Here is a 115,343-nt window from a genome sequence, read left to right as displayed (position 1 = left end):
ACAGTTCACAGCCATGATTCCAGCTTTTGTAGTCGTGACAGTATCTACTGCAATCTTTGCCATCTTCAAGTATGTATTCCATACAGATGCACTAGATTGGATTTATCAAGTTATTCAAACACCACTTCAAGGGATGTCAGATTCATTCCCGGCAGTTCTTTTGCTGGCATTCTTGGTCACATTCTTCTGGTTCTTTGGTGTCCATGGCGGTATTATCGTTGGTGCTATCTCAGGTGCTTTCTTAATTCCTAACTCATTTGACAACATGGTAGCACGTAAGGCTGGTGAATTGACATTGTCAAACCCATCAGTTCATATTGTTACGAACGAGTTCTTGAATAATTTTATCAACATGACTGGATCTGGAATGACGATCGGTTTGGTGGTCTTCACACTGGTGCGTGCTCGTTCAGTGCAATTGAAGACACTTGGAAAAATCGAATTAATTCCTGGATTATTCAATATTAACGAACCATTCTTGTTTGGTATTCCAATGGTCTTAAATCCATTCTTGGCTATTCCATTCTTCCTCACGCCAGTTATTGCTGCCGTTGGAACTTACGCAATTATCTACTTTGGTATTGTGCCACCGCTAAATGGTGTCGGTGTACCTTGGACAACACCACCAATTATTTCTGGACTTTTGGCTGGTGGTTGGCAATTTGCCATCTGGCAAGCAATCTTAATTGCAATGTCAACAGCAATGTACTTCCCATTTGCTATAAAGTATGACAAGATGTTACAAAAGCAAGAGACGGAAAATGCTGCCGCTGCTGAAAAAGCTGCTACAAATTAAAAAAGTAAAGAATACCAAGCGCTAAGCTTGGTATTTTTTGTTGGTCGTGCGTGGTAAACTAGCACTATGACATTACAAACAGCTGATTTACTATTCATTCCAAACAATCATGAAGCACTTGATGAGGCAATAGCGACATCAACAGGCAACTATGTTCATGTCGCTATTGTGATTAATACGCACCAAATCATTGATGCCTCCCCAAAACATGGCGTAGCAATTCAACGAATACGTGATTTCTTCGAAGAAGTTAACGTTGCAGATATTTATCGAGCTAGCTTGACGGAAACGCAACAGTCACAAGTGATTTCACAGGCAATGTCCTATCAAAATCGACCCTATAATTTTTCGTTTTATCCTAATGATGATGGCTTATATTGTTCACAATTGGTGCAGTTAGCATTTGCAAATGTGTTGACGATACCGCAACAACCGATGCAATTTGGTGATGATCAGCAGCCAATCTCAAATTATTGGCTAAACTATTACCAAAAATTAGGTGTTGCAGTGCCCCTTAATCAACCTGGTACTAATCCACATGATCTATCAAAAACACCGCAACTCAATTACGTTGGGCAATTGCGTTACGGTGATCTATTAGTTGATTAATAAAACCATGTGTCGTAAATTGTGATTGGCTCATGGCGTTTTTGTTGACTCGCCAAGTAAAGTGACTCAATTTGAGTAGCGTCTTTTTCAGAGACGTCTCGACCCTCCAAATAATTATCGATAGCCTGATAGCTGACACCTAATGCAACTTCATCTGGTAATTGTGGTCGGTCATCTTCCAAATCAGCGGTTGGCACTTTATCATATAGATGCGCTGGTGCGTTGAGGGCTACTAATAATTGGCGACCTTGTCGTTTGTTGAGACGCCAGAGAGGGTTGATATCTGTGCCGCCATCACCATATTTGGTGAAAAAACCTGCAAAGGCTTCAGCGGCGTGATCAGTTCCCACAACAATACCGTTGTGCTCACGAGCAACAGCATACTGTGCAATCATGCGCATTTTTGGCTTAATGGAACCTCGACTCATATCATCAACGGTCAGTCCACCAGCACGTAAAGCGGTAGTCATAGCGTCTGTTGCGGGTTGAATGTCAGTGGTGACAATGACGTCAGGTTGGATAAATGTTAGGGCAGCTTGAGCATCATCTTCATCACGTTGCTTGCCATAAGGCTGGCGAATGGCGACAAATTTATAATCATCACCAGTTGTGTCACGCAGTTCTTGCACTGCCATTTGGGCTAATTTACCAGCAAGGGTTGAATCTTGACCACCGCTAATTGCCAATACAAGGCTTGTGTATATTGAATGGGTTAAATATTGTTTCAAAAAATCAACTGATCGACGAATCTCAGCGTCGGCGTCAATCATAGGTTGTACGTGCAATTCGGCAATGATTTTTGCTTGCAAAGGTCTCATTTTGACATCTCCTTAATGTGTTGGCGAGTTTTGTTGATTAAGTCAATTTTGGCGTCATATAAGCTCTGTGACAAATCAACTGGATATGTTTGTGGATTAAGGACACGCTTATATTCATCCCACAAATTGTCCAGCGACTGCTTCGCATAGGTTTTAACGGTCTTAATGTCTGGCAAATCATAAATTAATTGGCCATTAACAAAAATATCATGAAGCATAGGTTCAGCGTTGAAATCATGGACGTCTTTTGAAATAACAGGGTGATTAGGATCAAACATATATAAATCCGTTTGCTGACGCGGATCTTCATTTGAGAAAGTGAGATAATCGCCTTCGGATTTACCGTCTTGCCGATCGGTGATGCGCCAAACTTGTTTTTTGCCAGGGGTCGATACTTTTTCAACGTTGTTGGAAATTTTGATCGTATTTTTGCCGTTGAAGCTAACCATTTTGTAAACAGCGCCTAAAGCTGGTTGGTCAAAAGCAGTGATGAGTTTGGTGCCGACACCCCAAACATCTATTTTGGCACCTTGCATTTTCAAGTTTAAGATTGTATTTTCGTCCAAGTCATTGGACGCATATATTTTAGCTGATGTGAAACCAGCTTCGTCTAGCATTTTCCGAATGATTTTAGACAAATAAGCCATGTCACCTGAATCAATTCTGACACCTTGAAAATTGATTTGGTCGCCAAATTCTTGTGCTACTTTGATCGCGCTAGGGACACCGGACTTGAGCGTGTCAAAAGTGTCTACTAAGAAAACGACGTCTTTATGAGTTGATGCGTAAGCTTTAAACGCGTCGTAATCATTTTGATAGGCTTGCACTAAAGCGTGCGCATGTGTGCCAGAAATTGGGATATTGAATAATTTGCCAGCGCGAACATTAGATGTTGCGTCAAATCCACCAATGTAGGCTGCACGTGTGCCCCACAGCGCAGCATCAATTTCTTGGGCACGTCGTGTGCCAAATTCCAGCAAGGGTTGACCATCAGTGACAGTAGCAATACGAGCGGCTTTGGTGGCAATCAATGTTTGAAAATTGACCACATTGAGCAAAAGCGTCTCTAATAACTGCGCGTCGACAAGTGGACCTTCAACTTGGAAAAGTGGCTCGTTGTTAAACATCACTTCACCTTCGTAGGCTGAACGCAAAGTTGCTGTGAAATGCCAATTTTGCAAATAATCTAGGAAAGCATCATCATATAAATCTAGGCTACGAAGATAGTTAATGTCACTCTGACTGAAAGTGAGTTGCTTTAGAATAGTCACAATTCGCTCTAAACCGGCAAAAATAACGTAACCATTGTCAAACGGCATTTTTCTAAAGTACGCTTCAAAGACAACAGGTGTTTGATCAATACTTTGCTGCCAATAGGTATAAATCATATTAATTTGATAGGCGTCTGTGTGTAATGTTAATGAATCATCTCGATACATGATAGCGGTCCTTTTAGTTGTTAAGTACCATTATACCAATTATCTCGTGCTATAATGAAAGAATGAAAGAATTTCTCACAAACAATTCACAGCAAACACAAGAATTGGCTCAAAAAGTAGCCCAACTGGTACGTCGCGGTATGGTATTAACTTTAAATGGCGACCTTGGTGCTGGCAAAACAACTTTCACACAAGGATTCGCTCGTGCTTTAGGTGTCACTGGTCGTGTTAAGAGTCCGACATTTAATATCATGAATACGTATATGGCCGGTGAAACACCGATTTATCATTTTGATGCCTATACTTTGGAAACAATGGGCGCTGAAAATCAAGGGTTTGAAGATTTTATCGGGACAGACGGTATTACTTTGATTGAATGGCCGCAATATATGGTTGATATTTTGCCCAACGATCGTATTGATTTTAACTTTCAACGAACCAATGAAGATGATCAACGTCAAATTACCATTCATGGTATTGGGCAACTGGCTAATTTTGAGGACGCATTATGAACTTTGATATGAGTCAATCGATTGCATTTAGTTTGGAAGTGGCAGGGTTAGAAAACGCAGCACAATGGCAGGCACTCATTCAACAATTGATGACTGAAACGGATACGTTTTTGATAGCTAGTATGCGAGATGGAGAAGTAGTGCCGGAGGAAAACGTTGGGCCAGCTATCACTTTGTTACTGATGGCTGAACAAGGGGCGTTACGTTTGCCAGTAGGTATTGGCTCGATTGAAAATGGGGAAGTAGGTATGGCCATTTTATCTCAATTTCAAGGCGCTGGTTTAGGACAATCATTGATGACAGCATTACTGGATTGGGCACAAGCAAATGGTTTACAGCAGGTATGGTTAGATGTGCAAGTAGACAATTTGCCAGCTAGACACATTTACGAGAAGTTTGGTTTTATAATGGTAGGGAAGCAAGTGAATTTGACGTTGCCAAATGGGCGTCAGACGCAGTTGCAAAAAATGGTTTTGGAGTTAGAAATATGAATTTTGTTGCAATGGATTTTGAAACAGCCAATCATGAAAAGCACTCAGCAGTATCGATTGCATTAGCAGTTGTGAGAGATAATCAAATTGTTGACCAATTCTACTCATTAATAAAACCAGAAACGTCATTTAGTCACTATAATACGAAAATTCATGGTATTCACCAAATTGATGTGGCAAAAGCACCACAATTTCCTGATATTTGGCCAACGATTGCACCACTATTTACGGCGGATAAATTAGTGGTTGCGCACAATGCACCGTTTGATAACGGCGTATTGAAGGGAACGTTAGACTATTACGGACTACCGGAACCACATTATATGCTATTGGACACAGTTCAAACGAGCCGCAAGCTATTTCCAAATTTTCAAAATCATAAATTGAATACAGTGGCGGAAAACTTGGGTATTACGCTTGAACATCACCATAACGCCTTAGATGATGCGGTGGCTGCGGCAAATATTTTAATATATGAATCCCAGCAATTTGGTGATTCAGCACTAAAATCATTTGTGAAAAATAAATAAGCTATCCCAGATTGGATAGCTTAGAAAAAAATTGTGATGAGTGTATGACACCCGATTGCCAACGATAATCCCAGAATAACAGCGAGACTAAATCTAGAAACTGAAGCGGCTCTGCTGTTTTTTTTGTGACGACGGCATCGTAAGTATAGTAAGCATGAATGTAGATATCGTCAACACGACTCACGTTTGGTCTCTTATCCATATTAACACCTCCACCAATAACTTAATTATATGTTAATAATGTGGCGATATTGGCACTAAATCATGAAGAAACCATGTTGTTTTTAAAGTAAATCAATTTCCAATTGAATTGGTGCGTGATCTTGTCTTTTACCAGTGTCTAGTACAGTTGACTGGGTGACTTTATCAGCAATTCTGTTGCTGACGAGATAATAATCAATGCGCCAACCCGAGTTGTTAATTTTGCTGGTCTTGCTAATTTGTGCCCACCAAGTGTAGATACTTGGGACATTTGGGTTGAGCGCTCTCAGCGTATCTGTGAAACCGGCACCCAATAATGCAGTAAACTTTTCCCGTTCCTGATCGGTAAATCCGGCTGAATGGCGATTAGTTTTAGGATTTTTCAGGTCAATTTCTTCATGGGCAACGTTCATGTCACCACTGAAAATCACTGGCTTCTTTTGGTCTAATGAACTGATATAGCGTCGGTATTGATCATCCCATAAACCACGATCATCTAAGCGCGCTAGTTCGCTGCCGGAATTGGGTGTATAAACAGTTGAAACATAAAAATTGGCGAATTCGAGTGTGATCACACGCCCCTCCATATCCATGTCGCCGGGCGCATCTATTTTTGGAAAATCAACTGATAGAGGTTCTTGACGGGACAATACCATGGTACCGGAATAGCCTGAACGTGCTAAACTCGGGTTGACAAAAACGTGATAGTCGGGGAATAGTTCAGCAATGGCATTAGCCTGCTTTTTGGTTAACCCGGTCGCTTTTAATTTGGTTTCTTGAATAGCAAACACATCAGGTGTGGCTTCAGCAATATTATTAAGAACTGACCAAGTCATTTCACCACGCGCACTTTTATGTTCAACAGCGGCGTTAATTGAGTCAATGTTCCATGAAATTAGTTTCAAAATGAATTCCTCCAAAAATCGTTAATTTCATTCTAACATATTCAATCATTTTTCTTGAAATCGTCTGTGGAATTAACCGTTATTTTTGGGTTCTAAAATTATTTGGCATAACGCGACATAAATTCTGGTAATGCTGCGCTGATTTTAGTTGGTAGTGTGACATATTGATTTTTTGATAGTTCATCAGCAATGGCGGAATGGGCATAAACCGCTGCCATGATTGCCTCTGGAAAGCACAACATGAATTGCGCAGTAAAGCCAGCTATCATACCAGCCAGCGTGTCACCCATACCACCGGTAGCTTGATAAGGACCACCATTTGGTATTTCGAAAACTTGGTTAAGCGTATAAATTTGGGTATGGTGTTGTTTCAAAACAAGGATTGGCTGAACATTCATACGTTGCTGTGCTAACATATTGAAAGCCTCAAATGCCTGTTCATTGATTGTGACACCGCTTAATCGTTGCCATTCCATTTGATGTGGTGTAATAATAAGCTGCGATTGTGGCCAAGAAAGTTTATTTTCCGCAACTAAAGTTAATGCTGAACCATCCACAATCAAAATTTGGCGTGCCATGATGGCGTCAAAAGTGGCTTCAACGATATCAAGACGATTTCCCAGTCCAGAACCAATTAACACGACATCAGCATGTTGAATATCATCAGTTAAATCGTCATTAAAATCAATCACCATTGCTTCGGGTAAATGAGCGTGCAATGCAGTGAAGTTACTGGGATCTGTTGCAACAGAAACTAAGCCGGCCCCAGCATTGACAGCAGCTAGTGCGTTCATGATTACAGCACCACCAAATTGCTGTGTGCCACCAATAATTAAAACGCGACCATAAGTGCCTTTATGAGATTGTTCAGGTCTTTTTTTGATAACTTGGTAAAGGATATCTTCTGTCAGCTTTTTCATGTTTACTTCCTCACACTTATTCTAACTGATAAGGACAAATATTGCACGCCAAATCCTTGTGTTATCAGCGTTTATGACGGTGCATTTATATTATGTCATTTATATTTTTTCTGTTTTGAGGACGCATGATGTTACAATATGGCTATGATTAAAAATAGTTTCGTATTGGCTGACGGTGAACAATTTTCAGATGAACAAAATGATGTGATTCACCAAGCAGTAGCGTTCGCCAATCACAATTTAACCCAGTCGCAAACACGTGCTTTTGTGATAGAAGGTGGCGCTGGTGCTGGTAAGAGCGTTGTGCTATTTGAAATTTTCAAACAACTACAAGCCACGAAGCCACAATGGCGTAATTTTTTACTTGTTAATCACGCTGAGATGTGGAAAAGTTACCGTGAATTAGCCAGTTATCAGCCTGACCTCAAAAAGAATCAATTTCTTAAACCAACGACATTCATTAATCAAATGACTCTTCACAATCAAACAGCTGATGTTGTTTTAATTGATGAAGCCCATCTTTTACTAACAGCACCAGACCGGTACAATAAATTTCAGCAAGAAAATCAACTGGTTGAGATACTGAAACATGCGCGTGTGGTTATTCTAGTCTTTGATGCTCATCAGGTTTTGAAGTTAAAAAGTATGTGGCATCGCGAGCAGTTGCAGACTATTCTAGCACCGTTTAAACCTGAGGCAGTTCAATTAAGCGAGCAATATCGAATGGTTGATCAAAGCCAGTCAGTCGTTGAGTGGATTGATCAGCTAACTCAGCACAAAAAAATAATTGATGTGGCAACATCTCTATCATTTGATTTGCGCATTTATAATGATGCTAACCAGTTATATGCGGCGATTTGTCAAGAAAATCAGCGTGTCGGCATGTCGAGAATCTTGTCAACTACCGATTATCCCTACACGGTTAATCGTGGCAAATGGTATGTTACGTTGGACGATTTCAAATTACCCTGGGATCAGCTTGATACAGGTGCCACACCTTGGGCCTTACGCCCTGAAACGATCGATGAAGTGGGGTCTGTTTATACGATTCAGGGCTTTGACTTGAATTATGCAGGCGTGATTATTGGGCCTGGTATTCGTTATGATAATCAAAAAGATCAGTTAATCATCGATCCAACTCATTATGAGGATAAGGCAGCATTTAGAAGCGTGGGTGGCAAAAATTTGTCATTAGAGGATAAGCAATCAATCATGCTTAATGCTTTGAACATCCTACTAAAAAGGGGACGTCATGGTTTATTTATCGCAGTGGCTGATCCAGCTTTGCGTCAAAAATTGTTAGCTAGTGTACCAAAGCAATCACGATATTGAGCAAGACAAGTCATTAGGAAAAAAATCATCAAAAGCGTATAATCAAAGTATTAGATACAAGAAAGGTTAAAAAAACATGACAATTGATTGGAAACAAGAAACAGAAACGCGTAAAGAGGCGTTTATTGAGGATTTGAAGTCAATGCTAGCAGTTGAATCTGTACGTGATGACTCAAAAGCCACAGCAGATGCACCACTTGGTCCTGGGCCCAAAGATGCATTAGTTAAAGTACTGTCGATTGCAGAACGAGATGGTTTTACCACTAAAAACCTTGATAACTTGGCTGGTTATATTGAAATTGGTCCAAAGGATGCTGAGGAATACGTTGCTATCTTGGCCCACGTTGATGTCATGCCAGCAGGTGAAGGTTGGGAAACAGCACCATTTGAACCTGTTGTGACTGAAGACAAAATCATTGCCCGCGGGGCGTCTGATGATAAGGGACCGGGGATGGCTGCTTATTACGCTTTCAAAATTTTGTCTGATTTGAAAGTACCTTTGAAGCGTCGTGTACGATTGATTTTTGGTACCGATGAAGAAAACGACTGGACAGGCATGACACGTTATTTTGAAGTGGAACCTGAACCAGCATTTGGCTTCTCACCTGATGCTGAATATCCAATTATCAATGGTGAAAAGGGTAATGTCCAAATTTTGATTGACGGTGAAGCTACTAACGGTGGTTCTGCTAAGTTGGTATCGTTTGAATCTGGATTACGGACTAATATGGTACCTGGAATTGCCCGTGCTACTGTGCAGTCAGCACAAGCAGAAAAAATTGTCACTGAATTCCAAGAATATTTGGTGGATAATCCACAGATTTCTGGTTCAACAGAAACAGATGGTGAAGTTGTCAACTTTGTTTTGAATGGTAAACAGGTTCACGGCGCAATGCCTGAAACTGGTGAGAACGCTGGTACGTACCTAGCTAACTTCTTGCAAGACTTTGATTTCGGTGGTACTGCTAAGTCATTCTTGACTTATCTTGGCACACCAGCACATGATGATACTATTGGTAAGAAGTTTGGTGTTAATTACACTGACCAAGTCATGGGACCTTTGTCAATGAACGTTGGTATTCAAAAGTTTGTTGACGGCGGCAAAGCCTTTATTAACTTCAACTTCCGTTATCCAAAAGGCATTACACCGGAAGAAATTGAAGCTGGTTTGGCCTCACAATTGAATGGTTGGGATGTCAAGCCAACCATTGGCGGACACGCGCAAGTGCCACATTACGTTGCACCAAGCGATCCTATTGTGGAAACATTGTTGCGTGTTTATCACGAACAAACTGGTTTGCCAGCACATGATCAAGTCATTGGTGGTGGTACTTATGGTCGTTTGATGAAGCGTGGTGTCGCCTTTGGGGCATTATTCCCAGATTCACCAGACACTATGCACCAAGTTAATGAATTTGCTTTGTTAGATGACTTGTATCGCTCAATCTCAATCTATGCACAAGCAATCGCTGAAATTACTAATTTAGATTAAATATTGGTTTAATCTTTGGTCTGTATGATAGCAATAATCAAACAAATCAAAGGAGAAACATTATGGCATTAGTAATTGTAGCTGGTATTGTAATTATTGGATTCTCGTTCACTAAGGTGTTGCGTGTGACGCAACCGGTGAAACAAAAAAACAGCCGATGAGCTGTTTTTTTGTGATCAAAAATTTAATGTGTTATGAGCGATATTTGTGATCTAATTGAAGCAATGACGTAATAAGAATAGGAGAAAAAATAATGTCAATTGCTAATCCAGAAACAAAATCGATACATGCTTTACTTTCTGAAAATGAAGCACTTTTTCATATTCCGGCATATCAACGTGAATATTCATGGCAGAATATTCAGCTTGAGGACTTGTGGGATGACTTAGAGGAAGTCTTGTCAGATGATTCAGAAGAGCACTTCTTTGGCCAAATTGTCACCAATACTTCGGAAAATGGTTATGAAGTCATTGATGGGCAACAGCGGTTAATAACTTCCACTTTATTGTTGGCAGCTATAAGAGATGTTGCGAAAAAATTTACAAGTGATCAAAAATTCAGCTCGCAATTAAGTGAAGATGAAAGATACTCCGCTCGTCGTAAGGTAGATGATATTCAGGAAAATTATTTATTAGCTAGCAATCTTAAGACACCCATATTAACATTGCCAGATGAAAATGACGTTGCTTCTTTTTTTACTGATCTACTTATAAAGGGTCGAATTGTAGAAAGTGACAATCAAACAGAAAAAAACCTAAGAAACGCATATTTGTTTTTAAAAAAACATGTTTCGCAATATATTGCAAAAAAGGAATCAGAGAATTTAGGGGTGCCTCAACAATTAAAGAGACTAGAAAATTTAATACAAGTGTTTACGAAGCGATTCAAGGTTATATTAATAAATACAGCTTCAACAAAAGATGGGTTTGTTATTTTCGAAACTTTAAATGCTCGTGGTAAAAGTCTAGAAGAAGCTGATCTCTTGAAAAACCTGCTTCTCGGTTTTTTGTCTGATGATGAAGAAAGTGCTAATAGTAAGTGGGAAAGAATTTTCACTACTTTAAATCGAGATTCCAACGAAACTTCGCGCTACATACGAGCCTATTGGGCGTTTAATGTCGGCTTGGTAAACAAAGATAAATTATTCCGAGCAATGAGAAAGAGTAATCAATTACAAAATTCTAGTGATGCACAAAAAGTGTTAGAAGAGTTGGCTAAATATGTTGGAATTTATTACGGACTTTTAAAAGGTTTAAAGTCACGATTTAAAGATCAAGAACTTGCTGATTTGGTAGATACTGCTTCGGTTTTAGTTAAGACATTTCATCCAGTGGTGCTAGCTATGTATGATCGTTCTTTTAAGGAAAGCGATGTCAGAAAGGTTTTAAAAAAAATTTTAAGTGTCTACGCAGTCAATATATTTATATTAGGTGAAGTTGCTAATGATTTGGAAAAAGACTTGGTAAAGGTTTCTAGAGGTATTAAAACTGGCATAATAGCCAATGTTGAAGAAATAAATAAAAAATTAGATGAAATTGAGAAAAAAGAGCAAGCGATATTAACGTTACCAGTATGGAATAGAGATAAATGGACACAAAATCAATCTCGCAATACAAATCAAGGTCACGTATTCTTGTTAGCAGAATTATTGGCGGCACAGCCTGATGAAACAATATCGTCATACGAGCTGTTTAAGGGAAATGGAAATCCAAAATATCGTCTAATTAGATTGGCAAACTTGGATCAACTGGCTAGTGATGCTGCATATATAAATAAGTTTGGGAATTATACGTTGTTAGAGAAAAAAATAAATTGGAATGAAGAATGGTCATTAGAAGAAAAGGCTGACCATCTGATGAGATCAAAAATTATAAATAATAGGTTAATGGCTCCAAAATTTTCACAATGGAATGCTGATATAATCAACAATAGAACAAAGCAATTTGTTGGCAATATGAGAGCGATTTGGTGAAAGACTTGATCCAAAATCAATTTTGATCAACAATTAAGATCCTAACTCTTGACAAAGTAGAGGATCACGCCCATGCTTAGCAACAAGCAACAAGCAACAAGCAACAAGCAACAAGCAACAAGCAACAAGCAACAAGCAACAAGCAACAAGCAACAAGCAACAAGCAACAAGCAACAAGCAACAAGCAACAAGCAACAAGCAACAAGCAACAATTAGCAAATTTAAAACCATTTATTAAATGGGTTGGTGGAAAAAGGCAGTTACTACCAGAATTGGCGAGGTATGTTCCAAAGAAATTTGGAACATATTTTGAGCCTTTTTTAGGTGGTGGTGCCTTTTTATTAATGCTGCAACCAGAAAAAGCAATTTTGAATGATTTCAATCCTGAACTAGTGGTGACATGGGAAACTGTTTGTGATAATCCTGAACAATTAACACAATTGCTACAAGAATATCAAAGAAATCACAGTAAAGAATTTTATTTAGATTTACGTGCTGCTGATCGTGATGGCAGGCTTGAAAATATGTCCTCAATTGAACGTTCGGCGCGCTTCATTTATATGAACAAAACTGGGTATAACGGGTTATGGCGCGTAAACCGTAAAGGTCAAAACAATGTCCCTTTTGGTAGCTACAAAAACCCAAAAATCTCTGACGCTAATACGATTTTTGCTGTTGCGAATTACTTAAATTCCGCGCAAGTCGCATTTATGAACGGCGATTTTGAAAAAGCAGTTAGCAAAGCTAAAACAGGTGATTTTGTATACTTTGATCCGCCATATATACCATTATCTGCGACTAGTAATTTTACCGGATATAGTGCTGAGTTTGGATACGAACAGCAGGTTAGATTGCGAGATGTATTTAAGCGTTTGCATGAAAATGGTGTTCATGTGATGTTATCAAATTCGGATGTTCCCCTTATTGAGGAACTATATGGTGATATTAAGGGTGTCCAAATTGAACACGTTAGTGTTAAACGTTCGGTTGGGGCAAGGGCCACTTCTAGGACAACTGTTGGTGAGGTAATTGTTCATGGTTAACGGTGCCAAAAATAGAGTCTGGGAAGAAGTCTTGTCAAAGCGTAGCGATGCTATACAATCACTTAACCATCAGGGATTTTTTGAAATTACTTCGCAAGAAGTGAACCGGATTTCAAAAAAAATATCTGGACCAGATTTTCGAAATTTGTCAAAATTTGATAAACGTGAAGACTTACCAGATGTATTTGTGGAAAATGAGCTTAATATACTGCCAATATCACGTAAAAAATACCTTGTGGGACATTTTGATGAGTATGCTAACCTTTCTAGTGCTGAGGCGACCAGTGTAGAAAAATATCAAGTGCCTAACTTAGCTTCCTTACTGGGAAACTCAGCGACGTGGAATGAAAATAGCTGGATAAGTGCAGGATTAGCGGCAAATGTTTTTGACCAAGCATTTGAAGATTCTGATTTTATTCGTACAATCACTGGAAGAATGGGTGGCGGCAATTGGCAATTTAATATTTCTAATTTTCAAGGTAATCATCATTTTACATTACAGTTAGAAAACCCACAAATTGAAATCGATACAGTTTTAGAATCGCCTAAAGCAATTTATATTATCGAAGCAAAGCAGGTAAAAGAAGACAATTTTTTGATACGACAACTATATTTTCCTTATCGTAAGCTTTTGTCAGATCTAAAAATTGATAACAAACCAATTATTCCAGTTTTCTTTGAAATTAATGCAGCAAGTCAGTATGCCAGAGTAAGAATTTTTTCGTTTGATAATGATACACATTACAATAGTATTCGAGAAATTAGACGGTTCGAATTCCAATTGATTGATCGCAACGAAACTGAAACAGCAGCTTCTTTATTACAATACGCACAAAGTGTCATAACTCATGACACGGTAGGAAAATTATTTCCACAAGCTAATGATATGTCAAAAGTTTTGGAGTTGATGATGATATTAAAAAGGCGACCGCTGACTAAAACAGAGATTGCTGAAAATTTCAATTTCGATCCACGTCAATCTGATTATTATGTTAAAAATATTTTAATGTATTTTGGATTGGCAGAACAAATTGATTCTCGATTTAAGTTAACCGTACGTGGTAAACATATTGCGCAACAAGCAGTTGGACAGCGGAATATTTTGCTTGCGCGTGAGATTATTTCATATTCTCTGTTCAATCATCTTATTCAAAGAAGAATTATCCATGGCCGTTTGAATAAGAAGGATATTATTCATGAAATGTTGATCGAAGATCTAGGATTAAGCATCTCAACCGTAGAGCGCAGAGCAAGTACAGTTAACGCAATAATTGAATGGATTATGTTACAAATATTAGACTAAAACACCCGAACGAACGTTTGCCTTGGCGGGCGTTTTTTGTTATGATAATTCTAATTGTATTATCATTAAAACGGAGGCAAATATGGAGAGTCAGGGGATAAAAGTCGATAATGACCGGCATATCGCGCAGATGGGTTTCTGGGACCAATTGGCAACATGGATTGGTGCGAATGCAAACAATGGTACGTGGTATATTGGCGGTGTTATTGCGGCGCTTGGATTGAGTGGTGCTTTGGGTGTCATTTTAATTAGTGGACCGCTCGCTTATGTATTTTTGGCACTAGTTGGCTACATGGGCTACAAGGTGCGCGCCTCAACAATGAACTTGATGCGACCAGCATTTGGAGTTCGCGGTTCAATCGGACCATCGTTGATTAACGTGGTGCAATTTATGGGCTGGGCAGCGGTTAATACCTATATTGCAGCAATATCTGTTAGTTACTTATTGGCTGATATTTTTGGTTCGACCAACTTTAAGCCCGGTGGTATCAAAGGTATGGTCGTTGGTGTTGTGATTATGGGCATTTTACATTTGATTTCAATTTCTCTCGGTCAAAAATCCATTCGATTAATTGAACGAATTGGTATCATTTTGGTGATTGCCTTGGTCATCTGGGAGACTATCGTGGTCTTACGAGAAGTATCATTACAACAAATTTTAGCTTGGCATGCACCAACTGCAGCACATCTATCATTTGGAACTGCTATTGACGTTTTTGCGGCTTTTAATTTGGCATGGGTGACGGCGACAGCGGACTTTACGCGTTTTTCAAAAAATAAATCATCTGCAACCAAGGCGCCATTTATTGGTGCAACGTTAGGTCTGTATTGGTTTGCTATTGTCGGCTCATTAACTACGATTGCCGCTGCTGTCAGTACAAATGCGTTTAATCCAGATAGTTCTGATCCCTCAACTGTTGCGTCAAAGTTGGGACTGGGTGTCTTAGCATTGATTGTGATTATGCTGACATCAACCACAGCAAATGCGGTTAATTTAATGGCAGCGGGGTCAGCGTTTAATAATATTTTGCCAAAAATTAAGCTGACACCATCGCTCTGGATTGTTACCATCATTGCCACGTTGATGAGCTTTATTCCATTTATTTTTGGTGGGTTTATCAACACGTTTATTTGGTTTTTAGATATGGTGGGGATGATTTTAGGACCTGAAATTGCTATTCTACTGGTTGATTTTTTCTTTGTCCGTAGTAAAAATTATGACACCAATCAATTTAGTAAAATAGATGGGAAATACTGGTATCAAGCTGGTTTCAACGTTCGGGCCTACATCACTTGGGTGATTAGTATTGCCGTGTATTTTGGTTTGCAACAAGTAACACTGGTCACAGACACAGTTGGTTCAACTTGGCTAACCATGCTATTTGCAGCTGGATTGTATGCTGTATTATCGTTAAAAAAAGCAATGTAACCTTAAATGGTAAAATTTAGATGCTTATTCACGACAAAATAGTTGTGATATTCGTAAATTTAGTCTAAAATTAGATAGTATTGAAAACTCGGAGGAAATAACATGTCTAAGTGGACACCAGCCGCGGATGAAAAAAACCAAGGCACATTAGAATTTGAAATCTCACGCGCAACAGTTGAAGAAGGTTTGGATAAAGCTTTCCAACGTAATAAAAATCAGGTTTCAATCCCTGGATTCCGTAAAGGAAAAGTGACAAAGCAACTCTTTTTCCAAAAGTTTGGTGAAGAAGCTTTGTATCAAGAAGCAATGGATATTGTTTTGCCAGCCGCTTATGAAGCAGCTGTTGACGAAGCTGGTGTGACACCAGTTGGTCGTCCAAATATCGAACCAGTCTCAATGAACAAGGGTGAAGCTTGGACTTTGAAAGCTGAAATTACAACTGCACCTGAAGTGAAGTTGGGTGACTATTTGAACCTTGAAGTTGCTGCTCAAGATGAAGAAGTGACTGACGCTGACGTTGATGCCGAAATCAAGCGTTTGCAAGAAGGACAAGCAGAACTTGTTTTGCAAGAAGAATCAGTTAAGGCAGAAAACGGCGATACTGTTGTTATTGACTTTGATGGTTCTGTTGATGGCGAACATTTTGATGGCGGTCAAGCCAACGACTTTTCATTGGCATTGGGCTCAGGTCAATTCATTCCTGGCTTTGAAGAACAATTGGTAGGTCACACAGCAGGTGAAGATGTGAACGTTAATGTTACGTTCCCTGAAGACTATCAAGCTGCTGATTTGGCTGGCAAAGAAGCCTTGTTTGAAGTTAAGATTCATGAATTGAAGCGCAAGGAATTGCCTGAATTGGACGACGAGTTTGCCAAGGATGTCGATGAAGAAGTTGAAACATTGGCAGAATTGAAAGAAAAGACTGCTAAGAAGTTAGCTGAAACTAAAGCTGAAAGTGCTAAAGAAGCATTTGAAGACGCAGTCATCACTAAGGCAGTTGACAATGCTTCAATCGACGGTGACAAGATTCCAGATGCTATGATTGATGAAGATGTTCATCGTCAAATCGATCAATATTTGGGACAATTGCAACAACAAGGCATTTCTCGTGAAATGTTCTTCCAAATTTCAGGCCAAACTGAAGATGATTTGCACAAGCAATTCGAAGACGGCGCAGCAACTCGCGTTAAGACTAACCTTGTACTTGAAGCAATTGTTAAAGCAGAAGGTATTGAACCATCAGAAGAACAAGTTACTGAAGAAATCAACAACTTGGCTTCACAATACAACATGGACGCTGCACAAGTACGTGCAACTTTGTCAGATTCATTGTTGAAGCATGACATTGCTATGCGCGAAGTCATTAAGAAAGTGACTGACTCTGCTAAAGCAGTATAAATGAGTTTGATTTTAAGAGCACTTCAGGTTGAGGTGCTTTTTTATTTTAGTAGAATTAAAGTTAGTATGGTTTGTAAGAAGACTATAAAATAGTATAATAGTATCATACTGTTTAACTAAAATATTATTGATATTAAAAGATCAATCAAAAAGGGAAAATAATGGCGAATACACCAAATTTTGAAGAAGAAGTACATTGCAGTTTTTGTGGTAAATCTGCCAGTGAAGTCAAAAATATTGTTGCGGGACCAAATGGTGTCTATATTTGTAACGAATGTGTTGCTTTGGCGCAAAACATTATTCAAGAAGAATTAACCACCTCGCAAGCGGCCCAAGTCTTATCATTGCCAACGCCACATGAAATCGTCGCTGAACTAAACGATTATGTCATCGGTCAAGAAGACGCTAAGAAGACGTTGGCTGTCGCCGTTTATAATCATTACAAGCGTATCAATGAAAATGTTGCGCCAACCACGGACGTTGAATTACAAAAATCAAACATTGCCTTAATCGGACCAACTGGTTCAGGAAAAACATATTTGGCGCAGAGTTTGGCGCGTATTTTGAATGTGCCATTTGCCATTGCTGATGCCACCACTTTGACTGAGGCAGGGTATGTTGGTGAAGACGTTGAAAACATTATTTTGAAGTTGTTGCAAGCAGCTGATTTCAATGTCGAGGCAGCCGAACACGGCATCATTTACGTCGATGAAATTGACAAAATTGCCAAGAAATCTGAGAATGTTTCAATCACGCGTGACGTTTCTGGTGAAGGTGTCCAACAAGCGTTGCTTAAAATGCTAGAAGGAACCATTGCCAGCGTGCCACCCCAAGGTGGTCGTAAGCATCCGCAACAAGAGTTAATTCAGGTTGACACGACCAACATTTTATTTATCGTCGGTGGTGCTTTCGCAGGTATCGACACGATTATCAAGGAACGTTTGGGTGAACGAGTCATCGGCTTCGGTTCAGACGCTAATGAAAACGCAGTTGCCCTCAATGACGAAAATATTCTTCGCCATGTGCAACCAGAAGATATGACCAAGTTTGGCTTAATTCCAGAATTTATTGGTCGTTTGCCAATTGTGACCGTGTTAGATGAATTAAAAGTGGCTGACTTGGCACGCATTTTGACAGAACCTAAAAACGCGCTCATTAAGCAATACACAGCACTTTTGGGCTTAGATGATGTTGAACTTGAGTTCCAACCAGATGCATTAGAAGCAATGGCCGAACTAGCCATCAAACGCCATACTGGCGCGCGTGGCCTACGCTCAATCATTGAAAACGTCATGAAGGATGTCATGTATGATATACCAAGTCGTGATGATGTGGCGAAAGTCATTATTACCGAAGCAAGTGTTGAAAAAGGTGAGCAACCAGAGCTACAACTTAAAAGGGAGGGTTAACTCATGGACGTGCATAATGTTGAAATGGTGATGAGCGCCGTCTCAGCCACCCAATATCCAACTGATGGCAAACCTGAAATTGCCCTTGTTGGTCGCTCAAATGTCGGTAAATCGTCATTGACCAACACATTGATTAACCGCAAAAACTTTGCCAGAACATCATCACAACCGGGGAAAACGCAAACGTTGAACTTCTATAATGTGGAAGACCAATTATATTTCGTTGACGTGCCTGGTTATGGTTACGCGAAAGTATCCAAGAAGCAGCGCGAAGCGTTTGGTCATATGATTGAAGAGTACATCACATCACGCAAGCAATTACGCGGTGTAATCAGCTTAGTTGACGCCCGCCATGATCCTAGTGATGATGACATTTCAATGTACGAGTGGTTGCATTACTACAATATTCCAATCTTGGTTGTTGCGACCAAGTCAGACAAAATATCACGCAGTCGTTTTAATAAATATGAATCAAATATCAAGCGCACACTTGGTTTTGACGAAGAAGACAGTGATTTTCAATTTTTCTCATCGGAAACGAAATACGGTAAAGATGAAGTGTGGCAATGGATTGAGGCACATCTCAATCAAATGTAATTTTAAAGACGCAAAAGGCCTAAAGTATATGACTTTAGGCCTTTTGTTACGTATTATAATATAATCGGTATTTTAGCCATTATTTTCAAGCGTCAAAATGACATCGTCTTTATCGACTAAGCTTCCGAGTGGTTTCTTTAATGTCAATGTGTCATCGGCACTAGAATTAGTGATGGTAACAATAACTGTATCATCATATCCAGCATCTTTAATAGCTTTATCCCAGAACTCAATGAGTAAATCACCACGCTTGACGTGTTGGCCACGTTCAAAGTAAGTCACGAAACCAGTACCTTGCATAGCTACCGTCCCAATACCAATGTGGATTAATGTTACGACACCAGTATCAGAGACCAGTCCAACAGCGTGTCGAGTAGAAAAGGCAATTCTGACCGTACCATCAAATGGTGCATATACGCGACCATCAGAAGGCTTAATAGCAAATCCTTGACCAAGCGCGCCATTGGCAAATATAGGATCATTTACTGATGCTAAATCAACAAGCTCACCGGCGATTGGTGCGTTGTAGTCATGCGCACCAGCTTCAATTTTAGTTGATGTCGTGACAGGGCTAGCAGAATCATCAGCTAATTGCTTGCCCCAAGTACGTTCCAACTGATCAACAATTTCAGCGTGCTTCTTTTCTGTTAATGTGACCTTGCGATAGAATACATACGTACCAATTAAAATAATAACAATTGGCAAACCAAACATAATGAGTTTAAAAGTAACTTGACCTGAAGCGCTAACAGAAGCAGCAGTGGCACCAGTTGTCATACCAGCAGCAACAGCTGTTAAGCCGACGACACCGTTTGAAATGGCACCAGCTAGCTTGTCTAGCAATGGTCGAACTGACAATGTTAGTGATTCATCACGGTGGCCCAACTTAAGTTGACCATATTCAACAGAATCGGAAATGGTCATCAAGACAACCAAGAAGACTAGGGGTTGTGGAATAGCGAACAGTACAGCAGCGATTAAGACCATTGGCAATGATTGACCAGCAAATACAAACAAAACCAAGGCGATGATCATTGTCAAAATGCACCAGAAGAAGAGATTACGACGGTTAAGCTTATCAGCTAACTTTGGGAATAGTGAGACAGACAGCAAGCCAGTTACAATATTGAGACTAGCAAAAATTGAGAAAGCAGATGAATTACCCAAAATAAAAGTAAAGTAATACAGTTCCAGCGAGTTGACGAGTGTAACCCCAGTTGTGTAGAGTCCATAAGAGAGGGCAATCCACATCAATTGATCGTTATGAGTTAAAATGTGAATAACTTTTTTGAAAGTTGTTTTTTCTTTATTTTTACGAAGATCTGAATCGACTTCTTTGGTACCGATACCAACAGCTACGGCACTTAACCAAGCGATAGTTGCAACAATCACAGCAAACCAGAACCAGCCACGAGTATCACCCGTGCCACCATTTGAATTCAAAGAAAAGAAAAGAACAAGTGGCATGACGACTACACCAACTAAATTACCACCGATAGTTGACCCGATTCGAGCAAATGTGGCTGTTTTTTCACGTTCACGAGAATCAAATGTTAACGCAGGAATCATTGACCAAAATCCAATATCTTTGAATGAATAGAAAATATCCATAATGATGTATATAAAACCAAAGATGATTAAGTAAAGCAGTGGATTTGATTTGTTCAAACCGCCCATATTTGTGAACAAAATAATTAAGGCAATAGAACCGACAGTACCGCCAACAACCACCCAAGGCTTGAATTTACCCCAACGAGTGCTTGTATTATCAATTGCGTTACCAATAAATGGATCAATTGCCAATTCAACGAAACGCAATAGGAAGATAATCAACGTGATGTAACTAATCATTTTGTCATTCTGTGCAGCGTTACCACTATTAAACAAGTGTGTTGTCACAAACATAATGAAATAAGTTGACAATGTAGCGAAAAACATATCGTTACCGAATGCACCAAACGCATAGGAAACGCGAGAGGTCATCGATTGATTGTTAGACTTCATAATTGTATTCTCCTTTTCGATATCAGCTAACACAGTTAATAGTAAGCGCTTTCAAAAGAAAAAGCAATACTTTTTACTAAATATTTAGTAAAAAGTATTTTATCGCAATTTGTTGTAAAATAATAAAAGAACATTTACTGTGATAAAGACTGATATCACAACATTGACGAGTTGAGGAAGAATATATGGTTACAATAAAAGACATCGCGGCAGCAACAGATGTTTCGGCAAGTACGGTATCACGTGTCTTAAATCAAGATATGACGTTATCTGTATCAGACGAAACACGACGCAAGGTTATTGATACAGCACAGCGTCTTAATTATGTTAAGAAACCGAAAAAAGAAGTGACTGCTCAAACACTCCATATTGCAGTTTTGACGGTCTTTTCTGAAACGCGCGAAGCAAATGATTCTTATTGGCGCCAAATTTATTTAAGCATTGTCCAAGGTGCTCATGAGCGTGGTATTGTGGTTGATGAAGTTATCCGTATCAATCAAGGACTGAAATTGGCTGAATTCGCCCATTACGATGCCATTATTGTACTTGGGGATATGACCCCCAGCGCAGTGAATCAACTAAAACAAATCAATAGCAGTATCGTTTTAGTTGATGCAAAAGACCACTACCAAGATATTGATGCGGTTAATCCTGAATTGCGGTTGATGACAGTTAGAATTTTGAACGAGTTATATGAAGCGGGTCGACAAAAAATTGGCTTCATCGGTGGCATCAATGATTTGACAGCTCTTGACGGTACTACAACAACTAATCTGGAAGACGTACGTAGCGAGATATATGAGGAATGGTCCAAGAATCATGGTATTACCCCTCATTTTCATACTGGAACATGGCATGCAGAAACTGGCAGCTTGGGTGCAACAAAATTATTGGAAGAGGAGTCTCAATTGGATGCTTTGTTGGTGGCGTCAGATCCAATTGCATTAGGCGCTATTAATGCATTGAAGCTACAAGGCATTGAGCCCGGGAAAGACATTGATGTGGTGAGCTTTGATAATTTGGAGTTAGCTTCATATCTGGTGCCAGCGCTGACTACGGTTGAATTACATCCCAGCGCAATCGGCAAAACTGCTATAAGTCAAGCATGTGAACTGGCTAGAGGAGAGAGAACTTGGCCAATTTGGGCAACAATTCCCAGTCAACTACATTATCGAGAAACGTTCAAAAAAAATAAGTAACCGTTTACATTTTAGTAAACAGGTGGTAAACTATGTTTGTAATTTAGTAAATATTTTCTTGGAGGAAGCAAATGTCTAATGCAAACATTTTTTTTGATGAACAACAACAAGTTTTTCATCTATCAAATCAGCAGGTGTCTTACTTGATTCAAATCGAAGATGGTGGGGTGTTGAGCCACTTGTACTTTGGCAAAAAGGTATCAGGCTATCATGGTTCTCGTCTTTATCAACGATTAGATCGCGGTTTTTCACCTAACTTAGCTGGAGAACCTCATCAAACAGACCGTCGTTTTTCAAAAGATACGTTGTTACAAGAGTATAGTGGTTATGATACAGGCGATTTTAGACAAGCTGCCATCAAATTACGGGGCGTAGATGGTGCCGAAGCTACTGATTTTCGCTTTAAATCGTACGCAATTGAAAAAGGTAAAATAAATTTAAGCGATTTACCACATGCTTACGTATTATCTGATGACGAGGCGCAAACTTTAGCAATTGTGTTGGAAGATGTTACTTTAAATGTCGAACTTACTTTATACTACACAATTTATGCGGACAGGCCAGTTGTAACACGCTGGAGCAACATCAAAAACTTATCTAGCGAAAATGTGAAAATTGAAAAAATCGCGTCGCTCCAATTGGATTTACCTGCCAATGATTTGGAAGTTATCTCTTTGCCGGGTGCTCATGTTCGTGAGCGAAGCATTGAAAGGCAGGCATTGCGTCAAGGGTTAACGACGTTTGCAAGTCATCGTGGTACCAGTTCACACCACATGAACCCATTTATTGCTTTGGTTGCACCGACCACGACAGAAAATCAAGGCGAGGCAGTCGGCATTCAGTTAGTTTACTCTGGCAATCATCAATTTACTTTAGAAAAAGATTATGTTGATCAGTTGCGCATTTTAGCTGGTATTAATGAAGAAGGCTTTTCTTGGGAACTGACACCAGAAGATAGTTTTCAAACACCAGAGACGCTGATGGTGTACTCGGATGAGGGCCTTAATGGTATGTCACAAGCTTATCATCACCTTTTGCGGGAACGTGTGGCTCGCGGACAATACCAGTACGCACAACGTCCCATTGTTATCAACAACTGGGAAGCAACTTATTTTGATTTCAATGCCGAAAAAATTGAAGAAATTTTAGATGAGGCTGCGCCGCTAGGTGTTGAAATGTTTGTCTTAGATGACGGTTGGTTTGGTCATCGTGATGACGATGATAGTTCACTAGGTGATTGGTTTGAGTACACAGCCAAATTAAAAGATGGTGGTGGATTAAATGGTTTGTCACAAAAAGTGCATGACAAAGGAATGAAGTTTGGACTGTGGTTTGAACCAGAAATGATTTCTAAAAATTCTGACCTGTATCGCGCCCATCCAGAATACGTACTACATATTCCAGAGCGTGTCATGACACCCAGTCGAGATCAATATGTACTGGATTTTTCAAGGCCAGAAGTCGTGGACAATATTTTTGATCAAATGGTGGCTATTTTGGACAATGTGCCAATTGATTACATTAAATGGGATATGAATCGTCATCTGACGGAAGTTTATTCGACTGCTTTGCCAGCTGATCGTCAAGGTGAAGTAGCACATCGCTATATGTTAGGTGTATATGATTTGGCTAATCGTTTGACCAGCCGATATTCTCAAATTTTGTTTGAAGGTTGCTCAGGTGGTGGCGGTCGTTTTGATGCCGGTATGCTGTATTATTTCCCACAGTCATGGACATCTGATAATACAGACCCTATTGAGCGTTTGAAAATTCAATATGGTACAACATTGAGTTATCCAGTTTCAAGCATGACCGCTCACGTTTCTGCATCTCCTAATCATCAAACTGGTCGCAAGACGAGTTTGAAAGTGCGTGGCGATGTTGCGACTGCGGGTGTGTTCGGATATGAATTAAACTTAGCTAAGTTATCTAATGAAGAAAAAAGTGAGATTAAAGATCAAATTTCATTTTATAAGCAACAACGGCAGTTGATTCAATATGGTGATTTTTATCGCATTAAAAGTCCGTTTGAGGGCAACGAAACTGCTTGGGAATTTGTGAATGAAGATAAAACAGAGGCGCTTTTGTTTAATTATCGTGTGTTATCAACGGCGCAACCAACGTTTAGCATTACAAAGATGGGCTACTTGCTGCCCGAAGCACTCTATGTTGATCAAACCACAAAAGAAAGTTTTTCTGGGGATGAGTTGATGTCAATTGGTTTATATAATGCGCCGATTGAGCAAGCAGATTTTACCTCATCAATTAGATATTTTAAAGTCCAAGAAAACGAATTAAAGTAAGAAAGGTAGATTGAAATGTCTGATACTTACACAAAATTAACGCAGGTTTTTGAAAGTCAATTTCACCATTTGCCAAGTGATAAATTTTTTTCACCGGGTCGCATCAACTTAATCGGTGAACATACAGATTACAATGGCGGTCATGTCTTTCCAGCATCAATTACGCTAGGAACTTATGGCGTAGCGGCATTACGATCAGATCGTGATGTCAAAATTTATTCAACTAATTTTCCAGAACAAGGTGTGATTACCTTTGATATTGATAATGAAGACAAATTACCTCACGCATCTTGGGGTAACTTTGTTAAAGGTGTATTACAGGCTCTTAGAGGGTATGGTAATCAGTTTGAAAATGGTTTTGAACTAGTCATCGAAGGTAATATTCCAAATGGTTCAGGTTTGTCATCGTCATCATCATTGGAATTATTGATTGGCGTTGTCGCTCAAAAATTGTACCAACTTAAGATTCCAAGGTTGCAATTGGTTGCCAGTGGTCAACGAGCAGAAAACGACTTTGTTGGCGTTAACACAGGCATTATGGATCAGTTTGCAATTGGCTTTGGTGAAAAGGATCGGGCAATTTACCTTGACACTAATACGATGATTTATGAGATGGTGCCTATTCATTTGGGGGATTATGTAGTTGTCATCATGAATACGAATAAACGACGTGAATTAGCGGACTCAAAGTACAACGAGCGTGTTCGTGAAACGCAAGAAGCTGTATATCAATTGCAAAAATATGTACCTATTCAATATTTAGGTGAACTCGATAGTGATACATTTGATAAATATGCTGATAATTTATCCTCCGAAACCTTGCGTAAGCGTGCACGGCATGCAGTTTATGAAAATGAACGCACCAAGGTGGCTGTAAAGGCACTAAAAAATGATGATCTTAAGGAATTTGGTGAATTGATGAATGCTTCGCACCAATCGTTAAAAGATGACTATGAAGTTACTGGTATCGAACTAGATACTTTAGCCGAAACAGCGCAACAGGTTGATGGTGTACTTGGCGCGCGCATGACTGGAGCAGGTTTTGGTGGCTGTGCGATTGCATTAGTTCATCGCGATGCTGTTGCGCAGCTGGAAGAAACAGTGGGACGCCAATATGAATTAGTTGTTGGCTATGCACCATCATTTTATGTCGCTAATATTGGCAATGGGGCACACTGGGTAGGTGAAGTAGCGGGAGAAGCATAATGGCGGAAATTGATTTATTCACAGCATTCGCAAAAAAAATCATTGCAGAATCTGATTATACAACTGATGATGAAATTTATTTGGTCAATCAAATTATGGGATTAGTTGGTGAAACAAATCATAATACGGCGTCTCGCTTGGTAGATGATGACAGTGTAACGACCCTAGCGTTACTAGATCAGCTGACAGCTGTTGCCGAAAAAAATGGGACATTAGCGTTGCGTCAAATGAACACTGATATGCTAGGTGCGCAACTCATGAATTTTATTGTACCAAGGCCATCACAGGTTCGCAAAATGTTTTGGGAGCATTATCAGCAATCTCCGCGACAGGCAACTGATTATTTCTTTGATTTATCCCAACGCAGTAATTACATTAAAACACGTGAAATCAGTCAAAATATTTCTTATCCGGTAGACACACAATATGGTACACTGCAAATTACCATTAACTTATCCAAACCAGAAAAGGATCCTAAAGCGATTGCGGCTGCTTTGAAAAATAAAAACCAACAACAATCACAATATCCCGTGTCACAATTGGCAAAAGAAAATGAAGGATATTGGGGACGACTGGATTATGCAGCGCGCACCAATCATCGTGTTATTCCGATAACATTGGGACACGAAAAATGGTATTTTCAGTATTCGCCTTATGCTTATTTCAATGAACATGCTATTGTGCTCTCTGAACATCTTCGCCCGATGCATGTTGATCGCGAAAATTTATCACGATTGTTAGAGTTTGTGTCTAAATTTCCAGATTATTTCATTGGATCGAATGCGGATTTACCAATTGTCGGTGGCTCAATTTTATCACACGACCATTTTCAAGCTGGTCGTTATGAACTACCAATGGCAAAAGCAGTTATGAAAGAAAAAATTACCATTGCAGGTTGTGATTTACATGAAGCGGGTATTTTAAATTGGCCGATGACAACCATCCGCTTGATTGACGATGATCGTGAAAAGTTACTAAATGCCGCTGATAGAATTATGATGGCTTGGCAAAATTATGATGATGCCTCTCTTTCAATTCGTGCGTATGGTGATGATGGTGAACGGCACCACACGGTAACACCAATTGTTAGATTTCGAAGTGGCCATTATGAAGTGGATCTTGTATTACGTGATAATAACACATCTGATACTTTTCCAGACGGTATTTTTCATCCACATCCAGACGTCCAACATATTAAAAAAGAAAATATTGGCTTGATTGAGGTGATGGGGTTAGCGATTTTACCGCCACGTTTGAAAACAGAATTAGCTGAAGTTGCGCAATATTTATTAGGTAATGATAATAACATTGCAGAAAAACATCAAGCATGGGCAGATACTTTGAAGCAATCTGAAGTGATTAACGCGAATAATGTGACCCATATCGTGCAACAAAGTGTGGGACAGATTTTCAGTCGGGTACTTGAGGATGCAGGCGTCTTCAAAAATGATCAATCTGGGCAAGATGGTCTGGAAAAGTTTATTAAGCAAATCGAAGTAGGGGAATAAATCAAAATGGCAGTATTAGTACTTGGTGGTGCAGGATATATTGGCTCACACATGGTGAAACGGTTGGTTGAAGCAGGACGCGACGTGGTGGTTGTGGACGCCTTGTTCACTGGACACCGCGCAGCAGTTAATCCGGCAGCGACATTTTATCAAGTGGACATTCGTGATAAGGCAGCTTTGTCGGCAGTGTTTGATAAAGAAAATATTGAACAAGTGGTTCATTTTGCAGCCTTCTCAATCGTGCCAGAGTCAGTGGCAAACCCGCTGAAATATTTTGACAACAATACTAGTGGCATGATTACGTTACTAGAAGTGATGAAAGCACATGACGTCAAGCAAATCGTCTTTTCATCAACCGCCGCAACTTATGGTAATCCGGTTCATATTCCGATTAAGGAAACTGATCCGCAAAATCCGATTAACCCTTATGGTGAATCAAAGTTGATGATGGAAAAAATCATGAACTGGTCCGATCAAGCTGACGGGGTTAAATGGGTCGCGTTGCGCTATTTCAATGTGGCTGGTGCAGCAGAAGATGGCACGATTGGCGAAGACCACAATCCAGAAACACACTTGGTACCAATCATTTTGCAAGCTGGTTTGGGACAACGTGATTATATTGAAATGTTTGGTGATGACTATAATACACCAGACGGCTTTAATGTACGGGATTATGTGCATGTCTTAGACTTGGCAGACGCGCATATTTTGGCATTACAGTATTTAGCTGATGGGCATGAGTCAAATCAGTTTAACTTGGGGTCAGCAACTGGATTTTCAGTGAAAGAGATGGTTGAGGCGGCACGGGAAGCAACAGGGGTTGATATTCCGGCTAAGATTGGGCCACGTCGAGCGGGTGATCCTGATATTTTGATTGCGAATTCAGATAAGGCACGAGAGGTGCTTGGCTGGGCACCCAAGTACGATAATGTGCAAGACATCATCAAGACAGCTTGGCAGTGGCATCAGAGTCATCCTAAGGGTTATGATGATCGTCATAATGACTAGCCGATTAGTGATAAAAATATAAATAATTAAAGAAAACATCAACGAACGTGTGACGCATTTGGTTGATGTTTTTATTTTGAATACATATGCATTATTACAGTTATAATTAGTAAGTGGTATTACTTGCGATTATAATGTAATAGTGTATAGTATTAACTATACACTAACAAAAAGTAAGAGGAATAAAAGGCTATGGGGACAAACATTCGTGGTATTCACCACTTAACAACGATTACTTCCGATTCACCTAAGATTTGGGACTTTCTTACGAATAAATTGGGATTGCATTTAATTAAAAAAACGGTTAATCAAGATGATGTTCGTACGTACCATCTTTATTTTTCCGATGACCAAGGCGAGGGTGGCTCTGTTTTGACATTTTTTGACTTTCCAGGGATCCAAAAAGCGGTTTTTGGTACTGATGAAATTTCAAGAACGTCTTTTAGAGTACCTTCTCAAGACTCATTTGGTTATTGGCAAGCACGTTTTGATGAATTTGGTATTCGTTATGATTCAAAAACATACGAATTATTTGGTGCCACATACTTAAATTTTTATGATTTTGATGATCAACGATATGCTTTGATTGCCGACGATACCAATCCACGTCACAATGAATTAACGGGGCCACATACGCCATGGCAGCATTCTTCGGTGGATCCACAACATGCGATTGTGGGGCTAGGACCAGAATTGCTGACAATTAACAACCATGATGCAATGGATATGGTGCTGACCAAAGTAATGGGTGCTGAAAAAGTTGACACCAAAGACGATTATGCGTTATATGAATTTGATCATGGGGGTTATGGTGCGCAGGTCATCACATTGTTATCTCGCATAATACCGCGTGGCGTGCAAGGATTCGGTGGGCCACATCATTTGGCATTTATTGTTGACGATGAAGAAGCATTAAACTTTTGGATTAAGCGTCTACAAGAATTAGGTTTCCAAGATTCGGGATTTGTTGATCGTTTTTATTTCAAATCGGAATATTTCCGACCAACGCCGGGCATTTTGTTTGAATTAGCGACCAATGGGCCAGGCTTCTTAGTAGATGAAACTTATGAAGAAGCTGGTGTTCATCTTGAGTTGCCACCTTTTCTAGAGGATATGCGAACACAAATTGAGGCTAATTTGGTTGATTTTAATAGCCCTAAAAATTAATATGACAGAAAAACGGCTCATCAATGAATGGGTCGTTTTCTAGCATAAAGGAGTTAAGACATGGTTGATACGAACGATAGTATGATTAAGCAGAAATTGGATGATGTGCACCATTTGTTTATTGCTGGTAATCCAGATTTACCGACGGTTGTGTTGTTACATGGCACAGGTGGTGATGAAAATGACTTAGTACCTATTGCTAAATATTTGGCACCAAATCATCCAATTTTAGCTATTCGAGGTCGTGTTTTGGAAAATGGCTATCATCGTTTTTTTGAACGATACGCTGAAGGACAATTTAATTTAGTATCTCTTAATGAACAGACAGCTTGGTTGGTGAAATCAGTAACTGAATTATTAACAAAATATGATTTGAACACATCGTCAGCGTTAGCAATTGGATTTTCTAATGGTGCCAATATTGCTTTACATGCGCTGTTAACACATCGAGAAACACCATTCAAAAATGTCATGGCACTACATGCGATGCAATTAACGCCCATTACAGAGCCAGCCAAATTGCAAGGTAATCATGTTTTTTTATCGCACGGTAATTTTGACCCTATTGTGCCGCGTGACAGTTTGGATGCGTTAGTTGACAATTTGGCTCAGGCAAAAGCATTAGTGACTGTCTTCCGTCTTAATCAATCTCATGTTATTTCCAGTGAAGAATTGCAAGCTGCTAAAATTTGGCTTCAAGCTAATGATATTGATGAGGCGTGACATTTGACGGGATGACTTTGCTGTGTACAATTAAGGAGTATGAACCTCAGGATTTTTGTAGATTTATTGAATTAAAGGAGGATACAAATGGTGAAAGAATCTGATGAAGCGTTGCGCGCGCGTTTAACGCCGGAGCAGTACGAAGTGACACAACATGCTGCGACTGAGCGTGCCTTTACTGGTAAATATGATCAGTGGTGGGACGACGGCATTTTTGTTGATGTTGTGAGTGGTGAACCATTGTTTAGCTCTACTGATAAATATGATGCCGGCTGTGGTTGGCCTGCTTTTACTAAAGGCATTGACGAACATCACATTAAGCGGCACGTTGATTACTCGTTTGGTATGACACGAACGGAGGTAACGTCCAAAGAAGCCGGATCGCATTTAGGGCATGTCTTCACTGATGGGCCAATTGAAAAAGGTGGTTTGCGATATTGCATTAATTCAGCCAGCTTACGATTTGTGCCTAAAGCAGATTTGCAAAAAGAGGGCTACGGTCAATATCTGTCATTGTTTGAAAATTAAATTACGTTCTGATTACTTGACGATACTTTCTCTGCTCTAACTGTTATAATGGTAGAAAATAACATAGAATGTGGGAGAAATCACATGACTGAGGAGACAGTCTCACGGCGTTTTTGGCGTTATTTCAATCCAAAAAATATCGTTCGCGAACTATTATTTGGCTGGACATTAGCTGAAGGCACGCTGTTTATCGTTTTGGTAGCGCTACAAGGACTCGTATGGGGGCTGGGTGTTGCGCATAGTCATACGTTTGATTGGTTTGGTTTGACGACAGGGTTGATGAATATTATTACGGTAATATTAGTAGCCAAAGGTCGTATCACGAACTATTTTTGGGGTTTAATTTATTCTGTGATGTATATGCCACTAGCTTTTCAGTCGCAGTTATTTGGTGAAGTGGCATTGAGTGCTTTCTGGGTCGTCATGCAATTTGTTGGTATTGCGGCGTGGTTAGGATTTATGAAGCGTGATCAGATTACCCAAAAAGACAAGCAAGACGTTGTTGCAACAAAATATATGACACCTAAACAATGGCTATTTGTCATTCCAGTTTTTCTAGTTATTCTCGGAATTGTTGGACTAATTTTACAACAAGCAGGCTCACGTCAACCGTATATGGATGGTTTGACAACCACGATTTCTATGGGAGCGCAGATTTTACAGACCGCTAAATTTGCGGAATCTTGGTATGCGTGGCTGTTATTTGATATCGTGGAAATCGTACTTTGGGCGCGTGCATGGACTGGACATGCTGATCCCAGTGCTTTTGCCATGTTGGGTATGAATTTAGCATTGACTGTTAATGCTATTTACGGTATTATTCAGTGGCGCAAATTAACTAAAAAGGAATAGCAACATTTTCAATTAAATGCTGCAAAATTTAATAACATCATGATTACAATTGCAGGTAATTTATATAAAGATGATTTAGAAGGTCACAAAATCGGCGTGTTTTTTGGCACATTGGCCCCAATGCATGTTGGCCATCAAGCTGAAATTTATAAAGCAGCGGCTTTAAACGATGGTGTGGTTGTTATCGCATCAGGCTATACAGGAGATCGTGGCTATCAAATGGGACTACCCGTTGAAAAACGTTTCCGTTATTTGCGAGAAGCGTTCAGTGATGAAACGGACATTAAAGTAGACTATATCAATGAAGATGATATTCCACAAATGCCGAATGGCTGGGATGAATGGACTAATCGGTTAGTTGAAACCGTCAAACGCAATATTGTTGATGAACAAGCACAAATCACTTTTTATACTGGTGAAGCAGATTATAAAATGGAGTTAGAAAAGCGATTACCACAAACCGGTCAATTCAAAGTCAGTTTGATGGATCGCACTGTTTTAAAAATTTCAGGAACAGAGATTCGTCAGGATCCGATTGGTAACTGGGATTATATTAACCGAGTCTTTCGACGCCATTTTACAAAGAAAGTCACGGTCATGGGATCGGCTTCTACTGGGAAGTCAACGCTTGTTAGGCGTTTGGCAAGAACGAGTAATTCACCATTTTCTGAGGAATATGCTCGTGAATATCAAGAGCGCTCTAATGTGAGTGATGATGAACTAGTTGTGAAGGACTACATTCGTCTGATTCAAGGTCAATATGATGCTAATTCAAAAGAAATCAATTCACCCGCTAACAACGGGTTAACAATTTTTGATACAGATGCCATGGTCACCAAAGTGTACGCGGATATGTGGTTAAGCAAGGAAGATAATGCGCAATTACAACCATTGTTTGATAATACAATTGGTGAGGAATTAATTGATTTAATTTTAGTAATTCCACCAGTGACACCGTATGTAGATGATGGATTCCGTAATATGGATAGTGCTGATGATGATACACGTTGGCAATTCCATAATCAACTCATGCAAGTCATTGAAGATTATGGCTTTATGGATAAAGTTGTGATGTTAGATGCAAAAGGTGGTAGTGAGGATCCTTACGGCTATTATGCGCGTTATTTGCAGGCGTTAAATGCCATTCAAGAACGTACAGGATTTAACATCAAGCATATTTAAAAGATAGCAGACAAATGTTTTGTCTGTTTTTTATTTTGTTGGATGAAGTGATTTGCCAGCTCTGTTAAAATAGAGATATGAAGAAACAATATGCACAAATCATTGTTGATGTGCCAACAATGCAAACAGATCAACCTTATACATATGTCATTCCTGAAGAAATGATTGATCAAATTTTACCCGGCATGCGTGTCACGGTACCTTTTGGGCGTCGAGAAGTGATGGGGTATGTGGTTGGTATTCGTGCGACGACTGATTTGTCAGAAGATCAATTACGACCATTGACAACAATTTTAGATTTGTCCCCGGTTTTAAACACAGAATTGTTATCGTTGTCTGATTATTTAGCTGATGAAACCTTTGCATTTAGAATTTCGATTTTACAAACCATGTTGCCAAATGCCCTAAAAGCAGACTATCAACATTTTATAAAAATAGTCGGTAAAGTCAGTGATGACGTCGTTAATCGACTATTTATGGGATTGACCGAAATTGCATTTCATGCTAATCAATATAGCGACAAGGATTTGGCTACGTTAGCCAAACTCCGACGTCAACACAGCATCGAAGTTAGAATTGAAGTCAATGATCGGGCAAAAGTTAAAACACAATTAGCTTATCAATTTAGTCAAAATGTCGCGATGTTAAAGACGGCGCAACAATCATTGCGACCAACAGCTAAAAAGCAGGCGCAACTGATAGCATTCATTTTGCAGCATGTCGGTGAGACATGGCTAAAAAAAGAATTGCAAGAAATGCTACCGGTTAGTGATGAAACATTGGCACATGCTGTGACACATGAATGGCTTGTCAAAAAACAAGTTGAGGCATTACGCGATCCGTTTAAAGCAATGGTACAAAAAAGTGATCCGTTAGACTTAAACGATGAACAACAGCAAGCTTTTGATCGTATTTCATCCTCAGCTGATTTACATCGTTTTGCGCCTTTTTTGCTAGAAGGTATCACTGGTTCAGGCAAAACTGAAGTATACTTGCAAGTGGCACAACACGTCTTAAAGCAGGGCAAAACCGTGCTATTTTTGGTACCTGAAATTGCCTTAACACCACAAATGGTGCGACGTGTTAAAAGTCGTTTTGGAGAACAAACAGCCGTCCTTCATTCAGGTTTAAGTGATGGCGAGCGTTATGATGAGTGGCGACGAATTGAACGGGGTGATGTTCAAATTGTCGTAGGGGCAAGGTCTGCGGTGTTTGCACCATTAGACAATCTTGGGCTAATTATTGTTGACGAAGAACATGAAACGACATATAAGCAGTCTGATAATCCTCGCTACAATGCCCGCGATGTGGCCTTGTGGCGTGGTGAATATTATCAAATCCCAGTTATTCTCGGCTCAGCAACGCCATCATTAGAGACACGTGCGCGCGCACAACGTGGCGTTTATGAACGTTTGACTTTAACACAAAGAGCCGGCGGAGCCAAACTGCCTAAGGTTGATGTCATTGACATGAAAGATACCTTGGCTGATGGCCCTGAAACAAATTTTTCTGCTGAATTGAAAGACAAAATTGCTGATCGGTTAAATAAAAAAGAGCAAATTGTTCTGATGCTTAATCGCCGTGGTTTTTCAAGTTTTGTCATGTGTCGTGATTGCGGTTTTGTACCACGTGATCCTAATTGTAATTTAGCAATGACATTGCACATGGATTCGCACACGTTAAAGTGTCACTATTGTGGGCATGAGGAACCCATTCCGACAGTTTGTCCTAATTGTGGGTCAAAACGCATTCGCTATTACGGTACTGGTACGGAAAAGGTGGCCGTTGAACTAGCTGAGCTTTTCCCAACAGCACGTGTGATTCGAATGGATCAAGATACAACCCGAAAAAAAGGCAGTATGGACAAGTTACTGGAAAAATTTGGACGTCATGAAGCTGATATTTTACTAGGTACGCAAATGATTGCCAAAGGATTAGATTTTCCAGATGTCACCTTGGTCGGTGTTTTAAATGCAGACACGGCGTTGGGATTACCTGATTTTCACGCCAGTGAACGCACCTTTCAACTTTTAACGCAAGTCAGCGGGCGAGCAGGTCGCGCTCAAAAAAGTGGTGAAGTTGTTGTCCAAACTTTTAACCCGCAACATTATGCAATTGTTTTTGCTCAGCAGCATGATTATGAAGGGTTTTATCATCAAGAAATGCGCGCACGACATGCCGGTAATTACTCACCGTATTACTACACTGTTCAAATTCAAGCCAGTCATTCTGATGAAAATCAAGCGGCTTTGCAAATGCTACAAGTTGCACGTTGGCTACGTGCACATGTCAATCAAGAAGTCATCGTCTTAGGACCATCGCCAAAACCGATTGCCAAAATGCGCAATCGTTATTATTTCCAAATCATTCTCAAGTTTAAACAGCGAGATATGGTCGATAATCTATTGAAGACTTTACAGAATCGTTCACAAAATGCAAAAGGCGATTTGCGACTCAGTATTGACCGTGAACCAGTCTCATTTATGTGATGTGATATAATAAAGAAAAACAAATACCCGCAGTTAAACGGGTATTTTTGTTAGGTGAACAATTTAATTTTTTAAATCGAGGTAAATTAATGAGCTATACGGTTGTTTTTATGGGCACTCCCAAGTTTGCAGTGCCAATATTGGAAGCATTATTGGCCGATAATCAATATGAAGTGAAGGGTGTTGTCACTCAGCCAGATCGACCAAAAGGTCGGCGCCATGAGTTGGCCCCTAGCCCTGTTAAAGAAGCAGCAATGGCACATGGTGTTCGCGTTTTGCAGCCTGAAAAAATTAGTGGTTCTCCTGAAATGCAGCAAGTCATTGATTGGCAACCTGATTTCATTGTGACAGCAGCTTTTGGACAATTTTTACCAGAACAATTGTTGTCAGCCGCTCGAATTGCTGCAGTGAATACCCATGCCTCATTATTACCAAAATATCGTGGCGGAGCACCTGTCCATTATGCAATCATGAATGGCGATCAAGAAACTGGGGTTTCCATAATGTACATGGTCAAAAAAATGGACGCTGGGGACGTGATTGATGTTGTGAAAGTGCCGATTACTGCTAATGACAATGTGGGCACAATGTTTGAAAAGTTGAGTTTAGCCGGTCGTGATTTGTTAATGGCGACACTGCCTAAAATCGCCACTGGTGATATTCAACCAGTGGTGCAAGATGAAGTAGATGTGAGTTTTGCGCCAAATATTCCGCATGATTTGCAAAACTTGCATTTTGAAAACGAAACGGCACAACAACTTGACTGGCATATTCGCGGCCTTTATCCAACGCACCCTGCTTATATTCAAGTTGGTGGACAACGTGTGAAATTAATTGATGTCACACCACAACCTGATACAACAACGCAAGCACCAGGTACTATTGTGACCAAAACTAAAAAATCATTATCTATCGCAGCAGCAAAGGGTACTGTGATTACAATTAATCAATTGCAACCAGCAGGTAAATCAAAAATGGCAGTGAGTGATTATTTAAATGGTGCTGGTAAAAACCTTGAAGTAGGTCAACAATGGGTGACAAAACATGAGTGATAAACGGGTATACAGCGACAATCCTCGGGTTTTAGCGGTGCAAACATTAGCTAAAATCAAAAACGGTGCTTATTCTAATTTGCAACTGAATCAAGTCATCAAACAACATCATTTAGGTGAAGCAGACACGCGACTACTAACGACATTAGTTTATGGTGTGATTCAGCATCGCTTGACTTTTGAATACTGGTTGGCATCTTTTGTCAAAGGCAAAAAAATTGATGCATGGGTTACAGAATTGCTTTACACCGCGTTATTTCAAATGGTTTATTTGGATAAAATTCCGCAACACGCTATTTTTAATGAGTCAATTGAAGTGGCTAAAGTCATGGGGCATGTTGGGACTGCAAAATTTGTCACGGCAATATTGCATAATATTGATCGCCAAGGGTTACCGTCCACAACTGATATTTCAGATACAGTGACACGTCTTTCGGTTGAAGCAAGCCTACCCATCTGGTTAATTGAGACGTTGATAAATCAAAATGGTGAAACTAAAACACGGCAAATGATTGCCACAATTAATGATGCACCATCACAATCTGTGCGCGTTAATACTGCTTTGGCTAGTGATGATGAGGTTAAGGCTGCGTTGGAAGCAGAGAATTTTACAGCAATAGCATCAAAAGTTGCTGCTCACGCTTTTGTCGTAAATGGTGGTCATGTTGCAAGTTCAAAGGCTTATCATGATGGTCTATTGACGATTCAAGACGAAAGTGCAATGTTGCCGGTGGAAAGTTTGCAACTGACAGAAAACGTCAAAAATATTTTAGATGCTGCTGCAGCACCAGGCGGTAAAACTACACAAATTGCACAATATATCGCTGATGATGCTAAAGTATTAGCGCTTGATATTCATGAACACAAAATCAAGCTGATCCAACATAATGCTGAGCGCATGCATTTGTCCGATAAAATTAAAACACGTGTGCTTGACGCTCGCAAAGTGCCTGAACAAATTGATCAACAATTCGATCGGATTTTAGTTGATGCACCATGTTCTGGCTTTGGTTTATTACGCCGAAAACCTGAAATTAGATATGATAAAACACTAGCTGATGTTGAAAGTTTATCACGCTTGCAACTCGCAATTTTGAATTCAGTTAGCAAAAACCTTGCAAAAGATGGTATCATGGTTTACAGTACTTGTACAATTTTGCGTCAAGAAAATGACGATGTTGTGACAAGCTTTTTGAATGAAAATCCAAATTTTGAATTGATACCAACAGAAACGTCACAAAATCTTAAAGAAGATAGACATGAGAAAGTATTACATGTTTATCCCGATGATTATCACACTGACGGTTTCTTTGTTGCAGTACTAAGGAAAAAATAATCTATGGCAATTGCCTATCATACTGATCCTGGGGCAAAACGTCCGGACAATCAAGATTATGTTGGTGTCTTCACCAATAGTTTTGGTCGAACGATGGTTATTGTAGCTGACGGGGTCACCTCCAATGAAGGTGGCGAAGTCGCTAGTGCGATGACCGTGGAACATTTTGGACATGCATGGGAAAGTAGCCAACTTGAAACAATTGTACCAACAATTGAATGGCTTAAAAATCAAACAATAATTGAAAATCAAACCATCCTAGAAGCGGGACAACGCTTTGAGGAACTATCAGAAATGGCAACAACCCTTGTATTAGCTGTACTATTTGATGACCAAATTGTCGTTGCTAATTTAGGTGATTCGAAAGCCTTTTTGCTACACGGAGATGAGCTCACACAATTATCTTTTGATCATACACTTAAAAATGAGATGATTCGTAGTGGCGCTTTATCAGCAGAAGGTGCCAGTAATTTACCTAATGCACGGAGCGTGACGCGATTTTTAGGTGTTGATCAACATGCCATGTTAGAGGTTATTCAGCATGAGTTTGTTGATGATGACATGTTGTTTTTGACAACAGACGGTATTACAAAAGTATTAACACACGATGAAATAAAAGCAACAATGCGTCTAGAAGCACCATTGGATATTAGAGTGTTTGATATGATTCAACAAGCAAATAGTCTTGGTGCGCCAGATAACGTGACGGCGGTGCTCGTTACACATGAAAAGGATTAAAAATGTTACCTGATACATTAGTTGACAATCGATATCTTATTATTAAATCACTTGGCGGTGGTGGCATGGCCAACGTTTATTTGGCGCATGATGAATTTTTAGATCGTGACGTGACGTTTAAAATGATGCGTCTTGACATGCAAGCTGATGCTGATTTGGCAAAACGTTTTCAACATGAGGCTTTGGCAGCTACTGAATTAGTTAATGACAATATTGTTCAAGTGTATGATGTTGGTGAGTATGAAGGCTCTCAATATATCGTTATGGAATATGTTGAAGGGACTGATTTGAAATCATATATCCAGGCACATTTTCCCATTCCTTATCAACAAGTTGTTGATATTATGTTGCAGGTTTTAAATGCGGTGCAAGCAGCTCATGATGCAGATATTATTCATCGCGACCTCAAGCCTCAAAATATTCTGATTGACGCACAAAACAAAGTCAAAATCACTGATTTTGGAATTGCCATTGCCAAATCAGAACAGGACTTAACCCAAACAAATACGGTAATCGGATCGGTTCATTATTTGTCACCAGAGCAGACACGAGGTGGCATGGCTTCAACAAAGTCCGACATCTATGCGTTAGGAGTTATGCTATACGAAATGCTGACACAGCATGTGCCGTACGAAGGTGACACACCCGTAGCAGTAGCGCTCAAACATGCTGCGGCTGATATGCCATCTGTTCGTGATTTTGACCCACGCATTCCGCAGGCTTTAGAAAATGTTATTTTGAAAGCAACAGCGAAAAAGCCGCAAGATCGCTATCTTAATGCAGCAGCTATGGCAGAAGACATTAAAACATCATTATCGCCAAGGAGAACGCATGAGTCACGTTTTGCGCCAATGACAGATGCTGATGATGAGACTAGAATTATTCCCATGGCTCAAATTCAGGATCAACTGAAAACAGGTGTTTCATCTGTCAATGTGCTTCCAGACGAAGCGCCAGAAGAACCATCCATCAAAGATCGTATTATTGAATATGGCAAAAAAGGTTACACAGTTAAAGAAATTGCCAAGGTTGTGGATCGTACGCCTGCCTATGTGAGGTCAGTATTACGAGGCAATGGTATTAAGTATCGCGAAAGCAAGACGGGCAAGATATTATTCGCAATTGCTATTGTGGCAGCTGCTCTAATCAGTCTGTTTGTTATTTTACAAATTCAAGCCAATAAAACAACTGTTCCTGATTTGGTGAATTTAACTCAAAGTCAGGCCGAAAGTAAGATTAAAAAGGCTGGCTTAAATGTCGGCACAGTGACGTCCACAACTTCCAAATCAATCAAAAAAGGTAATGTTGTCCGCTCAACGCCAACTGATGGTGCTGATGCCAAAAAGGGTGATACTGTTAATTTGATTGTTTCTTCTGGTCGTGCAAAAGTCCGTTTTGGTGATTATGTCGGTTCTGATTATGATATGACAGCCGCTCAGTTACGGGCACAAGGTTACGAAGTACAAAAAACATCTCAAGCGTCAGATACTATCGCTTCAGGATCAATCATTGCACAGTCAATCTCTGCTAATGACAAAGTTGACCCAACTGAAACGACAGTTAAATTCACAATTTCAACTGGACCGGAAAAAATTACGGTACCCGATTTTACCAAATCAAGTACACAAGATGATGTTCAGAATTGGGCAGCTCAAAACGGCATTACGGTTAACGTTAATACCACCTACTCAAATTCTGTCAAAAAAGATCATGTTATTAGTCAATCAATCCGTGGCGGTTCAAAAATTACACGTGATAATACACTATTAGTGACAATTTCACAAGGGCCAGAACAATCTAGTTCAAGCAGTAGTTCATCCAGCTCAAGCTCCTCTTCTAGTGATGAATCGAGTGATGAGAGTAGCAAATCCTCCTCATCTAGTAGCTCAGGTAATTCTTAAACAAACTAATTAGCAAGTAAAAGTCGATTATATCGACTTTTTTTGTTATGATTAGCTTATGAAAACAGGACGCATTATACGCTCTTTGAGCGGTTACTATGATATACAATTAGATGGTACCGAAGAAATTCAACGAACGCGTGCTCGCGGCGAATTTCGTAAGTCAAAACAAAAACCGTTGGTTGGTGATTTTGTGGATTTTGAAAGTGATCGTGACGAAGGCTTGATTTGGGCGATTCATGATCGACGAAACGTTCTGGTAAGACCGCCAGTTGCCAACATTGATATTGCTGTGATTGTCACAGCCGTAAAGGAACCCAATTTTACAGCTAATTTGCTTGATCGGCAGTTAGTTGCATTGGAAGCCGCTGGTGTTTCGCCACTAATTTATTTTTCGAAATTCGATTTACTCTCATCTGAAGAATATCAAATCATGAGAAAAGTTGTTCACGAATACCGTCAGATTGGTTATCCGGTTATTGAGTCGACAGCACCCAATGCGTTTGACCAATTGCAAGCTGAGTTGCAAGGCAAAGTTTCAGTTTTCATGGGTCAAACCGGTGCAGGTAAATCAACGTTGTTGAATCATTTATCTCCAAACCTTGGCCTTGAAACAGGAGAGGTCTCAAAGGCATTAAGCCGTGGTAAACACACAACGCGTCAAGTCACTCTCATTCGGGTTGATGACGCATTGATCGCTGATACACCAGGATTTTCGTCGTACGAAGTATTTGACTTTTCTGCTGAGACTTTAGACGATTTTTTCCCGGAATTTGTGGCAGTTCGTTCGAATTGTCGCTTTCGTGGCTGTTTGCATCTAAATGAGCCAGCTTGTGCCGTAAAAGAAGCTGTGACAGTTGGCACAATTTCTCAGTCAAGGTATAATAGTTATAAAGCGTTTTACCAATTGATAAAAGCGCAAAAACCAAAATATAAAACAGATAACTAAAAGGGGACATGATTATGTCAGGAATTATTTCACCATCGATTTTAAGTGCCGATTATACTAACTTAGAGCGCGACGTTAAACTCGTCGAAGCAGCAGGCGCAGAATATTTACATATTGACGTTATGGATGGTAGTTTTGTGCCAGCTATTTCTTATGGCCCAAACTGGGTTAAACAGTTACGTCCAGAAACAGATTTAGTATTGGATGTTCATTTGATGGTTGTTAATCCAGAACGGTTTGTTGATGAATTTGCCGATGCGGGAGCCGACATAATTGGTGTTCATGTTGAAGCAACGGCACATATTCATCGTGCTCTACAAATGATCAAAAATAAAGGTGTTAAAGCTGAGGTTGTGATTAACCCAGGCACACCTGTTTCAGCAATTGAATCAGTTCTTGATATGGTCGATCAAGTATTGGTCATGACTGTTAATCCCGGATTTGGTGGTCAAAAGTTTTTGCCATCTACAATTGAAAAAATTGCACAGTTAAAAGTTTTCCGTGATGCTCGCGGTCTCGATTTTGATATAGAAATCGATGGTGGTGTCAATAATGAAACGATTTCTGCGGCTTACGAAGCTGGTGCCAATGTGTTTGTCGCCGGATCTTACGTGTATGATAAAGTTGATCCCGCTGCAAAAATTGCTATTTTGAAAGAATTGACTAAATAATGCAAATTAATATTTTAGCAGGTGGGCCGGTGGATCTGTGGCCAAAAAATTTATTTAGTGAGCCTGGCGCTTGGATTGGCGCAGATCGTGGTGCTTGGTATTTATATCAACATCATGTTGCGATGATGCTGGCTGTTGGTGATTTTGATTCTTTGACATCAGTGGAATTTGAGGCGCTACAAGAACATATTGCCACCGAAAACATTGTCCATGTGCGCGCCGAAAAAGATGAAACAGATACTGAGTTAGCGGTTATGTTTGCCCAAAAACAACCTGTGTCTTGTATTAAAGTTTTTGGTGCAACAGGTGGTAGACTGGATCACCTATTAAGTAATTTATGGCTAATGGCCGATCCAAAATTTGATAGTATCATTGAAAAACTTGAAATCATTGATCAAACTAATACTGTTACTTTTTTGAAAGCTGGCGAACATACTGTTTTAAAGCAGGAAAACAGTCATTATTTGGGCTTCATGCCAATTAATGATGTTAAAAATTTTAAAATTATTGACGCTAAATATCCGTTGACACTAACAGAAAATAAGTATAAAATGTGGTCATCAAATGAATTCTTAAATGATAGGGTCCACGTCAGCTTTGATACAGGTATTATCATGGTGACGCAATCCATAGATAGGAGTTAACATGGCAGTTAAGACAGTAGAAGATGCGACTTTTGAAGCAGCAACGAATCAAGGTGTTAGTATTACAGATTTTTGGGCGACGTGGTGTGGTCCATGTCGGATGCAATCACCTGTTTTGGAGGCACTATCAGATGAAGTTGACAATGTTGAATTTGTGAAGATGGATGTGGATCAGAATCCTCAAACACCTGCTGAATTTGGTATTCGGGCAATTCCAACACTTCTTGTTAAAAAAGACGGTGAAGTTGTGGAACGACTAACAGGTTTTCATAATAAGAAACAGTTAGCAGATATTTTGTCAAAATATGCGAATTAACTTGTCAAAAGTTTAAAATTCTGGTAAAATTTAATATTGTTGTAGAAAGAGCTTAAAAAATAAATGGCTCGAAAAGGAGGGTCGAACATGGCAAAAGATGCTATTACTGGTGCACGCACACGCTTCGGTAACCAACGTTCACACGCGTTGAATTCAAGCCGTCGCAGCTGGAAGCCAAACTTGCAAAAAGTTACGGTAAAAATCAACGGTGCCGCACCAAAGAAGGTTTACTTGACGGCGCGTACTTTGAAGGCCGGATTAAAGAACGGTTCAATCGAACGCGTTTAAAACACGATTTGTTGGTTTGCCAATATCGTGAGACCACCGTATGGTGGTTTTTTTTATTCACGATTCAGCGTCAATCAAGTTGATCCTTGTTAATCAGAGACCGTGTAGGCGTAATATCAGTTAACTATGGTAAAATAGTATTTAACAAACCTTTGGTAAGGAGGAGAAATGTTTTATTGTAAGCGACAGCAGAAAAAATCGTTTCACAAATAATTCATTAAATAGACTATGGCAATTAAGATGAAAACAAAAAACGGCGATATTACGCTAGAAAATGATGTCATTGCGACGATTGTCGGTGGTTCAGCGATTGAAAACCCTGGCGTTGTCGGCATGGCTTCAAAAGCTACCTTTCGAGATGGTGTTAATCAAATATTGAACCGCGAAAATTATGGTAAGGGCGTTGTTGTACATCAGGAAAATAGTGGTGTTGGTGTTGATGTCTATTTAGTTGCCCAATATGGCACTAAACTATCAGAAATATCAAAGTCGGTTCAAGGTAAAGTCAAATATAATCTCGACGCATTGTTGGGCATCCATGTCACTGAAGTTAATGTGATAGTTCAGGGTGTTCGCGTCAGTGACTAGGAGAGGTCATGTCAGTCAATTCACTCACAGTTATTACCAATGTTGAATTTGGTAAAATGATAAATGCTGCATCAGCAGCGCTTGCCGCGAATGCGGATAAAATCAATAAATTAAATGTATTTCCAGTACCCGATGGTGACACTGGTACAAATATGAGCTTGTCGATGGCGAGTGGCGCACAATATGAGAGAGACGCGTTAGATACCAATATTGGTGCACTCGCTAAGGCAACGTCAAAAGGCTTGCTAATGGGCGCTAGAGGTAACTCAGGCGTTATCTTGTCTCAAATTTTTCGTGGTTTTGCCAATAGTATGGCGGACAAAGAGACACTTTCAGCACGTGATTTAGCCGATGCTTTGATGGCTGGGGCTCAAATTGCGTATAAATCTGTCATGAAGCCAACAGAAGGTACAATTCTGACAGTTATTCGGGAAGCAGCTTCAAAAGCAAATAAGGTAGCCAACCAAACTGATGATGTTGTTGAGTTGATGGCTGCCGTTGAAGACGCAGCTCAGAAAGCTTTAAATAGCACACCTGATTTGCTACCTGTGCTAAAAGAAGTTGGCGTTGTTGATTCAGGTGGTCAAGGACTTGTGTTTGTTTTGCAGGCATTCTATCAAGTACTGAGCGGCGATTTTAATGAAGAAGATATGAAAGCGCCAGATAATGCGGAACTTGATCAAATGGTCAAAGAATTGCACGCTGGTGCCCAAGCTAACAGTAACCTTGATCCAGCAGATATCAAGTATGGATACTGCACGGAAGTCATGGTTCAAATCGGTAAAGGAACGACTTATGATCATGAATTTGATTATGATGAATTTTACAAACATTTAGCGCAATTGGGTGATTCGTTGTTGGTCATTAATGACGATGAAATTGTTAAGGTGCATGTCCATACAGAAAATCCTGGTGAAGTCATTACTTGGGGCACTCATTTTGGCTCATTAGTTAAAGTAAAAGTTGATAATATGCGTGATCAACAACAAGCTGTTATTGACGCACAGCGTGAAGACGAAGCACAAACGGCTAAAATATCTGAAATGACAATGCCTGCACCTGAAACAGCAGTTATTGCTATCGCAGCTGGAGAGGGTGTGGCTAAGTTATTTAAAAGCTTAGGCGTTCATACAGTTATTTCTGGTGGACAAACAATGAACCCTTCAACAGCGGATATTGTTGACGCGATTAAAGCAAGTGGTGCTAATCAAGCTGTTGTCTTGCCCAATAATAGTAATATTTTTATGGCAGCTGAACAAGCAGTTGACTTAGCTGATGTACCGGTACAAGTTGTTAAAACACGTACGGTTCAGCAAGGATTGACAGCAATGATGGGATATAATCCGGAGGCTGAAGCGTCAGAAAATGCTAGTGCCATGTCGGATATGATTGCTGATGTTAAATCAGCTCAGATTACGCAGGCAGTGCGAGATACGACGCTAAATGGTGTTGAGATTCATAATGGCGATTGGATGGGAATCATTGATGGTGACATTCAAATTGTGGCGGACACCAGTGAAGCTGCAGCGGAACAATCAGTCGAAAAAATGTTGGATGATGATTCTGAAATTGTTACGATTATTTTTGGTGCAGATACAAAAGAAAAAGCGGCTAATAAGTTAGCAAAAAGCGTTTCTGCTATTGATGAAGACCTTGAAATTGAAATTCATGATGGTGGACAACCATTATATCCATTTTTGATTTCAGTAGAATAAAAAAACATGGGTGAGAAATCACTCATGTTTTTTACATCCAACCTAATGCACTTACAGCTGCGTATACAACCGATCCAACCATTAAAATGACCATTAACCATGACATAACTAAAATCATTTTTTCAATGCGCGTGCGTGATTTTTTTTCGATTTTAGGGACGCGGTGTTGATTGAGTTGTGCATCAATCTCTGCTTGTAATTTTGCGTTTACCGGTCGTTTATTTTGGTCATCTGCCATTGATTTCACCTCTAATTTATTCTTATTTAGTGTATCATAAGTCACAAAAGATTTGAAATTTTTTATAAAATTAGTTAGAGTTAAAACACGAGGTAATTAAAAATGCAATGGTGGTATTGGCCATTAGGTGGCTTACTTTTTTGTTTGATATTAATAGGTGCTAATCAGTGGACAGCGATGAAAAAACTACGCTTGCATGTTTTGGACATTATTACGTTACCTGTCTGGGTAATTGCACATTACACGATGGGATATGCGCTAGGCGTTAGCTATATTGAGTGGATTTTGCTTTTCTGGTTTGCTTTTGGGGCTATTTTAGCTTGGTTCTTATTACAAAAAAATTGGGATTGGCGCCATTTTTGGCATCGATATTGGCAATGGAGTGGCCTTTTTGGCATTGCGGTCATAATAGTTGTCATGATTTTGGGCTTTATTAACCACTGACCCCCACTTTTATAACAGCAGTACTGTCATTGATGGTACTGCTTTTTTTACGTGAAAATTTACTGATTGATGACAAATTTCAAAATAAGGTGGAGAGAAGTGGTGGAATGTGGTAAATTAATAGTATAGAATTTTAATGGAGGTGGTCCTATGTTTATGGGCGAATATTCACATACGCTCGATACGAAAGGACGCCTAATTATTCCGGCAAAATTCCGTAATCAACTTGGTGAAAAATTTATTGTTACTAAATGGATGGAAAAGTCTTTGCGGGCTATGCCATTATCCGTTTGGGAAAAGTTAGAAAATCAGTTGAATCAATTACCAACTGGAAAAAAAGACGCGCGCTCGTTTAGACGTTTTGTCATGGCCGGCGCATTAGAAGCTGAGTTTGATAAGCAAGGTCGAATTATTGTACCAAGTAACTTACGAGAGTACGCATCACTAGAAAAAGATGTTATTGTAACTGGCGTTGGTGATTCTTTTGAAATTTGGAGTGCTGATACATGGGCTGCGTACACAGCTGAGACAGCCGAAAACTTTGATGATATTGCTGAGGGATTAGTCGATTTTGATTTTTAATGTAACCAAATAGGTTGCCAGAAGGAAAGTGAGCTGAAATGACATTTGAACACGTTACGGTGCTATTGCATGAGGCCATTGAATTATTAGATATCAAGCCTGACGGTATTTATGTGGACGCAACGCTTGGAGGCGGCGGGCACACGGGTGAGATTTTAAAGCAATTAACAACTGGCAAGCTGTATAGTTTTGATCAGGATGATACAGCAATTCAATACAATATGACCCGCTATGCAGATGACATTGCACAAGGAAAATTAGTTCTGATTCATCAAAATTTTAGGACATTAACTTCGGCGCTAGCAACACGTAATATTCAGAATGTTGATGGCATTGTTTATGATTTGGGTGTTAGTTCAGTTCAATTTGATGATGGACAACGCGGTTTTAGCTATAACTACGATGCTGAATTAGACATGAGAATGGATCAAAGACAAACTTTGACTGCTAAAACAATTGTCAATGAATGGTCGTTTAATGAGCTGTTAAGAGTGTTGAGTCGCTACGGTGAAGACCGTTTTCCAAAACAAATTGCCCGTAAGATAGAGCAACATCGAGAAAACGGCCCTATTAACACAACGTTTGAATTGGTTGACATCATTAAAGAAGCAATTCCAGCGCCTGCCCGCCGTAAGGGAGGACATCCTGCTAAAAGAACATTTCAAGCGTTAAGAATTGCGGTTAATGATGAATTGGGTGCATTAGAAGACTCTTTAACGCAGGCATTGGACCTAATTGATCATAACGGTCGCATTAGTGTTATTACATTTCAATCATTAGAAGATCGTCTTGTAAAGCAAATGTTTCGTGAAAAAACTAGCGCACCTGAATTACCTGCCGGTTTACCTGTATTACCCGGACAATTTGAAGCTGAGTATGACGCACTGACCAGAAAACCTATTTTACCAAGTGCTGCCGAAATGAGTACTAATCATCGATCGGAATCAGCTAAACTACGCGGTATTCGACGCAAATAACTTAATTTAAGTTTTAAAACTAATTGTTACATCATCAGATTTTTGGAGAAAAAGCTATGGCACAAAATGCATACGAATACTCATCAGCTGCTGCACAACAAGCACCACTCACGCAACCACGCTATCGCCAACGCAAAGCAATTAAATATAAAGCAGCAGTTTGGACCAAAAAGGAACGTGGGCTAGTTATCTTTGTGGCTGCAGTTGTCTTGTCATTGATGGTTGGTGCTGTTTTTACTAGTATGCAAATTACCAAAGCGACTAATAGTACGACGGCTATTGAAACAAAAATAAGCAATACGAAACAAAACAATGATGATTTACAAAATAAGATTCAAGATGTCACTAGTAAATCAAATCTAGATAAGGTTGCAAAAAAATACGGCATGACACTGTCAGATGATAGTGTCCGCAATATTAATCAATAATTATGAAAAATAAAGTGAGACGGATACCAAATAAAAGAATCACGAAGAATGCCAAAATTTTTGGTGGGTTGTTGCTGTGTGGCACAACAGTGGTGATTTTAATGCTTGGTATTCGTCTTTTTGTTATTGCAGGGAATAAAGCCGTTGATGGGCATAACCTAACAAAAGCGACACGAGAAGCTTTTATGGGGAAACAAAACATTATTGCTAATCGTGGTAAAATTTTTGACGCCAATGGACAAGTATTAGCCGAGAACACAACGGTTTACAATGTCTACGCAGTCTTGGACAAAAATCAAAAAGACGCTGACGGCAAACCAGATTATGTGACGGATGCGAGTGAAACAGCTCAGAAATTAAGCACGGTCATTAACCTAAAAGAAAAAGCGATTTACAAACGATTGAAAGCTAAGCAATTTCAAGTAGAGTTTGGATCAGCTGGTAAAAGTCTGACAATTGCACAACATAAGAAAATATTGGCTATGAAGCTTCCAGGCATAAAATTCACATCACAAGCAGCGCGTGTTTACCCCAATGATCAAATGGCATCTCATCTGATTGGAAACATTAAGTATAGTGAAAATGTCAGTGGTCAGTCAACAATGACTGGCATGATGGGAATTGAAGCCGCCGAAAACTCGGTATTAACTGGTAAAAATGGTATTAAAAGTTACGAAGGTCAAAAAGAGAATAACAAAAATAGTCGAACCGTAAAAAATGGGGATGACGTGTATCTTACTTTAGATGACAGTTTGCAAAACACATTAGAAACCCGTATGGATACATTGATTAAAGATACGGAGGCAAAAACAGCAGTTGCAGTATTGATGGAAGCAAAAACAGGGCGAATTGTTGCAGCAACACAAAGGCCAAATTTTAATGCTAATGACAAATCTTCGAATCCGGAAACTTGGCAAAACCTACTTGATCAAGGTGCCTTTGAGCCTGGTTCAACTATGAAAGCTATCACGTTGTCGGCTGCTATTGATACAGGAGAGTGGCGACCCAATGATACCTATCAATCGGGAACATTTTTAATTGATGGCAAGAAAGTTGTTGATGCTTTTGGCCAAGATGCTGGTATGTTGACCTATCGGGAAGGATTTTGGCGATCGTCTAACGTCGCTTTTGCCCGCACTGAACAAAAGTTGGGTGCGGTAACATGGCGTAAGTATTTGACTCGGTTCCGTTTTTTACAGTCTACTAAATCAGGTCTCAATGGTGAAGAAGCTGGTTCTATTTCATTTACTTATCCGATTGAACAGGCCAATACAGCTTATGGTCAAGCCATCAACGTGACACCATTACAACTGATTCAGGCGTTTTCAGCGATTGCCAACAATGGTAAGGAAATTAAACCTTATTTTGTCGATAAAGTAGTTAACTCTGCGACTGGTGCAATTGTCAAGGAAGGAAAAACAACAACTGTTGCCCACCCAATTAAAGCAAGTACGGCTGAAAAAGTTCGTGAATATATGATTGATGTTGTAAATCAGTCTACTGGAACTGCTAAGGAATTTGATTTGCGAGATGCTGGATATCAGATTGCTGCTAAAACTGGAACTGCTCAAGTGGCAGAAAAAGGTCAATACCTAGATGGTCTGAAAAATGCAATTCATTCAGTCGTTGTATTAGCACCGGAAAAAGATCCAAAATATATTTTTTACATGGCTGTTAAACAACCAAAAGTTTTCCCGGATGCAACAATTCAAACCACAATGAACAAAGTATTTAGGCCGTTAATGCTTCAAGCTTTGAATAATAGCAGTAGTGCTGTAAAATCTAAGACAACGAAACAGACGGTGCCTAATGTTGTGGGCCAATCAATCACTGCTGCCAAAACAACATTAACTAAAGCAGGTTTCCGAGTGGCTGTTGTTGGGACAACTGGAAAAATCAAATCACAATCGTTGTTACCGGAACAAAAAGCATTAACCAATCAATTAGTCATATTGAAAGCACAAGGTACTACGAATATGCCTGATATGACAGGGTGGAGTTTAACAGATGCACAGTCGTTTGCGAAGCAAATTGGCTTCTCGTTGACTTGGAAAGGGTCTGGCTACATTACGAGTCAAAGTGTTGGTGCTAATCAGTTGGTTGTCAAAAGCAGTCAAGTAGCGATTGTATTGAAAGAGAAGGAGTAACAGGGAGAAATGACAGAAAATCTATGGACTTTCGCACGATCGTTTATCGTGACAGTTATGTTTATGCCAGCATTGATTAACTTTTTGAGGCATTCTAAGGAGCAGGCAGTAATCCGTAAACTGGGTCCTGATCATCAGGCCAAAGCAGGGACACCAAGTATGGGCGGTGTATTATTTGTATTAGCTGCTGTGATCAGTGCTGTTGTTGGTGGCGTAGCAAGTGAGGGGTGGCATGGCTTCATGTTACAATTGATGCCGATTTTGGCATTTGTGGCGTTTGCCATTATTGGAGGTGTGGATGACACACTGAAAATATTGAAACATGCAGATGATGGTTTTAGGTTTAAGCCGAAATTGTTAGCACAAACACTTAGCGCTTTGGTAGTCATGATTGTTATGTGGTTTATGAATGTGCCGTTTGTACTTAATGTACCGTTTGTTGGTCATATTTATTTGGGTGGCTTTTATTTCATTTTCATGTGGTTCTGGCTGGTAGGGTGGTCAAATGCCACTAACTTAACAGATGGGCTTGATGGGTTACTAACTGGTATTAGCATTATTGTTTATGGCACCTATACATGGATTGCAATGGCAATGCATAGTCAGTCGATTGTGATTTTTAATATCGCAATTATTGGTGCGTTGGTTGGCTTCTTGATTTATAACAAACCTAAGGCCAAAATTTTCATGGGAGATACAGGATCGCTAGCTTTAGGCGCTGGATTGGCAATTGAGTCAATCTTGTTGGGTATTCCATTTTCTCTAGTTTGGTTTGGTATTGTCTTTGTAATCGAAACGTTATCGGTCATTATTCAAACCATAGGTTATCACTTTTGGCACAAACGAATTTTCCCAATGGCACCAATTCACCACTCATTTGAAAAATTTGGTTGGCGTGAATGGCAAATTGATATACTATTTTGGATTGTAACCCTCCTAGTAAGTATTGTAGGGATTTTATACATGAGTTGAGACGGTGATAGCCGTGTACATAAATAAAGAAATCAGGTTAAATCATGCAGGCACTGGATTTTAAAAATGAAAAAATTATGGTTTATGGTTGGGCACGTTCTGGCAAAGCAGTGACTAAGCTTTTATTAGCACTTGGTGCTGATGTTACTGTTGCAAATGACGGCGATTTTCAAGAAGACGATGATTTTCTGACTTTGCAATCTCAAAGAGTTACTTTTATATCGCAAGCTCAAGATGCGCATCTTGATAACAGTTTCAAATATCTGGTGAAAAATCCAGGTATTAATTACGACCAGCCATTGGTACAAAAGGCGCTTGCCTTGAAAATTCCAATTTTAACAGAGGTTGCCGTGGCGTTGAGTACATTCAATGGCCGATTAATTGCGGTGACAGGATCCAATGGTAAAACGACAACGACTTCCTTGATTCGTGATATGCTCAAGTCGGATGAACAGCCGGTCACGACAGCCGGCAATATTGGCACGCCGGTCAGTGAAGTCGTTGCTAATTTAACTGAAAAAGATACATTATTGTTAGAATTGTCCAGTTTCCAACTAATGGGTATACCAGATATTCGACCAGATATTGCTGTTGTGACCAATATTTTTTCTAATCACTTGGATTATCACAAAACTAGAGATAATTACGTAGCTGCCAAATTTCAGATTACACGCCATCAAACTAAAAATCAGTATTTAATTTTAAATGCTGATGGCCCAGATACCCCAAATTTTGCTGCTAAAACGCACGCGAAAGTGCTAACGTTTTCTCGTCAACAAAGTGGTTTACAGGCAGAAATTAAAAATGATCAACTATTGATTAATGGCGATGCAATAATGCCTGTAACTGACATAAAGCTAGTGGGACCCCACAATTTGGAAAATGTTTTAGCAGCAGCAACAGCTGCCAAACTAGCTGGGGTGAGTGACCGCGCGATTAAAGATGTGTTGAAGACTTTTGGAGGGGTTGAACATCGTTTGCAGTATTTATTTACTGTGAATGGTGTAAAGTACTATAATGATTCAAAAGCCACCGACATTGAGGCAACACAGACAGCATTAAATAGCTTTGATCAACCAACAATATGGATTGGTGGTGGGTTAGACCGCGGTGATGATTTGTCACGCATGGTACCTAATTTAAAACATGTGAAAACCGTAATCGCTGTTGGACAAACGCAACAAAAAATTGTTGATTTGGCAAACCAAGCCGATAAAACAGTCATTACTGTTAAGGATGTTATGGCAGCGGCGCCAGAAGCAGTGAAGTTAGCACGTCCGGGCGACGTGGTATTACTATCACCAGCTCATGCCAGTTGGGATCAATTTAAGACATTTGAAGAACGCGGTGAAAAGTTTGTCGCTGCACTAAAAGAAGCACTTAAAATTTGAAAGGAGTCGTTATGAAAATTATTTTATCTGGTGGTGGAACAGGTGGTCATATTTATCCGGCGCTTGCTTTAGCTGAAGTGATTCAAAAGCATGAACCCGATACAAAATTTTTGTATGTGGGATCAGAGCGAGGTGTTGAATCTAATATTGTTCCTGCAACAGGAATGGCATTTGAGCGCCTAACTGTTCAGGGGTTCAAGCGGTCACTATCTTTAGATAATGTTAAAACGATTTCTCTGTTTTTAAAAGCCGTTCGTGAGGCAAAAAAAATTCTTAAAGAATTTCAGCCAGATGTTGTCGTTGGCACTGGCGGATATGTCAGTGGGGCAGTTGTTTATGCAGCCCAACGATTACATATTCCAACGGTCATTCATGAACAAAATTCAGTTGCTGGTGTTACAAATAAATTTTTGTCTCGTGGTGCGACGCGTATCGGTGTTGCTTTCGATGTTGCGTTATCACAATTTCCCAAAGGAAAAGCAACGGTGGTTGGAAACCCAAGAGCACAGCAAGTTGCTTCACTCAAGTCAAATTTCTCATGGCAACAGATTGGCTTGCGTGATGACAAACAGACTTTGCTAATATTTGGTGGGTCTCAAGGTGCGCCAGCTATTAATTTAGCAGTTATTGATGCTTTAGAAACATTTAATCAACGAAGCTATCAAGTTGTGTTTGTCACTGGTCCCAAACGTTATGATAATGTCCTTGCAAGAATGACTACACAACCAGCTGAAAATGTCAGAATATTACCTTATATTGACAACATGCCAGAAGTTATGGCACAAACTGATGCGATAGTGGCAAGGGCTGGCGCGACATCAATAGCAGAAATTACAGCGCTGGGTATTCCGTCTATTTTAATTCCGAGCCCCTTTGTGACAGGTGATCATCAAACTAAAAATGCGCAAAGTTTGGTTGATGCTGGTGCTGCATTGATGATTTCCGAGCCATCTTTGTCAGCAGTTACGCTAACTCAAGCTGCCGATACATTGTTATTAAATGATAAGGTGAGTGAGGCTATGGCAGCTCAGGCAACTAAAATTGGTGTGCGTGATGCTGGCGAAAGACTTTATGCACTGATTCTTGATGCAATTGGAGAATGATGAAAGAAGATGTACCACAATTAAAACATATTGTAAACAAGAGACGACCGTTACAACTTTGGCTGAGTTTAGCGGTTTTTGCTGTTTTGATTGGCGGTTTAATATTGATTTTACAACCTTGGCGTACGATTAAAAATGTGTCAGTTGCGTCAACGGTCGTTTCTAAAGAGCAAATAAAAAAATATGTTAATGTTGATCAAACGACACCGTATTGGCGTTTGGTTGGACAACAAGCTTTTATTGAAAATCGACTGCAATCACAAAACAATAAAATAGACTCGGTAAAAGTGACTTTAAATGATGGCGATGTGTTGTTTACTGTTGTTGAAAGAGTCAATGCTGGATTTGTTCAACAAAAAGGACAGTGGTATGCTATCAATCAGCAAGGAAATCGTCATTCAGTCAGTCAACCAGATGGTGATGCACCAGTTTATACAGGCTTTAAGAGCGATGACACATTGGCTAAAACGGCTGTCACATTTTCCAATTTTGAAGCATCTTTGCGACAAAATATTAGTCAAATAATATTTTCGCCTACAAAAGAGAACCCGAAACGCCTAAAAATTATCATGGCTGATGGTAATACTGTGCTGGCAACGACAACAACATTTGGTCAAAAGATTGTTTATTATCCTGGTATTGCAGCACAAATGAAAGCAAAAGGTGTGGTTGACCTACAATTTGGCGCTTTCTCATATAACTATAAATCTTAAATATGAAACGTACTGAAAAACTAGAATTGGGTCGCAAAATATTGCGATTTTATGTTATTATTAATATTAGGTATATTTTGTAAAAATAATTAACAAAGGGGCACAACGCATGAATAATTCAGGCGTGACGGTTGGATTGGATATTGGAACCACTTCAATTAAAGTTGTCATTGCACAAACTGCTGGGAATCAATTTAATGTGATTGGTGCGGGAAGCGCCCCTTCACGTGGCTTACGCCGTGGCGTGATTGTCGATATCGATACGACTGCCGCTGCGATTCGTGAGGCGATTGATCAGGCACAAGAAAAAGCAAATATTAAAATTACCGATGTTGTGGTTGGTGTTCCAGCTAATCAAGTTGAAATTATCAATGTTAATGGTCTGGTATCTATTGCCAACCAAAATAAGCGCATTACTTATCAGGATGTTCAAAATGTAGCGCAACAAGCATTATCAAATGGCTTGCCCGCAGACCGTGATGTGATTGAATTAGTCGTTGAAGAGTTCGTTGTTGACGGATTTGATGGCATTAAAGATCCTCATGAAATGATAGGTGTAAGGCTTGAAATGCATGGGGTGGCCTATGTTGGACCTAGCAAGATTCTTGATAATACGCGAATGGCAATTCAAAAGGCCGGACTAAATTTGCAAGAATTTATTCTGTCACCATTGGCTCTTGGTACAACTATCTTGAATGACGGCGAGCAAGACTTTGGTACTGTTTTGATTGATTTAGGTGGCGGACAGACTAGTGCTGCTGTTATCCATGATCGTAAATTGAAGTACACGTTTGTCGATATTGAAGGTGGTGATAGTGTCACCAAGGATATTTCAACTGTGCTTGGCACTTCTTACATCAATGCTGAAAGAATAAAACGTGATTACGGCTTTGCTGATCCATTGCAAACCGACCAAGACAACGATTTTCCAGTCGAAGTTATTGGTGAGGTTGTACCAAAACAATTTGACGAGAAGTATTTATCGGAAATCATTGCGGCTCGCTTAGAGCAAATGTTTACGCGAATATTTGATCATTTACAACAGGTTAATGCTTTGAATATGCCAGGAGGCTTTGTTTTAACTGGTGGCAATGCAGCGCTGCCAAAAATGGTTGATTTTACCAAACAATTATTGGGCGATAATGTTCGTTTGTTTGTACCAGATCAAATTGGTTTGCGACATCCTTCGTACACGCGTGCTTTGGCATACTCAGTGTTTGCATCTAGAGAAAACATGGTGCAACAGGTGATTAAACAAACGATTATGAACCGTCGTGAGGTTACACCTAATCCTGAACCAACACCAAGTGAGGCACCACAACAAGAATCATATGACAGTTATCAATACGTCGATGATGCCACTGTGGCACCTCGTGAAGGCTGGTTTGGAAAAATTCGCCAAAAGATAAACAATTTATTTAACGAAGATTAAAAAGACACTTAAGGAGACAACTCATGGATTTTTCAATTGATGATACCCAAGAAGCGGGTGCAATCATAAAAGTTATCGGTGTTGGTGGTGGTGGCTCAAATGCTGTTAACCATATGATTGAAGAAGGCGTCAGTGGCGTTGAATTTATCGTAGCCAATACTGATGTACAAGCACTAGATAAGTCAAAAGCCGATACAAAAATTCAAATCGGTCCTAAATTAACCGGTGGCTTGGGAGCAGGCTCGAATCCAGAGCGTGGTACTAAAGCTGCTGAAGAATCAACTGAAGATATTGCTAATGCCTTAGCTGGTGCCGATATGGTTGTGATTACTGCAGGTATGGGTGGTGGAACTGGTAATGGTGCAGCTCCTGTCGTTGCACGTATTGCTAAAGAACAAGGCGCATTGACCGTTGCGGTCGTTACACGACCATTTAAATGGGAAGGCCCAAAGCGCGGACGTTTTGCTGCTGAAGGATTACAGGCTTTGTCAGAGTCTGTTGACTCATTAATCGTGATTACTAACGAACGTTTGAAAGATCGTATTGACCTTCGTACACCACTATCTGAAGCATTTAAAGTAGTTGATGAAGTTGTGGCACAAGGTGTTCGAGGCATTTCTGAGCTGATTACTAATCCTGGTTTCATCAACTTGGACTTTGCTGATGTGAAAACTGTCATGCAAGATGCCGGACCTGCTTTGATGGGTGTTGGTCAAGCAAGTGGCGAAACCCGTGCAGCTGACGCAACAAAACAAGCTATTTCGTCACCGTTGCTTGAAGTCGACATGTCAGGTGCGGAAGACGTTTTGCTTAATATCACCGGTGGTCTAGATATGTCATTGTTTGAAGCACAAACGGCTTCAGAAGTTATTAGCCAAGAAGCAGGACGTGACGTGAACGTTATATTTGGAACATCAATTGATGAAGATCTTGGTGATTCAATTCGCGTGACAGTTATTGCGACTGGTCTTCAAAATACTAACGATAAATCCAAACAATCTGCAGCCAAGAATGTAGCACCAGCTGCTTCAGTTTTTGGAACAACAACGTCGACTGAGTCGGCAGCACCTTCGTCTGCTTCATCAGTTTTTGAAAAACCAGCGACAGCATCACCAGCCCCCAAAGTGACACCAACACAAAACGATCCGTTTGCTGATTGGAATATTGGTGGCACAACCAAAGACGCATTTGCTGAAGATGATCGTTTTGATGGTGTTCAGAAGCAATCATTTGATGTCTTTAATACACCGAGCTCAAGTGCTGCGGTTGATTTGGGCAATGATGACGACACTGACCAACCACCATTTTTCAAGAAACGTTAAGGAGAACTCATGGCATTAGGGGACACAATTAAACGTCTATTTAGTAATGAGGAAGATTATTACGAGGATGAAGGGTATGATCAACAATCATACCAAGAACAGCCACAACCACAGCCTGTTCAGCAACAAGCAAATACTTCCCAACAACAACGATTTACACGACCATCAACTACTACACAACAAGCCAATTCAGACTTTAATAGTGCGAATAGTAAAATTGCATTGTTTGAACCAAAAGTATATTCTGATTCTCGAGCGATTGCTTCACAAATTTTGGGTGGTGAAGCAGTGATTGTCAATTTCACGCAGATTGATGAAGCACAAGCTAAACGAATTCTTGATTTTCTGGGTGGTGCTGTTTATGCTGTTAACGGTGAAATTGAACGTATTGGACAATCAATTTTTTTGGTCACACCAAATACGTTTGAAATTTCTGGAACTTTGACAGATAATCTTGAGCCCAACAGTAGGTACTAATTCATGATTGCAGAAATTGTCATATGGTTGTTTCGATTAGTGCAATATTATGAATATGCAATTGTTATTTATATTTTAATGTCTTGGCTACCAGGTGCTCGTGAGTCTGGCTTGGGCCGATTCTTGGGTCGTATTGTCGAGCCATATCTACGAATTTTTAGGTTTATTCCACCAATTGGGATGCTTGATTTTTCACCGATTGTCGCAATTTTGGCTTTGAATTTTGCACGTAGTGGTTTGCTACATTTAGTTTCGATATTCCTATGAGTAATGACGTGCTAAGTATTTCACAACATTTTCGTGAGTACGAACAACCTTTCATACAACAAGTTCTGGATTGGGTAAAACAGGCTGATGATGACTATCGCTTAATTCTGACGCGATTTTTAAATCCGAGAGAACAATACATTCTACAAACATTGATTAACCGTCAGTCTGGATTGTGAAGTTATTTGTATGGTGGTGTGGATGGCGCTGAAAGTCAAAGGGCAATCATTGCGCCAGAAGTATTTGAAGTAAAACAAGAAGATTTTGAAATTGGTTTACTAACTGTACAATATCCAAAAAAGTTTGCCACGCTACATCATTCGACAATTTTGGGCACCTTAATGCACTTGGGTATTAGTCGGGATGTACTTGGCGATATCCTATTTGATAATGAAGAAACGAATTGGCAAATCATTGTCGATCAGAAAATGTTAGCTTATATCCAGCAAACCGTTACAAAAGTTGGACGAGTTGCTGTTAATCTGAAAGCGCAATCGTTAAGTGAAGCCCTGCCTGTTTTAACTAATTGGCAAGAGCAATTTGCTTTAATGTCATCTTTGCGACTTGATGTTGTCATATCATCTATTTTTCAACTGTCACGTAGTGATACTAAGACACTTATTGAAAGTGGTCAAGTTCATGTGAATTGGATGCTTGCGCAAAAGGCCAATTTGGAAATTTCTGTAAATGATTTGATATCAGTTAGAAAGCATGGTCGTGCACAAATCAAGTCACTAGATGGTCGGAGTAAAAAAGATAAGTTGAAAGCAATTGTCAATGTTGTACAAAGATAGTAATGTCAGGCTTCTATCTAATTTAGACTAGGCATGATAAAATTATGAAGTACAATTATGTTAAAGGAGAAAGTTATGGCATTATCACCAGATGAAATTTTAAATCACGAATTTACAAAAAAAGGCAGTAAGGCTTATGTTGCGACTGAAGTTGATGCTTTTTTGGATCAAGTCAATAGTGATTATGAAGCGCTAATTGCTGAGCGAGATGCGCTTAAAGTACAACTTGAGCAGTCGCAATCGCAAGTCGAGGCGCTAGAAGCCAAGCGTGAGCAAGTTAATCAGTCTATTTTTGTCGCACAAGAAGCAGCTGACCGATTGAAAAAAGACGCTGATGTTGAAGTGAAAAAGCAATTGACGCATGCACAAGAAGCAGCTACTAAAATCATCAGTGATTCTCGTGTTAAGGCGGAAGCGGAAGCAGAACGTCTAGCACAAGAAAACGCAGAATTAACCAATGAGCAAAACCAATTACGTACAGAAGTTGAAAGTTTTAAAAATTCCTTCTTGCAATTATTAACAGCACAGCGTACACTATTAGAAAATGATGAGTTAGCAGAAGCTGTTCATCGTTTACCAATTGGTCAAGTAACAGCCAATCGTATTGGTAAAGTTGCTGAAGCAGCACCAGTTGAAGTTTCAAGCCAGTCAGAGCAAGAGTCAGATGAACAGGAAACAGCAGAAGCCCAAGGGCCGGTTGTAGTGTTTCCAGAATCAGAAGACCAAGCGGACAATCATTAATAATTATAAAAAGCGTAACACAGCAAAATTGGCATATATACGTGCAGCGAGTCATGGTGGTGGAAGATGACCGTCCCTGATGCCAATCAGATCAGTTACTAGTTTTGTTTAGCTGAAATTTTAGTAAGCTAGAACGGCGCAGGCCGTTAATACTGATTTGAGAGTAATAATGAAGATTAGTTATTACTAAACATTGGGTGGTACCACGTGAAAACGTCCCTATGCAGATGATGCATAGGGACGTTTTTTATCATTATTTTAAATGATTGTTGTCGATTAACTTTTTTAGGAGAATGAAATATGAAGTATAAAGATACGTTGAATCTTGGTAAAACGGCTTTTCCAATGAGAGGGTCGTTGCCTAAGACGGAACCAGAACGTCAGGCAAAATGGTATGAGGAAGACTTGTATCAGCAACGTTTGGCCCAAAATGAGAAGAAACCTCATTTTAACCTACATGATGGACCACCATACGCAAATGGTAATATTCACATTGGTCACGCCATGAATAAAATTACCAAGGACATTATTGTACGTTATAAGAACATGACTGGCTTTTATGCACCTTATGTTCCCGGTTGGGATACTCATGGTTTGCCAATTGAACAGCAATTGACAAAAGCAGGTCATGATAGAAAAAGTATGCCTAAATCAGAATGGCGTAATTTAGCTAAAGAATTTGCTTTGCAACAAGTTAATAAGCAACGTTCGGATTTCAAACGTTTGGGGGTTCTGGGCGATTGGGAAAATCCATATATTACATTGAAGCCAGAATTTGAGGCAGCGCAAATTAGAGTTTTTGGTGCAATGGCTGGGAAAGGCTACATCTTTAGAGGTGCGAAGCCAGTGTATTGGTCATGGTCGTCTGAGTCAGCTCTTGCTGAAGCTGAAATTGAATATCATGACATTGATTCAACCTCATTGTTCTATGCCAATAAAGTAAAAGATGGCAAAGGTATTTTGGATGATAATACTTACTTTGTGGTCTGGACAACAACGCCGTTTACTGTTACAGCATCTCGTGGTATTACGTTAGGGCCTGATTTCGAATACTCAGTTGTGATACCAGCTGGTGATACGAGACAATTTGTTGTTGCGACTGAACTACTCGATTCAGTCGCACCTAAGTTTGGTTGGGAATCATATGAAACGGTCGCAACCTATAAAGGTCAAGAGCTTGATCGCATTACAGCTTATCATCCTTGGGATAGTGAGCATGAAGAATTAGTGATGAATGCTGATCATGTTACGCTTGATTCAGGAACTGGCTTAGTTCATACAGCACCCGGATTTGGTGAAGATGATTACAACGTTGGAAAAAAGTATGGCTTACCCGCTGACGTAACAGTAGATTCAAAGGGTTATATGACAGCCAACGCGGGTGCTGACTTTGAAGGCAAATTCTATGATGATGTTGTTGGCATTGTCATCAACAAATTAACGGATGCTGGGTTGTTCTTGGCAAAAGAAAAGATTACCCATTCTTACCCATTTGATTGGCGTACCAAAAAACCAATTATTTGGCGGGCAGTGCCCCAATGGTTTGCTTCTGTGGCCAAGTTCCGATCAGAGATTTTAGCCGAACTTGATAAGGTTACATATTTCCCAGATTGGGGTAAAGTTCGATTGCACAATATGATTCGCGATCGCGGTGATTGGGTTATTTCACGACAACGTGTTTGGGGTGTACCATTACCAATATTTTACGCAGAAGATGGTACAGCTATTTTAGACGAAAAGTTGATCAACCACGTCGCTGATTTATTTGCTGAGTATGGTTCGAATTATTGGTTTGAACATGATGCTAAAGAACTTTTGCCAGAAGGTTACACTAATGAACATTCACCAAACGGTGAATTTACTAAAGAAGAGGATATCATGGATGTCTGGTTCGATTCTGGTTCATCGTGGAATGGGGTTTTGAATACACGACCTGAATTAGATTATCCTGCTGATATGTATTTGGAGGGGTCTGATCAGTTCCGTGGTTGGTTTAATTCTTCTTTGATCACATCTGTGGCCGTAAATGGCATTGCGCCATACAAATCTATTTTGCACCAAGGCTTTACATTAGATGGTAAAGGCAACAAGATGTCCAAATCTCTGGGAAATACAATTTCGCCACTTGAAGTAGCTGACAAAATGGGAATTGAAATTCTGCGTCTTTGGGTGACATCGGTCGACACGTCACAAGACATGCGTGTTTCAAATGAAATTTTGAAACAAGTGTCAGAGAGTTATCGAAAGTTGCGCAATACGTTACGTTTCTTGCTGGCAAATACCTCTGATTTTGATCCAAAAGAAGATGGTGTGTCATATCAATCATTGGCAGCACATGATCAATATTTCTATGCCTTAGAAAATAATTTTGTTAAAGATGTGCGCAATGCTTATGATAATTACCAATTCAACGATGTCTTTAAGCGTGTGATTAACTTTGTCAACGTTGATCTATCAGCCTTTTATCTTGATGTGGCTAAGGATGTTGTTTATGTTGAGGCACCTACTGGGCAAGCTCGTCGCTCAATGCAAACAGTCTTCTATAAGATTTTGACTGATTTGACGCGATTGTTGCTACCAATCTTACCTCACACAGCTGAAGAAGTATGGGAATATCTTCCTTATGAAACAGCACAATTTGCTTATTTGACTGATATGCCTGATGTTCAAGATCTAGGTGATACGACAGTTTTGTTTGAACAGTGGTCAACCTTTATGAGTCTTCGTGACGCTGTCAACAAGGCACTTGAAGAAGCACGTGAAACCGACTTAATTGGTAAAAATGCTGAGGCTTCTTTGACGCTTTATCTGACGACTGAACAACAGTTATGGTTAAAAGATTTGAATGCGGATGTCCGTTTGTTGTTAATGGTGTCACAACTTCATTTGGAATCATTGGAAAGTGCGCAAAATGTACAAGACTTTGCAGGTTGGCACATTACTGTTGCTCACGCCACAGGTCAAGTATCGCCACGAGATCGCCTGTATCATGACGATATTGGTTCTGACACTGATTTTCCAGAATTGTCAAAGCATGAAGCAGATATTGTCCGTGAGTTTTATCCAGAAGCCCTAACTGAGGGACTAGAATAGTATCAAAAAACATCACAATTCACAATTGTGATGTTTTTTTGATCGTTTTGGAAAAGTATGAACAAACTGTGAAAGCGTTTACATTTGATTGAAAACATGCTATGATAAGGCTATAAACGAAATGATTTTTTAAAGGAGAAACATATTATGGCAACTAAAACAATTATGCTAGCTTGTGCAGCTGGTATGTCAACATCATTATTGGTAGCAAACATGCAAAAGGCCGCCGCGGCTCAAGGAAAGGATTACGATATTTTTGCAACTTCAACGTCTGATGTTGACGCTAAGCTAAAAGAAAAGCATCCTGATGTTGTGATGCTTGGACCTCAAGTTGCTTATATGAAAAATGAGGTTAAGGGACACACAGATGCCGCTGGTGTGCCAATGGATGTCATCAATATGATGGATTATGGCATGATGAAGGGCGACAATGTTTTGAAGTCTGCCGAAACATTGATGGGAGTTTAAGATGGCCGATTTGATGCAAGACGAAGCACGAATGCAAGTTGTGATGGGTCTGATTATGCATGGTGGCAATGCCAAGTCGCAAGCTTTTCAGGCAATTCAGTTGGCTAAATCAGGTGATTTTGAGGGTGCACAAGCAGCAATTGATGAAGCTGATAAATCACTTAAAGAAGCACATGATGTTCAAACGGACATGCTAACACAAGAAGCACAAGGTAATCATACTGAAGTTGACTTGTATATGGTTCATGCCCAAGATCATTTGATGAATGGTATTACTTTTCGTGATTTAGCAGTTGAAATCATTGCACTTCATCGCAAATTGGCAGAGAACTGATTGAAAGCTCGCTTTTGCGGGCTTTTCTTTTACAAAATAATCGCTAAATGAACCTAAGAACTGGAGAAGATAACAAATGACAACAGGTTATAAAATGCCACAAGACTTTTTATGGGGCGGTGCAGTAGCAGCACATCAACTAGAAGGTGCTTGGAATGTTGACGGCAAGGGTGTCTCAATTGCTGATGTGATGCTGGCGGGAAAAAACGGTGTTAAACGCGTTGTAACAGACACTGTTTTACCAGATGGTAATTATCCTAATCATAGAGGCATTGATTTTTATCACTCGTTTCCGCAAGATTTTGCATTGATGAAAGAATTGGGGATGAAAGCGTTTAGAACATCTATTGCTTGGACGCGAATTTTTCCAAACGGTGATGAGGAAACACCTAACGAGGCTGGCTTGGCATTTTATGATAATATGATCGATACGATGATTGATAATGGCTTAGAGCCAGTCATCACGTTATCTCATTTTGAAATGCCATATCATTTAGTGACTGAGTATGGTGGATGGCGTAATCGTAAAATGATCGACTTTTTCACTAAATTTGCACGTGTGGTATTCGAACGTTATGGTGATCGTGTCAAGTACTGGATGACTTTCAATGAAATTAATAATCAAACCTCTTGGATGGATTCACATCCAATGCTACAAAACTCTGGGTTAAAAGATTATCCAGCAGAACAGGCACAAGAATTGATGTATCAAGCCTCACACCATGAGTTAGTTGCCTCAGCCTTAGCAACTAAAATTGCCCATGAAATCAACCCAAACATCATGGTAGGTGATATGATTGCGATGAACCCTGTTTATCCTGCAACATCAAACCCAGAAGATATTTTGATGGCACAGAGAGCGATGCAAACACGTTATTATTGGGGTGATGTCCATGCGTTGGGAGAATATCCTAACTGGCTGTTGAAATTCTGGTCACACAAAGGGTTCGATATTAAAATGGCACCTGAAGATGCTAAAATCTTAAAAGAAAACACCGTCGACTATGTGGCGTTTTCTTACTACATGAGTTGGACTGTTTCTGCAACTGGCGATGACTATTTAGAATATGATGAAGAAGCTAACCACGGCGACAATCCTTACCTTAAACAATCAGATTGGGGTTGGCAAATTGATCCAACAGGTGTTCGTTATGCGATGAATTGGATGTGGGATCGTTGGCATAAAAAAATGATGATTGTTGAAAATGGTTTTGGTGCTTATGATAAATTGACCAGTTCAGGTGAAATACATGATCAGTACCGGATTGATTACTTCAAAGGACATATCAAGTCCATGGAGCAAGCAGTTGCTTTAGATGGTATTCCTCTAATCGGGTATATGCCGTGGTCTGGTATTGATATTGTTTCCGCTTCAACTGGCGAAATGGCCAAACGTTATGGTTTCATTTATGTTGATTTAGATGATATGGGCCAAGGTACGGGAAAGCGCTACAAAAAGGATTCATTTGATTGGTACCAGAATGTCATTGCAACCAATGGTGAAGTATTATAAATCTTTAAAAGCTAGTGAAATGCTAGCTTTTTTGCATTCGATACATTGCTTTGATACACTGAATATTATAAATGTCTAGTATTTTTGGGGGAGAAAAATATGATTCCAGAAAAAGCCACGCAGCTGCCTAAAACGGCTAAAATTGTTTGGTTAATTCATGATGTCATCGCTTTGTTGTTTTTAGTAGTCGTGGAAATAATTATTTACATGCTTTTTTTGCGCGGTAATTTTCATCAACTAGCAATGATGATTTTAATCATTATGGTTTTGATAGCTACTTTGCCTGTTATACACATGACGCTAATTCCTTATTTTTATCGATTTAGACGTTACGTGATTGATGATCAGGCGGTTTACATTTATCGTGGTTTTATTTTCAGAAAGTCTGAATCAATTCCACTGAATCGTATTCAAAATGTTGATACCAAGCAGGGACCGATTTTACGTTATTTTAAATTAATGGATTTATCTATTGAAACAGCGGCACATGGGTTCCAAATTGAGGCTATTGGTGAAGTAACAGCTAAAAAGTTGAGAGGTCAATTAGTCAAAGCAGCTTTACACGCCCGTGAGGTAGCTTCAGATGACTAAACAGCATCAAAGTTGGTTTGCCATTGTTGTTAATTTTTTTAGTCATATCAAAATAATGATTTGGCCAATTATATTAGGCTTGTTCAATATTAAAAACGATGGCGTGATTTTTTTGCCTTTGATAGTATTAGGTATATTTGTCGTATTTATTGGTAGCGCTTGGATTCAGTGGTTATTTTTTACCTTCGAATTTGATGACAATGAGCTATCAGTAAAACAGGGTATTTTTAATAAAAAGCAAGTTCATGTGCCTTTTGAGCGTATTCAAACTATTTCTAGAACGATGCCATTTTATTATCAACCATTTCAATCCGTGCGTTTACAAATTGACACTTCAGGGCAAGGAAAACCAGAAGTGGTCTTTGATGCTCTGAGTTTGACACAAGCTGATATTATCGAACAAAAAAGACGCAGTGCCCAAAATAAAAAAACCAGTGTTGAAGAAATTAGGCCAAAGCAATCTATATCAGAGCTAAGATATCATGTGACAAATAGGGACTTAATGTTATACGCTGTTACCTCACTGAGTGGTCTTGGTGGCTTTTTAGCTTTATTCACATTATGGACGCAAATTGACGATATTTTACCAAAACATCTCAAAGCGACAGTCACGGACTTTGTGAATCATCAATCTATGATAGTATTGAGTTCTTTGATTGTAATTGGTCTATTTATAGGTATTGTCGTTGGATTTTTCAGGATTTATAATCAATATTTTGATTTTAAAGTTTTACATGAAGAAAATCATCTTGTGATTTCGCGCGGTTTACTAGCACGTAAAAGTGTCCAACTTAAGTTTAGTAGAATTCAGGCTGTTCAATTGCGACAAACTTTGCTGAGAAGAATGGTTAAGTTGATGAGTGCCAACGTTTTGCTTTCCGCAAGTCGAGATGAAGATGATAAGAAAACTGTACTGATTCCAGTAGTCAGTAGTCAAAAGGCAACAACTACGTTGCAAAAAGTTTTGGGAGTTGATGACTTTGATATCAAGCAGTGGCAACCTAGCGCTATTAAGACAGCTGCATGGTATCAGGTTAGATTTAGTTTATTGCGGTTGGCAACTATGATTGTTGTTTTGAGTGGTATTGTGATGATCTGGCTACCAAAATATTGGGATTGGCATAATATATTGCTCGGTATTTTGATTGCTTTAGTCGTGGTAGGGTTTTTGATTTTAAAAAACATAATGACAATCAAAGATCAAAAAATCGGATATTGTGAGTCTGCTATTTACTTGCAACGTAGCAATGGCTTAACTAAAGAGGGTTATTTTATCACGCGTGATAAAATACAAGGACTTAATACGCATGGTTTATATACATTAGCAGCAAAAAAAGCAACACATCTTGACATTATTGTTCGTGATGATAATGGTGGGCACACCATACGGTTACGATATGTACCTGAACAGACAATAACAGTCCTTAACAAATGGCTATTTTTGTAACCAACAACTCATTTTTTAAAATTTTGATTGTAATAATTTAATCTTATGAAGATTTTTTGTTATTTTCTTGTTAATTTGGTAGAATAAATGATATATCAACTGGAGGATTTTTTATGACGGAGAATGAGCAACTCACTAGTTGGCAGAATCAGCTTGTAAAAATTATTAATGATTTAAATACACCACACACGCTTGGTGGGATTACTAATGAGGCAAATCGCAAACATGATTCTTTTTTGGCGCGCCGTGCTTTAGATAATTTGATTATTTTGAGTGAAGAAATCAATATTGCACGTGAACAGCAAAATGATGTCAAGTAAAAACCCTTGACATAACTTACAAGTAGTGGCATAATTATCTAGTAGAATAAATGTGTATAAACACAAAGATAATTGGAGGACTACCACATGGCAGTTAAAATTCGTTTGAAGCGTATGGGTGCAAAAAAGCGTCCGTTCTATCGTGTTGTTATTGCTGATTCACGTTCACCTCGTGACGGTCGTTTTATTGAAACAGTTGGTACTTATAACCCAATCGCACAACCTGCTGAAATCAAGTTGGATGAAGACAAGATTTTGTCATGGTTAGGCAATGGTGCGCAACCATCTGACACAGTTCGCAACTTGTTGAGCAACGCTGGTATTTTGGCAAAGTTTAATGACTCAAAGTCAGGTAAGAAGCCAGCTGCAAAGTCAGCAAAAAAGGCCACTGCTAAGCCTGCTACTGACAAGCCAACAGAAAAGAATACAGTTGCTGAAATCAAAGCATATTTGGATGCACAAGGTACTGAATACGCATCTTCTGCAAAGAAGGCTGATTTGTTAGCACTTGTTTAATTCAAAAAGTTAAAAAATGTTGCCATTAATTTGGCACATTTTTTTTTGCCAAAAAATAGATTTTGATTTGTGATAATAGCTAAAAAACTACTGTTTCCAACCACAATTGCAGGTTATTTCTGTTAAAATAGCAGTAAATACTAAAAGGGGATAACAACGCATGGCATTTTTACAAGTTAATTATTATTCGCAGGTTTTGGGAATGGATCGACACATGAATGTGATTTTACCTGAATTATCTGATCACAATCCGAATTGGACACCCGAAATGTTGCAAGATATACCAGTATTGTATTTGTTACATGGCATGTCTGGCGATCAAGATATTTGGCAGCGTCGCACGTCAATTGAACGATTAGTTCGTCAAACAATTGTGGCTGTTGTGATGCCTTCCACTGATTTGGCATGGTATACGAACACAACATATGGCTTGAATTATTTTGATGCGTTGGCAGATGAGTTGCCCAAAAAAGTAGCCTCATTATTCCCACAACTATCAACAAAACGCGAAAAAAACTTTGTTGCTGGCTTATCAATGGGTGGTTATGGTGCCTTCAAACTTGGATTAGGAACCAATCACTTCAGTTATGCAGCTTCATTGTCAGGCGCGTTAGTAGGAGAACCACAATTTGGCGCTATACCTGATGAGACGACGCAAGATTATTGGACAGGTATTTTTGGTGATTTGGATAAATTTGTCGGTTCGGACAATGACTTGCTTGCGTTAGCTAAAAAAAATACCCAAAAACCACAGTTGTATGCTTGGATTGGTGAACAAGATTATCTAAAACCAACTAATGATGATTTCATTCCAAAGTTGCGCGATTTAGACTATGATATCACTTTTGAAACGGCACCCGGTAAGCACGAATGGTATTATTGGGATAAAAAAATTGAGCGTGTCTTAGAGTGGCTACCAATTAATTATGTACCTGAAGAAAGGCTAAGTTAATGACGCTCAATATTTTAATGGGGCGTGCTGAGCATGACATGCGTGGTGACATGTTGGTTGATATTCAAAAACATCTCCAAAAAAATGCTAGTTTAACCATATATTATATTGTCCCTAATCACGTTAAATTTGACAGTGAAGTTGATGTGCTTCAACGTTTTTCTGTAATCAATGGTCATAGTCAGGCGCAACGTTATTCGCAGAGTCGGCTGCAGGTATATTCTTTGACACGGCTGGCTTGGGCCCTCATGAAAAATACACCGACAAAGCAGCCGGAAACAGTTTCGACAGCCGGATTATTTATGATGGTGACTGATATTTTGCGAGAGAAAGCAAGCCAATTACCAGTTTTTGCACGTCTACAAGCCAAGAGTGGTTTTGTAACAGCTTTAGTAGCGCAACTGATTGAGCTACGTGTCAGTCGTATATCACCTCAAGATTTGCTTGATATTGTTGCCAAATCTGCGGATAATATTTTTTTACGACAAACTTTAAACGCTAAACTTCGTGATTTGGCGATTGTCGCTGAGGCATTCGAACAAAAATTAGGGCAACAACGAATAACTGCACAAGAATCTTTGTTGCATTTTGTCGGGGAATTGAATGACTTAGAACTGTCAAATACGATGTTTTATTTTGATGGTTTCAATGGTTTTACAAGTGCGGAACAAGCTGTTGTGAATGCTTTGATTGCTCGTTATCCGGTGACAATAGCACTTCTGGGTGACATATCAAAATTAGGGACACAGCAAGCTGGAGATGTTTTTTTTAAGCCGATGACAACTGCCCAACAGTTGATTGCATGGGCATCAAGCAACCAACAATCAGTGAATACTCGTAGTGCAAGCACTTTACGAAAACTATCTTCCGCTAATTATCAAGTCTTATCAGCATGGGAGAAGTTAGGGGAATATCGTTCATTTCAAGTGACCGATGATAAAACTGCATTCAAGGCTTTTGCAGCTGAAACGCCGATTGTGGAAATTCAGGAGGTAGCCAGACGCATCAGGCGCGCTTTACAACAGGATCCGTCGTTACATTTAAGGGATATTTTGATTTTAGCCCGCGATTTGGGCCCCTATCAATCACATATTCCAGCCGTGATGGCTGCATTTGAGCTGCCTTTTTTTCTGGATACTGATGTCACAATGATGAATCATCCGTTGGTAGAGCTGATTCTAACACTTTTGTCACCACAAAAATTTAATTATCAAAATGTATTAGCAATTTTAAAGACAGGTTTGTTGCGCCCAACTATCGATGGCAAGTCTGTTGCTAGTGATGAATTTTTTGATATTGTAGGTTATTTGGACAATTATTTATATGCTTATCGACCCTATGAGTCCACTTGGCGTCAGTTTGATCGGCCTTTTCAACTATTCCAAGTGACTCGTGATAATGATGAAACAGAAATTTCACAAGATCAAAAAATTAATCAACGGCTTGAGTTTTTGCGTCGCTTTGTGGTTAAATCGTTTGATCAGTTAGATGATGGCCTTAAAAAAGTAACGACATTCCGTCAAGCAGCTACTGCGCTGATTGAATGGCTACAAAAAAATCATGTTGTTGATGTTTTGATTAATCAACGCGATAATTTAATGGCGCAAGGGGATTTAGTACACGCCCAACAACACGACGAAGTCTGGCAGATGTTTAGCCAGACATTAGATGATATGGTTAGTTTTAAAGGCGATGATGATTTCGTTTTGACGGACATGGTAGATATTTTGGTTGCTGGCTTTTCCGGTGCTAAATTTTCAGGCATTCCAAACAGCCTAGACCAATTAACCATATCTGAAGCTGGAATTGTGCAAAGTACGAGCTATCGGGAATTATTTTTTATTGGCGGTACGCGCCAAAACCTGCCGGCACAAACTAAAACAACAGCTTTAATTAATGATGCCGAACGAACAATGGTTATGCCAGACTTACAGTCAGGCGACCAGCCACGTTACCTACAAAATACAGCGCAGCAGCAGATGGCCGAAGAAAACTTGTTATTTTATGGTAGCCTGATGTCAGCGACTGACCATATCACGTTATCTTACCCAATCTTGGATAGCAGTGGACAAATAGCAGAAATGTCGCCATTTTTCAAACGTTTGGTAGATACCTTTAGCATTGAAGTGATAACCGTCAGTGGACAGCCAGTTTCTAGTTCAGCCTTAATTAAACACTATATTGGAACGCCGCAAACAACGTTATCTGAATTAGTGAAAATTTTACCAGTTGCTAGGCAAACTTCTGCGTTTAAATCATTGAAATCCTTGCTTGAAACCACGGTAAAATCACGACTCACTCGTGTTTTTTCTGCACCAAATTATCAAAATAAGCCAGTCCAATTGCGCCCAGAATTTGTGGCAGCACTATTTGGCGAACAGTTAAATGTCTCAATTTCTCAATTAGAAAGTTACTATCATAATCCGTATGCTTACTTTTTGCAGTATGGGCTGCATTTAAAAGAACGCACAACAAACACACTAGACGTCGCGCAAACAGGCACACTCTATCATGCTATTTTTGAAAAGGTGTTAGCGCACCTCATTCAAAATAATTTAAGTTTGCGTGATTTGACCAGCGATGATATCAAACATTTGGTGTCCGAAAAAATGGGGCATTTAATGACGTCGCCAGTTTTCGAAATACTCACCGAAAATGGTAAAATGCGTGCTACCAGTGAGTATTTGACACGTGTTAGTGACATTCTATTATTGAATTTGCAAGCAGCGGCACGTGAAAACACGAGTCGGCCATTAGCGGTTGAACAATTATTTGGTTTTCCAAAAGCTTCTTTGCCAGCATTACAGTTGCCAAAAATACATGTCCGTGGTAAGTTGGATCGTTTAGATTTGCAAGATAGTGCGGGTGAATTTGGGACAATTATTGACTATAAATCAAATGGCAAACTATTTAGCTGGGCACAAGCTTATGATGGTTTACAAATGCAATTGTTGACTTATTGGGATGCTGCGCAACAGAGTGCTAGTCAACTCGGTTTTGATAAAGTGGGTGGTGCTTTCTTTGCAAAAATTGTACCTGATAAGACATCATTAACGAGTAGCACGGACATTGATGCGCTGTTAGAAGGTAGAATTTTACCAGAGAACTTCAAATACCGCGGTTTATTCATTTCAGATTCAGCTTATGTTGATGCGCTTGCTGACATTGAAGCATCAGAAAAGTCGCCACATTATCCACTGGCGCGTCTCAAAAATGGTGATTTAGGAAAATCGGGTGTTGACGCTGTATCACCTGAAGAATTTGAAGCACTCTTAAAACGGAATCGACAAAACATTGTGACAGCAGGACAACAAATATTAGCTGGTCACTTTCCACTTTCGCCAGTTGAGGGTGGTTTAACCTACTCACCATATCTTGATATTATGCGTTTTGATCGCGCGCTTGGTGACCGTTATCGTGAGCAAACCACGGGTGATAAGAATCGTATTTTAGAATTATTGAAAGATGAGGATGAATAATGGCGACCACATTTACAGCTAATCAACAACGCGCTATTGATGAAACAGACCATAATATTCTGGTGGCTGCCTCAGCCGGTTCTGGTAAAACAACAGTTTTAATTGAACGCATTATTCAAAAAATTTTGGCCGGGACGAGCGTTGACAATTTTTTAATTGTGACATTTACTAACGCCGCTGCTCATGAAATGCGACAAAGACTAGAGGTAGCCATTGAGAAGCGTTTAAAGACGGCAACTGGGAAACAAAAACGATTTTTACAAGAGCAGTTGTTGTTGTTGCCCGCAGCTAATATTTTCACTATTGATGCGTATGCTTTACGACTTATTGAAATGTACTATCACGTGATAGGCTTAGATCCACAATTCCGTCTTTTATCTGACACAGCCGAGCGTGAGCTGATGCGTCAAGATGTTTTAATAGAAGTGTTTGCTGAATTTTATGCGGAAGAAAATGACAACCACCAAGATTTTTTAGCCTTGGTCAACAATTTTGGTAATCCAAATCATGATGATGCGTTGCAAAATATTGTCCTAAAATTAGCGGATTTTGCGGAAGCACGAGCTGATGGGACGCAGTGGCTAGAAAATTTACGTAATCCGTACCGTATTACTGGTGAACCGTTGGCGAAAACTGATTTATTCACCAAACACATCAAACCATTTTTGAAGGCGGATATCGCTGATTTAACGCAAAAAGTGCAGCAGATTCAGATCGGTGTTGATGGTGTTGACGAATTACAAAAAACACAAGATGCTTTTGAAGAAATAGCGACATACCTGTCGTCAGTTGCTCAGCAGATTGAAACTGGGTCTTGGGACACATTGCAATCTGCTATTTTAGCGGTGCCAGCTGCTAAAATGAACACGCAAACCAAAGCAATTAAAGAAGATCCTGATCTGTCTGCATTGGTGGCCGCCGCGCGGCAAGTACGAACACAAGTCATTGGGTCAAAATCACAATTAAAGCCATGGTTGGAAGACTACTTCATATTAAACGAGTCGGCGTGGTTACGTGTTCAAGGGCTGGCCTTTCAATTAATTGACACGTTAGTTATTGTGACGCAATCTTTCCGGAAGGCTTTTGAGCAAGCAAAACGAGACGCGAAGTTACTCGATTTTCCAGATTTGGGGACATTAGCCTTACAAATTTTATCTGATGACGTTACCAAACAAACGATACAAGGCCAATTCCAAGAAATTTTAGTTGATGAGTATCAAGATATTAACCAGCTCCAAGAAACTTTACTAACCAGTGTTTCCAACGGACACAACATGTACATGGTTGGCGATGTGAAGCAAAGCATTTATGGTTTTCGTCAAGCAGAACCATCATTATTTACTGCCAAGTACAAAAAGTTTGCACAATCGGGAAATAATGACAGTCGGATAGATTTGGCTGATAATTTCCGTTCACAAAACAATGTCACGCGTGTGACGAATTTAATTTTTACCCAACTGATGGATGAAACGTTAGGCGATATTGCTTACGTCGGGGATGCCAAATTAGTTTCCAAAGCTTCATATCCGGAGGGAGTCGCACCTGTCTTTCATCTTGATATCATAACCCAAGATAATGATGACGAAACGAGCGAAGAAGATACATTTGAAAAACGTCAAGCACAATATGCCTTGCTGGCCAACAAAATATTAGCGTTACGCGGTACAACTATTTATGATCGTAAAGCTGAGCCAGCGGGCATGCGACCGGTTGCCTATGGTGATATTGCAATTTTAACGCGTTCTAAAACAGGGTATATTGATTTGGTCGCGACGTTGCGACAAGCAGGTATTCCAGTCCAAGTGGATGGTGTTGGCAATTATTTTCAGGCTATGGAAATATACTTGATGTTGGATGTACTACGTGTCATTGATAATCCACATCAAGATATTCCGTTAGTAGCAATATTGCGTTCGCCAATGTTTGGATTTAATGAGAATGATTTGGCAGCCATTCGGACGGCGGATCAGCAACATGATTTTTGGACAGCATTCAATCGCTATGCCAAATCAAACGAACAAGCTGAAAAAGTTATTGCATTGATTAACAAATGGCACGATATTGCGATTCAAAATGACCTCGTGACACTTATTTGGACCATTTATGACGAGACAGCTTGGTTGGATTATGTTGGTGGGATGGCGGGTGGCTCCCAGCGTCAAGCTAATCTACATGCTTTGTACACGTATGCGCAAAGCTACCAAAATAACACACATGCTGGGTTATTTCGATTTATTCGTTACATTGAACAATTGCAAAGTTCTGATGGTGACTTGGGTGAGGCACCACAAGAAGCTGATGCACAAGCGGTTCGTTTGATGACGATTCACGCGTCAAAAGGATTGGAATTTCCGATTGTCATGTTACCGGAAGCGGATAAAGCTTTTAACACCAAAGACTTGAATGGGGGACTATTAATTCAAAAAAATGCGGGTGTTGGTCTGGAATATTTGCAACCCGATGCATTGGTTACGATGCCGACCTTGCAGAAATTAGTTGTCAAACAAGCCTTAAAACGGCAAAGCTGGTCCGAAGAAATGCGTTTGCTATATGTCGCATTAACTCGCGCTGAGCAACAACTTTATATTGTTGGGACGGCCAAAATTAAAGGCGAAGAGGGCAACGAAGCAATTAAAGCATTATGGCAATCAGCGAAGCAAACTAGCGGTCAATTTTTGTCAGAAAACTTACGATTACAAGCAAATTCATATTTGCAATGGTTGCTGATTAGTTTTGCACGAACTGAGAATCAAGTATTGGACGCGTGGTTAGGTGACGATAGTCTACCGCGTTTGATGGGAAATGAAACACCAACCAACGCAACAACATCGGTTGCCATCATACCGCAAACAGATATTGTTGCGCCGAATATATCGTCAGAAAGCTTGTCTAATGAAACAGAGCAACAAGATGATTACACAGCTGAAGACTATACTCAAGCTAAAGCATTGCTATCGTACCGATATCCCAATATGACAGCAACAAAAACGGCAGCTTATCAATCTGTTAGTGAAATTAAGCGTTTATTTGAAGATCCCGATCGCTTGAATATGAGCACGCTAATACTTGATGAGCAGGGCAATACACAAGCTGCTAATGCCTACGTGTCAGAGACCTTGCCGTTACCTAATTTTTTGAGTGATGGTCTGCAAAAGCCTTCAAGCGCCGCCATTGGCACAGCCACACACTTGTTGCTGCAACTGATTGATATAACGCAACCCATTGGTTCTAAAAATATTGACGATTTATTGACAAAATTAGTGGCTAGTGAACAAATTTTGCCTAGCGTGGCAGCGCTGATACAAGTTGATGATATCTTACGTTTTGTACACACGCCATTTGCTCAAGAAATTGCAGCACATCAGCGTACGTTGCAACGAGAAGCCACATTTGCCATGATTGTACCGGCTAATCAAATTTATCAAGAAGTCAATGACGATGCGCCCGTACTCATACATGGTATCATTGATGGTTATTTTGTTGACGAAGCGACTAAAAGCGTGACGCTATTTGATTACAAAACAGATTTTGTGCAACCAACGCGCCTTGCAGAAGGATTAGCACAACTAAAGCTACGCTATAAAGGGCAGCTTAATTTATATCAAGAAGCACTACGACAAGAATATCCAGAATATAAAATAAATCCACCTAAACTGATTGCTTTGAGCGTGGGTGAGGTGATGGATATTGGGTGACTGTAAAAGTTCACAATTTAAGTTAATGAATTGTGATATTCTGAAGTGAGAAGGGATTAAAAATATGAAATATAGTGTTGGATTAGATATTGGAACGGGCTCTGTTGGTTGGGCTGTCATTGGTGAAGACTATCGACTGAAGCGCACAAAAGGCAAGAATTTGATTGGGGTACGCCTGTTTGAAGGAGCTGATACTGCTGCTGAACGACGTGGTTATCGTACTACACGCCGTCGTTTATCACGTCGTCGGTGGCGTTTGCGATTGCTGAATGATATTTTTGCATCGGAGTTATCTAAAATTGATGAAAACTTTTTGCCACGCTTAAAATATAGTTGGGTTAATAAAAATGATACTGATAATGTACACTTTGGTGTAGGGGTTTTTGATAATTCTGAACAAGAAAAGGCTTTTTATCAAGATTATCCAACAATTTATCATTTGCGCCAAAAGCTGATGACAGACAATCGACAACATGACTTGCGTGAAGTTTACTTAGCGATTCACCATATTGTTAAATATCGTGGCCATTTTTTGAATTCAGGTGAAATTAGTGCAAATAGTAGTTTTGATGCGCAAAAATTTCTGGCATTATTGCGTGAATTTCATAATACTTTTTATCCCGATGCTGTTAAGTTTTTAAACTTAGATCAATTGGATTTACCAGATAAAATTTCTTCTGAAATCAGTTATTCGAAAATAAGTAAAAGTGAACGAGTTGACAGGGTTTTGCAACATGTACAATTAGCGAACTCTGGTGCGAAGAAGATACTGAAAGCCATATTAAATGCTGTTGTTGGTAACTCAGTTGACAGTGTTGCTATGTTTTCGCTTAGTGATTTGGATAAGGAAGAAAAGAAAAAAATCAATCACCCTGTAACTGATAGTAAACCCTTTAAGTATTCTGATGAAGAGGTTGAGGCTAAGTTGGATGAGCTCTCTAATTTATTACAAGATGAGCAGAAAATTGAATTCTTGTCGTTGTTGAAATTATCTTTTGATGGATTAACTTTAAAAATGTTACTTGGTAACGCTAAATCTGTGTCTGAAGCGATGGTTGAACGTTATAAAGTGCACAAGGACGATTTAAAATTCATTAAGGAAAATATTTTAAATTCATTTAGTAAGGATAAGAAGAAAGAATTTGATAAATACTATGAGGCTCATTTAGCGGAAAAAGACGTTGATAATGTTGATAAGTATTTTAAGAAAATAATTGACGACTCGATAATTTCAAAGGATAAGAAAATTGAGTTATTGCAGAAAATTGATGATCATGATTTTTTGCCGTCACAACGAAGCAAAATTAATGGGGCTATTCCGCATCAACTACACCGTAATGAATTAGATAAAATTATTTCGCAACAAAGCAAATATTATCCATTTTTAGCCGATTCGTATACACAAAATGGTAAAACTGAAACAAAGCTCGCCGGATTGGTTAATTTTAGAGTGCCATATTATGTTGGTCCACTCGTTTCTAAAGAAAATGCTGATCGTAATAATCCTGACGGTGGGCAAAATCACTGGGTAGAATTTAAAGAAAATACTAGTTTATCTAATCTAACACCATGGAATTTTAATGAAATTGTTGATAAAGATAAGTCAGCAGCGAAGTTTATCGAGCGGTTGACAGGAATGGATACTTACTTAATTGGTGAACCGACTTTGCCGCAAAACTCGTTGCTATATCAAAAGTATAATGTTTTGCAGGAACTTAATAACATCCGTGTAGATAATCACAAATTAGATGTGAAAATTAAGCAAGATGTTTTTGAACATTTATTTAAAACCCAAAATAGTGTTTCTGCTAAGGATGTTAAGAATTATTTAATTGCCAATGGTTACGCTGCGCCAAGTATACAAATCACAGGCTTATCAGATACGAATGAAAAAACTTTTAATAGTAAATTGTCTAGCTACAATTATTTGGTTGATAAGCTGGGTAGAACTTTTGTTGAGTCAGTCAAATCAGATGTCTTGGAAAAAATCATTGAATTGCAAACTGTTTTTGAAGATAAGACTGTACTGTTAAGACAATTATCAATGATTTCAGAATTAACATTGGCGCAAGCAAATCAATTAGCTGAAAAACACTGGACCGGCTGGGGACGGCTATCTCGCAAGTTGTTATCTTCAAAAGTAGTTGATGTTAATAAAATCACAAATTCGACATTTTATCCTGCAACAAGTAGACAAACTATCATCGACACACTGTATCATACACAACTTAACTTAATGGAAATCATTAATAATGCAGAGGACTTATATGGTGTTCGTCAGTGGATTAGTGAACAAAATAAAAGTGATAGTTCAGATACTAATGATGTCTATGATCAAATTCAAGAACTAGCTGGAGATAAAAAGATTAAGCGTGGTATTACGCAAAGTTTTCGAATACTTGATGATATTGTTAAAGCGATGGGTGGGGAACCTGAACGGGTTTATTTAGAATTTGCCAGAGAAAATCAACAATCTGGTGTATCTTTTTCTAGGAAAAATTTACTGTCAAAATTATACGAAAATGATTCTCTAAAACAAACATTCAAAGAACTTAAATCTCAACTTGAGAGTGAAACCAAAGAAAATCTACAAAATGATCGCCTATATTTGTATTATTTGCAACAGGGACGAGACATGTATTCCAATGATGAGTTAAATATTGATCAGTTATCTAGCTATGATATTGATCACATTATTCCTCAAGCTTACACCAAAGACAATTCGTTTGATAATCGTGTTTTAGTTTCATCAAAAGCAAATCGCCTAAAAACGAATGCTTCTGTGGTACCCAGTGAAGTTGTCGAAAAAATGAAACCACTATGGTTACGAATGAAAGATCAAGGCTTTATTAGTAAGCGCAAATTTGAAAATTTGACACGTCGAGGTGATTTTTCAGAACAACAAAAAGAACGTTTTATTGCTCGAGCACTGGTTGAAACGAGACAAATCATTGTTAACGTATCTTCATTGATTGATTCTCACTTTAATCATACAAAGGCAGTTGCAGTCAAATCAAATATGACGACAGATATGCGCCATTATACGAAAGTGCCAAAAAATCGTGATATTAATGATTATCACCATGCCCATGATGCATTGTTCGTGGCAACAGTTGGTCAGTATATTGAAAATAAAGGCTTTATGAAAGCCGGAAAGTTATCAGATAGCGTCGGGAATGAGTATAATCGTTATACGAAAAAATGGATTGAAACAGCTCGTAAAAACACCAACTATGGTCGTGTTAATCCGTTTGGGTTTGTGGTCGGTTCTATGCAAACGGCAACCCGAGGCAAACTTGACTATGAAACTGGTGAACTGAAAGTTGTTAAAAATAACTATTGGTCAAAAGATGATTTAGATTACTTACTAAAAGTGGTGAGTTATAAGAAAATTTTAGTGACAACAAAGCTTCAAGATAATAAAGGTGCAATGTATGATGCGAATTTAATTAGTGCTAAAGGATCTGGAAAAAAGAAAGCACAATTACAAATTTCAAAGAGCAAAAATATCGACTTATATGGTGGATTTAATAAACTGCAGAATGAATATTCAGTTTTGATTTTAAACCACGATGAATACAGGTGGGTTTCTATACCAATGTATGCTCGCAATAGCAGTGAACAATATCTTCACGATAAATATCCTGATGCAAAAGTGATTTTGAACCATATTCCTGTGGGACAGCCAATATTATTAAGTAATAGTTCAGATCCACAAAAATCAAAGTTTGCTAGCTTGAGAATCGCAACAGGTGGAGATTATCATAATAATTTTGAATTTGTACCTAGTGTAGATGTCAAAAAAATATTGGATAATATTTATCTTAATCACTCAGTGACTGATGATGAATATAAGAAAGTTTTTGAGTCTTTGCTGGCAACATTACACGATAAGTTTGTGTTTGGCATTCATCAGGTTATGTACAACAAAATATTTGATAATAAGTATCTATTTGACAAAATGCCTGATGAAGCAAAGAGAAATGTTATAAATTCCTTACTAAAATTTATGAACATATCAAAAAATCAATTAGGTGCAGTAGGAAAAATTGGCGGTAAAGTTAACGGCGTGCTGTATGGATTCAAAACTGAAACAGAAAAAGGAACGAGTGCTGGTCAGTTAATAAGTAATGGTAAAATGCAGCCACATGACATATTCATTTTCAGTCGCCAACGGGCATATTTGAAAGAAGAGTCACTGTAGCTGAGTTAGCTAATGTAATAAAGGATGAATAAAGATAAATCCCGTGTTGCAAAGGCAACACGGGATTTTATGTACGGCCATAGGGCCACTCGTAAAAAGTCAATAAGCTTGGCTGACGCCTTGCGTTACTTCAACTTTGTATGTCAGATCAATGGGTTCTATACCCTGAGAGATGACTAATCTCTCTACGACTATTAAAGCATATTTTAGGAGCGAAAACAAGATGGCATGGCGAAATATCGTTATTACACAACATTGTAAGATTAAGTATAAGCTGAATCAGTTAGTTGTTCAAACTGACTCAGATGTTTATCAAATACCACTTGAAGACATTCAAGCAATTGTGATTACAACAACGCGCGCAGTCATTACAACATATGCGATTGCTGAAATTATTAAGAGTGGTATTAAAATTGTGTTTTCAGATCTTAACGGGGCCCCGATTGGTGAAATTAATGCTTATCATCTTAACAGTAATCGTAATCAGAATATTCATAAACAAATTGAATGGGGAACAAATGATAAAGCATTATTATGGTCAAAAATTGTGAAATGTAAAATTCAAAATCAAGTCGCATTACTTAATGAATATCGAGTGACAGATATTGAAAGTATCAATGCACTTTTGGCAACAATTGAAGTAGGTGATACTAGCAATCGTGAAGCAGTTGCAGCCAGATTATATTTCCCAAGATTATTTGGGAATGATTTTGTTCGTTCAGGAGAAAATATTGGCATCAACGATATGCTTGATTACGGTTATTCTATATTGGCGGCCGCGGTAGCAAGAGAAATTTCTGCTGCTGGGTATCTTACTGAGTTAGCAATTCACCATGAGGGTCCACATAACCACTATAATTTAGCTTCTGACTTTATGGAACCCTTTCGGCCAATTATTGACCGTACTGTTAAACGCTATGCAATGGAGGCACAATTAACAAATGACATAAAATTTGAGCTAATTGATGTACTAAATCAAAGTCTAAACATTAACGGAAAAGAAATGTTGTTAACTCAGGCCATTGGTGATATTGTACGTACATCTGTTGGTTATTTAAATCATGAATCTGCTTTTCCAGATTGGAATTTTGAAATATGAGGTATCGTATCATGCGATTGATGGTAATGTTTGATTTGCCAGTTGAGACAAGTGAAAATCGGCGAAATTATCGTCAATTTAGAAAATTATTGTTATCAGAAGGTTTTTTAATGATTCAAGAGTCAGTGTATGTACGTGTCACGACAAATAAACAATCTGCAGCTTTACTAGAAAAACGTTTAGCAAAATCAGCACCGTCCGATGGGTTAGTTCAAACACTCATTATCACTGAGAAACAGTATGCTAGCATGAAATTTCTGACCGGTGAATCAAAACAAGATGTACGTAACACGAACGATAGATTGGTGATTATATGAAAATGACACTTTATCCCAATGAACCTATTATAGTTAATGAAGGCGTTACTTTTGTCAATTTCCAGACCGCCAGATATTATTGGCAATGGATACAGGAGCTACAAGTGGGAGATCAATTGATATTTAGTGAAAATGGTCAATTAATTTCCCTTAATAAAGCAGTACAGTACATTGGTGGCATTGAAAATAAAATTGATTTGAGTAAAATTTATGCTAAATCCATTTTGAGTCTTATTGCATGTCATGCTGATGAAGATAATTTAATGCAGCTAGCACGATATGATATGGCGATTAAAACGATTTTCCAACAAATACTTTTTGATAATGATTTACCTTTACGTATTGAACGAGAATGGGATTTTAATGAGTTGATCAAATCACAAAAGGTGCTAATTGATACTATCAATAGTGGGTCGGCATATGATAAAATAGTAGACGTGGTACGTATTATGTCTGACTTTTCAGAGCAGCGCATTTTAGTCTTTAATAATATACATCTCTATTTAAAGCCACTGGAAATTTTGAGTTTACATGATTTTAGCATGACTCACGGCATGAAAGTATTATCCCTTGGAATGGCTGCGTCACCCATCAAAAAAAATGGCGAGGCATACCACGAAGTCTTCTTTGATGAAGATTTTGTTCAATTTGGAAGTGACTAGCCAATGCGAACAGGTGGTCTGCTTCAGATGTATGTCAGATCAATGGGGCTTTATACTACCTGACAAGTGGCTAGAGCGTGCAGGACGCTTCAGATGTATGTCAGATCAATGGGGCTTTATACAATAAAGATTAAAGTACAACGAGCTCGAGAGCTTCAGATGTATGTCAGATCAATGGGGCTTTATACTGAGGGTTGTGACATCTCGCCAGACCTCCTGCTTCAGATGTATGTCAGATCAATGGGGCTTTATACTAAGAAAATTACTCATGAACGTATAACATCGCTTCAGATGTATGTCAGATCAATGGGGCTTTATACGGCATAATATGGATAAAGTTCTAATGAGTTGCTTCAGATGTATGTCAGATCAATGGGGCTTTATACTCAAACTTTATATAACCGTTTTAAAATGAGCTTCAGTGGGGCAGGCCAATAATATATTATCCGAATACTTAAAAACCCGCAATCATTTCAAATCGCAATCAAGTTTCAGTGGGAAGCATCGCCCAAAATAATTTTTATTTTAATCCTAAAAAAAGGATTTAAATGAGATAACTATTACAGAAATTTAATGGTATTATAAATGGTAACTAAACAGCAGTTTAGCAATTAATATTATCGCAGAATGGAGAAATATTATGCCTGCATTTATATTTGCTATATTTTTAACAACTGTTATTGTCATTTTAATTCCCGATATACTTATTATTGAAGTTTTTGGCGGTTTTTTGTTGATCTTGGGTATTGCTTATCTGCTATGGAAAATCTTCGGTACTGATTTTAATGAAACAGAATCTGATACATGCAATTCACGAATACGTAAATTATTAAGCCAACTCACATCGCTTAAAGTTGAAAAAAATAAGTAAAACTATTTTGGCAAATAGGGTTAACTTTTAATGCAACAAAATTGTTGAATCATTACCATCATGATAAACTAAACATATGATTAAGTATGAAACAATTACATTTTTGGATGGTCATTTAACTCTTTTTGAGCGTGATGGACATTTAGTTTTTATCAGTTTGGCAAACGATGGGGTAGCTGAGTTTCTGTCTGAATATCAGGGATATGAGTTAGAACAAGATACACTGCCGGTTGCGCAACTGTTCCACGAATATGAAAACGGTTTGCCAGTTGACTGGACGCGTGTGCCAATTGATTTTCTTTCGGGTACTGAATTTCAAAAATCAGTCTGGCGAATGCTTAATCAGTTCAAAGGCACATTGACTTATAGTCAATTAGCAGCAAAAGTCGGTCGTCCTAGGGCGATTCGTGCTGTTGCAAGCGCTGTTGGTAAAAATCCACTGCCAATTATTAATGCTTGTCATCGTATTTTGCCTAAAAGTGGTGGCGCTGGCAAATTTCGATATGGTACTTTAGTCAAAACGCAACTATTAACCCTAGAAGGCATTAAAATTGATTAACATGGAGTATAGGTTGTTACTTAAAAACCTGATACAATAGAGTCATGACTAATACAGATAATTTTTTTAAAGTTGGCACAATTGTTAATACGCATGGTATCCGTGGCGAAGTCAAAATTATGGCTATCACCGATTTTGCAGAAGAACGCTTCCAAAAAGGAGCGTCTCTTTTTATTGATACAAAACAAGGTCGCGTACCGGTAACAGTTAAATCCTCACGTTTACACAAAAATGCGTGGTTGGTACTCTTCGACGGTGTCAGCAATATTAACGAGATCGAAAAATACAAAGGTGATGACGTTTATGTAGAGGGTAATTCACGTCCAGAACTTGGCGATGATGAATATTATTATGATGAAATCATTGATAGTGAGGTTGTTGACTTATCAGGCAATCATATCGGTATCGTTAAAGAGATTATGACCACGGGCGCTAATGATGTTTGGATTGTTAAACGTGAAGGTCAATCTGATGCGCTCATTCCGCTGATTGATGATGTTGTAAAGGAAATAAACGTCGACGACAAATTGATTACCATTGATGTTTTAGAAGGGTTGTTAGATTAATGCGAATTGATGTTTTAAGCCTTTTTCCAGATATGTTTGCGCCAATGCGCCAATCAATTATCGGAAAAGCGATTGACAAACAAGCACTTGATTTTAATGTGACTGATTTCCGAGATTTTACGGACAACAAGCATAATAATGTTGATGATTATCCATTCGGCGGTGGTGCGGGCATGTTATTGATGCCGCAACCAATTTTTGATGCGATGGCCGACGTTGAAAAAAAAGCCGGTGATAAGGGACATGTGATTCTACTGGATCCTGCTGGACGACAGTTTAATCACGCTGTTGCACAAGAACTGGCGCAATATGATCATTTGACATTTATTGCGGGTCATTATGAAGGCTATGATGATCGTATTCGTGAATTAGTGGATGATGAAATTTCACTTGGAGATTATGTTTTGACTGGTGGTGAACTGGGCGCGATGGTTATCATTGATGCCACAGTGCGCTTCTTACCAGAAATTCTTGGTAACGCTTCAAGTGCTAACGATGATTCCTTTCAAAATGGACTACTTGAATTTCCGCAATACACTAGACCGGCAGACTTTAGAGGACGACAAGTGCCGGAAGTTTTGACTAGCGGTAATCATGCTAAAATTGCAGAGTGGCGTCTGAAAGAATCGCTACGACGAACCTACTTACGGCGACCTGATTTGCTTAAAAATCGGCAATTAACTTCACAAGAACGTGATCTACTCGATGACATTCGAACTGAAGAAATGACGGAAGGCTAAGAAAAATCTTAGCCTTTTATTTTACTTATTAGTGAGAAAATATGGTACGGTACTAATAAGTAAAGTGGAGGAAGTGTATCACAATCGCTACTGATTGGGTGATATGCGACAATAAATCATGAAAATTGCAATTGCGGGTTTTGGTGCATTGGGTGCGCGAGTTGGTGTAATGTTGCAAAGCGCTGGTCATGATGTAACTGGTATAGATGGCTGGGCAGCACACATTTCAGCAATCAACACTAAGGGATTGACTGTGACAGAGGATGACGGGTCATCTAAAAAGTTTTTTATTCCAGTCATGACGCCCAAAGAAGTTACTGGTGAATTTGATTTGGTGATTTTATTGACGAAAACGCCACAATTGGATCGTATGTTAACTGACATTCAACCGCTTATCACAAAACAAACGCAGTTATTAGTCTTGTCAAATGGACTAGGTAATGTTGAAGTAATGGCAAAGCATGTGTCATCACAACAAATTATTGCTGGGGTAACTTTGTGGACATCTGATTTGGTTCAACCTGGTGAAATTCATGTGACCGGTACAGGCTCCATCAAGTTGCAAGCGATTGATCACGCAGATATTACCGCTGTTGTCACTGCTTTGAATGAAGCAGGGCTTAATGCTGAGGTATCCGATAATGTTGTAGAAGCTATTTGGCATAAAGCGGGCATTAATTCTGTCCTTAACCCATTGACAGTCTTACTTGATGCTAATATTGCTGAATTTGGCACAGCAGGGAATGGTATGGATCTTGCATTGAACATTTTAGATGAGATTAAGCAAGTTGGTGACGTGGCTGGCGTTAATGTTGATGTGAATAGTATTTTAAGCGATTTGTCGAATTTGCTAAAACCAGAAAACGCGGGTAATCACTACCCATCAATGTACCAAGATATTCAAGCTGGTAAACGAACTGAAATCGACTTTTTGAATGGCTATTTTTCTAAATTGGGACGTGAAAATCATATCGCCACACCTTTTAATGCACTTGTAACACGATTAATTCATGCAAAAGAAGATATTGAACGTGTTAAATTGGCCAAGCAACAAGAAACCTTTGAAATTTGATGACAATTAAAGTAAAATTAGAATCAAATCATTTTACTTTTAATTTGTAAGGAGAAAATAATGGCAATTGAAACAGCAGTATTTGCAGGCGGTTGCTTTTGGTGCATGGTGCAACCTTTTGATTCGTTACCGGGAATTGAAAAGGTCCGTTCTGGGTATACAGGCGGACACACGGTTAATCCAACTTATGAGGAAGTATCATCACACACCACTGGTCATACAGAAGCAGTTAAAATTTGGTTTGATCCCGAAAAAATAACTTATGCAGAATTAGTTGAGATCTATTGGGAACAAACAGATCCAACTGACGCAATGGGGCAATTTCAAGATCGTGGTGATAACTATCGACCTGTTATCTTTGTTGCTGATGAAAAGCAGCGCCAAATTGCCGAACAATCTAAAGCAAAATTAGCCGCGTCTGGCCGATTTACCGATCCAATTGTCACAACGATTGAAGATGTTAAACCATTTTATGAAGCTGAAGAGTATCATCAAGAATTTTACAAGAAAGATCCGACTCGCGAAGCGCTTGAGATGGAGCAACGATTAGCTTTCAAACTAGCTAATTGGCAACAAGATTAACAGATTGTTAGGATATTGAAAAACAGTGAAAATGAGCGGAGACGCTTTTTTTTTGTTATAATTGATTTCGTTATGAACGTTAAAAGGAAAGCACGCCGTAGGTAAAAAAACATGCAACTTGAATTTCTTGGAACTGGGTCTGGCCAGCCATCTAAATTTAGAAATGTGACTAGTATTGCTTTACGGTTACTGGATGAACGAAATGCTGTCTGGCTTTTTGATGTTGGGGAAGCCACACAACACCAAATTTTAAAAACGACAATTCGACCACGCAAAGTTGAAAAAATTTTCATCTCTCACTTACATGGGGATCATATTTTTGGCCTTCCTGGTTTTTTGAGCTCTCGCTCTTTTCAAGGTGCTGATAAAAATGAACCATTAACGATCTATGGCCCTAAGGGCATTAAAGATTTTGTCCAGACTGCTTTGCGTGTTTCTGAAACACGTTTGTCTTATCCTATCAATTATGTGGCTTTGCAGGAAGGGATTATTTTTGATGATCCGACTTTTCAAGTGATTGCCGCACCTATGCGTCACCGCATTGAAACTTGGGGATTCCGCGTCGTTGAAAAAGATCATCCAGGAGAACTCTTGGTTGACAAGTTACGTGCTGAAAATATACCTTCTGGACCCATATATGGGCGATTAAAAGCTGGTAAAACCGTGACATTAGCTGACGGACGCACGATCAACGGGTTAGATTTCATTGGGGAAACACAAAAAGGGCGTGTCGTGACATTGATTTTAGACACGCGGCCCAATGATAATATTGCTTTATTGGCCCATCATGCTGATGTATTAGTTCATGAAAGCACTTATGGTGCCAGTGATGAAGAATCAAAGATGGCGAGAGCACACGCTCATTCAACTAGTATTAACGCAGCTAATGTGGCGAAAAAAGCCCAAGTTGGCAAGCTAGTGCTAACACATTTATCAGCACGATATGTTGGTCCATTGGTCAAAAATCTCATTCAAGACGTGCGAAAAGTATTTCCAAACACATACGTTGCGCGAGATTTGGATGTGATCGAAATTCCATTTAAGAAAGAAATTCATGAGTCAAAGTAACTGGCATATGTTGCCAAAACCAAATGACAAAGTTGTTAAGCAACTGGTGTCACAATTAAATATTAGCCAACTTTCCGCGATGATTGTTGCGCAAAAAGGTTATGATTCGCCTGAGGCTGCTTTTCAGTATTTAAAGCCTAGTATGTCTACGCTCCATGATCCGATGGCGCTCCATGATATGGCGATCACAATTGAACGTTTGCAGGAAGCCGCGTTTGGCGGAGAAAAAATTGTTGTATATGGCGATTACGATATGGATGGCGTTACTAGTTCAGCCATCATGGTCGAGGCACTAGAGGTTTTAGGCGCTGATGTGACGGCCTATATTCCAAACCGCTTTTCTGATGGTTATGGCCCTAACCTAGCGGCGTACCAAAAACTAATTGCAGACGGTGCGCAGCTAATTGTGACAGTTGATAATGGTGTTAGTGGTCATGAAGCTGTTGAATATGCAATGGCGCAAGGGATTGATGTCATTATTACTGATCATCATGAATTACCCACAAAACTGCCAAACGCTTTTGCAATTGTACATCCAAGACATCCTGAAGGGAACTATCCATTTGGTGATTTGTCAGGAGCTGGTGTGGCATTCAAAGTGGCGCAGGCGTTACTCAGTGATGGTCAAACTGCCACTGATATTTCTGAGTTACCCACAGAACTTTTAGATTTGGTGGCATTAGGCGAATTAGCAGATATGGTGTCACTAACCGACGAAAATCGTGTCCTTGTTGCGCTTGGTTTGCAACAAATCAATCAAGCGCCACGTCCAGGCTTGAGTGCCGTTTTAAAGAACGCTGGGCAAAAAGATAATGAACCAGTGATTTCAGAAACAGTCGGCTTCAAGATTGCACCACGCATAAATGCGGTGGGACGACTTGGAGATGCTGATTTATCATTAAAACTGTTGATGAGTCAAGATCCAGATGAAGCCACTACCTTAGCTTCTGAGGTTGAAGCATTGAATGCTCAGCGACAAGAAATTGTTGAGGAAGTTTTGGGCGCAGCGAAACAAGTTGCTTTGTCAGATAAATATCAGCAAGATAAAGTGATTATTGTAGCAGGGGATAATTGGCACCAAGGTATTTTGGGAATTGTTGCTAGTCGATTGGTTGATATGCTCCAAAAACCTGTGATTGTTTTGAGTTTAGTTGATGGTATTTATAAAGGATCGGGCCGAACATTTGGTGATTTTGACTTGTATCAATTGATGAATAACTATCGCCATTTATACGAAACGTTCGGTGGGCACAAAAGTGCTTTGGGTTTGGCAATAAAGCCAGATAACTTAACAAAGTTAATTGAACAAATACGATCACAAAATAATCAAATTATTGTGAAACCTGAGCCAATTGATGTCAATTTGGTTTTGCCACCTGAAGCGATGACAACTGAAATTTATCATGATTTGCAAATGATGGAACCATTTGGAACAGATAATCCACAGCCTGTCTTTGCTTTGAAATCACCAAGTGTTGTTAGTGCTGTCACAATGGGCAATGCTAAACAACATATCAAGTTAAAATTACAAAATAATGTTGAGGTGCTTGGTTTTAATCATCCTGATTGGTTGCCGGTAGTCGCACAGCCTAATGGTCATGCCATGGTTGGTACGTTAGGTTTGAATTATTTTCGAGGCAAAAAAACATTACAATTATTATTGCTTGATGTTGATTTACCGGTTCAAAAAGATGATAATGAAGAACATAAAAGGTTTTTTGCGAGTTTATATAAATTTATTTATCACAATCAAACCTTGAATTTTGCCGAAAATTTGGATAAAATTGCCAAACAATTCAATATTAGCAAAACGGACCTAAATATTATGGTGCAAGTGTTTATCGAGTTAAATTTTGTGTCGGTACATGACGGTTTTGTCAAAATTAACCCAAATGCCGCACAAAAATCGTTAACGACTTCCAAAACATATCAAAAATATTTAGCTGGTCGATAATTTAGAAAGTATGAGCTTTGGCTCAGAGAAAAAGAATGACAGTAGATTTACATGATTACGTTGCAACAGTAGAAAACTTTCCTGAACAAGGCGTTAATTTTCGTGACATTTCACCACTGATGGGGGATGGCGTTGCTTACAAACAAGCGGTTGACGCGATAGCAGATTTTGCCAAGCAATTGGATGTTGCTTTAATTGCAGGTCCTGAGTCTCGTGGCTTCATTGTCGGGTCACCATTAGCCTACACTTTGGGAATTGGTTTTGTTCCAGCGCGCAAAGGTGGCAAACTTCCGCGTAAAGCTGTCAGTGCATCCTATACACTTGAGTATGGTGGCGTTAATGAACTTGAAATTCATGAGGATGCTATCAAACCAGGTCAGCGTGTTTTGATTGTTGATGACTTACTCGCTACTGGTGGCACAATTAATGCGACACGAGAAATCATTGAAAAATTAGGTGGTATAGTTGCTGGTGTTGCTTTCATTATTGAGCTAGAAGATTTACATGGTCGTGAGAAGATCATGGAAGCAGGTGAAGTACCATTTTTAGCGTTGATGGAATATTAAAAGTTTCAAAAATGGGATAGTGGCAGAGCTTGACACCTTCTCATTTATCCTTTAATCTTAATGCTATGGAAAAAAAACAAATTACGAATTGGTTTATTCGCTTTATAAAAGGTGTTTTTATTGCCTTAGGTTTTATTTTACCAGGCGTTTCAGGCGGCGTTCTTGCTGCTATATTAGGGCTTTACGAGCGAATGCTCAATTTTATGGCCCATATTCGTCAAAATTTCAAACGAGATTTTGCGTTTTTTTTGCCAGTCGGTTTGGGTGGAATTGCTGGCATTATTTTACTCAGTCGACCACTTGAGTTTTTGCTGGTCTCTTATAAAGCAATGGTGCTTTGGGGATTTGCTGGTGCAATTGTTGGGACATTGCCTGCACTATTCAAGGAAAGTGCAAAAAAAGGGCGTAGTTATCGTGATTGGATCATGTTTGGTGTAACAGCAGTTGTTGGCGGGTTATTTTTGTATAACATGACTGCTATTTTTGGACAAATGCCAATTAATTTCTTCTCTTGGTTGTTGGCAGGGGCTCTCATTGCGCTCGGTGTGATAGTGCCAGGCTTAAGTCCGTCGAATTTTTTGTTATATCTTGGCCTTTTCGATCCAATGTTAGCTGGCTTCAAGCGCGCGGATATGGGTGTCTTCATACCAATTGCTGTGGGGGCAATCGTGACTTTAGTTTCTTTTTCTAAAGTCATGAGTTATCTGTTACAACATTTTTATTCACTTGTTTACCACTTTATTTTGGCGATTGTTGTGGTTTCAACAATCTTAATTGTCATCCCACCAGTTGCTGATTATAGTGGTTTCAACATGACCAGTGTCATAGTTAGTGCGATTTTGTTTGCTTTAGGTATCGTATTAGGCTACTGGATGAGCGGTTTAGAAAAAAAATACAAATAAAAACGATTACGTGAGAATTCGTAATCGTTTTTATTTGACTAACCAAACAGCGTCTTTGATAGTATCAAAGGGTTGATGGTTCTGATTGAGAATTTCTGGTTCCGATAAAATTGCATTTTGCCAAAAGTCAGGAGAATTTGTGACACCATTTTGTTCGCCGATGACAATAAAATCCCCTGTAAATCCTTTGCTACGCAAAGCAGTCAGAACTTGCCAGTCAATGTTTTGAGTGTCAGGAGCCCAACTTAAAATTAAAACATCAAAGGTTCTCTGTTTGACGCTTTTAAGTGCATCTTCTTGTTCAACATAAGTCCATGGTTCTGGTGCCAAAATATCCTGACCGCGCCAATCAAAATTGTCTGTACTGGCAACTTGATCATTGAGTTGGCGAAGCCCAGCAGAAATGACTGCATTGCCAGCCATGATTTCTAATACTGAACGGCCACTGATAAAATGATGTAAATCCATCAACCATTGTTGATTAGGAATATGCCAAAGCCCGAATGTTGTAATAATTTCTTGTCGAAACATGGCTAAATCATCATCAAGTGGCATTAAAGCAAAATTACTAAAAATGTCTCTTTCTGAAAATGATAATAGGGGTAAGTTGCTTTTAGGTAATTGATGTTGATTCAAGCATATTATGGCTTCTTGAGCTGCTTGAATTTTAAAAAGAACATCAGAAGTTGTTTCAAACTTTTTGGCCCATTGATTGAGCAGCTCAAGATAGGCTATCATTCTTCAGTCACGTCGCGTCGATTTTTAAAGCTTGCGCCTTTTTTATCAATGTGGACGTTATAATGTTTACCATGATGTTCAAAGTCAAAATCGTTGTTTTTGATATCACGTCTAAAGCGCCACATTGTGAGCATAGCGATAATACCACCAATAGCAGCGACAATGAGAGCAAATAATAGTGCAATACCAATGATACTCAAAACAACTGGCACAGCGACACCGATAACGACCAGTAGAATAGGGATGAGAATCAGTAATACAACAATGATTGTGACAACAGCACCAATGAATTGAAATAATTTTTTCATAGATAAACCCTCCAATCATTCAATTATACTACACTTTTATTAGAATTTAGAAAAAGTATTGACATGTAAATATTAGTAGTGTATATTAATATTCATAAAGTAATAGCGCATTCGTCGCTCAAATTTAAGGAGTCGTATCATGACAAAGCACATGACCATCAAATTCAATAACGCCCTCCTCCTCAACCTCCAACTCATTTGAGTCTAGTAGGTTGTTATTTGAGCAACATCAGCTACTAGACTATCATCATTGATAAGTTTGGTGGCTGGTTAGGTAGGAATGTCCTAACGAGCAATCGTTGGGACATTTTTATTTTTCTCAACGATTGTGGGCTCACATTGGAGAACACACATTTAAGGAGAAAGAATTATGGCACAAAATGCAATTACAGCAAAACAGGTAAAATCAGCAAGTAACAAAAAGTCAGCCGCGGTCGACAAAGAATCAATTCGCGATACAGTTTACAAAGTCAGCGCCGCTGTCTCTAATGCAATATTGGTGACGTTGGGTATGGGCCTATTGTTGCAAACAATTGCAGGATTTATTCACTGGGCACCAATGGTACAAATGGGTGCCATCACAAAAGTAATGTTGCCAGCAGCTTTTGGCGCAGCGATTGCTTCACAAATGAAGACCAATACAATGGTTATGTTTAGTGCTATGGCTGCATCAGCGGTTGGTGCTAACGCTGTATTTTTCACTGATAAAGCTGTGCAAGGTGTTACCGCAACTGGTTATGCCGGTGCACAAGCTGCTGGGTCAGCAATTATTACAACTGGACAACCGATTTCGGCTGTATTGGCTGGTTTGATTGCCGTGTTGTTTGGTAAATGGTTGAGTGGAAAAACACCATTGGATATGGTGATTGTCCCTGCTGCAACAACGATTGTTGGAACAGTTGCGGGTTACTATTTGGCCGCTGTAACAACACCAATTTTGGTTGCTATTGGTGCTTTCATTGCTTCAAGTGTTGCAGTTAACCCAATTATTGGAACAGCTGTTGTTGCGATGGTATTCGGTGCTTTGACAATGACACCAGCCTCAGCCGCTGCATTGGCAGTTGCTATTGGTGCCACGGGTGTAACGTCGCCGGAAGCAGCCGGTGCTATCTTGATTGGTACAACCGCAGTATTCGTTGGTTTCCCTGCAATGTCATTCCATGAAAACAAGATTGGGGCAACCATTGCACAAGGTATTGTAACACCAAAAATTCAATTCCCTAATTTGACAGAAAATCCAGCTTTGATTATCCCACCAATGATTGGCGCCGCAATTGCTGCGCCAATTGCAACAATGGTCTTCCATGTGACGGCACCATTCGCGATGGCAGGTATCGGATTTAACTCATTCATTGTGCCATTGGCATTGGCAGGATCTAACCCAGTTGCATTTGCTGCTTATATGGGTGTCGGCGTTGCCGTACCAGTCGTTGTTTCATTTATTGGCTATCGCATTATGCGTAAAATTGGTTGGGCTAAGCCACAACAGTTGCACTTGGAAATGATCTAATTTAACCAAGCTCTAAAATAATAAAAACCACCAAATTTCATTATTCAATGAAAAAATTGGTGGTTTTTTTAGTGTACTCTGGTTGTTAATTTGTAGGTACGATTTTGGCCTGGTAGCCATTTGATAGCCGTTAGCGGGTTAGATTTTACACCCCAAATGTCCAATAGAGCAGCAATAGCGATATGAACTGGTGCTTGTGAGTCGAAAGTGACGGTTAACTGATTATAGATACCATCAGGACGACTTTCGGGTTTGACACTGAGTAATTTTTTGGTATTGTGGTAGATGAGGTAGCGATTGGCAATAAAATTACCTGAAATTAACCAACCAAGATGACGAACATACACAATATCACCGAGATGCCCAAAAGTAAAACTGATGGAGCCAACAATATGACCACGGTAGTTAAGGGTGAAGCGTGGTAAAATGCCATAAGATGTTTGACGAATACGTACTAGCACATTGCCTGACATGTCTTGAACGTGAAGTTCATCAGACTTTTTACCGGATCGACCTGAAACAAGGTAAGATGCCTTGAAGTCGGAATCAAAAACGATATTGACACCATCATCAATACTATGTCGCTGTCTCAAATAATATTTTGTCATCTGCTAAGCACCTCTCATTCACCTATTATTTTATCATGAAAGAAGAAAAAAATGCCGTTAACTCATACAACTTGGGCATCAGCCGTCAAAGCAAAACTTACTTCGGATTATTTAGATCGTGTGGCAATGTTTATTAATCAAACCTATCAGTTCGAAGAAAATATTTTTCCGCCTAGAGAGAAAATTTTTGCCGCACTGGAAACAACACCACTTCCTGAGACTAAAGTCGTGATAATGGGGCAAGATCCATATCATGAAATTGGTCAAGCACAAGGTCTGAGTTTTTCAGTTCCTGATGACGTTCCTGCGCCGCCGTCTTTGCAAAATATTTTAAAAGAACTGTCAACAGATATCGGGCAGCGTCAGTCTCATGATTTAACCAGTTGGGCAGAGCAGGGCGTTTTATTGCTCAACGCTGTACTAACTGTTCCGGAAGGGCGTGCTAATGCACATCAAGGTTTAATTTGGGAACCATTAACTGATGCTTTGATTCAAATTGCTTCAGAAGATAGTGCACCGAAAGTCTTTATTTTGTGGGGAAAATTCGCCCAATCGAAGCGGCGCTTTGTTGATGAATCAAAGCATTTAGTTATCACGAGTGCTCATCCTAGTCCGTTATCGGCATATCGTGGCTTTTTTGGTAGCCAACCCTTTTCAAAAGCCAATGCTTATTTAAGCACACACAATCGGACGGCCATTGATTGGCTGAAATAGTTAAGACATTCACAAAATAACAACAAAATCGCAGACAATTATGAATTGGTCTGTTACAATTAAGGTGTAAATGAAAATTTAGTGATTCACAGTGGTGAATTTGGAGGAATTATGGAACTATTTGAGCAGCTTAAAACTAAAATTAGTGGTCAAAATAAAACAATTGTGTTTCCTGAAGGAGAAGATGTCCGTATTCAAGGCGCCGCAGTAAGATTGGCAGCGGATGGCCTTTTGAAGCCAATTTTGTTGGGAGATAGCAAAGCCATAGCAGCTACTGCAACCGCTAATAATTTTGATTTGTCCGGTGTAGAAGTAATTGATCCTGCCAACTATAACGAAACCGCACTATCTCAATTAAATGCTGCGCTGGTTGAGCGTCGTAAGGGTAAGACAGATGCCGAGACGGCTGCCAAGTGGCTAAAAGATGTTAATTATTTTGGCACAATGCTTGTTTACACAGGCAAGGCTGATGGCATGGTTTCTGGCGCAACACATCCAACAGGCGATACGGTTCGTCCGGCGTTGCAAATTATCAAAACTGCACCCGGCTCAAGCCGGATTTCTGGTGCTTTCATTATGCAAAAGGGTGATGAACGCTACGTTTTCTCCGACGCTGCTATCAATATTGATATTGACGCGCCAACCATGGCGGAAATTGCTGTTCAATCAGCCAAGACTGCCAAAGTCTTTGAAATTGACCCAAGAGTGGCTATGTTGTCATTTTCAACAAAGGGTTCAGCTAAGTCACCATTGGTAGATAAAGTTGCAGAAGCGACCAAACTAGCTAAAGAGTTGGCGCCAGAATTTGCTGACGTGATTGATGGCGAGTTGCAATTTGATGCTGCATTTGTGCCAACAGTTGGTGCAGCTAAGGCACCTGATTCAAAGGTTGCTGGGCACGCCAATACGTTTATTTTCCCAAGTCTAGAAGCCGGAAATATTGGCTACAAAATTGCCCAACGCCTAGGTGGATATGAAGCAATTGGTCCCATTCTTCAAGGTTTGGCAAAACCTGTTTCTGATTTATCACGTGGCGCCAATGAAGAAGATGTCTATAAGGTTGCTATTATTACTGCAGCACAAGCATTGGCCTAAATCGTTTAATTGATAAAAAAGGAATCCAAAAATTATTTTGGATTCTTTTTTTGTGTCACTAGGAGCGACGGTCGTTGGTTAAACGTTGAAAATGTGGCTTGTTCATCATCTTTAAAAATTGAAAATAGTTCGGTAGCATTGCTTTCAGAAAGTGACATCGACCAATCACCAATCGTTAAAAAAAACTGATCAGCCATGTCGTAAAATTGCAGTTTCGCTATTTTACCTTGATGATCAACCATCAAATCGTATAAAGTCTTTTTTGTCATAAAATTATTCAAATTGGGCATCGTATAGTCGTTTATATATACCTTTCTGCTGCAAGAGAGTGTCATGTGTACCAGCTTCAGCAACTCGACCATCATTCATCACAATAATTTGATCGGCCTTATGAACAGTGCTTAGTCGGTGAGCGATGACGATTGCCGTCTTTGCAATCATTAAATTGTCAAGCGCATGTTGAATCGTTTTTTCAGATTCATTGCCGATTTAAAACGGATCCAAACACGAACCGTAACATTTCAACGGCTGTTGTGTCAGAATGGGCGAGTTGCTTTTTAATTTCTGTGGGACTCATACGTCCATTTGGATTTCTCATAATGAAGCCATTATACGCTATTCCATGGGAAATTAGCTACCAATCCATAATTGAACGGCCAATGACGATAAGCGCAAATAATAATAAAGCACATAAATAACTAATGCCAGCCATTAACCACCAAGTAATTCGCATATTATCGCCTCCTCAAAAAGTATTCTCTCACTTAAATATAATGCTAAATTGTGAAAAATCAAAGAAAGCGCACTGCCGTTAAGGAAGTGATAACTTTTTTTAGAGATTCTTTATGAATTGAATGACCAACATCAATGACGGGTCACAACAGTGAATTTTTTTGAGGTAATATTAAAAGGCTATTTATTTGACAAGAAAGCGCTTTCATGATAATTTCTAATTAATCTATTACTAGAATTTTAATGAGCGTAGGAGAGTAAAATGGGAATAAACAATGTTTTGCATCGTCGGCAATATAAAATTGTAATTGATGACACAATTAACGGGTTAAACCTAGATACATTAGGCGATTTAGGTATCTGGAGTAATCCTAAAAACAAACATTATCTTGTCACTTTAAGATCAAATGAAGATCCGAATACGGATATTGGTACATTTATCAAAGCTTTTGAAAAAAAGACCGGATTAACATCGGACAATTTTACAATTCAGTCCCAAACCGGTCCATTAACTTTGCAAAGAGCAGTTGATGATGAGTGGTTCTAAATCATCGAAAAAAACGACTCAACCATGTTTGTGGTAAGGTCGTTTTTTGTTTGAAAAGCAGGGTTTCAGTGATGATAGATGAGATCAAATGGTCCGACAACATATGATCGATAAGTTGTTAAATCAACATTTATGCAAATAAAAACCGTTCCCTCAACATTTGTGAGAAAACGGGGAATATGCCGATGACAGGAATCGAACCTGCACGATGTTGCCATCATACCGACCTGAACGGTACGCGTCTGCCAGTTCCGCCACATCGGCAAATCAACTCTTTCATTATACCCGAAAAAAAGAGGGTTGACAAATTTTCTAAATAAGGTATTCTAGTGTTACGTAAAAAAAGGAAATTGTAATGACAGAATTCAAAGTCAACTTAGCTTCTTCCTCCACTCAATCACTCGTGTGATTGGGATTCTTTGCGTATGATAACGTGGAATTGCTGACGACATGAGTTTAATAACTGATGTCGTCTTTTTGTATACTGAAAGGAATGGTCATGGTAACGTATAATTTTTCGGCGGGTCCGGGTGTACTTCCGACCCCAGTTATTTCCCAAATAAAGGCAGATTTGGCACAAAATGAATTCACACATCTGTCCATTTTGGAAATTTCACATCGTTCGGCACAATTTGAAAAAATAATGGCCAGCGCGCAGCAACGCCTGCGTGATTTGATGTCTATTCCCGACGAATATGGTGTTGTTTTTGTTCAAGGTGGTGGTTCGTTACAATTCGAAATGTTACCGTTGAATTTGGCAACGAACAAACAAAGCATTGCGGTACTTGACTCGGGCAATTTTGCTGCCAAAGCGGCGCAAGCTGCTCAAATGCTGGGCAAAGAAGTGACAATTGTTGGTTCAAGTAAATCACAGCATTATCGTTATTTACCACAATTGACGGGTGATTTTGATGCGAATGCTTATGATTACTTGCATATCACTACCAACAACACAATTGAGGGCACAACCTATCATCAAGATATGTTGCCTCAGACAACTGGTCGTTTAACGGCTGATATGAGTTCGAACATTTTGGCAGAACCCTATGATATCACACAATTTGATGCTGTTTTTGCAGGTGCTCAAAAGAATCTCGGCCCTGCTGGCGTCACACTCGCCATTGTCAAAAAAGATTGGTTAGCTTCGCAATCGATTGAGCATGTTGGCCCAATGATGCGTTATCAAAATTATTTAGATAAAGATTCAATGTATAACACACCGCCAGTATTTTCTATTTATGCCCTTGACCTGGTCTTGTCTTGGGTACAAGCAGAGGGTGGCGTTGATGAAATGACGCGTCGTAATCAATTAAAAGCAGCTAAGTTGTATGATTTCTTGGACGAATCTCGTTTGTTTGAGGCACCAGTAAAGACCTCAGATCGTTCATTGACCAATATTGTTTTCACGACAAATGACGCAAAGCGTGATGCACAAATAGTTGCTCAAGCAAAAGAAAATGGTTTATTTAATCTTGGTGGTCATCGTTCTGTTGGCGGTTTTAGAGCTTCACTTTATAACGCTCAGCCAATGGCAGCCGTTGATGCACTGATTGAATTTTTAAACAAAGTAGAAAAAGGATAAGCAATGACTAACATAAAAACGTATAATGCAATTAGCCACAAAGGATTGGATTATTTAGCGCAACATGGCTACGATATTAATTCAACAGAACAGCCTAAGGCAATTTTATTACGTTCACAAAATTTATTTGATGAAGTGATTCCAGATACAGTCCGAGCTGTTGTCCGTTCGGGGGCTGGTTTTAATAATATTCCGATTGAAAATTTGTCAAAGCGGGGCATTGTTGTCTTTAATACACCGGGTGGTAACGCAAATGCGGTCAAGGAATTAACAATTGCTTCATTGATTTTAGCAGCTCGTCCGGTGGTTGGTGCGATTAGATTTGCTAACCAAACACGTGGTGGTGATGTGTCATTGCGGACTGAATCAAATAAAGGCGGCTACCGAGGCACAGAGTTAGCTGGTAAAACGCTTGGTGTGATTGGATTGGGAAATGTGGGATCTAAGGTCGCCAACACAGCTTTGGCTTTGGATATGGATGTGATTGGCTACGATCCGGGTCTAAATGCTAATACAGCATGGCGAATAGACCGACACATTGTTCATGCGCGTAATGTTGAAGAGGTTTTGCGCCGAGCCGACTATGTCACCGTCCATATTCCAATGGAAGAAAAGAACGACCACTTTATTGATGCTGGCAAATTGCAATTAATGAAGCCAGAAGCAGCACTATTGAATTTGTCACGTGGTGGCATTGTTGACGATCACGCGGCTAAAGCCGCATTAGATAGTGATCAACTTCGTATGTATATCACTGATTTTGCCGATGATGTTTTGTTTGATAATCCTAAAGTTATTATTACACCACATATTGGGGGCTCAACAATTGAAGCCGAAGATACTAGCGCCTTGATGGCAGCCAAGGAGCTAGATGAATATTTGACTACTGGAAATATTATTAATTCTGTGAATTATCCTGATGTTAATGAACCATTTACAACCAACTATCGCGTCGGTATAATTCATGAAAATGTACCAAACATGATTGGGCAAATCTCTGCCTTTTTTGGAGATAATGGCATTAACATTGAACAATTGAGCAACCGTGCTGTTGGACAATACGCTTATACTTTGGTGGCAATCAATGATTTTACAGCAGCACAACAGGAACATGTAAAAACAGCTTTGGATGAAATTCCACATGTGATTTTGACAAGACGCTATCAAAATCCAAATATGACAGTTGGTGATTAAAGGAGATATCATGACACAAGAATTACAAGAGCAAGCCATTGCGCAGTTAGCAAAGCGTGGCGTTAAAGTTGAAGATATTGCAGAAGGCACTCGTACATTTTTAACTGATAAATATCATGATGAACTTGATGAACAGACATTGGCACAAGCTATTTCACGTGTGTTACACAAAGATGAAGTCGCAGATATTATTTTGACAGCGCTTTATTTGGATGAACAAGCGGAAACAATGTCAGATGATCAACCATTAAAACCTCGCTTGCAACGAGATGCTAATGGGCACAATGTTGATGAAATTTTAGCGATTGCAATTACCCAGCAATTTTCTGCGGCAGCGACGGTTCATTACGGTTTGTTAGATGATTTAAAGCCAGGTTTGATTGGTGTCATCAACGATAAAACAGATAGTATTAATGTTTATCTTGACGATATTTTAGCAGCATTGATTGCCAGTGCTGCTATGATGTATTTGGAGTTACTTGGTGGTAATAACTATTAAACGCAGTAATGCGTTTTTTTTTGGACGCAATTTCTTCATAATACTTAAAATTCTTACTTATCTCAACATGATTAGTTCAATAATTATTCACTTTCATTTTTTAAAATAGAAATATAGTATGACTGGTCAAAAAATGAAGGGGAGAAAGAAGAATGGATAAGGCACCTCAAAAACATTATGTTTGGGTCAATCAACGACGAACAATTGCATCGCTAATGTTAGGAAAAGAAAAAGATTGGGAAGAAAAGATTGATAAAGTTTCTGACAGAAATGCCGCTGAATTTACGAATCAATTCGATTTTGATTTAATTTTTCATCCTGATGAAAATGTCCGAGATGAAGTGCTTGAGTCAACGCGAAGATTGCAAGTGCCACCACATCTAGTCAAGAATATTGACGTTCAAATTGCTCTGGAAAAATTAAAAAAATGTTTAAGTACAGCAAAATCCAATGATGAATTAATAACAGCTCGCCGATACTTACACGACACAATGCTTGCAGCAGAAAAAGTATATCAGAAGACACTCCGGCAAGCTAAAATGACACTTTATGATGTTACACCAGTTGGTAATGAGACAAAAGTTAGGCAAACAGTATTGGCGTTATCACAGTTATTGCTCCGCCCTGAATCTCATGTTGATGAATTAAAAGCAGCGATTTCTAAATTGACAAGTACAACTGTTTTGGCACGAATTGATAGAAAAATAGCTTTAACAGACTTGAATGCTGGGCCAAGTGTTGGGTTATTTAAAAAAATGTCTGATGCACAGTTATTGCAAACAAACCAAATTAGTGATTTAACAAATTTAGCACCCAAATATCGTCGTGATTTAGGCGCATTGTTAAAGCGTTATAAGCTTTTATCTTCCGAAAATGTATACCAACAGTTAAATACTAGGTTACTTCAAGCAGCCAAAAAATGTCATGAAAATTGGAATGAATTGTATCAAAATGCTGAAAAAGAACTTGCTGTATTATTGCAACAACGTGAAAAATTTGATCTTCATTTAGAAGAGACAGTGGCAAATATGATGACAAGCAGTGTGGCAATGGAACCTGAAGTGAAAATTGTCATTGAATTTATTCAGGCGATGTATAAGGGCGCCATGGCAGATGAACAATTTGTTCTTAAGTTATTATCTGATCGTGTGACACAAGCAACAGTTGAACGTGAAAAAGCTGTTAAATTTGCTGAAACATACCTCAATGGTCTAAACATGAGTCGTTGGTCGGAAGATAATGATGTCCAAATTGATGCACTCGTACTAGACAATACATTGTACGACAGCAAGGCGACAATTGCTTCAATCTATTCTTTAACCAATCGATTAAGAGCATCTGTAAGACGGAAACAAGCAGAATTGGATGAGGCGTTGAAGCTGGCACGGCAATTGCTCATGACAATCCATGGATCTCATCAAGATAAAGAAATTATTAGCGAGATCAATTATCTCAAGCACACTATGAAGTCGGTTAATTCAAAAGCCATCATGGCTGCCTATCAGCAATTGCAAGCCACTCAAAAAATGATTAATGCATCAACTAAAACTGAGAAAAGTCAGTTAGATATTCTTTTGGAGGAAGTTTATCAGAGTAGTGTGGCCAATGAACCCACGTTACAAAAACTAATTGGTCGCATTCATACCTGTGAGGGATTCGCCGCCATGAAAAAGACACACCGTGATTTGTCAGAGACATTTATTGATTTGCAAACGGCTAGGCAAGGCGTGACTGCGATGGCGACGATGCTATTGAAACAATCAAATCGGCGTGTATTTAAGAAAGAATTAATTGTGCAAGAAGCAAAGAAACAGTTGCTGTCTACCTTGGATGATTCATCAACAACTGCTGAAATTTTAGCTGCTGTTCAACGGTTACGTGGTGCCCTTGATCAAGTAAAACTGAGGTTACAACGGTTAGCTCGATAACTATCATATCGGTCAAGCTGGTAAATCGTTTGTTTTTTTGATAAAATAGATTGAATATTCATATTTCAAGGAGATGACACAATGTCAGGACATAGTAAATGGCATAACATCCAAGGTCGTAAAAACGCCCAAGATGCTAAGCGTGGTAAGATTTTTCAAAAGCTGGCACACGACTTATATGTTGCTGCAAAGGCTGGCGGTGCAGATCCAGAGATGAACGCATCATTGCGTTTGGTTGTTGAAAAAGCTAAGGCAGCTAACATGCCAAAAGATAACATTCAACGTGCACTTGATAAAGCATCTGGTGCTGGTGGTGCAAAGTTTGAAGAAGTGACCTATGAAGGTTATGGCACAGCCGGTGTCGCTGTGTTAGTTGAAGCATCAACGGATAACATTAATCGTACAGTTTCTACCGTTCGTAATTCATTCAAACATGCTGGCGGTGCTTTGGGCACATCTGGTTCAGTTGCTTTCCAGTTCGACCGAAAAGGTTACTTAGCAATTGATCGTGAAGCATATCCTGATTTGGATGAAGACACTGTTTTGGAGGCGGCGCTGGAAGCCGGTGCTGAAGATGTTCAAACAGCTGATGAAGTATTTGAAATTTACACTGATCCAGCGGACTTTCAGGCAGTTGAAGGTGCTTTGACTGAAGCGGGTTTCGTTTTTGAAGATGCTGAAATTACGATGATTGCGCAAAATCCAATGACAATTACTGATGAAGATCGCGAAAAATTAGATCATTTAGTCGATGAACTTGAAGAAAACGAAGACGTTTTGGCTGTTTATACGACGGCAGATTGATTAAAAAGGACATTATATGTCCTTTTTTATTTCTATAAATTCGATGAGGCAAACGTTTTAACCGATAATATTAGAAATTAACATCACTTTTCTCAAAAATAAATTTAGGATTATGGTAAAATAAATAGGTAAAAGGCGTTTATCACATTTAATGTTCGTGTTTTACATAAAAATGAACGATGATAGAGGGACACTCACGGATAGGCGCAAACAGGTTAGTTATTCTGAATGTAGAATACTGGCTTTCTCCGACAAACCTATCCCGTCTGAAAGCAGCTATCGGCGTAACAGGAGAAAAATATGTCTGGTGTAATTGTTGTTGGTTCCCAATGGGGCGATGAAGGTAAAGGAAAAATCGTTGATTTTTTCGCTGAACATGCGGATGCTGTTGTCCGTTACCAAGGTGGTAACAATGCGGGACACACGATTTGGCATGGCCAAACAAAATTTGAATTGTCTGCACTACCATCTGGAATCATCACGAAAGGTCAACTAGCAGTACTTGGCAACGGCGTTGTTGTCAATCCCGAAGCACTTTTAGCTGAAATTAAAGAAGTTGAAAGCCAAGGAATTACGATTGAGAATTTGCGTATTTCAAACCGTGCACATGTTATTATGCCGTACCACATTGCGTTGGATAAGGCCTCTGAATCTGCTTCAAATAATCGAATTGGTACGACCAAAAAAGGTATCGGTCCTGCCTACACGGATAAAATCTCACGTGTTGGTATTCGCGTGGCTGATTTAATTGATCCAGAAGTATTTGGTAAGTTGCTAAAAGAATATTTGCCATTTAAAAATGCCCAATTGACTAAATTGTATGGTGAAGAGGCGTTAGATTACGATGATATTTACCAAACTTATGTTGAATATGGTCGTCAGTTGGCACCTTATGTGACAGATACGTCTTATTTGCTGGGACAATTGATGAAAGCTGGCAAACGTGTTGTATTTGAAGGTGCACAAGGTGTAATGCTTGACGTTGATCACGGTACGTATCCCTATGTGACAAGCTCTAACCCAACAGCAGGTGGTGTGATGAATGGTGCTGGAGTAGGCCCAAAGCAAATCCAAGACGTTGTTGGTGTCATTAAAGCTTATACGTCTCGAGTTGGTGAGGGACCTTTCCCAACTGAATTGTTTAATGACATTGCAGATCATATTCGCGAAGTGGGTCACGAGTACGGTGTGATTACTAAGCGTCCTCGCCGTATTGGATGGCTAGACGCGGTTGCTTTGCGACATGCGGTACAAGTTTCTGGTTTGACCAAGTTAGCCATTAACTCATTGGATGTTTTGTCAGGCTTGAAAGAAATAAAAATTGCGACCTCGTATACTTATAAAGGCGAAGAAATTCACCATTTCCCAGCTTCAGATACTTGGTTTAATGGGTTGGATGTCAACTGCGAGACCTTGCCCGGGTGGGATGAAGACATTACGGGTGTGACAACATTTGAAGAACTACCAGTCAATGCCCAACATTATCTCCAACGTATTTCTGAATTGTTGGAAGTTGATTTGTTGAGCTTCGCCGTAGGGCCAACGCCAGAACAAACCCATTTGTTGGAACCTGTTTGGCATGAATAAGATATATCAATAGAACCGAAAGGTTCTTTTTTATTGCAAAAATATACACTTAAAATCAGTTTATACAACTTTTAAGTGTATATAATCGTTATTTTATTGCATATTTAAACAAGGCGCGCTAATATAGAATCAACAAATAACTAAAACAAAAAACAGCGAGGACATTATCATGACAGAAAAATTAGTATTAGCATATTCCGGTGGGTTGGATACCTCAGTAGCCATTCCTTGGTTGAACGAAAAGGGTTATGACGTTATCGCTGTCGTTTTAGACGTTGGTCAACATGGCAAAGATATGGACATGATCCAAGCCAAAGCCTTGCAAGTTGGGGCGACACAGTCAATTGTTATTGACGCAAAATCAGAATTTGCTGAGCAATACGTTGCACCAGTCATCAAAGCAAACATGATGTATGAAGGCGAATATCCAATGGTTTCTGCTTTGTCACGTCCTTTGATTATCAAAAAATTGGTTGACATTGCGCATGAAAATGATGCCGTTGCCATTGCTCATGGTTCAACAGGGCACGGTAATGATCAAGTACGGTTTGAAGCAGCTATCCATGCCCTTGATCCTGAAATGAAAATTGAAGCACCAATTCGTGATTTCCAATGGTCGCGTGAAGAAGAAATTGAATACGCCCATGCACATGACGTGCCAGTGCCTATTGATTTGGACTCACCTTATTCAATTGATGAAAACTTGTGGGGACGTGCCAATGAAGCCGGTATCCTAGAAAATCCATGGAACCAAGCACCTGAAGATGCATACGCCTTAACACAGGCTATTGAAAACACACCTGATGTACCAGAATTTATCGATGTGACATTTGAACAAGGTGTGCCGGTAGCGTTAAATGGTGAGCAATTACCACTTGCTGAACTAATTGTTGCCGTCAATGAAATTGCTGGTCAACATGGTATTGGTCGAATTGATCATATTGAGAACCGTCTGGTAGGCATCAAGTCTCGTGAAATTTATGAAGCGCCTGCTGCTGCAGTGTTGATGACAGCGCACAAGGATCTCGAAGATTTGACGCTCGAACGTGATGTGGCCCATTTCAAGCCATTAATTGAGCAACAATTAGCTAATCTCGTTTATGAAGCTAAGTGGGTATCACCTTTGTTTGACAGTTTGATGGCTTTCGTTGATGATACACAAAAAAATGTGAACGGTGTTGTTAAAATGAAGCTTTATAAAGGTAATGCCATTGCTGTTGCGCGTCAATCAGAGCAAAATTCATTATATAACGAAGATTTGGCAACTTACACGGCTGCATCATCCTTTGACCAAGAAGCTGCTGTTGGCTTCATCAAGTTGTGGACATTGAGTAACACGGTGTATGAACAAGTGAACCATGTTCATTCACAACCAAAGAAAGATACAGTGAAATAAACAAGCGCTTCGGCGCGTACATAGCTTTGATGAAGGGAAAGCACTGTGGCATTGCGCAGTGCAAAAAAGTGATATGAGTGATAAATTATGGGGTGGTCGTTTTACTGCCAAAGCATCTGAATGGGTTGATGAGTTTGGGGCGTCGATTCATTTTGATCAAAAAATGGCGGCTGAAGATTTAGAAGGGTCAATTGCCCACGCAAAAATGTTGGGCAAACAAGCTATTATATCAAGTGACGAATCAGCACAAATTGTGGCTGGCTTAGAAAGTTTGCAACAAGAATTAACAGCGGGTAATTTGACATTTGATGTTAAAAATGAAGACATCCATATGAATATGGAAGCTTTATTGACAGAAAAAATTGGCGCTGTTGCTGGCAAACTTCATACTGCGCGTTCTCGAAATGATCAGGTGGCAACTGATTTCCATCTTTGGGTAAAACACCGTTTGCCACATGTGATGTCAGCCTTGACCGACTTGCAGAGTGAGCTATTATCATTGGCAGACAAACACGCCGGCACGATTATGTCTGGCTATACTCACTTACAACATGCCCAACCTATCACTTATGGTCATTATTTGTTAGCTTATTTCAACATGTTCCAACGTGATTACGAACGTTTTGAATTTAACCAAAAGCATACAGACATTCTGCCACTAGGAGCTGCAGCTTTGGCGGGTACCACATTTCCCATTGACCGTGAATTTGTTGCGGATGAGCTAGGCTTTAGTGATATTTATCATAATTCGTTAGATGCTGTGTCAGATCGTGACTTCGCATTGGAATTTCTCGGCAATGCTTCGATTTTAATGATGCATTTATCACGTATGGCTGAAGAGTTAATTTTATGGTCGAGCTATGAATTTAATTATATTGAATTGTCAGATGATTTTTCAACAGGCTCTTCAATCATGCCTCAAAAAAAGAATGCTGATTTTGCGGAATTGGTGCGGGGTAAAACTGGCCGTACCTATGGCTCATTATTGGCGCTATTGACGACAATGAAATCTTTACCACTTGCTTATAACAAAGATATGCAAGAGGATAAGGAACAAGTTTTTGATGTGATGGACACAGTGATTGCCTCGGTGAAAATATTTACTGGCATGTTAAATGGCTTAACGGTTCATGAGGGTCAAATGTTAGCTGCAACGCAAGATGACTTTTCAAATGCAACAGAACTCGCTGACTATTTAGCCACCAAAGGGGTACCTTTCCGTAAAGCACATGCGATTGTTGGTCAGTTGGTATTGAAGGGCATTCAGACACATACACCGTTACAGAAAATGACTTTGACTGACTTACAAGCTGCTGCACCTCAAATTGAAGCTGATATTTATCAAATTTTGGCTTCAGAAACGGCTGTTAATCGTCGTACATCACTTGGTGGTACGGCTGTGACCAACGTCAAAAAAGAAGTAACGCGCAATTATAAAATTTTGGAGGAGCGCCAATGAATTCACATTTCCAAGGTAAATCATTTTTGAAAGAGATTGATTTTACTAAAGCAGAGCTAGAAACATTGATTGATTTGGCAGCGCATTTAAAGTCACTCAAACAACAAAATATTCCCCATCAGTATTTGGCGGGTAAAAATATTGCCCTATTATTTGAAAAAACGTCAACGCGGACACGTTCGGCATTCACAGTTGCGGCCAATGATTTGGGTGCACATCCAGAATTTTTGGGTCACAATGACATTCAATTTGGCAAAAAAGAATCGCTACAAGATACAGCAAAAGTCTTGGGCAGCATGTATGATGGTATTGAATACCGTGGTTTTTCTCAGAAAATTGTTGAAGAGTTGGCAAGCACCAGTGGCGTGCCAGTGTGGAATGGTCTGACAGATGAGTGGCATCCGACACAAATGTTGGCTGATTTTTTGACCATCAAAGAACACTTTGGTCATTTGTCAGGCATTACGTTGGCTTATTTAGGGGATGGCCGTAATAATGTTGCCCATTCCTTGTTGGTGACAGGCGCTATTTTGGGTGTTAATGTTCATATTGTGGCGCCTAAAAGTTTGCAGCCAACTGATGATGTGCAACAGTTGGCAAAGCAAAAGGCTGCCGTATCTGGTTCAAAAATTACTATTACCGATGATGTTGATTTAGGTGTTTCAGGCGCAGATGTTTTGTATACAGATGTCTGGGCGTCAATGGGTGAGGAAGACCAGTTCGCACAACGAATCGAACTATTGCTACCTTATCAAATCAATCATGAATTGGTAGCAAAAACGCAAAATAATCAAGTCATTGTTCTGCATGATCTGCCAGCATTTCATGATGTGAAAACGACAATGGCACAAGATATTTATGACAAGTACGGTTTGACAGAAATGGAAATCACTGACGATGTCTTTAATGCACCGTATGCACATCAATTTGAACAGGCAGAAAATCGTTTGCACACAATTAAAGCAGTGTTAGCTGCCACATTAGGGAATCTTTATTTACCAAATCCCAACTAACAAAAAAACAGCCGTCAGGCTGTTATTTTTTTATTTTCAATTGTGAAACAAGTGCAGCATCAGGGGTCACATAGAGTGTTTGCTGACCTTCAAAAATGACAAAGCCAGGTTTTGCACCGTTCGGTTTTCGCAATTTACCAGCAGGTAAATAGTCAACAGGAACATTAGCCGAATCTCTAGCTTTACTATAATAAGCAGCTAATTTGGCTGCCTCGATAAGCGTTGCTTCTGAGGGATTCGCGTCATGAATGATGACGTGCGATCCCGGAATTTTCTGAACGTGTAACCAAATATCGCGACGATCAGCTTGCTTAAGCGAGAGACGTTCATTCTGCAAATTATTCTTTCCGACTTCAATGAGCGTGCCATCGCTACTTTCGAATCTGTCGGGGTGTGACACTTTAGGTCGCTGTTTACTTTTCTTTTTGGTTCGAATATAGCCTTCCGTCGTTAATTCAATGCGAATATCTTCAACATCTTTAGGTGAAGCCACATCTAATTGCGCCATGATGTTATTGAAATAGGAAATTTCAGCGTCAGTGAGTGCCAACTGTTCATTGACAAAGTCGACTGCTGTCCGCAACTTTCGATATTTTGTGAAATATTTTTCCGCATTTTTGAGCCCATTTAGTTTAGGATCAAGTGTGATTGACAGTAAGTTGTTGTTATCGTAGTAGTTTTCGATTTGTACGCTTGTCATACCTTTTTCTACAAGATGCGGATAGGTGATGAGCAAGTCGCCTTTAACTTTCAAATCATCGGCATTTTCAGCGTCTGATAGCGTATTTAAAAGCTTTTTACGTTTTGTGATATTTTTTTTGAGCTCGTTTTTAACAACACGGACTAATGATCCGGCTTGTTGATTAACACGTTCACGCTCGGCTTTACCAACGTAATAAGCATCTAGCATTTCACCAATTGTGTTAAATGATTGCGCGCTTGCAGATTCTTGTTGCCAATTAAATGCTGCATAACTGAACCCACCGTTGGCTGAGGTAAACAAGGTTGGTTGCAGATTATCAAATTGTGCCAACCAATGACGCGCATTTGCCAAATGATCCCCATCCTGATTGATAGCGCGTGCTAAAGCTAATGCACTGTCGCGACTAAATCCCTGAAAGGTACTTTGAATTTGCTTTGCCCAATTGTCGAACGGCTCATCCAAAATCATAGATGCTAAGCCGTCTAAACCACTTTCAAAGGGATTTAACAAATTTTGCGCTGGCGGCAAAATATAGGTTGCGCCTGGGAACAATGAGCGCACACGATTTTGGTCAGCAGGTACATGCTTGATGAGTTCCAGAATGCGATTATCATGCTCGCGTACGAGAAAAAGGTTAGAGTGGCGTCCCATCATTTCAAGCGTGACTCGAATTTCTTGTACATCACCTAATTCATCACGTGCGTTGACATAAAAATTGATAATACGATCATTGTCAACTTGTTCAATTCGTTGTATTTTAGTGCCTTCTAAATAGCGTCGCAAAAACATCACAAAATTAGGCGCGGTTTGTGGATTCTCATACGGAATATAGGTAATTTGTGCGCGGGCATAACTTGGATGTGCGCTCAAAAGCAGTGGATAGTTCTGCCCGTTGTTACGTACAACAAGGACGATTTCGTTTGAATAGGGTTGATGTACCTTGGTGATACGGCCACCCGTTATCAATGTATTAAGCTCATGAACGATGGCATGAGTAAAGAGTCCATCTAATGGCATTTGATTAGCTCCTTGTGCTGTTGGTATATGTTAGTGTTTGAAGTTCTGCTTTCGTAGGCTTAGATGTTTCAAAATATGAATGGATTTTTGAGCCAAATAGCCCGACAATATAGACCCAATTAGTAACAAAAATGGCAACATCATATATACATAATGTTCTTGTACTTCCCATAAGAGTATATAAAAAAGCGATAATGACTCAAAAACACCTAATATCAAAACAAAAATCATTTTTTTAGGTTGGGTATATATGGTTATGTTAGCTTTGTTCTTTAAAAATAAGATAGCATAGAAGAATAAAAGACAAATACATGTAAAAACTGAAATTAAGCTTATTTGAATCATTTTTGGTGTTAAAAAGTCATATAAATTTTTGTATCTGATTTTAAGTTGGCGACTATCCCAGTCACGGAATGAATTAAAATATTGCATCCCAAAATCTGATTTTATACCAAATAACACGTTACATTTGTTTTTCCAAGTGGCAATTATTCCAATTGGACCTAAAGAGCGTAGTTTAGTAAATAATTTAGAACGTATATATGATTTTCTTTTATCATAATCTTTGTATTTGTCTGTTATCTGATTTATTTTAGCCCCAGAACGACCACCGTTATAATATGCTGTTAAGAACCAAGATTCAATTGGCATTTTATTGTTTTTGGAAATATTAGTTTCATAATTGGTTTGAGCTAATGTTTTGTTCGAAGTAAATGTAATAATTTCTGAAAAAAACACAAGCGATACCAAGAAAAGTAAAATAGTTCGTCGATTTTTAGTCATCAAAAGTAAAGACAGTATAATTATTGCTACTAGTGCAATAATTGAATTTGGACGTAAATAGAGAGCCAGGCTCATAAACAATCCAGAACAAATTATGAAATACCAGTTTTTTAAGTGTTTTATAAAAATTTTAAAATTTACGTCTTCTACAGTGATTAGTAATTGAGTGACATATCGGAAAGAAGCCACTAAGAATGGCAATGAGTAGGTATCAGAGTATGCAACTTGTGTAAATTGCATTAAGTATGTGGGCGAAAGTATGTAAAAAAACAATAATACATTCCCAAACTTTTTATCAAAAATTAAATCTAATAATCTCATAGATTGATAAATGGAAAACAACATTAACCCTTGACCAATGCAGGCATTGATAAAAAAGAGATCTTCAGGTGTGTTTATAATGCCCTTGAATGGTGTATCTAACCAAAACAACAAATTAGTTATTGCTACGTTATTGGGAAATATACTAAAATATTGTTGCCAACTACACTTTGGAAAATCTTTAACTAAATGAAAAGCTTGTAAATTAACTGCAAAATTATCAAAAACAGGCTTATATGGTTGAAAAAAAATAGCACCAACAACTAAAAATATTATGATATACCAAAATATAAAGCGGACGGAACTTTCTTTTTTAGTAGACAGCCACCAAACTATTGTAATGCTACAAAGTAATAACAGTGAAAATAGTATATTTTTCCACAATGGAAATAATTTAAAAGTGTCATGAAACGAACTATTATTTGAAAAAATATGACCAGAAAGTAAAATAGATATCCCAAAAAAGATAGCTATTACAGCCATAGTCGTCATTACAAATCTTTGTAGTGTAGTAGTATGCATAAATTTTCCACCCCTCTAAGCCATTCCCCCAAGAATGATAGCTTCAGTATAATTCTTTAAAACTTGTAGTCAAGCATTCATACTATTTTAGTACCGTGTACCTCAGAAATACCAAGCACATCAGCAATTTCGTCAGCGTTATCGTGTGTCACACCACCACCAGGTAAAATGGTCATGCCAACTGGTGCGCGATCTACAAGAAATTCTAATTGTGGCATTAGTTCAGTGATGGCCGTTGTTAGCACACCACCGTGGGTCAAAATACGCGTAACGCCATGTGTGAATAACCATTGCATAGCTGCTTGTTGTTGGTCTTTTGTAATCTCATCAAATGCCATGTGCATAACGACATGTAAATTCAGGGTATCTGCAGTCTCGATTAACGTCGACATCATGTCTGTGTCCAGTGATCCGCTTCGCACAACACCGAAAGTAACATGCTGACCACCTAAATCTGCAACAATTTGTAAGGTTTCTAGCATTTGGTTTAATTCAGTATTATCATATGCAAAATCGCCACCACGAGGGCGAACCATAATGACAACTGGTATATTACCAGCAATAGTTAGCGTGTCGATTACAGTTCGTGTGTCAGGGGTAATGCCGCCTAAGTCAAGGCGAGCGTTTAATTCAATTCGGTTAGCACCACGTGCAATCATTTCTTGGGCGCGGTCAGCAGAGTCAACCGCGGCTTCTTTGATTTTTATAGTCATAGATCCTAAATTAAAGTTATTTCGCAAACAAAAAAACCTGTTCTACAAATAGAACAGGCATCATTGTTACTTCTTATCAACAACTTGCTTGCCGTTATAAACACCAGAAGGTGAGACGCGGTGAGCAACACGGTATTCACCAGTTGTCTGATCCAACAAAATGTTTGGAACATTCAAACCAATGTGTCCGCGGCGATTGCGCTTGTGAGACTTTGAATTCTTGTTTGATGGGGTAGCCATGATAGCACCTCCTTTCGTTTCAATTTATCAACTAGTCAAGTTTACCGAAATTTACAGCGTTTGTCAACAGTTAAACTCTATTTAATGTCAAGGGTATTTACTTGACATAAGGTTACTATAAATTTTAGGTTTTGATAAAGCTTTATTATCGTTATTGTACCATAGAATGATACTGAATACTGTTACAGCCAGTGAGACCAACTTTTTATCACGATAAAGACAATTATAGTCCTTATAAATACAGGAAACGGCAGCGCATTGACGTGCTAAAATATAAGATGTAGCAAATTAAGGAGGTGCTCGGATGAGAAAACAAAATTTAATTAGTATAGGTGCTATTCATCTAATTGTGGTTCTTTTCTTTTTGTTTGTCTACTTGACCCCCACACATTTTACATTTTTAAACTGGAATGTATTTTTGGCATTGTTACCCTTAGATTTTGCCTTAGTAGTGGCATTTACTAAACGTGTCACAGTGGGGACAATTTTTAGTATTTTATGGTTGCTATTCTATCCAAATACGATGTATATGATTACAGATTATATTCATTTACAATATATCGGTATTGGTTTGACAGTCCGTATGCAATATTTCAATTATGCGGTTTTGTCGGCAGGTATCTTTATCGGTGTTGTGTTAGGTATTTTAAGTTTAGAGCTTATTTTTAAACATTATTTTGACAAACGCCACGATCTGTTAGAATTATTCCTTATGGCTGTTTTGTCGATATTATCAGGTGTTGGCATATATATCGGTCGTTTTCTTCGCTTGAATTCTTGGGATGTTTTCACAAGATTACAACATGTTTTAAGTTTAATAGCTGAATCGTTCAGCATGCATATGATTGTTTTTGTCACGTTGTTTGCTGGCGTTCAATTTGCGATTTTAGTTATTAGTCACTATGGCGTTCGTTTAATCCAGAACACAGTTGACAAATGATCTATGAGGTAGTAAACTAGTATCTGTTGAACAAGTAGAAGCACCCGCTTCTCGCCAAGTGATATCGTTGCTTGGCAGATACAGTTGTACGTTAAGTACTGCAAGTGTTGAAGTGGGTAAAGATTAAGTTCTTGCCCACTTTTCTTCTTGATTCACAAAATAAATTTGGAGGTGCCAGACAATAGCACGTCAACCACGACAAGTTGATCTAGTCAACGAAAATATCCGCGCACCACGTGTTTTGCTTATCCATGATGGTAAGCAAGAGGAAATGTCAACACGTGATGCCCAACAATTAGCGAATGATGCAGACCTTGATTTGGTATTGGTACAGGCTAACGCTGAAGTACCAGTTGCCAAAATCATGGACTGGGGTAAAGCGAAGTTCGAAGCGCAAAAGAAGCAAAAAGAACAACGTAAGAACCAAAAAATTGTTCAAGTTAAAGAAGTTCGTATGTCACCAGTGATTGATTCAGGCGATTTCGAAACACGTAAAAAGGCAGCAATCAAGTTTTTGTCGCAAGGCAACAAAGTTAAGCTGAATTTGCGTTTCCGTGGTCGTATGATTACTCACCAAGACATTGGACGTGGGGTCTTAGACCGCATGGCTGAAGAACTTGATGACATCGCCAAGGTGGAACAACGTGCCAAAATGGATGGCCGCCAAATGTTTTTGGTCTTGGCACCACGCGATGCCAAGTAAGTAAGGGTTTAGTCGCTTGTTTAATCAAGCATAAACAAAAATCGTAAAGTAGGAGAATTGGTCACATGCCAAAGATGAAGACACACCGCGCATCAGCAAAGCGCTTTAAGAAGACAGCTAACGGTGGCTTGAAGTCAGCTTCAGCTTATACTTCACACCGTTTCCACGGTAAGACAAAGAAGCAACGTCGTCAATTGCGTGGCACACGCATGATGGATTCAACGACTGTTAAGACATACGCTAAGATGTTGAGCACGCTCTAATTTCAAGGTAAGTCTAATTATTTAATTTCTAGGAGGAAATACCCATGCGAGTTAAGGGTGGTACAGTATCACGCGCACGTCGTAAAAAGTTTGTTAAGTTGGCCAAGGGTTACCGTGGACAACGTCGTATTAATTTTAAGGTTGCTAAGCAACAAGTTTACAAGTCATACTTGTATGCATACCGTGATCGTAAGAACACAAAGCGTAACTTCCGTAAGCTATGGATTGCTCGTATCAACGCAGCAGCCCGTATGAACGGTTTG

General features: G+C 39.2%; 108 protein-coding genes, 1 tRNA gene, 2 pseudogenes, 1 CRISPR repeat array and 1 other annotated feature (2 of these 113 running past the window's edge). Of the genes and pseudogenes, 94 read left to right on the top strand and 17 right to left on the bottom strand.

Annotated elements, in window-relative coordinates:
- Nucleotides 1-796: the 3' portion of a PTS sugar transporter subunit IIC gene (locus tag ACI3ES_RS07625; RefSeq protein ID WP_114667052.1), read on the top strand. It extends 593 nt beyond the left edge of the window; only the last 796 of its 1,389 coding nucleotides appear in the window; its start codon lies beyond the left edge, outside the window; its stop codon occupies nt 794-796.
- A gap of 66 nt (nt 797-862) precedes the next feature.
- Nucleotides 863-1,405, top strand: a complete 543-nt coding sequence (locus ACI3ES_RS07620) for a YiiX/YebB-like N1pC/P60 family cysteine hydrolase (RefSeq protein WP_114667051.1) — start codon at nt 863-865, stop codon at nt 1,403-1,405.
- On the opposite strand, the gene nadE is transcribed toward ACI3ES_RS07620, so the two are convergent.
- On the bottom strand, nt 1,402-2,223 hold the full coding sequence (gene nadE, locus ACI3ES_RS07615) for an ammonia-dependent NAD(+) synthetase (protein WP_114667050.1): 822 nt from the start codon (nt 2,221-2,223) through the stop codon (nt 1,402-1,404). The two genes, ACI3ES_RS07620 and nadE, sit on opposite strands and share 4 nt — an antisense overlap.
- Nucleotides 2,220-3,662 (bottom strand): nicotinate phosphoribosyltransferase, encoded by a 1,443-nt coding sequence (locus ACI3ES_RS07610; protein ID WP_114667049.1) that lies wholly within the window; start codon nt 3,660-3,662, stop codon nt 2,220-2,222. Before ACI3ES_RS07610 ends, nadE begins: the two co-directional genes overlap by 4 nt.
- Nucleotides 3,663-3,724: 62 nt before the next feature.
- Here ACI3ES_RS07610 and tsaE point away from each other — a divergent pair, with 62 nt between their 5' ends.
- Genes tsaE through ACI3ES_RS07595 form a run of 3 tightly spaced genes read left to right on the top strand, consistent with a single transcriptional unit; the run spans nt 3,725 to nt 5,195 of the window.
- Complete coding sequence (gene tsaE / locus ACI3ES_RS07605) at nt 3,725-4,174, top strand: tRNA (adenosine(37)-N6)-threonylcarbamoyltransferase complex ATPase subunit type 1 TsaE (RefSeq protein ID WP_004910452.1); 450 nt, start codon at nt 3,725-3,727, stop codon at nt 4,172-4,174.
- Complete coding sequence (locus tag ACI3ES_RS07600) at nt 4,171-4,665, top strand: GNAT family N-acetyltransferase (protein ID WP_114667048.1); 495 nt, start codon at nt 4,171-4,173, stop codon at nt 4,663-4,665. Before tsaE ends, ACI3ES_RS07600 begins: the two co-directional genes overlap by 4 nt.
- Nucleotides 4,662-5,195, top strand: coding sequence for a 3'-5' exonuclease (locus ACI3ES_RS07595; RefSeq protein WP_004910447.1), 534 nt, complete (start codon nt 4,662-4,664; stop codon nt 5,193-5,195). The genes ACI3ES_RS07600 and ACI3ES_RS07595 overlap by 4 nt, the downstream gene beginning before the upstream one ends.
- 1 nt (nt 5,196) lies before the next feature.
- On the opposite strand, the gene ACI3ES_RS07590 is transcribed toward ACI3ES_RS07595, so the two are convergent.
- From ACI3ES_RS07590 to ACI3ES_RS07580, 3 genes are all read right to left on the bottom strand, one after another.
- Nucleotides 5,197-5,397 carry a hypothetical protein gene (locus ACI3ES_RS07590; RefSeq protein WP_036066253.1) on the bottom strand — a complete coding sequence of 67 codons (201 nt, stop codon included), beginning with the start codon at nt 5,395-5,397 and terminating at the stop codon, nt 5,197-5,199.
- A gap of 82 nt (nt 5,398-5,479) precedes the next feature.
- Complete coding sequence (locus tag ACI3ES_RS07585) at nt 5,480-6,301, bottom strand: exodeoxyribonuclease III (RefSeq protein WP_114667047.1); 822 nt, start codon at nt 6,299-6,301, stop codon at nt 5,480-5,482.
- 98 nt (nt 6,302-6,399) lie between these two features.
- Complete coding sequence (locus ACI3ES_RS07580; RefSeq protein WP_114667046.1) at nt 6,400-7,221, bottom strand: NAD(P)H-hydrate dehydratase; 822 nt, start codon at nt 7,219-7,221, stop codon at nt 6,400-6,402.
- Nucleotides 7,222-7,359: 138 nt separating this feature from the next.
- On the opposite strand from ACI3ES_RS07580, the gene ACI3ES_RS07575 reads away from it, so the two are divergent.
- The 10 genes from ACI3ES_RS07575 to yihA all read left to right on the top strand — a co-directional run bounded on the left by ACI3ES_RS07575 (nt 7,360) and on the right by yihA (nt 19,196).
- Nucleotides 7,360-8,553: a DUF2075 domain-containing protein gene (locus tag ACI3ES_RS07575; RefSeq protein ID WP_114667045.1), complete on the top strand. Its 1,194-nt coding sequence runs from the start codon at nt 7,360-7,362 to the stop codon at nt 8,551-8,553.
- 76 nt (nt 8,554-8,629) lie between these two features.
- Complete coding sequence (pepV, locus tag ACI3ES_RS07570) at nt 8,630-10,045, top strand: dipeptidase PepV (RefSeq protein WP_114667044.1); 1,416 nt, start codon at nt 8,630-8,632, stop codon at nt 10,043-10,045.
- 253 nt (nt 10,046-10,298) lie between these two features.
- A complete protein-coding gene (locus ACI3ES_RS07565) occupies nt 10,299-12,017 on the top strand; it encodes a DUF262 domain-containing protein (RefSeq protein WP_114667043.1) in 1,719 nt (572 codons plus the stop codon).
- A gap of 72 nt (nt 12,018-12,089) precedes the next feature.
- Complete coding sequence (locus tag ACI3ES_RS07560; RefSeq protein WP_407631959.1) at nt 12,090-12,233, top strand: hypothetical protein; 144 nt, start codon at nt 12,090-12,092, stop codon at nt 12,231-12,233.
- Between the two features lie 17 nt (nt 12,234-12,250).
- A complete protein-coding gene (locus ACI3ES_RS07555; protein ID WP_114667699.1) occupies nt 12,251-13,060 on the top strand; it encodes a Dam family site-specific DNA-(adenine-N6)-methyltransferase in 810 nt (269 codons plus the stop codon).
- On the top strand, nt 13,053-14,363 hold the full coding sequence (locus ACI3ES_RS07550) for a type II restriction enzyme (protein ID WP_114667698.1): 1,311 nt from the start codon (nt 13,053-13,055) through the stop codon (nt 14,361-14,363). The genes ACI3ES_RS07555 and ACI3ES_RS07550 overlap by 8 nt, the downstream gene beginning before the upstream one ends.
- An 82-nt stretch (nt 14,364-14,445) precedes the next feature.
- The gene (locus ACI3ES_RS07545; protein WP_114667697.1) at nt 14,446-15,792 is read left to right on the top strand and encodes a cytosine permease; all 1,347 of its coding nucleotides are present in this window, start codon (nt 14,446-14,448) and stop codon (nt 15,790-15,792) included.
- Between the two features lie 102 nt (nt 15,793-15,894).
- A complete protein-coding gene (gene tig / locus ACI3ES_RS07540; RefSeq protein WP_114667696.1) occupies nt 15,895-17,190 on the top strand; it encodes a trigger factor in 1,296 nt (431 codons plus the stop codon).
- A gap of 161 nt (nt 17,191-17,351) precedes the next feature.
- Nucleotides 17,352-18,599: an ATP-dependent Clp protease ATP-binding subunit ClpX gene (gene clpX, locus ACI3ES_RS07535; protein WP_114667695.1), complete on the top strand. Its 1,248-nt coding sequence runs from the start codon at nt 17,352-17,354 to the stop codon at nt 18,597-18,599.
- A gap of 3 nt (nt 18,600-18,602) precedes the next feature.
- On the top strand, nt 18,603-19,196 hold the full coding sequence (gene yihA, locus ACI3ES_RS07530) for a ribosome biogenesis GTP-binding protein YihA/YsxC (RefSeq protein ID WP_114667694.1): 594 nt from the start codon (nt 18,603-18,605) through the stop codon (nt 19,194-19,196).
- A gap of 72 nt (nt 19,197-19,268) precedes the next feature.
- On the opposite strand, the gene ACI3ES_RS07525 is transcribed toward yihA, so the two are convergent.
- Nucleotides 19,269-21,200, bottom strand: coding sequence for a glycoside-pentoside-hexuronide (GPH):cation symporter (locus ACI3ES_RS07525; protein ID WP_114667693.1), 1,932 nt, complete (start codon nt 21,198-21,200; stop codon nt 19,269-19,271).
- 185 nt (nt 21,201-21,385) lie between these two features.
- Between ACI3ES_RS07525 and ACI3ES_RS07520 the strand changes: the two genes are divergently transcribed.
- The 22 genes from ACI3ES_RS07520 (at nt 21,386) to ACI3ES_RS07415 (ending at nt 45,563) form a co-directional block, all read left to right on the top strand.
- Nucleotides 21,386-22,399: a LacI family DNA-binding transcriptional regulator gene (locus ACI3ES_RS07520; RefSeq protein WP_114667692.1), complete on the top strand. Its 1,014-nt coding sequence runs from the start codon at nt 21,386-21,388 to the stop codon at nt 22,397-22,399.
- A gap of 71 nt (nt 22,400-22,470) precedes the next feature.
- Nucleotides 22,471-24,702, top strand: a complete 2,232-nt coding sequence (locus ACI3ES_RS07515) for an alpha-galactosidase (protein ID WP_142511796.1) — start codon at nt 22,471-22,473, stop codon at nt 24,700-24,702.
- A 15-nt stretch (nt 24,703-24,717) separates the two neighbouring features.
- Complete coding sequence (locus ACI3ES_RS07510; protein ID WP_004910421.1) at nt 24,718-25,908, top strand: galactokinase; 1,191 nt, start codon at nt 24,718-24,720, stop codon at nt 25,906-25,908.
- Nucleotides 25,908-27,416 (top strand): UDP-glucose--hexose-1-phosphate uridylyltransferase, encoded by a 1,509-nt coding sequence (galT, locus tag ACI3ES_RS07505; protein WP_114667690.1) that lies wholly within the window; start codon nt 25,908-25,910, stop codon nt 27,414-27,416. The genes ACI3ES_RS07510 and galT overlap by 1 nt, the downstream gene beginning before the upstream one ends.
- A 6-nt stretch (nt 27,417-27,422) precedes the next feature.
- Nucleotides 27,423-28,424: a UDP-glucose 4-epimerase GalE gene (galE, locus tag ACI3ES_RS07500; RefSeq protein WP_036068764.1), complete on the top strand. Its 1,002-nt coding sequence runs from the start codon at nt 27,423-27,425 to the stop codon at nt 28,422-28,424.
- A gap of 192 nt (nt 28,425-28,616) precedes the next feature.
- On the top strand, nt 28,617-29,591 hold the full coding sequence (locus ACI3ES_RS07495) for a ring-cleaving dioxygenase (protein WP_114667237.1): 975 nt from the start codon (nt 28,617-28,619) through the stop codon (nt 29,589-29,591).
- Between the two features lie 60 nt (nt 29,592-29,651).
- Nucleotides 29,652-30,314, top strand: a complete 663-nt coding sequence (locus ACI3ES_RS07490; RefSeq protein ID WP_142511647.1) for an alpha/beta hydrolase — start codon at nt 29,652-29,654, stop codon at nt 30,312-30,314.
- Between the two features lie 87 nt (nt 30,315-30,401).
- Entirely contained in the window at nt 30,402-30,842 is a 441-nt protein-coding gene (gene msrB, locus ACI3ES_RS07485; protein ID WP_004914812.1) for a peptide-methionine (R)-S-oxide reductase MsrB, read from the top strand.
- 84 nt (nt 30,843-30,926) lie between these two features.
- Nucleotides 30,927-31,694: a nicotinamide riboside transporter PnuC gene (pnuC, locus tag ACI3ES_RS07480; protein ID WP_114667239.1), complete on the top strand. Its 768-nt coding sequence runs from the start codon at nt 30,927-30,929 to the stop codon at nt 31,692-31,694.
- Between the two features lie 39 nt (nt 31,695-31,733).
- Nucleotides 31,734-32,876: a nicotinamide-nucleotide adenylyltransferase gene (locus ACI3ES_RS07475; protein WP_114667240.1), complete on the top strand. Its 1,143-nt coding sequence runs from the start codon at nt 31,734-31,736 to the stop codon at nt 32,874-32,876.
- A 77-nt stretch (nt 32,877-32,953) separates the two neighbouring features.
- The gene (gene priA / locus ACI3ES_RS07470; RefSeq protein WP_114667241.1) at nt 32,954-35,365 is read left to right on the top strand and encodes a primosomal protein N'; all 2,412 of its coding nucleotides are present in this window, start codon (nt 32,954-32,956) and stop codon (nt 35,363-35,365) included.
- 89 nt (nt 35,366-35,454) lie between these two features.
- Nucleotides 35,455-36,417 carry a methionyl-tRNA formyltransferase gene (fmt, locus tag ACI3ES_RS07465; RefSeq protein WP_114667242.1) on the top strand — a complete coding sequence of 321 codons (963 nt, stop codon included), beginning with the start codon at nt 35,455-35,457 and terminating at the stop codon, nt 36,415-36,417.
- Nucleotides 36,410-37,753: a 16S rRNA (cytosine(967)-C(5))-methyltransferase RsmB gene (gene rsmB / locus ACI3ES_RS07460; protein ID WP_114667243.1), complete on the top strand. Its 1,344-nt coding sequence runs from the start codon at nt 36,410-36,412 to the stop codon at nt 37,751-37,753. Before fmt ends, rsmB begins: the two co-directional genes overlap by 8 nt.
- Nucleotides 37,754-37,756: 3 nt before the next feature.
- Nucleotides 37,757-38,491 (top strand): protein phosphatase 2C domain-containing protein, encoded by a 735-nt coding sequence (locus tag ACI3ES_RS07455; protein ID WP_114667244.1) that lies wholly within the window; start codon nt 37,757-37,759, stop codon nt 38,489-38,491.
- 2 nt (nt 38,492-38,493) lie between these two features.
- Nucleotides 38,494-40,392, top strand: coding sequence for a Stk1 family PASTA domain-containing Ser/Thr kinase (gene pknB, locus ACI3ES_RS07450; protein WP_080519553.1), 1,899 nt, complete (start codon nt 38,494-38,496; stop codon nt 40,390-40,392).
- A gap of 58 nt (nt 40,393-40,450) precedes the next feature.
- Nucleotides 40,451-41,341: a ribosome small subunit-dependent GTPase A gene (gene rsgA / locus ACI3ES_RS07445; RefSeq protein ID WP_114667245.1), complete on the top strand. Its 891-nt coding sequence runs from the start codon at nt 40,451-40,453 to the stop codon at nt 41,339-41,341.
- Between the two features lie 14 nt (nt 41,342-41,355).
- Nucleotides 41,356-42,012, top strand: a complete 657-nt coding sequence (rpe, locus tag ACI3ES_RS07440) for a ribulose-phosphate 3-epimerase (protein WP_080519554.1) — start codon at nt 41,356-41,358, stop codon at nt 42,010-42,012.
- Nucleotides 42,012-42,656: a thiamine diphosphokinase gene (locus ACI3ES_RS07435; protein WP_114667246.1), complete on the top strand. Its 645-nt coding sequence runs from the start codon at nt 42,012-42,014 to the stop codon at nt 42,654-42,656. Before rpe ends, ACI3ES_RS07435 begins: the two co-directional genes overlap by 1 nt.
- A 1-nt stretch (nt 42,657) precedes the next feature.
- Entirely contained in the window at nt 42,658-42,972 is a 315-nt protein-coding gene (trxA, locus tag ACI3ES_RS07430) for a thioredoxin (protein WP_114667247.1), read from the top strand.
- Nucleotides 42,973-43,059: 87 nt separating this feature from the next.
- Nucleotides 43,060-43,260, top strand: coding sequence for a 50S ribosomal protein L28 (gene rpmB / locus ACI3ES_RS07425; protein WP_002815208.1), 201 nt, complete (start codon nt 43,060-43,062; stop codon nt 43,258-43,260).
- Between the two features lie 228 nt (nt 43,261-43,488).
- Entirely contained in the window at nt 43,489-43,848 is a 360-nt protein-coding gene (locus ACI3ES_RS07420; RefSeq protein WP_010291951.1) for an Asp23/Gls24 family envelope stress response protein, read from the top strand.
- Between the two features lie 8 nt (nt 43,849-43,856).
- A complete protein-coding gene (locus ACI3ES_RS07415) occupies nt 43,857-45,563 on the top strand; it encodes a DAK2 domain-containing protein (protein WP_080519555.1) in 1,707 nt (568 codons plus the stop codon).
- Nucleotides 45,564-45,594: 31 nt separating this feature from the next.
- Here the strand turns inward: ACI3ES_RS07415 and ACI3ES_RS07410 are convergent, their stop codons facing one another.
- A complete protein-coding gene (locus ACI3ES_RS07410) occupies nt 45,595-45,801 on the bottom strand; it encodes a DUF4044 domain-containing protein (RefSeq protein WP_004914784.1) in 207 nt (68 codons plus the stop codon).
- Between the two features lie 102 nt (nt 45,802-45,903).
- Here ACI3ES_RS07410 and ACI3ES_RS07405 point away from each other — a divergent pair, with 102 nt between their 5' ends.
- The 40 genes and pseudogenes from ACI3ES_RS07405 to ACI3ES_RS07210 all read left to right on the top strand — a co-directional run bounded on the left by ACI3ES_RS07405 (nt 45,904) and on the right by ACI3ES_RS07210 (nt 91,161).
- Nucleotides 45,904-46,245, top strand: a complete 342-nt coding sequence (locus ACI3ES_RS07405) for a DUF3397 domain-containing protein (RefSeq protein ID WP_114666860.1) — start codon at nt 45,904-45,906, stop codon at nt 46,243-46,245.
- A 150-nt stretch (nt 46,246-46,395) separates the two neighbouring features.
- Entirely contained in the window at nt 46,396-46,827 is a 432-nt protein-coding gene (gene mraZ, locus ACI3ES_RS07400) for a division/cell wall cluster transcriptional repressor MraZ (protein WP_004914780.1), read from the top strand.
- A 38-nt stretch (nt 46,828-46,865) separates the two neighbouring features.
- Complete coding sequence (gene rsmH, locus ACI3ES_RS07395) at nt 46,866-47,804, top strand: 16S rRNA (cytosine(1402)-N(4))-methyltransferase RsmH (protein ID WP_004914778.1); 939 nt, start codon at nt 46,866-46,868, stop codon at nt 47,802-47,804.
- 56 nt (nt 47,805-47,860) lie between these two features.
- Nucleotides 47,861-48,232: a cell division protein FtsL gene (ftsL, locus tag ACI3ES_RS07390; RefSeq protein WP_114666859.1), complete on the top strand. Its 372-nt coding sequence runs from the start codon at nt 47,861-47,863 to the stop codon at nt 48,230-48,232.
- Between the two features lie 2 nt (nt 48,233-48,234).
- A complete protein-coding gene (locus ACI3ES_RS07385) occupies nt 48,235-50,379 on the top strand; it encodes a penicillin-binding protein (protein ID WP_114666858.1) in 2,145 nt (714 codons plus the stop codon).
- A 9-nt stretch (nt 50,380-50,388) separates the two neighbouring features.
- The gene (gene mraY, locus ACI3ES_RS07380; protein ID WP_114666857.1) at nt 50,389-51,351 is read left to right on the top strand and encodes a phospho-N-acetylmuramoyl-pentapeptide-transferase; all 963 of its coding nucleotides are present in this window, start codon (nt 50,389-50,391) and stop codon (nt 51,349-51,351) included.
- Between the two features lie 44 nt (nt 51,352-51,395).
- Nucleotides 51,396-52,742: a UDP-N-acetylmuramoyl-L-alanine--D-glutamate ligase gene (murD, locus tag ACI3ES_RS07375; RefSeq protein ID WP_114666856.1), complete on the top strand. Its 1,347-nt coding sequence runs from the start codon at nt 51,396-51,398 to the stop codon at nt 52,740-52,742.
- An 11-nt stretch (nt 52,743-52,753) separates the two neighbouring features.
- Nucleotides 52,754-53,845, top strand: coding sequence for an undecaprenyldiphospho-muramoylpentapeptide beta-N-acetylglucosaminyltransferase (gene murG / locus ACI3ES_RS07370; protein ID WP_080518944.1), 1,092 nt, complete (start codon nt 52,754-52,756; stop codon nt 53,843-53,845).
- Nucleotides 53,845-54,558 (top strand): cell division protein FtsQ/DivIB, encoded by a 714-nt coding sequence (locus tag ACI3ES_RS07365; RefSeq protein WP_114666854.1) that lies wholly within the window; start codon nt 53,845-53,847, stop codon nt 54,556-54,558. Before murG ends, ACI3ES_RS07365 begins: the two co-directional genes overlap by 1 nt.
- Nucleotides 54,559-54,667: 109 nt before the next feature.
- A complete protein-coding gene (ftsA, locus tag ACI3ES_RS07360; protein ID WP_114666853.1) occupies nt 54,668-55,990 on the top strand; it encodes a cell division protein FtsA in 1,323 nt (440 codons plus the stop codon).
- A 23-nt stretch (nt 55,991-56,013) separates the two neighbouring features.
- Nucleotides 56,014-57,312 (top strand): cell division protein FtsZ, encoded by a 1,299-nt coding sequence (gene ftsZ, locus ACI3ES_RS07355; RefSeq protein WP_114666852.1) that lies wholly within the window; start codon nt 56,014-56,016, stop codon nt 57,310-57,312.
- Nucleotides 57,313-57,321: 9 nt separating this feature from the next.
- On the top strand, nt 57,322-57,789 hold the full coding sequence (locus tag ACI3ES_RS07350) for a cell division protein SepF (RefSeq protein WP_114666851.1): 468 nt from the start codon (nt 57,322-57,324) through the stop codon (nt 57,787-57,789).
- A gap of 3 nt (nt 57,790-57,792) precedes the next feature.
- Entirely contained in the window at nt 57,793-58,056 is a 264-nt protein-coding gene (locus ACI3ES_RS07345) for a YggT family protein (RefSeq protein ID WP_004914758.1), read from the top strand.
- Nucleotides 58,053-58,850 (top strand): annotated as a pseudogene (locus ACI3ES_RS07340) (RNA-binding protein). Before ACI3ES_RS07345 ends, ACI3ES_RS07340 begins: the two are co-directional and overlap by 4 nt.
- Nucleotides 58,851-58,925: 75 nt before the next feature.
- Nucleotides 58,926-59,591: a DivIVA domain-containing protein gene (locus ACI3ES_RS07335; protein ID WP_080519685.1), complete on the top strand. Its 666-nt coding sequence runs from the start codon at nt 58,926-58,928 to the stop codon at nt 59,589-59,591.
- Nucleotides 59,592-59,891: 300 nt separating this feature from the next.
- The gene (ileS, locus tag ACI3ES_RS07330; protein WP_142511644.1) at nt 59,892-62,684 is read left to right on the top strand and encodes an isoleucine--tRNA ligase; all 2,793 of its coding nucleotides are present in this window, start codon (nt 59,892-59,894) and stop codon (nt 62,682-62,684) included.
- A gap of 147 nt (nt 62,685-62,831) precedes the next feature.
- A complete protein-coding gene (locus tag ACI3ES_RS07325; RefSeq protein WP_010291907.1) occupies nt 62,832-63,152 on the top strand; it encodes a PTS sugar transporter subunit IIB in 321 nt (106 codons plus the stop codon).
- A 13-nt stretch (nt 63,153-63,165) separates the two neighbouring features.
- Complete coding sequence (locus ACI3ES_RS07320; protein ID WP_114666864.1) at nt 63,166-63,486, top strand: PTS lactose/cellobiose transporter subunit IIA; 321 nt, start codon at nt 63,166-63,168, stop codon at nt 63,484-63,486.
- A 76-nt stretch (nt 63,487-63,562) separates the two neighbouring features.
- Nucleotides 63,563-64,999, top strand: coding sequence for a 6-phospho-beta-glucosidase (locus tag ACI3ES_RS07315; protein WP_036068181.1), 1,437 nt, complete (start codon nt 63,563-63,565; stop codon nt 64,997-64,999).
- A 99-nt stretch (nt 65,000-65,098) separates the two neighbouring features.
- Nucleotides 65,099-65,590, top strand: coding sequence for a PH domain-containing protein (locus tag ACI3ES_RS07310; RefSeq protein WP_114666848.1), 492 nt, complete (start codon nt 65,099-65,101; stop codon nt 65,588-65,590).
- A complete protein-coding gene (locus ACI3ES_RS07305; protein WP_260353887.1) occupies nt 65,583-67,037 on the top strand; it encodes a PH domain-containing protein in 1,455 nt (484 codons plus the stop codon). Before ACI3ES_RS07310 ends, ACI3ES_RS07305 begins: the two co-directional genes overlap by 8 nt.
- Before the next feature lie 113 nt (nt 67,038-67,150).
- Nucleotides 67,151-67,357 carry a hypothetical protein gene (locus ACI3ES_RS07300; RefSeq protein ID WP_004914739.1) on the top strand — a complete coding sequence of 69 codons (207 nt, stop codon included), beginning with the start codon at nt 67,151-67,153 and terminating at the stop codon, nt 67,355-67,357.
- 87 nt (nt 67,358-67,444) lie between these two features.
- Complete coding sequence (rpsP, locus tag ACI3ES_RS07295; protein ID WP_114666846.1) at nt 67,445-67,873, top strand: 30S ribosomal protein S16; 429 nt, start codon at nt 67,445-67,447, stop codon at nt 67,871-67,873.
- A gap of 160 nt (nt 67,874-68,033) precedes the next feature.
- The gene (locus tag ACI3ES_RS07290; RefSeq protein WP_114666845.1) at nt 68,034-68,825 is read left to right on the top strand and encodes an alpha/beta hydrolase family protein; all 792 of its coding nucleotides are present in this window, start codon (nt 68,034-68,036) and stop codon (nt 68,823-68,825) included.
- Entirely contained in the window at nt 68,825-72,304 is a 3,480-nt protein-coding gene (locus tag ACI3ES_RS07285) for a PD-(D/E)XK nuclease family protein (RefSeq protein WP_407631958.1), read from the top strand. The genes ACI3ES_RS07290 and ACI3ES_RS07285 overlap by 1 nt, the downstream gene beginning before the upstream one ends.
- A complete protein-coding gene (gene addA / locus ACI3ES_RS07280; protein WP_114666843.1) occupies nt 72,304-75,999 on the top strand; it encodes a helicase-exonuclease AddAB subunit AddA in 3,696 nt (1,231 codons plus the stop codon). Before ACI3ES_RS07285 ends, addA begins: the two co-directional genes overlap by 1 nt.
- A gap of 64 nt (nt 76,000-76,063) precedes the next feature.
- On the top strand, nt 76,064-80,203 hold the full coding sequence (gene cas9, locus ACI3ES_RS07275) for a type II CRISPR RNA-guided endonuclease Cas9 (protein ID WP_317212451.1): 4,140 nt from the start codon (nt 76,064-76,066) through the stop codon (nt 80,201-80,203).
- A 223-nt stretch (nt 80,204-80,426) separates the two neighbouring features.
- Nucleotides 80,427-81,302 (top strand): type II CRISPR-associated endonuclease Cas1, encoded by an 876-nt coding sequence (gene cas1 / locus ACI3ES_RS07270; protein ID WP_114666841.1) that lies wholly within the window; start codon nt 80,427-80,429, stop codon nt 81,300-81,302.
- Nucleotides 81,303-81,313: 11 nt separating this feature from the next.
- Nucleotides 81,314-81,619: a CRISPR-associated endonuclease Cas2 gene (gene cas2 / locus ACI3ES_RS07265; RefSeq protein WP_004914720.1), complete on the top strand. Its 306-nt coding sequence runs from the start codon at nt 81,314-81,316 to the stop codon at nt 81,617-81,619.
- Nucleotides 81,616-82,281 (top strand): type II-A CRISPR-associated protein Csn2, encoded by a 666-nt coding sequence (gene csn2 / locus ACI3ES_RS07260; protein ID WP_036067090.1) that lies wholly within the window; start codon nt 81,616-81,618, stop codon nt 82,279-82,281. The genes cas2 and csn2 overlap by 4 nt, the downstream gene beginning before the upstream one ends.
- Before the next feature lie 20 nt (nt 82,282-82,301).
- A CRISPR array of direct repeats spans nt 82,302-82,667; the repeat unit is 36 nt; unit sequence GCTTCAGATGTATGTCAGATCAATGGGGCTTTATAC.
- Between the two features lie 254 nt (nt 82,668-82,921).
- Entirely contained in the window at nt 82,922-83,152 is a 231-nt protein-coding gene (locus ACI3ES_RS07255; RefSeq protein ID WP_114666838.1) for a hypothetical protein, read from the top strand.
- Between the two features lie 76 nt (nt 83,153-83,228).
- The gene (locus tag ACI3ES_RS07250) at nt 83,229-83,711 is read left to right on the top strand and encodes a methylated-DNA--[protein]-cysteine S-methyltransferase (protein WP_114666837.1); all 483 of its coding nucleotides are present in this window, start codon (nt 83,229-83,231) and stop codon (nt 83,709-83,711) included.
- Nucleotides 83,712-83,755: 44 nt separating this feature from the next.
- Nucleotides 83,756-84,277 (top strand): ribosome maturation factor RimM, encoded by a 522-nt coding sequence (rimM, locus tag ACI3ES_RS07245; protein ID WP_114666836.1) that lies wholly within the window; start codon nt 83,756-83,758, stop codon nt 84,275-84,277.
- Nucleotides 84,277-85,017, top strand: a complete 741-nt coding sequence (gene trmD, locus ACI3ES_RS07240) for a tRNA (guanosine(37)-N1)-methyltransferase TrmD (protein WP_114666835.1) — start codon at nt 84,277-84,279, stop codon at nt 85,015-85,017. The genes rimM and trmD overlap by 1 nt, the downstream gene beginning before the upstream one ends.
- 118 nt (nt 85,018-85,135) lie before the next feature.
- Entirely contained in the window at nt 85,136-86,089 is a 954-nt protein-coding gene (locus ACI3ES_RS07235; protein ID WP_114666834.1) for a ketopantoate reductase family protein, read from the top strand.
- A 60-nt stretch (nt 86,090-86,149) separates the two neighbouring features.
- Complete coding sequence (gene msrA / locus ACI3ES_RS07230) at nt 86,150-86,671, top strand: peptide-methionine (S)-S-oxide reductase MsrA (protein WP_036068196.1); 522 nt, start codon at nt 86,150-86,152, stop codon at nt 86,669-86,671.
- Nucleotides 86,672-86,782: 111 nt separating this feature from the next.
- The gene (gene rnz, locus ACI3ES_RS07225) at nt 86,783-87,739 is read left to right on the top strand and encodes a ribonuclease Z (protein WP_114666833.1); all 957 of its coding nucleotides are present in this window, start codon (nt 86,783-86,785) and stop codon (nt 87,737-87,739) included.
- On the top strand, nt 87,726-89,693 hold the full coding sequence (gene recJ, locus ACI3ES_RS07220; protein WP_114666832.1) for a single-stranded-DNA-specific exonuclease RecJ: 1,968 nt from the start codon (nt 87,726-87,728) through the stop codon (nt 89,691-89,693). Before rnz ends, recJ begins: the two co-directional genes overlap by 14 nt.
- A 35-nt stretch (nt 89,694-89,728) precedes the next feature.
- Nucleotides 89,729-90,259 (top strand): adenine phosphoribosyltransferase, encoded by a 531-nt coding sequence (locus ACI3ES_RS07215; RefSeq protein WP_004914696.1) that lies wholly within the window; start codon nt 89,729-89,731, stop codon nt 90,257-90,259.
- Between the two features lie 65 nt (nt 90,260-90,324).
- Complete coding sequence (locus ACI3ES_RS07210; protein WP_036068202.1) at nt 90,325-91,161, top strand: DUF368 domain-containing protein; 837 nt, start codon at nt 90,325-90,327, stop codon at nt 91,159-91,161.
- A gap of 30 nt (nt 91,162-91,191) precedes the next feature.
- On the opposite strand, the gene ACI3ES_RS07205 is transcribed toward ACI3ES_RS07210, so the two are convergent.
- Both ACI3ES_RS07205 and ACI3ES_RS07200 read right to left on the bottom strand, forming a co-directional pair.
- A complete protein-coding gene (locus tag ACI3ES_RS07205) occupies nt 91,192-91,899 on the bottom strand; it encodes an SAM-dependent methyltransferase (RefSeq protein WP_114666831.1) in 708 nt (235 codons plus the stop codon).
- Complete coding sequence (locus ACI3ES_RS07200) at nt 91,896-92,207, bottom strand: hypothetical protein (RefSeq protein ID WP_114666830.1); 312 nt, start codon at nt 92,205-92,207, stop codon at nt 91,896-91,898. Before ACI3ES_RS07200 ends, ACI3ES_RS07205 begins: the two co-directional genes overlap by 4 nt.
- 370 nt (nt 92,208-92,577) lie before the next feature.
- Between ACI3ES_RS07200 and ACI3ES_RS07195 the strand changes: the two genes are divergently transcribed.
- Nucleotides 92,578-93,717, top strand: coding sequence for a PTS transporter subunit IIC (locus ACI3ES_RS07195; RefSeq protein WP_004914689.1), 1,140 nt, complete (start codon nt 92,578-92,580; stop codon nt 93,715-93,717).
- A 68-nt stretch (nt 93,718-93,785) separates the two neighbouring features.
- On the opposite strand, the gene ACI3ES_RS07190 is transcribed toward ACI3ES_RS07195, so the two are convergent.
- Nucleotides 93,786-94,325 (bottom strand): LURP-one-related/scramblase family protein, encoded by a 540-nt coding sequence (locus ACI3ES_RS07190; RefSeq protein ID WP_114666829.1) that lies wholly within the window; start codon nt 94,323-94,325, stop codon nt 93,786-93,788.
- A 51-nt stretch (nt 94,326-94,376) separates the two neighbouring features.
- Here ACI3ES_RS07190 and ACI3ES_RS07185 point away from each other — a divergent pair, with 51 nt between their 5' ends.
- Both ACI3ES_RS07185 and pta read left to right on the top strand, forming a co-directional pair.
- A complete protein-coding gene (locus ACI3ES_RS07185) occupies nt 94,377-95,039 on the top strand; it encodes a uracil-DNA glycosylase (protein WP_317212435.1) in 663 nt (220 codons plus the stop codon).
- A gap of 111 nt (nt 95,040-95,150) precedes the next feature.
- The gene (gene pta / locus ACI3ES_RS07180) at nt 95,151-96,134 is read left to right on the top strand and encodes a phosphate acetyltransferase (protein ID WP_004914684.1); all 984 of its coding nucleotides are present in this window, start codon (nt 95,151-95,153) and stop codon (nt 96,132-96,134) included.
- 32 nt (nt 96,135-96,166) lie between these two features.
- Here the strand turns inward: pta and ACI3ES_RS07175 are convergent, their stop codons facing one another.
- A complete protein-coding gene (locus ACI3ES_RS07175) occupies nt 96,167-96,403 on the bottom strand; it encodes a hypothetical protein (protein ID WP_142511638.1) in 237 nt (78 codons plus the stop codon).
- Between the two features lie 4 nt (nt 96,404-96,407).
- A pseudogene (locus ACI3ES_RS07170) lies at nt 96,408-96,623 on the bottom strand (ABC transporter ATP-binding protein); the annotation flags it as partial.
- Between the two features lie 505 nt (nt 96,624-97,128).
- On the opposite strand from ACI3ES_RS07170, the gene ACI3ES_RS07165 reads away from it, so the two are divergent.
- Complete coding sequence (locus ACI3ES_RS07165) at nt 97,129-97,413, top strand: hypothetical protein (protein WP_114666826.1); 285 nt, start codon at nt 97,129-97,131, stop codon at nt 97,411-97,413.
- 180 nt (nt 97,414-97,593) lie between these two features.
- On the opposite strand, the gene ACI3ES_RS07160 is transcribed toward ACI3ES_RS07165, so the two are convergent.
- Nucleotides 97,594-97,677: transfer RNA gene (locus tag ACI3ES_RS07160), tRNA-Leu, on the bottom strand.
- A gap of 235 nt (nt 97,678-97,912) precedes the next feature.
- Here ACI3ES_RS07160 and serC point away from each other — a divergent pair.
- The 9 genes from serC (at nt 97,913) to argF (ending at nt 108,875) form a co-directional block, all read left to right on the top strand.
- Complete coding sequence (serC, locus tag ACI3ES_RS07155; RefSeq protein ID WP_114666825.1) at nt 97,913-98,995, top strand: 3-phosphoserine/phosphohydroxythreonine transaminase; 1,083 nt, start codon at nt 97,913-97,915, stop codon at nt 98,993-98,995.
- A gap of 3 nt (nt 98,996-98,998) precedes the next feature.
- Nucleotides 98,999-100,189, top strand: coding sequence for a 3-phosphoglycerate dehydrogenase family protein (locus tag ACI3ES_RS07150; RefSeq protein ID WP_114666824.1), 1,191 nt, complete (start codon nt 98,999-99,001; stop codon nt 100,187-100,189).
- Nucleotides 100,190-100,199: 10 nt separating this feature from the next.
- Nucleotides 100,200-100,688 (top strand): phosphatidylglycerophosphatase A, encoded by a 489-nt coding sequence (locus ACI3ES_RS07145; protein ID WP_114666823.1) that lies wholly within the window; start codon nt 100,200-100,202, stop codon nt 100,686-100,688.
- 152 nt (nt 100,689-100,840) lie between these two features.
- A complete protein-coding gene (locus tag ACI3ES_RS07140) occupies nt 100,841-102,616 on the top strand; it encodes a hypothetical protein (protein ID WP_114666822.1) in 1,776 nt (591 codons plus the stop codon).
- An 81-nt stretch (nt 102,617-102,697) separates the two neighbouring features.
- Entirely contained in the window at nt 102,698-103,420 is a 723-nt protein-coding gene (locus tag ACI3ES_RS07135; RefSeq protein WP_036068210.1) for a YebC/PmpR family DNA-binding transcriptional regulator, read from the top strand.
- A 300-nt stretch (nt 103,421-103,720) separates the two neighbouring features.
- Nucleotides 103,721-105,007 carry an adenylosuccinate synthase gene (locus ACI3ES_RS07130; RefSeq protein WP_004914666.1) on the top strand — a complete coding sequence of 429 codons (1,287 nt, stop codon included), beginning with the start codon at nt 103,721-103,723 and terminating at the stop codon, nt 105,005-105,007.
- A 169-nt stretch (nt 105,008-105,176) separates the two neighbouring features.
- Entirely contained in the window at nt 105,177-106,403 is a 1,227-nt protein-coding gene (locus ACI3ES_RS07125; RefSeq protein ID WP_010291811.1) for an argininosuccinate synthase, read from the top strand.
- A gap of 73 nt (nt 106,404-106,476) precedes the next feature.
- On the top strand, nt 106,477-107,862 hold the full coding sequence (argH, locus tag ACI3ES_RS07120; protein WP_114666821.1) for an argininosuccinate lyase: 1,386 nt from the start codon (nt 106,477-106,479) through the stop codon (nt 107,860-107,862).
- On the top strand, nt 107,859-108,875 hold the full coding sequence (argF, locus tag ACI3ES_RS07115) for an ornithine carbamoyltransferase (RefSeq protein ID WP_114666820.1): 1,017 nt from the start codon (nt 107,859-107,861) through the stop codon (nt 108,873-108,875). The genes argH and argF overlap by 4 nt, the downstream gene beginning before the upstream one ends.
- 22 nt (nt 108,876-108,897) lie before the next feature.
- Here the strand turns inward: argF and ACI3ES_RS07110 are convergent, their stop codons facing one another.
- From ACI3ES_RS07110 to rpmF, 4 genes are all read right to left on the bottom strand, one after another.
- Complete coding sequence (locus ACI3ES_RS07110; RefSeq protein ID WP_114666819.1) at nt 108,898-110,595, bottom strand: NFACT RNA binding domain-containing protein; 1,698 nt, start codon at nt 110,593-110,595, stop codon at nt 108,898-108,900.
- A 30-nt stretch (nt 110,596-110,625) separates the two neighbouring features.
- The gene (locus ACI3ES_RS07105) at nt 110,626-112,221 is read right to left on the bottom strand and encodes a hypothetical protein (RefSeq protein WP_142511636.1); all 1,596 of its coding nucleotides are present in this window, start codon (nt 112,219-112,221) and stop codon (nt 110,626-110,628) included.
- 77 nt (nt 112,222-112,298) lie between these two features.
- On the bottom strand, nt 112,299-112,934 hold the full coding sequence (locus tag ACI3ES_RS07100) for a copper homeostasis protein CutC (RefSeq protein ID WP_114666817.1): 636 nt from the start codon (nt 112,932-112,934) through the stop codon (nt 112,299-112,301).
- 66 nt (nt 112,935-113,000) lie between these two features.
- Nucleotides 113,001-113,174 (bottom strand): 50S ribosomal protein L32, encoded by a 174-nt coding sequence (gene rpmF, locus ACI3ES_RS07095; protein WP_004914654.1) that lies wholly within the window; start codon nt 113,172-113,174, stop codon nt 113,001-113,003.
- 304 nt (nt 113,175-113,478) lie between these two features.
- Between rpmF and ACI3ES_RS07090 the strand changes: the two genes are divergently transcribed.
- From ACI3ES_RS07090 to rplT, 4 genes are all read left to right on the top strand, one after another.
- On the top strand, nt 113,479-114,114 hold the full coding sequence (locus ACI3ES_RS07090) for a DUF1361 domain-containing protein (protein WP_114666816.1): 636 nt from the start codon (nt 113,479-113,481) through the stop codon (nt 114,112-114,114).
- Between the two features lie 26 nt (nt 114,115-114,140).
- Nucleotides 114,141-114,265, top strand: a sequence feature (ribosomal protein L20 leader region).
- Nucleotides 114,266-114,277: 12 nt separating this feature from the next.
- Nucleotides 114,278-114,817 (top strand): translation initiation factor IF-3, encoded by a 540-nt coding sequence (gene infC / locus ACI3ES_RS07085; protein ID WP_050799439.1) that lies wholly within the window; start codon nt 114,278-114,280, stop codon nt 114,815-114,817.
- A 65-nt stretch (nt 114,818-114,882) separates the two neighbouring features.
- Entirely contained in the window at nt 114,883-115,080 is a 198-nt protein-coding gene (gene rpmI, locus ACI3ES_RS07080) for a 50S ribosomal protein L35 (RefSeq protein WP_002815120.1), read from the top strand.
- Nucleotides 115,081-115,124: 44 nt separating this feature from the next.
- Nucleotides 115,125-115,343: the 5' portion of a 50S ribosomal protein L20 gene (gene rplT, locus ACI3ES_RS07075; RefSeq protein WP_004914648.1), read on the top strand. It continues 201 nt past the right edge of the window; only the first 219 of its 420 coding nucleotides appear in the window; the start codon lies at nt 115,125-115,127; its stop codon lies off the right edge, out of view.

It is taken from the genome of Leuconostoc falkenbergense (genome assembly GCF_045801155.1).
In the GTDB taxonomy this organism is placed as follows: domain Bacteria; phylum Bacillota; class Bacilli; order Lactobacillales; family Lactobacillaceae; genus Leuconostoc; species Leuconostoc falkenbergense.
Note: the sequence above shows the minus strand (reverse complement) of the source record. Positions and strands in the feature narration are given on the sequence as shown.

Coding starts and splice junctions, on each gene's coding strand:
- pnuC (WP_114667239.1), top strand. CDS start 30,927: ATGACTGAGGAGACAGTCTCACGGCGTTTTTGGCGTTATTTCAATCCA.
- ACI3ES_RS07130 (WP_004914666.1), top strand. CDS start 103,721: ATGTCTGGTGTAATTGTTGTTGGTTCCCAATGGGGCGATGAAGGTAAA.
- ACI3ES_RS07300 (WP_004914739.1), top strand. CDS start 67,151: ATGACGGAGAATGAGCAACTCACTAGTTGGCAGAATCAGCTTGTAAAA.
- ACI3ES_RS07525 (WP_114667693.1), bottom strand. CDS start 21,200: ATGAAGTCTAACAATCAATCGATGACCTCTCGCGTTTCCTATGCGTTT.
- ACI3ES_RS07175 (WP_142511638.1), bottom strand. CDS start 96,403: ATGACAAAAAAGACTTTATACGATTTGATGGTTGATCATCAAGGTAAA.
- ftsZ (WP_114666852.1), top strand. CDS start 56,014: ATGGATTTTTCAATTGATGATACCCAAGAAGCGGGTGCAATCATAAAA.
- ACI3ES_RS07205 (WP_114666831.1), bottom strand. CDS start 91,899: ATGATAGCCTATCTTGAGCTGCTCAATCAATGGGCCAAAAAGTTTGAA.
- ACI3ES_RS07415 (WP_080519555.1), top strand. CDS start 43,857: ATGTCAGTCAATTCACTCACAGTTATTACCAATGTTGAATTTGGTAAA.
- ACI3ES_RS07335 (WP_080519685.1), top strand. CDS start 58,926: ATGGCATTATCACCAGATGAAATTTTAAATCACGAATTTACAAAAAAA.
- ACI3ES_RS07210 (WP_036068202.1), top strand. CDS start 90,325: ATGGAAAAAAAACAAATTACGAATTGGTTTATTCGCTTTATAAAAGGT.
- rsmH (WP_004914778.1), top strand. CDS start 46,866: ATGACATTTGAACACGTTACGGTGCTATTGCATGAGGCCATTGAATTA.
- ileS (WP_142511644.1), top strand. CDS start 59,892: ATGAAGTATAAAGATACGTTGAATCTTGGTAAAACGGCTTTTCCAATG.
- ACI3ES_RS07515 (WP_142511796.1), top strand. CDS start 22,471: ATGTCTAATGCAAACATTTTTTTTGATGAACAACAACAAGTTTTTCAT.
- ACI3ES_RS07385 (WP_114666858.1), top strand. CDS start 48,235: ATGAAAAATAAAGTGAGACGGATACCAAATAAAAGAATCACGAAGAAT.
- galT (WP_114667690.1), top strand. CDS start 25,908: ATGGCGGAAATTGATTTATTCACAGCATTCGCAAAAAAAATCATTGCA.
- ACI3ES_RS07610 (WP_114667049.1), bottom strand. CDS start 3,662: ATGTATCGAGATGATTCATTAACATTACACACAGACGCCTATCAAATT.
- ACI3ES_RS07145 (WP_114666823.1), top strand. CDS start 100,200: ATGACACAAGAATTACAAGAGCAAGCCATTGCGCAGTTAGCAAAGCGT.
- ACI3ES_RS07410 (WP_004914784.1), bottom strand. CDS start 45,801: ATGGCAGATGACCAAAATAAACGACCGGTAAACGCAAAATTACAAGCA.
- ACI3ES_RS07365 (WP_114666854.1), top strand. CDS start 53,845: ATGAAAGAAGATGTACCACAATTAAAACATATTGTAAACAAGAGACGA.
- cas1 (WP_114666841.1), top strand. CDS start 80,427: ATGGCATGGCGAAATATCGTTATTACACAACATTGTAAGATTAAGTAT.
- rpe (WP_080519554.1), top strand. CDS start 41,356: ATGTCAGGAATTATTTCACCATCGATTTTAAGTGCCGATTATACTAAC.
- fmt (WP_114667242.1), top strand. CDS start 35,455: ATGAGCTATACGGTTGTTTTTATGGGCACTCCCAAGTTTGCAGTGCCA.
- ACI3ES_RS07315 (WP_036068181.1), top strand. CDS start 63,563: ATGACAACAGGTTATAAAATGCCACAAGACTTTTTATGGGGCGGTGCA.
- mraY (WP_114666857.1), top strand. CDS start 50,389: ATGACAGAAAATCTATGGACTTTCGCACGATCGTTTATCGTGACAGTT.
- ACI3ES_RS07200 (WP_114666830.1), bottom strand. CDS start 92,207: ATGAAAAAATTATTTCAATTCATTGGTGCTGTTGTCACAATCATTGTT.
- ACI3ES_RS07545 (WP_114667697.1), top strand. CDS start 14,446: ATGGAGAGTCAGGGGATAAAAGTCGATAATGACCGGCATATCGCGCAG.
- rpmI (WP_002815120.1), top strand. CDS start 114,883: ATGCCAAAGATGAAGACACACCGCGCATCAGCAAAGCGCTTTAAGAAG.
- ACI3ES_RS07565 (WP_114667043.1), top strand. CDS start 10,299: ATGTCAATTGCTAATCCAGAAACAAAATCGATACATGCTTTACTTTCT.
- mraZ (WP_004914780.1), top strand. CDS start 46,396: ATGTTTATGGGCGAATATTCACATACGCTCGATACGAAAGGACGCCTA.
- ACI3ES_RS07320 (WP_114666864.1), top strand. CDS start 63,166: ATGCAAGACGAAGCACGAATGCAAGTTGTGATGGGTCTGATTATGCAT.
- ACI3ES_RS07190 (WP_114666829.1), bottom strand. CDS start 94,325: ATGACAAAATATTATTTGAGACAGCGACATAGTATTGATGATGGTGTC.
- ACI3ES_RS07560 (WP_407631959.1), top strand. CDS start 12,090: ATGCTTAGCAACAAGCAACAAGCAACAAGCAACAAGCAACAAGCAACA.
- cas2 (WP_004914720.1), top strand. CDS start 81,314: ATGCGATTGATGGTAATGTTTGATTTGCCAGTTGAGACAAGTGAAAAT.
- ACI3ES_RS07195 (WP_004914689.1), top strand. CDS start 92,578: ATGGCACAAAATGCAATTACAGCAAAACAGGTAAAATCAGCAAGTAAC.
- ACI3ES_RS07135 (WP_036068210.1), top strand. CDS start 102,698: ATGTCAGGACATAGTAAATGGCATAACATCCAAGGTCGTAAAAACGCC.
- ACI3ES_RS07285 (WP_407631958.1), top strand. CDS start 68,825: ATGACGCTCAATATTTTAATGGGGCGTGCTGAGCATGACATGCGTGGT.
- rsgA (WP_114667245.1), top strand. CDS start 40,451: ATGAAAACAGGACGCATTATACGCTCTTTGAGCGGTTACTATGATATA.
- yihA (WP_114667694.1), top strand. CDS start 18,603: ATGGACGTGCATAATGTTGAAATGGTGATGAGCGCCGTCTCAGCCACC.
- ACI3ES_RS07140 (WP_114666822.1), top strand. CDS start 100,841: ATGGATAAGGCACCTCAAAAACATTATGTTTGGGTCAATCAACGACGA.
- trmD (WP_114666835.1), top strand. CDS start 84,277: ATGCGAATTGATGTTTTAAGCCTTTTTCCAGATATGTTTGCGCCAATG.
- ACI3ES_RS07185 (WP_317212435.1), top strand. CDS start 94,377: ATGCCGTTAACTCATACAACTTGGGCATCAGCCGTCAAAGCAAAACTT.
- ACI3ES_RS07550 (WP_114667698.1), top strand. CDS start 13,053: ATGGTTAACGGTGCCAAAAATAGAGTCTGGGAAGAAGTCTTGTCAAAG.
- clpX (WP_114667695.1), top strand. CDS start 17,352: ATGGCGAATACACCAAATTTTGAAGAAGAAGTACATTGCAGTTTTTGT.
- ACI3ES_RS07490 (WP_142511647.1), top strand. CDS start 29,652: ATGGTTGATACGAACGATAGTATGATTAAGCAGAAATTGGATGATGTG.
- ACI3ES_RS07100 (WP_114666817.1), bottom strand. CDS start 112,934: ATGACTATAAAAATCAAAGAAGCCGCGGTTGACTCTGCTGACCGCGCC.
- ACI3ES_RS07105 (WP_142511636.1), bottom strand. CDS start 112,221: ATGCATACTACTACACTACAAAGATTTGTAATGACGACTATGGCTGTA.
- trxA (WP_114667247.1), top strand. CDS start 42,658: ATGGCAGTTAAGACAGTAGAAGATGCGACTTTTGAAGCAGCAACGAAT.
- argH (WP_114666821.1), top strand. CDS start 106,477: ATGAGTGATAAATTATGGGGTGGTCGTTTTACTGCCAAAGCATCTGAA.
- argF (WP_114666820.1), top strand. CDS start 107,859: ATGAATTCACATTTCCAAGGTAAATCATTTTTGAAAGAGATTGATTTT.
- msrA (WP_036068196.1), top strand. CDS start 86,150: ATGGCAATTGAAACAGCAGTATTTGCAGGCGGTTGCTTTTGGTGCATG.
- serC (WP_114666825.1), top strand. CDS start 97,913: ATGGTAACGTATAATTTTTCGGCGGGTCCGGGTGTACTTCCGACCCCA.
- ACI3ES_RS07580 (WP_114667046.1), bottom strand. CDS start 7,221: ATGAAAAAGCTGACAGAAGATATCCTTTACCAAGTTATCAAAAAAAGA.
- pknB (WP_080519553.1), top strand. CDS start 38,494: ATGTTACCTGATACATTAGTTGACAATCGATATCTTATTATTAAATCA.
- ACI3ES_RS07215 (WP_004914696.1), top strand. CDS start 89,729: ATGACAGTAGATTTACATGATTACGTTGCAACAGTAGAAAACTTTCCT.
- ACI3ES_RS07595 (WP_004910447.1), top strand. CDS start 4,662: ATGAATTTTGTTGCAATGGATTTTGAAACAGCCAATCATGAAAAGCAC.
- ftsL (WP_114666859.1), top strand. CDS start 47,861: ATGGCACAAAATGCATACGAATACTCATCAGCTGCTGCACAACAAGCA.
- ACI3ES_RS07510 (WP_004910421.1), top strand. CDS start 24,718: ATGTCTGATACTTACACAAAATTAACGCAGGTTTTTGAAAGTCAATTT.
- ACI3ES_RS07345 (WP_004914758.1), top strand. CDS start 57,793: ATGATTGCAGAAATTGTCATATGGTTGTTTCGATTAGTGCAATATTAT.
- ACI3ES_RS07255 (WP_114666838.1), top strand. CDS start 82,922: ATGCCTGCATTTATATTTGCTATATTTTTAACAACTGTTATTGTCATT.
- ACI3ES_RS07575 (WP_114667045.1), top strand. CDS start 7,360: ATGGCTATGATTAAAAATAGTTTCGTATTGGCTGACGGTGAACAATTT.
- murG (WP_080518944.1), top strand. CDS start 52,754: ATGAAAATTATTTTATCTGGTGGTGGAACAGGTGGTCATATTTATCCG.
- ACI3ES_RS07325 (WP_010291907.1), top strand. CDS start 62,832: ATGGCAACTAAAACAATTATGCTAGCTTGTGCAGCTGGTATGTCAACA.
- ACI3ES_RS07455 (WP_114667244.1), top strand. CDS start 37,757: ATGGCAATTGCCTATCATACTGATCCTGGGGCAAAACGTCCGGACAAT.
- csn2 (WP_036067090.1), top strand. CDS start 81,616: ATGAAAATGACACTTTATCCCAATGAACCTATTATAGTTAATGAAGGC.
- rpmB (WP_002815208.1), top strand. CDS start 43,060: ATGGCAAAAGATGCTATTACTGGTGCACGCACACGCTTCGGTAACCAA.
- ACI3ES_RS07590 (WP_036066253.1), bottom strand. CDS start 5,397: ATGGATAAGAGACCAAACGTGAGTCGTGTTGACGATATCTACATTCAT.
- ACI3ES_RS07310 (WP_114666848.1), top strand. CDS start 65,099: ATGATTCCAGAAAAAGCCACGCAGCTGCCTAAAACGGCTAAAATTGTT.
- pepV (WP_114667044.1), top strand. CDS start 8,630: ATGACAATTGATTGGAAACAAGAAACAGAAACGCGTAAAGAGGCGTTT.
- rnz (WP_114666833.1), top strand. CDS start 86,783: ATGCAACTTGAATTTCTTGGAACTGGGTCTGGCCAGCCATCTAAATTT.
- ftsA (WP_114666853.1), top strand. CDS start 54,668: ATGAATAATTCAGGCGTGACGGTTGGATTGGATATTGGAACCACTTCA.
- galE (WP_036068764.1), top strand. CDS start 27,423: ATGGCAGTATTAGTACTTGGTGGTGCAGGATATATTGGCTCACACATG.
- ACI3ES_RS07475 (WP_114667240.1), top strand. CDS start 31,734: ATGATTACAATTGCAGGTAATTTATATAAAGATGATTTAGAAGGTCAC.
- ACI3ES_RS07350 (WP_114666851.1), top strand. CDS start 57,322: ATGGCATTAGGGGACACAATTAAACGTCTATTTAGTAATGAGGAAGAT.
- msrB (WP_004914812.1), top strand. CDS start 30,402: ATGGTGAAAGAATCTGATGAAGCGTTGCGCGCGCGTTTAACGCCGGAG.
- ACI3ES_RS07600 (WP_114667048.1), top strand. CDS start 4,171: ATGAACTTTGATATGAGTCAATCGATTGCATTTAGTTTGGAAGTGGCA.
- recJ (WP_114666832.1), top strand. CDS start 87,726: ATGAGTCAAAGTAACTGGCATATGTTGCCAAAACCAAATGACAAAGTT.
- ACI3ES_RS07405 (WP_114666860.1), top strand. CDS start 45,904: ATGCAATGGTGGTATTGGCCATTAGGTGGCTTACTTTTTTGTTTGATA.
- ACI3ES_RS07305 (WP_260353887.1), top strand. CDS start 65,583: ATGACTAAACAGCATCAAAGTTGGTTTGCCATTGTTGTTAATTTTTTT.
- murD (WP_114666856.1), top strand. CDS start 51,396: ATGCAGGCACTGGATTTTAAAAATGAAAAAATTATGGTTTATGGTTGG.
- nadE (WP_114667050.1), bottom strand. CDS start 2,223: ATGAGACCTTTGCAAGCAAAAATCATTGCCGAATTGCACGTACAACCT.
- ACI3ES_RS07290 (WP_114666845.1), top strand. CDS start 68,034: ATGGCATTTTTACAAGTTAATTATTATTCGCAGGTTTTGGGAATGGAT.
- rimM (WP_114666836.1), top strand. CDS start 83,756: ATGACTAATACAGATAATTTTTTTAAAGTTGGCACAATTGTTAATACG.
- ACI3ES_RS07250 (WP_114666837.1), top strand. CDS start 83,229: ATGATTAAGTATGAAACAATTACATTTTTGGATGGTCATTTAACTCTT.
- ACI3ES_RS07520 (WP_114667692.1), top strand. CDS start 21,386: ATGGTTACAATAAAAGACATCGCGGCAGCAACAGATGTTTCGGCAAGT.
- addA (WP_114666843.1), top strand. CDS start 72,304: ATGGCGACCACATTTACAGCTAATCAACAACGCGCTATTGATGAAACA.
- ACI3ES_RS07620 (WP_114667051.1), top strand. CDS start 863: ATGACATTACAAACAGCTGATTTACTATTCATTCCAAACAATCATGAA.
- ACI3ES_RS07495 (WP_114667237.1), top strand. CDS start 28,617: ATGGGGACAAACATTCGTGGTATTCACCACTTAACAACGATTACTTCC.
- ACI3ES_RS07090 (WP_114666816.1), top strand. CDS start 113,479: ATGAGAAAACAAAATTTAATTAGTATAGGTGCTATTCATCTAATTGTG.
- tsaE (WP_004910452.1), top strand. CDS start 3,725: ATGAAAGAATTTCTCACAAACAATTCACAGCAAACACAAGAATTGGCT.
- rpsP (WP_114666846.1), top strand. CDS start 67,445: ATGGCAGTTAAAATTCGTTTGAAGCGTATGGGTGCAAAAAAGCGTCCG.
- cas9 (WP_317212451.1), top strand. CDS start 76,064: ATGAAATATAGTGTTGGATTAGATATTGGAACGGGCTCTGTTGGTTGG.
- rpmF (WP_004914654.1), bottom strand. CDS start 113,174: ATGGCTACCCCATCAAACAAGAATTCAAAGTCTCACAAGCGCAATCGC.
- rsmB (WP_114667243.1), top strand. CDS start 36,410: ATGAGTGATAAACGGGTATACAGCGACAATCCTCGGGTTTTAGCGGTG.
- ACI3ES_RS07150 (WP_114666824.1), top strand. CDS start 98,999: ATGACTAACATAAAAACGTATAATGCAATTAGCCACAAAGGATTGGAT.
- ACI3ES_RS07435 (WP_114667246.1), top strand. CDS start 42,012: ATGCAAATTAATATTTTAGCAGGTGGGCCGGTGGATCTGTGGCCAAAA.
- tig (WP_114667696.1), top strand. CDS start 15,895: ATGTCTAAGTGGACACCAGCCGCGGATGAAAAAAACCAAGGCACATTA.
- ACI3ES_RS07125 (WP_010291811.1), top strand. CDS start 105,177: ATGACAGAAAAATTAGTATTAGCATATTCCGGTGGGTTGGATACCTCA.
- pta (WP_004914684.1), top strand. CDS start 95,151: ATGGAACTATTTGAGCAGCTTAAAACTAAAATTAGTGGTCAAAATAAA.
- ACI3ES_RS07165 (WP_114666826.1), top strand. CDS start 97,129: ATGGGAATAAACAATGTTTTGCATCGTCGGCAATATAAAATTGTAATT.
- priA (WP_114667241.1), top strand. CDS start 32,954: ATGAAGAAACAATATGCACAAATCATTGTTGATGTGCCAACAATGCAA.
- ACI3ES_RS07420 (WP_010291951.1), top strand. CDS start 43,489: ATGGCAATTAAGATGAAAACAAAAAACGGCGATATTACGCTAGAAAAT.
- ACI3ES_RS07235 (WP_114666834.1), top strand. CDS start 85,136: ATGAAAATTGCAATTGCGGGTTTTGGTGCATTGGGTGCGCGAGTTGGT.
- ACI3ES_RS07110 (WP_114666819.1), bottom strand. CDS start 110,595: ATGCCATTAGATGGACTCTTTACTCATGCCATCGTTCATGAGCTTAAT.